Source organism: Pedobacter sp. PF22-3 (assembly GCF_026239555.1).
GTDB lineage: Bacteria > Bacteroidota > Bacteroidia > Sphingobacteriales > Sphingobacteriaceae > Pedobacter.
Window position 1 is genome coordinate 115,344 of sequence record NZ_JAPIVP010000007.1, and the last position, 115,343, is coordinate 230,686.

General features: G+C 38.1%; 85 protein-coding genes (2 of these 85 cut by a window edge). 23 read left to right on the plus strand and 62 right to left on the minus strand.

What is annotated here, in order from left to right; all coding sequences use genetic code 11:
* The 11 genes from OQX63_RS11110 to htpG all read left to right on the plus strand — a co-directional run.
* Positions 1-662, plus strand: partial view of an efflux RND transporter periplasmic adaptor subunit gene (locus tag OQX63_RS11110; protein WP_265850941.1) — the 3' portion only. Its footprint begins 436 nt before the window's first position; only the last 662 of its 1,098 coding nucleotides appear in the window; its start codon lies off the left edge, out of view; it ends in the stop codon at positions 660-662.
* Positions 663-664: 2 nt separating this feature from the next.
* Positions 665-3,775, plus strand: a complete 3,111-nt coding sequence (locus tag OQX63_RS11115; protein WP_265850943.1) for an efflux RND transporter permease subunit — start codon at positions 665-667, stop codon at positions 3,773-3,775.
* A gap of 1 nt (position 3,776) precedes the next feature.
* Positions 3,777-5,087 carry a TolC family protein gene (locus tag OQX63_RS11120; protein ID WP_265850944.1) on the plus strand — a complete coding sequence of 437 codons (1,311 nt, stop codon included), beginning with the start codon at positions 3,777-3,779 and terminating at the stop codon, positions 5,085-5,087.
* Positions 5,088-5,250: 163 nt separating this feature from the next.
* On the plus strand, positions 5,251-5,379 hold the full coding sequence (locus tag OQX63_RS11125; RefSeq protein WP_265850945.1) for a hypothetical protein: 129 nt from the start codon (positions 5,251-5,253) through the stop codon (positions 5,377-5,379).
* 69 nt (positions 5,380-5,448) lie between these two features.
* Positions 5,449-6,063 (plus strand): hypothetical protein, encoded by a 615-nt coding sequence (locus OQX63_RS11130; protein ID WP_265850946.1) that lies wholly within the window; start codon positions 5,449-5,451, stop codon positions 6,061-6,063.
* Positions 6,029-6,445: a hypothetical protein gene (locus tag OQX63_RS11135; protein ID WP_265850947.1), complete on the plus strand. Its 417-nt coding sequence runs from the start codon at positions 6,029-6,031 to the stop codon at positions 6,443-6,445. Before OQX63_RS11130 ends, OQX63_RS11135 begins: the two co-directional genes overlap by 35 nt.
* Positions 6,446-6,450: 5 nt before the next feature.
* On the plus strand, positions 6,451-6,858 hold the full coding sequence (locus tag OQX63_RS11140) for a hypothetical protein (RefSeq protein WP_265850948.1): 408 nt from the start codon (positions 6,451-6,453) through the stop codon (positions 6,856-6,858).
* Positions 6,859-6,939: 81 nt separating this feature from the next.
* Positions 6,940-7,803, plus strand: coding sequence for an N-acetylglucosamine kinase (locus tag OQX63_RS11145; protein WP_265850949.1), 864 nt, complete (start codon positions 6,940-6,942; stop codon positions 7,801-7,803).
* A gap of 107 nt (positions 7,804-7,910) precedes the next feature.
* Positions 7,911-8,303 (plus strand): response regulator, encoded by a 393-nt coding sequence (locus OQX63_RS11150; RefSeq protein ID WP_090498477.1) that lies wholly within the window; start codon positions 7,911-7,913, stop codon positions 8,301-8,303.
* A gap of 107 nt (positions 8,304-8,410) precedes the next feature.
* Positions 8,411-9,148: a DUF4241 domain-containing protein gene (locus OQX63_RS11155; RefSeq protein WP_265850950.1), complete on the plus strand. Its 738-nt coding sequence runs from the start codon at positions 8,411-8,413 to the stop codon at positions 9,146-9,148.
* A gap of 432 nt (positions 9,149-9,580) precedes the next feature.
* The gene (gene htpG, locus OQX63_RS11160) at positions 9,581-11,467 is read left to right on the plus strand and encodes a molecular chaperone HtpG (protein WP_265850951.1); all 1,887 of its coding nucleotides are present in this window, start codon (positions 9,581-9,583) and stop codon (positions 11,465-11,467) included.
* Between the two features lie 141 nt (positions 11,468-11,608).
* On the opposite strand, the gene OQX63_RS11165 is transcribed toward htpG, so the two are convergent.
* Both OQX63_RS11165 and OQX63_RS11170 read right to left on the minus strand, forming a co-directional pair.
* A complete protein-coding gene (locus OQX63_RS11165; protein ID WP_090498473.1) occupies positions 11,609-12,100 on the minus strand; it encodes a type I restriction enzyme HsdR N-terminal domain-containing protein in 492 nt (163 codons plus the stop codon).
* Positions 12,101-12,120: 20 nt separating this feature from the next.
* A complete protein-coding gene (locus OQX63_RS11170) occupies positions 12,121-12,495 on the minus strand; it encodes a hypothetical protein (RefSeq protein ID WP_265850952.1) in 375 nt (124 codons plus the stop codon).
* Between the two features lie 374 nt (positions 12,496-12,869).
* Between OQX63_RS11170 and OQX63_RS11175 the strand changes: the two genes are divergently transcribed.
* Complete coding sequence (locus OQX63_RS11175) at positions 12,870-13,616, plus strand: LytR/AlgR family response regulator transcription factor (protein ID WP_090498469.1); 747 nt, start codon at positions 12,870-12,872, stop codon at positions 13,614-13,616.
* A 50-nt stretch (positions 13,617-13,666) separates the two neighbouring features.
* Here OQX63_RS11175 and OQX63_RS11180 read toward each other — a convergent pair whose 3' ends face one another.
* Entirely contained in the window at positions 13,667-13,816 is a 150-nt protein-coding gene (locus OQX63_RS11180) for a hypothetical protein (RefSeq protein WP_265850953.1), read from the minus strand.
* Positions 13,817-13,867: 51 nt separating this feature from the next.
* Positions 13,868-14,017 carry a hypothetical protein gene (locus tag OQX63_RS11185; protein WP_265850954.1) on the minus strand — a complete coding sequence of 50 codons (150 nt, stop codon included), beginning with the start codon at positions 14,015-14,017 and terminating at the stop codon, positions 13,868-13,870.
* A 144-nt stretch (positions 14,018-14,161) separates the two neighbouring features.
* Between OQX63_RS11185 and OQX63_RS11190 the strand changes: the two genes are divergently transcribed.
* Complete coding sequence (locus OQX63_RS11190; protein WP_265850955.1) at positions 14,162-15,277, plus strand: sensor histidine kinase; 1,116 nt, start codon at positions 14,162-14,164, stop codon at positions 15,275-15,277.
* On the opposite strand, the gene OQX63_RS11195 is transcribed toward OQX63_RS11190, so the two are convergent.
* The 4 genes from OQX63_RS11195 to OQX63_RS11210 all read right to left on the minus strand — a co-directional run bounded on the left by OQX63_RS11195 (position 15,274) and on the right by OQX63_RS11210 (position 35,078).
* Positions 15,274-18,072, minus strand: a complete 2,799-nt coding sequence (locus tag OQX63_RS11195) for a lantibiotic dehydratase (protein ID WP_265850956.1) — start codon at positions 18,070-18,072, stop codon at positions 15,274-15,276. The genes OQX63_RS11190 and OQX63_RS11195 overlap by 4 nt on opposite strands.
* A 434-nt stretch (positions 18,073-18,506) precedes the next feature.
* Positions 18,507-20,507, minus strand: coding sequence for an OmpA family protein (locus OQX63_RS11200; RefSeq protein WP_265850957.1), 2,001 nt, complete (start codon positions 20,505-20,507; stop codon positions 18,507-18,509).
* 71 nt (positions 20,508-20,578) lie between these two features.
* Positions 20,579-21,580, minus strand: coding sequence for a PorP/SprF family type IX secretion system membrane protein (locus OQX63_RS11205; protein ID WP_265850958.1), 1,002 nt, complete (start codon positions 21,578-21,580; stop codon positions 20,579-20,581).
* Positions 21,581-21,617: 37 nt separating this feature from the next.
* Positions 21,618-35,078, minus strand: coding sequence for a putative Ig domain-containing protein (locus OQX63_RS11210; protein WP_265850959.1), 13,461 nt, complete (start codon positions 35,076-35,078; stop codon positions 21,618-21,620).
* A 240-nt stretch (positions 35,079-35,318) separates the two neighbouring features.
* Between OQX63_RS11210 and OQX63_RS11215 the strand changes: the two genes are divergently transcribed.
* Positions 35,319-37,910, plus strand: a complete 2,592-nt coding sequence (locus tag OQX63_RS11215) for a hypothetical protein (RefSeq protein WP_265850960.1) — start codon at positions 35,319-35,321, stop codon at positions 37,908-37,910.
* 413 nt (positions 37,911-38,323) lie between these two features.
* Here the strand turns inward: OQX63_RS11215 and OQX63_RS11220 are convergent, their stop codons facing one another.
* The 28 genes from OQX63_RS11220 to OQX63_RS11355 all read right to left on the minus strand — a co-directional run bounded on the left by OQX63_RS11220 (position 38,324) and on the right by OQX63_RS11355 (position 71,144).
* Positions 38,324-39,163, minus strand: a complete 840-nt coding sequence (locus OQX63_RS11220) for an OmpA/MotB family protein (RefSeq protein ID WP_265850961.1) — start codon at positions 39,161-39,163, stop codon at positions 38,324-38,326.
* Positions 39,164-39,228: 65 nt separating this feature from the next.
* A complete protein-coding gene (locus OQX63_RS11225; protein WP_265850962.1) occupies positions 39,229-39,891 on the minus strand; it encodes a DUF2461 domain-containing protein in 663 nt (220 codons plus the stop codon).
* 110 nt (positions 39,892-40,001) lie between these two features.
* A complete protein-coding gene (locus OQX63_RS11230; protein WP_265850963.1) occupies positions 40,002-40,400 on the minus strand; it encodes a DUF983 domain-containing protein in 399 nt (132 codons plus the stop codon).
* 4 nt (positions 40,401-40,404) lie between these two features.
* Complete coding sequence (locus OQX63_RS11235; protein WP_265850964.1) at positions 40,405-40,677, minus strand: hypothetical protein; 273 nt, start codon at positions 40,675-40,677, stop codon at positions 40,405-40,407.
* Positions 40,678-40,784: 107 nt separating this feature from the next.
* Positions 40,785-41,297 carry a hypothetical protein gene (locus tag OQX63_RS11240; protein ID WP_265850965.1) on the minus strand — a complete coding sequence of 171 codons (513 nt, stop codon included), beginning with the start codon at positions 41,295-41,297 and terminating at the stop codon, positions 40,785-40,787.
* Positions 41,298-41,431: 134 nt separating this feature from the next.
* Positions 41,432-43,051 (minus strand): hypothetical protein, encoded by a 1,620-nt coding sequence (locus OQX63_RS11245; protein WP_265850966.1) that lies wholly within the window; start codon positions 43,049-43,051, stop codon positions 41,432-41,434.
* A gap of 144 nt (positions 43,052-43,195) precedes the next feature.
* Complete coding sequence (locus tag OQX63_RS11250; RefSeq protein WP_265850967.1) at positions 43,196-44,461, minus strand: DUF4302 domain-containing protein; 1,266 nt, start codon at positions 44,459-44,461, stop codon at positions 43,196-43,198.
* Between the two features lie 18 nt (positions 44,462-44,479).
* Entirely contained in the window at positions 44,480-45,925 is a 1,446-nt protein-coding gene (locus tag OQX63_RS11255; protein ID WP_265850968.1) for a zinc-binding metallopeptidase, read from the minus strand.
* An 18-nt stretch (positions 45,926-45,943) separates the two neighbouring features.
* The gene (locus OQX63_RS11260; RefSeq protein WP_265850969.1) at positions 45,944-47,413 is read right to left on the minus strand and encodes a RagB/SusD family nutrient uptake outer membrane protein; all 1,470 of its coding nucleotides are present in this window, start codon (positions 47,411-47,413) and stop codon (positions 45,944-45,946) included.
* Between the two features lie 18 nt (positions 47,414-47,431).
* Positions 47,432-51,046 carry a SusC/RagA family TonB-linked outer membrane protein gene (locus tag OQX63_RS11265; RefSeq protein WP_265850970.1) on the minus strand — a complete coding sequence of 1,205 codons (3,615 nt, stop codon included), beginning with the start codon at positions 51,044-51,046 and terminating at the stop codon, positions 47,432-47,434.
* 344 nt (positions 51,047-51,390) lie between these two features.
* The gene (locus tag OQX63_RS11270) at positions 51,391-52,551 is read right to left on the minus strand and encodes a FecR family protein (RefSeq protein WP_265850971.1); all 1,161 of its coding nucleotides are present in this window, start codon (positions 52,549-52,551) and stop codon (positions 51,391-51,393) included.
* A 61-nt stretch (positions 52,552-52,612) separates the two neighbouring features.
* On the minus strand, positions 52,613-53,212 hold the full coding sequence (locus OQX63_RS11275; RefSeq protein ID WP_265850972.1) for an RNA polymerase sigma-70 factor: 600 nt from the start codon (positions 53,210-53,212) through the stop codon (positions 52,613-52,615).
* Positions 53,213-53,395: 183 nt separating this feature from the next.
* On the minus strand, positions 53,396-53,938 hold the full coding sequence (locus tag OQX63_RS11280) for a DUF420 domain-containing protein (protein WP_265850973.1): 543 nt from the start codon (positions 53,936-53,938) through the stop codon (positions 53,396-53,398).
* A gap of 71 nt (positions 53,939-54,009) precedes the next feature.
* Positions 54,010-54,705 (minus strand): SCO family protein, encoded by a 696-nt coding sequence (locus OQX63_RS11285; protein ID WP_265850974.1) that lies wholly within the window; start codon positions 54,703-54,705, stop codon positions 54,010-54,012.
* Positions 54,705-55,058 (minus strand): cytochrome C oxidase subunit IV family protein, encoded by a 354-nt coding sequence (locus OQX63_RS11290; protein WP_090498434.1) that lies wholly within the window; start codon positions 55,056-55,058, stop codon positions 54,705-54,707. The genes OQX63_RS11285 and OQX63_RS11290 overlap by 1 nt, the downstream gene beginning before the upstream one ends.
* A gap of 25 nt (positions 55,059-55,083) precedes the next feature.
* Positions 55,084-55,791, minus strand: a complete 708-nt coding sequence (locus tag OQX63_RS11295; RefSeq protein WP_090498432.1) for a cytochrome c oxidase subunit 3 — start codon at positions 55,789-55,791, stop codon at positions 55,084-55,086.
* Positions 55,792-55,822: 31 nt separating this feature from the next.
* On the minus strand, positions 55,823-56,389 hold the full coding sequence (locus tag OQX63_RS11300) for a cytochrome c oxidase subunit 3 (RefSeq protein ID WP_265850975.1): 567 nt from the start codon (positions 56,387-56,389) through the stop codon (positions 55,823-55,825).
* Positions 56,390-56,404: 15 nt separating this feature from the next.
* The gene (gene cyoE / locus OQX63_RS11305; RefSeq protein ID WP_265850976.1) at positions 56,405-57,313 is read right to left on the minus strand and encodes a heme o synthase; all 909 of its coding nucleotides are present in this window, start codon (positions 57,311-57,313) and stop codon (positions 56,405-56,407) included.
* Between the two features lie 12 nt (positions 57,314-57,325).
* Entirely contained in the window at positions 57,326-58,384 is a 1,059-nt protein-coding gene (locus OQX63_RS11310; protein WP_265850977.1) for a COX15/CtaA family protein, read from the minus strand.
* Between the two features lie 82 nt (positions 58,385-58,466).
* Complete coding sequence (locus tag OQX63_RS11315) at positions 58,467-60,347, minus strand: cytochrome c oxidase subunit I (RefSeq protein ID WP_265850979.1); 1,881 nt, start codon at positions 60,345-60,347, stop codon at positions 58,467-58,469.
* 23 nt (positions 60,348-60,370) lie between these two features.
* Positions 60,371-61,603 carry a cytochrome c oxidase subunit II gene (locus OQX63_RS11320; protein WP_265850980.1) on the minus strand — a complete coding sequence of 411 codons (1,233 nt, stop codon included), beginning with the start codon at positions 61,601-61,603 and terminating at the stop codon, positions 60,371-60,373.
* A 69-nt stretch (positions 61,604-61,672) separates the two neighbouring features.
* Positions 61,673-62,896 (minus strand): quinol:cytochrome C oxidoreductase, encoded by a 1,224-nt coding sequence (locus OQX63_RS11325; RefSeq protein ID WP_265850981.1) that lies wholly within the window; start codon positions 62,894-62,896, stop codon positions 61,673-61,675.
* 14 nt (positions 62,897-62,910) lie between these two features.
* Positions 62,911-63,516, minus strand: a complete 606-nt coding sequence (locus OQX63_RS11330) for a c-type cytochrome (protein ID WP_090498417.1) — start codon at positions 63,514-63,516, stop codon at positions 62,911-62,913.
* Positions 63,488-64,024 carry a DUF3341 domain-containing protein gene (locus OQX63_RS11335; RefSeq protein WP_090498415.1) on the minus strand — a complete coding sequence of 179 codons (537 nt, stop codon included), beginning with the start codon at positions 64,022-64,024 and terminating at the stop codon, positions 63,488-63,490. The genes OQX63_RS11330 and OQX63_RS11335 overlap by 29 nt, the downstream gene beginning before the upstream one ends.
* A gap of 2 nt (positions 64,025-64,026) precedes the next feature.
* Positions 64,027-65,499: an NrfD/PsrC family molybdoenzyme membrane anchor subunit gene (gene nrfD, locus OQX63_RS11340; protein ID WP_138818622.1), complete on the minus strand. Its 1,473-nt coding sequence runs from the start codon at positions 65,497-65,499 to the stop codon at positions 64,027-64,029.
* A gap of 26 nt (positions 65,500-65,525) precedes the next feature.
* Entirely contained in the window at positions 65,526-68,564 is a 3,039-nt protein-coding gene (locus tag OQX63_RS11345) for a TAT-variant-translocated molybdopterin oxidoreductase (RefSeq protein ID WP_265850982.1), read from the minus strand.
* Between the two features lie 48 nt (positions 68,565-68,612).
* Positions 68,613-69,908: a c-type cytochrome gene (locus OQX63_RS11350; protein ID WP_265850983.1), complete on the minus strand. Its 1,296-nt coding sequence runs from the start codon at positions 69,906-69,908 to the stop codon at positions 68,613-68,615.
* Between the two features lie 255 nt (positions 69,909-70,163).
* Positions 70,164-71,144: a deoxyhypusine synthase family protein gene (locus OQX63_RS11355; RefSeq protein ID WP_265850984.1), complete on the minus strand. Its 981-nt coding sequence runs from the start codon at positions 71,142-71,144 to the stop codon at positions 70,164-70,166.
* Positions 71,145-71,674: 530 nt separating this feature from the next.
* On the opposite strand from OQX63_RS11355, the gene OQX63_RS11360 reads away from it, so the two are divergent.
* On the plus strand, positions 71,675-72,805 hold the full coding sequence (locus OQX63_RS11360) for a polymerase (protein WP_265850985.1): 1,131 nt from the start codon (positions 71,675-71,677) through the stop codon (positions 72,803-72,805).
* 501 nt (positions 72,806-73,306) lie between these two features.
* Here OQX63_RS11360 and OQX63_RS11365 read toward each other — a convergent pair.
* The 12 genes from OQX63_RS11365 to OQX63_RS11420 all read right to left on the minus strand — a co-directional run bounded on the left by OQX63_RS11365 (position 73,307) and on the right by OQX63_RS11420 (position 92,511).
* On the minus strand, positions 73,307-73,642 hold the full coding sequence (locus OQX63_RS11365; RefSeq protein ID WP_132399221.1) for a hypothetical protein: 336 nt from the start codon (positions 73,640-73,642) through the stop codon (positions 73,307-73,309).
* An 11-nt stretch (positions 73,643-73,653) separates the two neighbouring features.
* Entirely contained in the window at positions 73,654-77,124 is a 3,471-nt protein-coding gene (locus tag OQX63_RS11370) for an RHS repeat domain-containing protein (protein WP_265850987.1), read from the minus strand.
* A gap of 38 nt (positions 77,125-77,162) precedes the next feature.
* A complete protein-coding gene (locus OQX63_RS11375; protein WP_265850988.1) occupies positions 77,163-81,398 on the minus strand; it encodes an RHS repeat domain-containing protein in 4,236 nt (1,411 codons plus the stop codon).
* Between the two features lie 130 nt (positions 81,399-81,528).
* Complete coding sequence (locus OQX63_RS11380; protein ID WP_265850989.1) at positions 81,529-82,137, minus strand: hypothetical protein; 609 nt, start codon at positions 82,135-82,137, stop codon at positions 81,529-81,531.
* Positions 82,138-82,150: 13 nt separating this feature from the next.
* The gene (locus tag OQX63_RS11385; protein WP_265850990.1) at positions 82,151-83,119 is read right to left on the minus strand and encodes a pyocin knob domain-containing protein; all 969 of its coding nucleotides are present in this window, start codon (positions 83,117-83,119) and stop codon (positions 82,151-82,153) included.
* 604 nt (positions 83,120-83,723) lie between these two features.
* Positions 83,724-84,215 (minus strand): outer membrane beta-barrel protein, encoded by a 492-nt coding sequence (locus OQX63_RS11390; protein WP_322974378.1) that lies wholly within the window; start codon positions 84,213-84,215, stop codon positions 83,724-83,726.
* A complete protein-coding gene (locus OQX63_RS11395) occupies positions 84,212-86,134 on the minus strand; it encodes an outer membrane beta-barrel protein (protein ID WP_265850991.1) in 1,923 nt (640 codons plus the stop codon). Before OQX63_RS11395 ends, OQX63_RS11390 begins: the two co-directional genes overlap by 4 nt.
* A complete protein-coding gene (locus OQX63_RS11400; protein ID WP_265850992.1) occupies positions 86,100-88,298 on the minus strand; it encodes a M56 family metallopeptidase in 2,199 nt (732 codons plus the stop codon). Before OQX63_RS11400 ends, OQX63_RS11395 begins: the two co-directional genes overlap by 35 nt.
* A 13-nt stretch (positions 88,299-88,311) precedes the next feature.
* A complete protein-coding gene (locus OQX63_RS11405; protein WP_265850993.1) occupies positions 88,312-89,871 on the minus strand; it encodes an N-acetylmuramoyl-L-alanine amidase in 1,560 nt (519 codons plus the stop codon).
* Complete coding sequence (locus OQX63_RS11410; RefSeq protein WP_265850994.1) at positions 89,868-90,236, minus strand: BlaI/MecI/CopY family transcriptional regulator; 369 nt, start codon at positions 90,234-90,236, stop codon at positions 89,868-89,870. The genes OQX63_RS11405 and OQX63_RS11410 overlap by 4 nt, the downstream gene beginning before the upstream one ends.
* An 819-nt stretch (positions 90,237-91,055) precedes the next feature.
* Positions 91,056-91,724 carry a DUF1345 domain-containing protein gene (locus tag OQX63_RS11415; protein WP_265850995.1) on the minus strand — a complete coding sequence of 223 codons (669 nt, stop codon included), beginning with the start codon at positions 91,722-91,724 and terminating at the stop codon, positions 91,056-91,058.
* A 4-nt stretch (positions 91,725-91,728) separates the two neighbouring features.
* Positions 91,729-92,511 carry an O-methyltransferase gene (locus tag OQX63_RS11420; protein WP_265850996.1) on the minus strand — a complete coding sequence of 261 codons (783 nt, stop codon included), beginning with the start codon at positions 92,509-92,511 and terminating at the stop codon, positions 91,729-91,731.
* A 44-nt stretch (positions 92,512-92,555) separates the two neighbouring features.
* Between OQX63_RS11420 and OQX63_RS11425 the strand changes: the two genes are divergently transcribed.
* Together OQX63_RS11425 and OQX63_RS11430 are read left to right on the plus strand one after the other, a co-directional pair.
* Positions 92,556-93,425 carry a transglutaminase-like domain-containing protein gene (locus OQX63_RS11425; RefSeq protein WP_265850997.1) on the plus strand — a complete coding sequence of 290 codons (870 nt, stop codon included), beginning with the start codon at positions 92,556-92,558 and terminating at the stop codon, positions 93,423-93,425.
* Between the two features lie 61 nt (positions 93,426-93,486).
* The gene (locus tag OQX63_RS11430) at positions 93,487-94,572 is read left to right on the plus strand and encodes a glycoside hydrolase family 18 protein (RefSeq protein ID WP_265850998.1); all 1,086 of its coding nucleotides are present in this window, start codon (positions 93,487-93,489) and stop codon (positions 94,570-94,572) included.
* Here OQX63_RS11430 and OQX63_RS11435 read toward each other — a convergent pair.
* The 6 genes from OQX63_RS11435 to OQX63_RS11460 form a co-directional block, all read right to left on the minus strand.
* Entirely contained in the window at positions 94,539-95,021 is a 483-nt protein-coding gene (locus OQX63_RS11435) for a CAP domain-containing protein (protein WP_265850999.1), read from the minus strand. The genes OQX63_RS11430 and OQX63_RS11435 overlap by 34 nt on opposite strands.
* A 63-nt stretch (positions 95,022-95,084) precedes the next feature.
* Positions 95,085-95,912: a glycoside hydrolase gene (locus tag OQX63_RS11440; protein ID WP_265851000.1), complete on the minus strand. Its 828-nt coding sequence runs from the start codon at positions 95,910-95,912 to the stop codon at positions 95,085-95,087.
* 339 nt (positions 95,913-96,251) lie between these two features.
* Entirely contained in the window at positions 96,252-97,052 is an 801-nt protein-coding gene (locus tag OQX63_RS11445) for a hypothetical protein (protein WP_265851001.1), read from the minus strand.
* Between the two features lie 41 nt (positions 97,053-97,093).
* Positions 97,094-98,008 (minus strand): alpha/beta hydrolase, encoded by a 915-nt coding sequence (locus tag OQX63_RS11450; RefSeq protein WP_265851002.1) that lies wholly within the window; start codon positions 98,006-98,008, stop codon positions 97,094-97,096.
* A gap of 10 nt (positions 98,009-98,018) precedes the next feature.
* Positions 98,019-99,093, minus strand: a protein-coding gene (prfB, locus tag OQX63_RS11455; RefSeq protein ID WP_265851003.1) for a peptide chain release factor 2 whose coding sequence is annotated in 2 segments (ribosomal slippage) — positions 98,019-99,032 and positions 99,034-99,093 — 1,074 coding nt in all. Because the reading frame shifts where the segments join, the coding sequence is not laid out codon by codon here.
* A 128-nt stretch (positions 99,094-99,221) separates the two neighbouring features.
* The gene (locus tag OQX63_RS11460) at positions 99,222-100,526 is read right to left on the minus strand and encodes an amidohydrolase (RefSeq protein ID WP_265851004.1); all 1,305 of its coding nucleotides are present in this window, start codon (positions 100,524-100,526) and stop codon (positions 99,222-99,224) included.
* 843 nt (positions 100,527-101,369) lie between these two features.
* Between OQX63_RS11460 and pgi the strand changes: the two genes are divergently transcribed.
* The 4 genes from pgi to OQX63_RS11480 all read left to right on the plus strand — a co-directional run bounded on the left by pgi (position 101,370) and on the right by OQX63_RS11480 (position 105,578).
* A complete protein-coding gene (gene pgi / locus OQX63_RS11465; protein ID WP_265851005.1) occupies positions 101,370-103,016 on the plus strand; it encodes a glucose-6-phosphate isomerase in 1,647 nt (548 codons plus the stop codon).
* Between the two features lie 655 nt (positions 103,017-103,671).
* Positions 103,672-104,034, plus strand: a complete 363-nt coding sequence (locus tag OQX63_RS11470; RefSeq protein WP_265851006.1) for a hypothetical protein — start codon at positions 103,672-103,674, stop codon at positions 104,032-104,034.
* 48 nt (positions 104,035-104,082) lie between these two features.
* Positions 104,083-104,625 (plus strand): YceI family protein, encoded by a 543-nt coding sequence (locus OQX63_RS11475; protein WP_265851007.1) that lies wholly within the window; start codon positions 104,083-104,085, stop codon positions 104,623-104,625.
* 5 nt (positions 104,626-104,630) lie between these two features.
* The gene (locus OQX63_RS11480; RefSeq protein ID WP_265851008.1) at positions 104,631-105,578 is read left to right on the plus strand and encodes a DUF5777 family beta-barrel protein; all 948 of its coding nucleotides are present in this window, start codon (positions 104,631-104,633) and stop codon (positions 105,576-105,578) included.
* A gap of 168 nt (positions 105,579-105,746) precedes the next feature.
* Here OQX63_RS11480 and OQX63_RS11485 read toward each other — a convergent pair whose 3' ends face one another.
* Genes OQX63_RS11485 through OQX63_RS11495 form a run of 3 tightly spaced genes read right to left on the minus strand, consistent with a single transcriptional unit; the run spans position 105,747 to position 108,980 of the window.
* Positions 105,747-106,889, minus strand: a complete 1,143-nt coding sequence (locus OQX63_RS11485) for an ABC transporter permease (RefSeq protein ID WP_265851009.1) — start codon at positions 106,887-106,889, stop codon at positions 105,747-105,749.
* Complete coding sequence (locus OQX63_RS11490) at positions 106,889-108,025, minus strand: glycosyltransferase family 2 protein (protein ID WP_265851010.1); 1,137 nt, start codon at positions 108,023-108,025, stop codon at positions 106,889-106,891. Before OQX63_RS11490 ends, OQX63_RS11485 begins: the two co-directional genes overlap by 1 nt.
* Positions 108,003-108,980, minus strand: coding sequence for a lysylphosphatidylglycerol synthase domain-containing protein (locus OQX63_RS11495; RefSeq protein ID WP_265851011.1), 978 nt, complete (start codon positions 108,978-108,980; stop codon positions 108,003-108,005). Before OQX63_RS11495 ends, OQX63_RS11490 begins: the two co-directional genes overlap by 23 nt.
* A 41-nt stretch (positions 108,981-109,021) precedes the next feature.
* On the opposite strand from OQX63_RS11495, the gene ruvC reads away from it, so the two are divergent.
* Entirely contained in the window at positions 109,022-109,609 is a 588-nt protein-coding gene (gene ruvC, locus OQX63_RS11500; protein WP_265851012.1) for a crossover junction endodeoxyribonuclease RuvC, read from the plus strand.
* A 129-nt stretch (positions 109,610-109,738) separates the two neighbouring features.
* Here ruvC and OQX63_RS11505 read toward each other — a convergent pair whose 3' ends face one another.
* The 3 genes from OQX63_RS11505 to OQX63_RS11515 form a co-directional block, all read right to left on the minus strand.
* A complete protein-coding gene (locus tag OQX63_RS11505; RefSeq protein ID WP_265851013.1) occupies positions 109,739-110,632 on the minus strand; it encodes a DUF4349 domain-containing protein in 894 nt (297 codons plus the stop codon).
* 1,318 nt (positions 110,633-111,950) lie between these two features.
* Positions 111,951-112,169 (minus strand): hypothetical protein, encoded by a 219-nt coding sequence (locus OQX63_RS11510; RefSeq protein ID WP_029278686.1) that lies wholly within the window; start codon positions 112,167-112,169, stop codon positions 111,951-111,953.
* Between the two features lie 57 nt (positions 112,170-112,226).
* The gene (locus OQX63_RS11515; RefSeq protein WP_265851014.1) at positions 112,227-112,991 is read right to left on the minus strand and encodes a 5'-nucleotidase, lipoprotein e(P4) family; all 765 of its coding nucleotides are present in this window, start codon (positions 112,989-112,991) and stop codon (positions 112,227-112,229) included.
* A gap of 200 nt (positions 112,992-113,191) precedes the next feature.
* Between OQX63_RS11515 and OQX63_RS11520 the strand changes: the two genes are divergently transcribed.
* On the plus strand, positions 113,192-113,899 hold the full coding sequence (locus tag OQX63_RS11520) for a hypothetical protein (RefSeq protein WP_265851015.1): 708 nt from the start codon (positions 113,192-113,194) through the stop codon (positions 113,897-113,899).
* Between the two features lie 60 nt (positions 113,900-113,959).
* On the opposite strand, the gene OQX63_RS11525 is transcribed toward OQX63_RS11520, so the two are convergent.
* Both OQX63_RS11525 and atpG read right to left on the minus strand, forming a co-directional pair.
* Positions 113,960-115,087, minus strand: a complete 1,128-nt coding sequence (locus OQX63_RS11525) for an ATP-binding protein (protein WP_265851016.1) — start codon at positions 115,085-115,087, stop codon at positions 113,960-113,962.
* A 206-nt stretch (positions 115,088-115,293) separates the two neighbouring features.
* Positions 115,294-115,343, minus strand: partial view of an ATP synthase F1 subunit gamma gene (gene atpG / locus OQX63_RS11530; protein WP_265851017.1) — the 3' end only. The gene runs 847 nt beyond the window's last position; only the last 50 of its 897 coding nucleotides appear in the window; its start codon lies off the right edge, out of view; the stop codon is at positions 115,294-115,296.

Sequence of the window (115,343 nt, forward strand, 5' to 3'; positions counted from 1 at the left end):
CAATCAGTCAGGAAGAATATGATACCGCCCTTGCAGATCTAAAATCGTTGCAGGCACAGGCGCAATTGGTTAGGGCGCAGTTGGCGAAAACCACTATCCGCGCACCTTTTACTGGCCGTGTAGGTTTACGCAGCATTTCTACCGGGACTTATTTAACGCCTTCCATGGTAATTGCCAACCTGGTGAACACCAATCCGGTTAAAGTTACATTCTCCGTTCCGGAGAAATATGCAGGACAGATTAAAGTGAATTCAGAAATCATGTTTACTACCGATGGCTCTTCAAAACAGAATAAAGGGAAAGTTTATGCGATAGAGCCCGGGATTAATGCCGCCACCAGAACCTTACAAATTAGGGCTTTGGCACCAAATGCAGACAATGCTTTATTGCCAGGCTCTTTCGCCAAAATTAAACTGGCATTAAATACCCTTCAAAATGCTATCCTAATTCCTAATGAGGCCGTTATCCCTGTTTTAAAAGGTAAAATTGTTTACATTCAAAAAGATGGCAAAGCAAAGGAAGTTAAAGTGGAAGCGGGTACACGTACCGATGAAAACATTGTGATTACATCAGGATTAAAAGCTGGCGACACGGTACTAACTACCGGATCCATGGCTTTAAAGAAAGATGCACCGGTTAAAGTTCATTTGGTTAAAGAATAATTATGAGTATCTCAACCACGAGTATAAAAAGGCCTGTTCTGGCCATTGTGATGAACTTATTGATTGTCCTTTTTGGGATAATCGGCTACACTTTTTTAGGTGTTCGCGAGTACCCATCAATTGATCCAACGGTAGTTTCAGTAAGAACCTCTTACCCTGGGGCCAACGCAGATATTATTGAATCACAAATTACCGAACCTTTAGAAAAATCAATCAATTCTATTGATGGGATCAGAAATATTTCTTCATCGAGTAACCAGGGCGCAAGTAATATTACCATTGAGTTTAACCTTGATAAAAATATAGAAGAGGCTGCAAATGATGTACGTGATAAAGTATCGCAGGCAGCCAGAACTTTGCCTAAAGATATTGACGGTTTACCGGTAGTAAGTAAAGCCGACGCCAACTCCGATCCGATTTTATCAATGACGATACAGAGTGATAAACGCAATACCCTTGAATTAAGTGATTTTGCTGAAAACGTGATTGCCGACCGCATCCAAACCATTCCGGGGGTAAGTAGTGTGCAAATACAGGGGCAAAGAAAATATGCCATGCGCATCTGGATGGATCCGAATAAGTTAAGTGCTTATGGCTTAACCTCGCAGGATATTGTAACAGCCTTGGATAATGAAAACGTAGAACTCCCATCTGGAAAAATTACCGGAGCCACCACCGAACTAACAGTTAAAACCCTAGGAAAACTCACCAATGAAAGTGAGTTTAACAACTTGATCTTAAAAGCGGATAGCAACCAGGTAGTAAAACTCAAAGATGTAGGTTTTGCCGTTTTAGGGCCAGAAAACGAAGAAACTATTCTGCGCGAATCGGGCAAACCGATGGTGGCTATTGCCATTATCCCCCAGCCGGGAGCCAATTACCTCGATATCAGTAAAGAATTTTACAAAAGGTTTGATAAGTTAAAAGCCGATATCCCGCAAGACATTAAACTGAAAGTGGCATTGGATAATACCCTTTTCATTAAACGTTCGGTAACCGAAGTGGCCGAAACTATTGGCCTATCGCTGGTACTGGTAATTTTAATCATATACCTCTTTTTTAGAGATTGGGCCATCGCCTTCAGGCCATTGATCGATATCCCTGTATCTTTGATTTTCACATTTTTTATCATGTATGCCTTTGGCTTCTCCATAAATGTATTGAGTTTATTGGCCATTGTACTGGCTACGGGTTTGGTGGTAGATGATGGTATTGTGGTTACCGAGAATATCTTTAAAAAGGTTGAGGAAGGCATGTCGCCATTTGAGGCCGCCATTAAAGGATCCAATGAAATCTTTTTCGCTGTTATTTCGATTTCCATTACCCTTGCGGCCGTATTCTTACCCGTAATTTTCTTACAGGGTTTTGTTGGACGCTTGTTTAGAGAGTTCGGTGTAGTAATTGGTGCTGCAGTATTGGTATCAGCCTTTGTATCACTTACCCTAACACCCATGTTAAATGCCTACCTGATGAAAAAGGGTGGACACAAGCCATCCAGATTTTACAACTGGACAGAACCTTATTTTGTGAAATTAAATGATTCCTACGGATCAAACCTGAATAAATTTTTAGCCAAAAGATGGCTTTCGGTACCGATTATATTGGTTTGTATGGGGCTTATTTTCCTCTTCTGGAAAATATTACCGAAAGAGACTGCCCCGTATGATGATAGAAGTGCCATCAACATCAATGTATCTACACCAGAAGGGGCCTCATATGCCTATACGGATAAGTTTATCATGAAGCTAAATCAGTTGGTAATTGATTCTGTTCCAGAAAAAAATGTAAACATTACCATCACTTCTCCAAGTTTTGGTGGCTCTGGTGCGGTAAACTCTGGTTTTGTACGGATGGGTTTGACCGATCCGGAAACGCGTGAGCGTTCGCAAAAGGATATTGCAGATATGCTTACCCGGATAACTAAAAAATATACCGAAGGTAAAACCATTGTGAACCAGCAACCTACCATTTCTGTTGGGCGCCGTGGTGGCTTACCTATCAGTTATATCATTCAGGCACAGAATTTTGAAAAGTTACGCGAGAAAATCCCATTGTTCATGGATGCAGTGGCCAAAGACCCTACATTTACGGTTTCGGATGTGAACCTGAAATTTAACAAACCTGAAATTAACCTAACCATCGACCGGGATAAAGCCAAAAATCTGGGCGTTTCTATTTCAGCTATTGCCCAAACCCTGAATTTGGGATTGAGCGGACAAAGGTTCTCGTACTTTTTTATGAACGGGAAACAGTATCAGGTAATTGGGCAGTTTGATCGGGGCGATAGGAAAGATCCATTAGATTTGAGCTCGGTCTACGTACGTAATGATAAAGGCGAACTGGTACAGCTCGACAACGTAGTTACTGCTAAAGAAGAAAGTAGTCCACCACAACTGTATAGAAACAACCGTTTCATTGCCGCTACCGTTTCGGCAGGTTTAGCACCAGGGAAAAGTATTGGCGAAGGTATAGATGCAATGGATGCCATTTCAAAAAAAGTATTGGACGAGACTTTCTCTACCGATTTAAGTGGAGAATCGCGGGATTTTAAGGAAAGTTCTTCCAACACCTTTTTTGCGTTCGGTTTGGCCCTCCTCCTCGTTTATTTAATTCTATCAGCACAGTTTGAAAGTTTTAAAGATCCGATTATCATTATTTTGACAGTACCAATGGCTGTTGCCGGTGCATTTTTATCACTTTGGTTATGTGGCCAAAGCTGGAATATCTTTAGCCAGATTGGTACCATTATGTTGATTGGATTGGTAACTAAAAATGGAATCTTAATTGTAGAATTTGCCAACCAGCTTAAAGAAAAAGGCATTCCTATTCCCGAAGCCATTAGGGAAGCTGCGGTTTCGCGTTTGCGCCCAATTTTAATGACCAGTTTGGCCATCGCCATTGGTGCCTTGCCTATTGCGCTCGCATTGGGTGCTGCTGCAAAAAGTAGAATGAGTATGGGAACCGTAATTGTAGGTGGAACATTGTTCTCACTGGTATTAACCTTATTTGTAATTCCAGCCATTTACTCTTATTGGGCAAAACCATATAAACCAAACAAAGAATTAAAAGAAGCCCATCGTTTTGAACAGGAAGCTTTACATACAGAAGAATAAGATGAGCAAGAAATTAAGAATATTCATCCTGCTGATAAGCTTATCACTTTCGAGCTTTGCACAAGAAAAGTTAAGCCTGCAAGAAGCCATTACCATTGCCTTACAGCAGAATTACGACATCAAAATAAGCAAAAACCAGATCGATATTGCAAAAAACAATGCCAATATTGGTAATGCGGGGATGTTGCCCAGTTTAACGGGAAGTTATACCAATGGCGGAAGTATCCAAAATACCCGTCAAACGCCTGCAACTGGCCCAGATCGGGTAATTACGGGGGCAAAAAGTACCAATAACAGCTATGGTGCCGATTTAAACTGGACCATTTTTGATGGTTTTACCATGTTTGCCAATTACGACCGTTTGAAAGAACTGCAAAAGCAGGGTGAATTAAACTCCCGCTTAAGCATTTTAACCACCGTTGCAGATGTAATTACCGCTTATTATGATGTAGTGAGGCAACAACAACTGGTTATTGCTGCCGATAGCGCCATGGATGTTTCGGTTTTACGTACCAATATTGCCAAAACAAAATTACAGCTTGGCCGTGGCTCTAAACTGGATGTATTAACCGCACAGGTTGATTACAATACCGATACTTCAAATTATCTGCAGACTAAAAATGCCTTGCAAGTAGCTAAAATTCGTTTAAACCAATTAATGGTTCGCGATATTGGCACAACGTTTTCTGTAGATAGTCATATTGATGTAGATAAAGGCATCTTATATAGTAAAATGGCCGAAATGGCCGAGCAGCAGAATCCCAATGTACAAAATGCGTTTATTAATCAACGTATTGCTTCCTTAAACTTAAAATCTATCCGTGGGGCTCGCTATCCATCAGTTAGCCTAAACTCAGGTTACAGCAGGGCAAACAGTACCAGTCCAACAGGCTTTAACCAAAAATTTGCCGCCAATGGATTTACCTATGGCGTTACGGCAAGTATCAATTTATTTAATGGTTTTTTACAAAGACAGAATGAGCGAAATGCCAGGATAGATATTGAAAACTCGAACTTAACCTTAAGCAAAACCAAACTTGATGTAAACTCCCAATTGCTTACGGCATATCAAAATTACAGCACTTACCTCGATCTGGTTAAATTAGAACAGCGAAATGTAGATATCGCGAAGGAGAATTTAGATATTACTTTAGCAAAATACCGCTTGGGCAGTATAGCGCCGTTAGAGTTGAGAGAAGCACAGCGTAATGCCATTGATGCGCAAAACCGTTTCATCGAAATGCAGTATCAGGCCAAAATAGCCGAAACGAACTTAAAGGCAATTAGTGGGAATATAGATTTATCTAAGTAGTTTATTTGTTCATAAGTTATTGGTTATTCCTGGCTCCGTCCTTGCGAAAGCCTCGTAGTGGGCGAACTTAACAGCGCATCTTAATCACATCCATAAATTGCTATCATAATTTTTGCAATTAACTAAAAAATTCGTTAAATTTATTACTGTTATCTATCGCCTAATGGAAAACAGTCTGATCAATACACTCAAATCGCGTTTTGCAATATTGCAAAGTCAGCCCTTATCTGGCGGCATAGTAGCCAAAAATTTACGCATCAGCGATAATGGCAGTGGCGAACTGAGCCTTTAAGGAGATTTTACCATTACCCTCAAGGTGCTGGATTTAACCACCAATGGTGCACCCAATTTAAATAGTTTAATGACTTTTACACAGCAGGTAATTTCGAATAAGTTACGGGGTGGTGGGTATAAAAGCGGGGTTATATTTTTTGAGTATAATCACGCAAAAAAATCTTTCAATTTACGAAAGAATCACACTTATTCTATCCGTTATAACTTTAATTTTATGGTTAATGTACAACAGATTAATATGTTAAACCAGTTAAAGGGGAATGATTTTGTATTAGCTGTTGTTGATAGTATTGGTCATCAATTTACTGATCAATATGGTAGACGACACAGTTCCGCAGGGCTTACTAACGGTACTGGTGGGCCAGCTGTGGTAAGCTATGATCACTGGAAAAAAGATAGATACTTAAGTGTTCATGAGTTTTTTCACACTTTGGGTTTGCGTGACATTGAAAATAGTGACAAAAATAATAGACTAATGTACCACTTGGGTGATAATATTGGGCAGGTAATATCTGAGTTAGAAAAAGGGGATATGATGCAATTTATCATGAAAAACATTATTGATATGACAAAAAATTCATATTCCTATTCTAATGCAAACCGTAATACAGTAAATTTATTAAGGACCTTTTTAAATGATAAAACAAATGGCTTCAAGTACAACAAAGCTAAGTTTAGGTAGTTTGTTATTATTTTTAATATTGGCTTGTGTAAACGAATCAAAAAATACCGAAAGCACTGTAGTCAAAAAAAAATCAATTGATGAAACCTGCAAATATTATGCATATGATGCCCAACAAATTGTATCTAATCTTAGTTGCTATAATTGCCATGTTAGAACAGACGAAAGACTTGATAATAATATCCCGACATTCAGTGAATTGTCTGCTATGGATAGCTTAAAACTGATTAATTATGCCTTTAAAAAAAGGCACAAAGGAGACTATAGTAAAAAGGGCGCATTTAAAACATCAAGAATGGATACTCTAAGTGATTGTGAAATAAAAAGTGCCATCAGGTATATCAAGGATTATAATAGAAACATTCCTATGCCTGGCCAATAAACAATATGATTTCAAATACAATAAGGCTAAGTTTAGGTAGCTTATTTGTCTTATTATTTTTCAATTGCAAAAACACAGAGAAGAGGGATAAAAATGTGATCAAAATATCTACGGATACTTGTAGATATTACAGATATGATGCACACCAAATTGTTTCGAATCTTGGCTGTCAAAATTGTCATTTACCTTACGTTGCCGGACAAAAAGATGACCGAGGATGGGCTACATTTAATGATTTAGTCGCAATGGATAGCTTAAAACTGATAAATTATGTATTTACTAAAAAACATAAAGGTTGGTATAGTAAAAATGGAACTTTTAAAGCTGCTAGAATGGATACTTTGACTGATTGTGAAATAAAAAATGTTATTCGCTGTATAAAAGATTCCGGAAGAGATATTGCCATACCCTAGCCAATAAGAATTATCGCTTCTAACAAGTAACTAAATTATTTCAAGTATAAAATGCTATAATTAATTTTTATATTTAGGGCCATGATACTTGTTGCAGATAGTGGCTCATCTAAAACCGATTGGATGGGTTATCATAATGGCGAAACCATTAAATTTAATACCCCCGGAATAAACCCTTATTTCTTAAGTGAACAAGAAATTACCAAGCTGATTTCTAAAAATGAATCCTTATTAGAATATGCCGATGAAGTTAAAGAAATCTACTTTTTTGGAGCAGGTTGTTCTTCTCCAGATAAACATGAAGTAGTTTCAAACGGTTTATCAGCTGTTTTTGGCAATGCTTTTATTTCGGTAGATCACGATCTTTTGGGCTCAGTATATGCTACTTGTGGAAACGCCGAGGGTTTAAACTGTATTTTAGGTACCGGATCTAATATCTGTTATTTTGACGGGAAAAAAATCCATGATGGGCACCATGGCCTGGGTTACGTTCTCGGTGATGAGGGCTCGGGAACTTTCTTCGGAAAAAAAGTGCTGCTAAGCTATCTGTACAATAAAATGCCGGCAACCTTAGCGGCAGAATTTAAAAAATCTTTCCCGGCAGAAAAAGAACAGATTATCACCAACATTTATCAGAAACCTTTCCCCAACATCTATCTGGCAGGCTTTAGCCGTTTTATGGCCAGCCATAAAGACCACCCTTTTATTCAGGAAATATTAAGAACAGGCTTTCAGGAATTTGTGGATACGAATGTTAAAGACTATCCCAAACATAAAAATGTACCTTGCCATTTTGTAGGCTCAATTGCCTATTATTATCAGGATGCACTTATTTCGGTATTGCGTGAAAATGGTATCGAGCCTGGCAAAATTTTACAGAAGCCCATAGATGAATTGTTTAATTTCATTTTACATAAAGAAGGCATTATACAGCAGGCCAGCTAAGTCAAAATATACATTCACATAATAATTTGTTAAAATATCCTTAAGATTGTAAACATATCCGCGCAAACTTTTGTTATACATTTAACAGCATATAATTGCACACACATATGAAGAGAATATTGGTAGTAGATGATGATATTGAGGTTTTAGAAACCATACAATTAATCCTGGAAATTGGTGGGTTTAAAGTTTCGGCACTAAATGATGGTGAGGAAATTTTTAACAGAATCGAAAAATTCAGTCCTGATTTGATCTTACTTGACATTTCTCTCGGACATATAGATGGCCGTGTATTATGCGAACAGCTAAAATCAATTGAAAGCACCTCTAAAATCCCTATTCTGCTTATTTCTGGCTTGTACGATCAAAAAGATTTTACAACCTTAAATTATGGTCAGGATGATTTCTTATCAAAACCATTCCAAATGGATGTGTTGCTTAAAAAGATTACCAAAATCCTATCGCTTGAAGAAGATAAACCAAGTTTTCTTTTAAATTAAATTTAATCCGATATTAATATACTTAGCCAAGAAAACCTCAAATTTTCTTGGCTTCTTTATTTTCATGAAAATAACATTTATCCCTAAAGCAAATAAATCTAATCATAATGATACCAAGTAATGAATGGTTAAAAACCTGGAATGAGAAACGTGCATTATTAACTTGCCCTAACAACCTGAACGATTATTTTGAAGAAACAGCTGTGGCTGGCAAAAAGATAGATCGACTAGAACTGGGAAGTGTTTCTATCCCTACAGGAGAAATTCTGGTTAGAGATCCGTTGGTATATATCCAAAAAGATGCTGAGCCTTATTTAATTAAGGTGCCGACTGGCGAATTCCCGGTAACTGCAGCTGTTGTGGTTCCCGATGGTGAAGATTGCGCGCGATATGCTGCCGTTAAAGTGCAGTTTACAGCTTATGATGCCATTCGTTTTGAAGAAGCATTAATCGGAACCGAAGACCTTGTTGATTTTAATGAAGGTGAATTTTTCGGATTTAATGTGGATGCGGGTTTAGGTTGTGTTCTCGATAAAGAAACACTAAAACATTTCTGTGCCTTCCAGGATAAATTTCACAACGAAAATCCAGGCAAAAACCTATACGATGATCATTTCGCGGTGCTTTTTGCCGCTAACTATACCGAAAATCCAATTTATCAACGTGAAGCAGGTGACTGGATTAACTGGAAAATCCCCGGTACAGATTATCATATTCCATTTTTCCAGAGTGGTTTTGGTGATGGCACCTACCCTGTTTATTATGGTTTTGATGCTGAAGGCAATGTGTGCTCACTAATTATCCAATTTATTGATATTGAATTGGCTTATGGTGAGGAGGAATAACTTTTCAATTCACAATATTGGTCTGTAGAGGCGCAGGCCAAGTAACACAGACACGGAATAGGCGCTATGAAGGGGGGCCTTCCCACTGGCTCAGCACTACTTAATCTAAACCTAAAGGATGGGACGAATGCCCAATCCTTCAATCGGCCGTAGGTACAGCGTGACTAACACCCAATAGAAATACTGGCTTTGCTTTCCAAATTATTATTTAAACTGTGTAATAATAAAAACAAACTAGTGGTCTGTGAGACACAAACCATGGAATCAAGAGCAGGTAACTTCCAATAACAAGAAAATCATTTACAAGTTAGATTGCGAAGCCAATGAAGAATTGGCTTCGCAATGACGATGCATGCGGCTGTCATTTTGGCAAACAAATCCTTTTGGAACAACCCTTGTTATGCTAGATATAGATTAAACAATTATTTACATATGAGCATACAGGAAAAAGGAAATATTTCTATACACACCGAAAATATTTTCCCGATAATTAAGAAATTTTTATACTCTGATAACGAAATTTTTCTTCGTGAGTTGGTGTCTAACGCAGTAGATGCAGTCCAAAAAATTAAAAGACTGGGTTCATTAGGTCAATTTAATGGCGAAGTTGGTGCACCATTGGTACAAGTAGCGGTTGATAAGGATGCCAAAACCATTACCATTAGCGATAATGGCTTGGGAATGACGGCCGAAGAGATTAAAAAGTACATTAATCAGGTTGCATTTTCTGGCGCAAGTGAATTTGTTGAGAAATTTAAAGATGCAAAAGATGCAAACGAAATCATCGGTAAATTTGGTTTAGGTTTCTATTCGGCATTTATGGTTGCTGATTTGGTTGAAATTCAAACTTTATCGTACCAGGACGGTGCCGAACCTGCACGCTGGGTTTGCGATGGAAGTACAGAATTTGAAATTACAGAAGGCACTAAAACTACCCGAGGTACTGATATTATCCTCCATGTAAACAAAGATTCGGAAGAGTTTTTAGAAGAAAGTAAACTGCAGGAAATCTTAAATAAATATGCTAAATTTTTACCGGTTCCAATTAAATTTGGTACTAAAACCGAATCGGTTGAAGATGGTGTAGATGAAGAAGGTAAAGCTAAGTATACCGATGTTGAAGTTGATAACATTATCAACACCACTAACCCGATCTGGACAAAAGCCCCTGCAGATTTGTCAGATGAGGATTACTTAAACTTTTACCGTGAGTTATATCCATTTAGTGAAGAACCATTATTCTGGATCCACTTAAATGTTGATTATCCTTTTAATTTAACAGGTGTATTGTATTTCCCTAAGTTGAAAAACGATTTCGAAATGCAACGCAACAAAATTAAATTATACTCCCGCCAGGTATTTATTACCGACGAGGTTAAAGATATTGTTCCTGAATTTTTGATGTTATTGCATGGTGTAATTGACTCTCCTGATATTCCTTTAAATGTATCCCGTAGTTTCTTGCAGGCTGATAGCAATGTTAAAAAAATCAACAACTACATTACTAAAAAAGTTGCTGATAAATTAAGCGAGCTATTTGCTAAAGACCGTAAAGCCTATGAGGATAAATGGAAAGACATTGGTCTTTTTGTTAAATACGGTATGATCAGCGAAGAGAAATTTTACGATAAAGCGAAAGATTTTGCTTTGGTAGGCAACACTAAAAATGAGCTTTATACACTTCCTGAATACAAAGAAAAGGTAACAGCCTTACAAACAGATAAAAATGGAAATGTAGTGTATTTATATACTAATGATGCTGCAAAACAAGATGCCTTTATCCAATCTGCCAATAAAAAGGATTACGATGTTTTAGTGCTTGATTCTCCTATTGACAATCACTTTATTAATCAATTGGAGCAAAAATTAGAGAAAACATCAATTAAACGTGTTGACTCTAGTGTTGCAGATAAATTAATTGAGAAAGATGAGCAGAACGAGCATGTTTTAAACGAAGATCAGGTAAAAGAAGTGACTGCAATTTTTGAAAAGGCTATTACCAAACCAGGCATGCATGTAGAAATTGTAGCTTTACACCCAGAGGAATTACCGGTTACGATTACGATGGATGAATTTATGCGCCGGATGAAAGATATGGCTGCAATGGGTGGTGGAATGAATTTTTATGGCCAAATGCCAGACAATTATAAAGTTGCCATTAACGGAAACCATAAATTGGTAAGCAAAATTCTAAATGCTGAAGGAGAAGAGCAGCAAAATCTTGCTAAACAAGCAGTGGATTTAGCACTTTTAGCACAAGGTATGTTAACCGGAGCAGAGTTAACGGCTTTTGTAAGCAGAAGCGTAGCATTAATTTAGTCAAAAAAACCTATTACTTAAAGGGAGAAACCGGATCGGTTTCTCCCTTTTCCTTTACTAGATGGGCACAAAAAAAGTCTTGATAAGATCAAGACTTTTGGATGAGAATTTTTGGGAACTTTTAGATTAAAATTAATATGTTTAGCTGGCTACATTAGTCTTTTGATCTACATTGAAGTAATCTTTATGATCTTCGATCATTTTTGCAATGATAGCTGCTTTGGTATCAGTTATTTTAAACTCGAACAATGGTTCTTGATTTTTCTTTGATCTCACCATTTTCTCTGTATAAAAACGGTATACTAAACCATTGGTTAATAAACCATATTTAGCCTTTGTTTTACGGAAATATTTAGATAGGCGTGAATCGTGAATATCTAAATTATCGTTGTGGTGTTTACATTCAACAAGAATTGTTGGTTCACCATCTTTCATAATGGTGTAGTCAACTTTTTTACTTTTTTTAACTCCGAAGTCTAGAACAGCTTCAGATTGAACCTCGGAGGGGTCAAAGCCTAAGATTTGGATAAAAGGCATAACTAAAGCATTCCTTGTTAAATCCTCAGATTGAACTTGTGGAAGCATTTTCTTAATCCTTACGGCAAATTGCCCGATTTCGTCTTTCAATTCCATATTGTTATCTATTTAGGTAGTTAATTTTTTAAATGATATTGGTTAAATACAGAATTTGCAGTAGCTATAATCTGATCTAAACTTTGTTTATCAAAGAAGTTTCTGTTCAACATATCAACCATATAAGTTAATTTGTTGATATCATCTGCCTGCATCGTAAACTGAAAATTTTTCATTCCATCTTTTATAGCCTGTTGAACGTAATTACGCACCACTAAAAATGATTTCCTAAATGCATATTCGCCATCTAACTGGCCTTTAACAGGCTGCTGTACATTAAGATTGCTATATTCATTCTGCATTCTCTGATACATATCTGAGTTGATTCCTTGATTTTGCAGAACCCCCTTGTAGTAGATTTTATTAAGTAAATATTCGTATTCGTTGTTTTTCATGTGGAGGATTGGTAGATGTAGGGAATATTCTTTGCTTTTCGGTATTTCTTGTTTTATTTTAAAAAATCTAACCCAGTATTGTATGGCCTGTTTTTAATATTAATATTATCTACAGGCTATACAAAATTAGGCAGGCAGATGTTTTTTTAATTAGTAATTTCTAACTACTAATTATTTGTTTTTGGCAAACAGTATAAAGATTATAAAAAGGAAGGGTGCGAATAATTTTTTTACATCAACCACCCAGAATATTACACGAAACCTAGGTTTTTTATAGACAAAACCGGGAGATAAGTTTTTTTGAGGCGCAATTGTTAATTCAATTCATTTTTATTTAACTTGCATTCAAATCAAATAAACCAACAAATTTACTCATGAATCTAAAATGCGTTGTTATCGACGACGAACAACATGCCATTGAAGTATTAACTGACCACATAGCAGAAATGCCCGGCTTGACAGTTTTTAAAACTTTTACCAGTCCTGTCCAGGCACTTACCGAAATAAGTATCGAAGACGAAATTGATTTATTATTTATGGATATTGATATGCCAGGAATAAATGGATTAGAGCTGGCTAAAAATATCAGGGAAAAAGCAAAGTATTTGATTTTCACAACCGCGCATCCCGATTATGCCCTTCAAGCATTTGATGTACAATCAGATCAGTATTTATTAAAACCCATTTCCTTTGCAAAATTCGCTTTGGGTATTGATAGGATTTTAAAAAAGGAATCAAACAATAATAGCAAGGTTACTGCGAAAGAGGCTGATCAGGTTGCTGCACTTTACATTAAAGGCGATCATAAATATGCTTTTTCCAATATCGCTATTGATGAAATACTTTACATCAAAGCCCTACAGAATTATATACAGATTATTACCAAGTCTGAAATCCACACCACCTATCTTACACTTAAGGAAATTGAAAAAGCTTTAGAAAGCCACCCATTTATCCGTGTTAATAAATCTAACATTGTGGCTAAATCAGCAATTAAAAAGGTAGATGGAAATATAATCCGCCTGGTAAATAACGAGATGATACAGATTGGCGAAGGTTATAAGGAAGCTTTCTTCGCCTATGTACAGAGCAGTTTATTAAAATCGAACCGGAATCATTAATTATAGCATCAACCAAACTTTTGTTATCTGGAGTAGTTATGAGTTCAAAACTACAATCCAAAGATAAAACTTGTCATTACGGTGTGACTTTGATCTCCTGTTGGAACAGTTGTGAAGTTGTTTTTAGCTTTAATGTTTTTATAAACAAAAACAGTTTTTTTAGCAAGTTTTGCAGAAGAATTTGTGTATTGAGCTTTCATGGCAATAGTGTTTAAATATGATATAGAATTACTAAATTATGCTCTTAGGAATTAAAATTCTAGAATAAAACTCGTCATTACAGTATGGCTTTGATCTCCTGTTGGAACAGTTGTGAAGTTGTTTTTAGCTTTAACATTTTTATAAATAAAAACAGTTTTTTTAGCAAGTTTTGCAGTAGTATTTGTGTGTTGGGCTTTCATAATTTATAGTATTATATTTTTTGTTATTATCGTTGTGATTAATTTCTGTAAAGATGCACCTCAAAATTATACACGACCACTTTTTTACACAAACACCTGCTTTTGGGAGATAAAAACCCCATTTTAATAGATTAAAAGAAAAAAATGAACCTTTTATATTTAAGAAAATTCTACGAAAAGTATAAGTTTCACTTATTGGTATGGAGCCTTTACATCATTTATGAAGTATTTATTCTTGGTTTAGCTACCCATAGATTTAGAGAACCCGGAGCTTATCTGCTGGTTTATTTTGTTAATATCCTTACTTTCTACACCTATGGTTTTTTCCTAAAAAAAATAATCATAACCGGATCTATTCCCATAAAAATTATAAAGATTGCCGCCCTTATTATCATCATAATTTTTGCATATGTAGTTTCTACATTTCTTTTGATTATTCTATTCGAGCAAATAGAATTAATTGCAGCAAACCCATCCAGGTCTTTAAACAGGGAATTCATATTACCATGTATTTATCGTTCAATATTGTATATTGGTTATTCCACAGGCTATATATACGTAGTTAAATCATTTCAGGATCAGAAAAAAGTAGAAGCATTAGAGCGGCAGAATCTGGTTACCCAAATTGAGAAACAGGCTTTAGAAAACGATCTGGTTCAATCGCAAAACAATTATCTTCGGAGCCAGATCAATCCACACTTTCTATTTAATACCTTAAACTTTATTTATAACGATGCCCGCAAAAAGGCGCCCATGGCGGCTGATGCTATTATGAACCTGGCAGAAATGATGCGCTATGCACTAAAACGCCCTGCCGCCTCAGAGATGGTTCCACTAAATGAAGAAATCGAACAGATTGAACACCTCATCAATCTCCATAAACTCCGAACGGCCAATACCATCAATCTGGAACTTAAAGTAACTGGCGATATGTTCGGGTTAAGATTTCCACCACTTATTTTACTAACGCTGGTTGAAAATATATTTAAGCACGGCAATGTTTCGCATTCAACACAGCCGGCAATTATTAAAATTGCTTACGAAAATGATAAGCTGAATATCAGCACCATCAACATGATTAACGATAATAAAGGCAAACAGACAGAAAGCCATCATGTAGGGATTGACAATGTTGGCAAACGACTGAGTAGTTTTTATGGCAATGATTATATATTCAAATATTATCAAGATCAACTTAACCGCTATATTACTGAAATAGAGGTTACGGTAGTTAATCCATTGGCCAGGCTAAACCGTTAACTTTTCGTCGCATTTTGACGTTGGATATCTTTTAGCAGAAAATAGTACATCACCATTTCATGCGTTCGCTGATCTTTACTAAAAAGGCGGTTTACGTGCATATGCATCAAATCAGTCAATAGCTTGAGTGCATTTTCCGCAGCACATTGTTGAAGAATTTTGATAAATGAACCTGAAAACGCGCTAAACCGCTGCTCTTGTTCTGCTGTTAATGCTGTCCATTCTGTTTTTCTAAAGTCCTGATAATGAATATTCAATTGCTTAAAATCGGTTGCATCTAACCTATGCTCTTCATTAAAGTTATCAGACATTAGTCTTATAATCTTACTGATGACCAACTTATCTAAAATGTTAGATTCAACAATCTTGGAAACCAAAAGACTACACCGTCTATATTTATTAAAATCATCGGTCTGCGTTTCTAAAAGCGATAACACAAATTCACTATCGATAGCAAAGTGTTGTTCAACATCTTCGATCATATTGCTGCCATAACGCTCCAACTCACGCTTGTAGGTTTTAACCTGCACATCAGATACCAATCCTGAGTTTAAAAAGAGTTCCAGATCATCCATTAAATTTGATATCATCAGTTGTCCATCATTTGGATTGTTGAGTTGTACCCTAAACCTGATGTGGTTTCCATTTTCATTGTAGCGGATAAAAAACCATGATTTTACCAAACCTGTGTAAGTGCTCAGGAAAGGGGCAATCACTTCAGTCAAAATCTGATCGCTACGCTGCTGGTGGCAATAAATTTCGAAATACAGCCATTCTTTACCTGGTAGAAAAAAGCGTGTCACTTCAGTATTTACAGATGTTTGAGCCAAACCACGATAAATTTGTTCGCTGTGGCCTATGCTTAAAACAAACTGCCCTAAATAGGGTTTCGCAGTTTCATCAACCACGATACTATTTTGAGGCATTACCATTTCTTCAACGTAAATATTACCATGTTTTAGCACGTATTGCTGAAAAGCATTTATATCGTCGTCGTTCTTTAGGCTGAAGCATAAGGTTTGATCAGACATACCGGCTTTAAAATATTCGCTAACGCCTAAATGATTCAGGTATGATCTACATTCGGTGATGGGTAGCATTTTTTGATCAGCCCCTAACAGCGCTTCTTTTTTAATTTTCCATTTGTTACTGCTTAAAACAATATTCTGATATTGTAACCTTGGATAATAATCCAGATCAGGAATAATAGCATCGAGTGGAAAGGAAAGACTTGTTTGCAAGCCCTGATGCTGCAGATCGCACAATAGCCTAAAAATAGAAAGATCTGAACGAATGTAATTGTAGGCAGAGGCCATTCTTGGCACCAACCTTTTATTTAACTGCTTAGAACGAAGAATAATCTCTGAGCCCCGCACCGAAATTTGTATATCATTTAAAGCAAGTGGAGATGCTGAGGTATCGAAATTTAAAATTGACAATTGATGCCCATAGATTAATTTCCGCCGGTTTACATTATCTACATTGGCTTCTACCATATAAGCCACATCAAAAAACAGAACATCAGGATTTGCCTGTTGTTCTGCAGCTGCGATATTTTTTGCATCATGTGCTACATCTTCATCTGCCATGGTAAATCTTCCGCTTAATGCATTGGAAGTTACTCCACCAATCTGTTCTACAAAAATCAGATCATCATGAACTGACATTACCATACTGAATGAATTTGGTAAAGATGCCAGTTTCTGATTCGGTTCCAAGTCCAGTTTGTTCAGATAAATAGACTTATCTTTTTCGAATTTCTGTTCTGTAAGATAGTTTTTTAGTGCTGCTTTAATATTTTCTTTTTCTGCTTTTTTGGCCGGTTTATTTGTGAAGCGAGTAATAAAATCGCTGTTTTGACCAGACTGCTCCAACTCATCGTAGCCTACGCCCATTTCAGGATCTAGTGCCAATAATAATGGCACTTCCTGATCTTCGAATTTTTTCTTAAACTTAACCTGAAACTGACCAAGGGCCTCATGATCTTTTGCAGGCATTATATTATGGAGCATATTGATCAGACCTGGAATGGCCTGAAGCGAACGTTCATTAATACATCCAGATAAAACTTTACGTTGTGCAATAAGATATTTTGGCAAGTCAGCCGAAGCGGTTAGGCCTAAACGTTCAAAATAATCTTCTCCGATGATATTGGGATCGTAGTTGGTATAAACAAGCTGTAAATCGTGCATGTCCTGCAGCAAGCTAAATAGATTATGAATTTCCGCATCATCCAAGTTTAATTGTTTTACCAGCTCGTTAAGCCGGATCGGCTTTAAGCAAGCAGCTAAGATCTGTTGTACAAAGTCGTTTTGATCTAACTCGGCCAGTTCGAAAACACCATCGGTGCAGGCGATATAACGGATACTATTGGGCGTTAAGTAATAGCTGGTGTTACTGAATAAGAGGCAGTTTTTTTGCAACAGATCTGCCAATGGAAATTGAATATCATTTTTATAAGGCCAATCAATCAGTTCGCGTACTCTTTGAGCCTCTTCAATTACTATCCTGCTTTCAAAAGGCTTAATGGCATCTTTTAACAAGCTAAAACCAGCGAAAGTGCCGTAAGGAGTTGACCGGAATTTTGCACGGTTAAAATATTTCCAAATGGTAAAATAAACCTTGGGTGGAAGATCCTGGAGTTCGCTTGCTTTTACTTCTTTTATGGTTTCGTAAAAAACTGCTGAAGATATTGAAATGGCCGACTTTAACTCCTCCCAGCAATCTACCAGTTCGGATTGATATGAAAATTTAGGTGTTCTAAAAATTACGGTGGGTTGGATAGTCAGCTTCATTGCGTTAAAAGATAAGCCGAAAATTACAAAGATTAATTTAATTATTAGTTTTCAGTTTGGAATTGGATACCATCTGTTCTTGATTAATTTTAAAATACAAAAAAATGGAGGAATAAATGAGTTCAGTTTTTCGGTCCGTGAAGACACGAGACCGAGGCAACAGTTCATGTTTAATCTCAAAAATTAGAATCTGAAGAAATAAATGAGCGCAAATGGCTACCTATGTAGTTTTCAGGTCCGTGAAGGCACGAGACCGATGCAACACGGTGGCAAAAACGGTTAATAGGAGATTGTAATCCCATCTGAACTAAGAATTTTCAATCCTTTACTGGTGCATTAAAAATCATAGCACAAAGGTTGGTATTACAAATACTAACTAACAAAAAAAGCCATCTCCTTTTCAGAAAGATGGCTCAACGGGATGATAATATATCTTATTTTTTGGTTACTTTAAATTCTGTTCTTCTGTTTTTTGCCCTTCCTTCAGGATTATCTTTTTTCTTACGCTTTACCATAATTTCGTTTGGCGCAATCGGCATCGATTCTCCATATCCTTTAGAAGTCATTCTAGCGGCGGCAATTCCTTTACTTTCCAGATAATCTGTACAAGATTTTGCCCTTCTGTTTGATAGATCCAGGTTGTACTCATCTGTTCCGATATTATCGGTATGAGCGCCAAGCTCAATTTCCATTTCTGGATTATCTTCCATAATCGGGATCAGGAAGTCCAATACTTTTTTAGAAGGTTCGGTAAGGTCGGCACTGTTAAATTCATAATAAATATTTTCCAATGTCATTGGTATGCCCAATTTAAAAGGACTTAAGCAATAATCTTTATCAATCAAGGTATCTGCTTTAGCTAACTCCTCGTAAAGATAGTTTTTAGTAATTGCGAAATAATCATCTTTTGCGAAAAGCAATTTAATCGGTCTTTTCGAATCTACTTTAAACCTATAAATACCATCGGTACCGGTAGTTATTTTCTGCGATCCTTCTGCATTGTTTAAGGTTACATTTGCACCTGCTAAAGGCAATTTTGTTTTGCAATCGGTTAAAAGACCTGCTATAGAAAGGTATTCCTTTTTCACTTCAAATACTTCCAAGCAGCAAGATGATTCTCGATCAGAACTTATATATCCTTTTGTTCCTTTATCATCAGTTGCTGTAAAGTAAAGATCATCTTTTGATGAGTTGAATGGATAACCTAGGTTTATAGGGTTAGACCAATTTACCAGATCGCCCTCTGACTCAAAGAAATCAAGGCCGCCAAAGCCCACACGACCATCGCTGCTAAACAATAACTTTTTGGTTAAGGAATTGTAGTATGGTGCACGTTCGTCATCTTCGGTATTAATGGTCGGACCAAAATTTACTGCCTGACCTAATGAACCATCATTACGCAAGGTACAATACCAAAGATCGAATTTACCATAACCGCCGCTTCTATCTGATGAGAAAAGCAGGAATTTACCATCGCTGGTAACAAAAGGTTGTGAAGAGTTAAAATCTTTGCTGTTCACCTGTAAACCAACAGGTTGAGGATTTGCCCATTTATCGCCTGTTTTTTTTGAGGAATATATCGCATATTTTTCTTTATCACTCCATGCAGTAAAGTACATCGTATTGCCGTCAGGCGTAAAACTAGCTGCAGCAATTTCTATATCTTTAGGAAAATTAATATCGACTTTCTTTACCGTAATATCCGTTGAGTTTAATTCGCTTTTAGCTGTATAAATATTATTAATGAACGGATTGGCTTTAGTTGATACCTGAACTTCCCCGGTAGCTGTTTTAACCATATCCCTTTTACTCCCCACAGAAACCGGACGGGATGAGGTAAAATACAACTCGTTATTGATTTTAACAGGTGCGTAATTAGATCCTAAACCATTTATATTAGCTGGTACTTTTTTAACCTGCACCATACGTGGAAAACGCATTTCTTCGATCGCAAACTTACACGACTCGATTTCCTTTTGGGCTTCTTTAGCTAAAGCATCGCCTGGGTTTTTCTGGATAAACTGCTGAAATGCATCAATAGCCTGGTTAAATTTTTTATTTGCCCTTAAGCTTTCAGCGTAATAATATAATGCCTTTCTGAAACGGGTATTGGTAAAGGTTATCGCTATGGCATAATATTTTTCAGCCTCGTTAAATTCCCGGTATAGCCTACTGGATTCTGCAAGGTTATAAATAGATCCTTCATAATCTTCTATCACTTTATCTTCGCTTGCTGATTTTCTTTCTTTACCATATGGTAAAATAGCCTGGGTACTATCGCCGGTAATTTTTAATGCCTTTTTATAAAAAGTTGATGCTGCGTAATAATCCTTATTTTCAAAATAAGTATCTGCAACCTTTTTATAGTTTACTACATATTGTGCGTTCGCAAAACCGCCAAATGCCACTAACAAAAAGAGTAATATTTTTTTCATCTTTTAAACTTGTTTTCAAATGGTGATGAAGCCATCATGATCTGGAAATCATAACGGTTTCATTTGATTAATTATAAACGTGGACAAAAGAAGTTTGGACCAATTATACCGTTACGGCCGATAAGTGATATGGAAAGCTCTAAACCACCGTTACTGTTTGAGGCACGATTGAACGAAGAAGTATTTACATCATAACTTAAGCCGAAAACCATATTCTTCAACTGTAAACCCACAAAAGCAATTGCAGCATCTTTATTACGATAATTACCACCAAATAGAATGTTAGCAGATGGATTAACGTTAAGTTGCGCATAAGCACCCAGTGAAACTTCATTTGTATTACCCTGATACATGAACAATGCATTGGGTACAATATCCAATAACGCTGAGGCCTTGATCCTTGCACCGCCATGTCCAGTAAAACGCACCGGAATCCGTGAATTTGTACCAGAGAAACGATCCATAGGCCGGGTTAAATGCGCTGCACTGGCACCTAAAAATACGTTTACACCCTTGTCTGGATCGCCATCAAAGAACATAATACCTGCATTTACATCAGGAACCAAAGATGACTGAGATGAAAGCGTTTCGCCACTCATCATCCCACCATCATAACCCGTAATCGGATTAAACTGGTTACCAAACCTGGCCTGAGAGAAATCGAAACTACGGTTAATGATACCGGCCTGTAAGCCAAAACTCACCATCTGCAGGCCCTCGTTACCAAACCTTAAACGGTACGAACCTGATACCAGAGCAGATAAGTAATTAAAATCCAAGTCTCCAGCCCTTTGGTTTAAAATGGTTGCACCAAATGCGAAGTTCTTTTTGGGAGCCATATCGAACGATGCACCACCGGTTAAAAAAGAGCTGTTTAATGCACTCCATTGTTGTTTAAAATTGACCGTTGCACGGTAATCACCATCTATTACCCCGGTTAAGGCAGGGTTGAGGTATAATGGATTTGCATAATATTGTGAAAAATGTGGATCAGTTTGTGCGAAGGATTTAGCTGTAATCAGCAGCAATCCTAACACTGCAACATATATTTTTAAAGCCGATAGTATTTTCATGGTCTTTTATTTTATCTGTTTATTATTAATCCTCTTCTTATCTAATCAGCGTTACTGTACCTTTTCTCATTGATGTTGTTCCATTGCTGAAGGTGATGTCAACCATGTATACATAAACCCCAATCGGTTGATTTACCCCTTTGAAAGTTCCATCCCATCCGTTTGCAACATTGTCTGATTGGAATATCAACTGCCCCCATTGTGTGTAAACACTCATTTTCGCGCTTGATATGGTATTACCGTAGATTAAGAATATGTCATTTTTACCGTCGTTATTTGGTGTAAATGCATTTGGTATGTAAACCTGATCTCCAAAAGGATTGGCCGCTTTGCCGGTTGCCGAACCATTTTGACTGGTCTGGCACGCAGTCTGACCTTTAGCTCTCACCAGGATACTTACACTCTGATCTGGTTTCAGTCCAGATACTAAATAAGTTGTTCCGGTTGATCCGCTTGTTGGGTTGACCCAGGTTAAACCATTGTCTAACGAAACTTCGTATGCCGTAGCACCTGCAACCGCAGCCCATGCAAACGTTACGCTATTTGCTGTTGTGGCTTGTACAACTACCGTTGGTTTATCTAATACCGGCAGTAAAGTTACCGTAACACCTGTTCTTGTTGCACTTGCGCAACCGCCTACTGCAATCGCTTCTACATAGTAAATTGTTGTCGCATTTAAGTTAGGGGTAGTAAAGGTTATACCTTCTGCCAATACCGCTCCGCCTGAGCTTGCAGCATACCATCTGTATACTAAGCCGGCAACAGGATTATTTACCGTTAATATCGTTGAGCTACCCGCGCAAAGTGTTCCGTTTGCTGGCGTTACCGATGCTGGTGCAACTGGCACTGGTAATGCAATTACATTAACAGCCGTTCTCGACGATGATATACAATTTCCGTTTGCACCTTCAACATAGTAGGTGGTATTTGCATTAACCGCCGGCGTTGTAAAGTTTACACCTGTTCCGGCTATCGTTCCGCCCACCGATGCGGTATACCAATTATAGGTAACACCTGTTTGAGGATTCGTAACGGTTAAAATTGCTGAACTTCCCGTACAAATGCTAACCGATGCAGCCGCTACTGTTGGTACGGATGGTTTTGTGTTAACCGTAACCGTTACTTTTACACGGCCACCATTGTTATTACATCCACCTGTTCCAATTGCTAAAACATAGTAATCTGTTGTCGTAGATAAGGCTGTTACATTGAATGTTGAGCCAGTGAATAATAAATTACCACCAACTGCTGCATTGTACCATTCGTAAGTAACGCCTGCCTGAGCGTTGGTTACTGTTAATGTGGCTCCATCACCAGCACATATACCTCCATTTGGAGCTGACACTATAGGGTTGTTAGGTGATGCATTTACAGTAATGGCTACTGCCCTTGCAGTTGCAGCGGTATTTTCACATTTGTTATCACCTTTAACCGTTACATAATACGTTGCATTGGCAGTTAATACCGGTGTAGTAAATACTGCCCCTGTAAATACCACTGTATTTAAAGTAGCATCACTATACCAGGTAAATATTGGATTGGTTACCGTTGTGCTTGTTGCGGCTAATGTTGCTGCTGTATTGGCACAAACTGAGGTTGATCCGTTTACGGTAATATCTGTTGCTACTGCGATAGGATTAACAGTAACAGTTACTGTCTTCGAATTTGCTGCAGTATTTTCACATTTATTAGTTCCTTTAACCGTTACATAATAAGTTGTGGTAGCTGTTAATACCGGCGTGGTAAATATTGGTCCGGTAAAGGCTACACTGGTTAATGAAGCATCATTGTACCAGGTAAATACCGGATTGGTTACCGTTGTTGAACTCGCATTGATTACCGCAGTGCCAGAACCACACACTTTAGCTGGTGTAGATAATGTAATATCAGCAGCTGTTCCAACATCATTAACATTCACGGTAACAACTTTAGCATTTGCAGCAGAACTTTCACACCTGTTATCACCTTTTACAGTTAGGTAATATTTAGTGGTTGACGTCAATGCTGGTGTATTGAAAGTTGCTCCTGTGAATACTGGTATTGTTAAAGCAGCATCGCTATACCAGGTAAATACTGGATTGGTTACGGTTGTTGTACTGGCTACCAAACCCGCTGATGAGCCTGCGCAGATGGTTGCATCGGCCGCGGTGACGTCTGTCGCTGAAGCTACCGGGTTAACCACAACATTTACAGATTTAGCCGTTGCTGCACTGTTTTCACACTTATTGTCGCCTTTAACCGTTACATAATAATTGGCATTAGCAGTTAGTGTTGGTGTAGTAAATACGGCACCTACAAAAGCTACATCAGTTAAAGCTGCGTTGGTATACCAGGTAAATACCGGATTGGTTACGGTTGTGCTGCTAGCGGTTAATACTGCTGCAGATCCCCCGCAGATATTGGTTGAGCCATTTACCACAATATCTGTTGCAACTGCTATTGGATTAACTATAATGGTAACAGCCGCTGCATTTGCTGCACTGTTTTCGCATTTATTGCTTCCTTTAACTGTTACATAATAAGTTGTGGTAGCTGTTAATACCGGTGTGGTAAATATTGGTCCGGTAAAGGCTACACTCGTTAACGAAGCATCATTGTACCAGGTAAATACCGGGTTGGTTACCGTTGTTGAACTCGCATTGATTATTGCAGTACCCGATCCACATACCAATGTAGGTGTTGATAGCGTAATATCAGCAGCTGTAGCACCTGGGTTAACATTAACCGTTACCACTTTAGCGGTGATCGCTGAATTCTCACATTTATTATCACCTTTAACTGTTACATAGTATTTAGTTGTTGCCGTTAATACCGGGGTAACGAATGATGTACCTACATAAGCTACAGAAGTTAAGGCCGCATCATTGTACCAGGTAAAGATTGGGTTGGTTACGGTTGTGGTACCTGCTACCAGCGTAGTGCCTGATCCCGAGCATATGGTTGCATCAGCAGCTGTAATATCAGCAGCGGTAGCTACCGGGCTCACTGTAATGGTTATTACCCTGGCAGTACCAGGCGCATTCTCACATTTATTATCACCTTTAACCGTTACATAATAAGTAGTGGTAGCATTTAATGGCGGTGTAGTAAATGTTGCACCAATGAAACTTACATTAGTCAAAGCAGCATCGCTGTACCAGGTAAATACCGAATTGATTACTGTTGGAGATGTTGCGCTTAATGCTGCCGATGAACCCGCGCAAGCAACTGTGCTTCCATTGAGAATAATATCTGTAGTGGTGGCCAATGGATTAACCGTTACGGTTACCGCCTTGGCATCTGCAGCACTGTTCTCACATTTATTGGCACCCTTAACACTTACATAATAAGTAGTAGTGGCAGTTAAACCAGTTACCGTAAAAGTTGGCCCGGTAAATACTGCATTTGTTAAGGAAGCATCACTATACCATGTAAATACAGGTTGGGTAACTGTAGTACTCGAAGCCATTAATATTACGGTAGAGCCTGAACAGGTTTGTGCATTACTTACAGCAATATCAGCAGATGTAGCAAACTCTTTAACGGTTACCGTAATAACCTCCGCGCTTGCAGCTAAATTCTCACATTTATTATCCCCTTTTACAGTTACATAATAAGTAGTGGTTGCATTAAGTGCAGGTGTTGTAAAGCTCGCGCCTACATAAGCTACTGTAGTTAAATTTGCATTGCTGTACCAGGTAAATACAGGATTAATTACTGTTGTTGTTGAAGCAGATAATGCTGCTGTAGACCCCTTACAAATGGATGTAATTCCGCTGACGGCAATATCTGAGTTTGTGGCTGCAGGATTAACGGTAATGGTAATCGATTTTGCATTAGCCGCAGTATTTTCACATTTATTATCACCTTTAACCGTCACATAATAAGTAGTGGTTGCACTGAGTACCGGAGTAACAAAGTTAGCACCGGTAAATGCTACTGTAGTTAAAGCAGCATCACTGTACCAGGTAAATATCGGATTGGTTACCGTTGTGCTTGTTGCATTTAAAGTAACTGAAGCACCACCGCAAACGGTACTTGTTCCAGCTAGGTTAATATCAGCCTGGGTAGCCGTAGGGTTTACCATTATGGTAACCTCTTTTGCATTACCTGCCGTATTTGCACATTTATTTGTTCCGCTAACGGTAACATAGTATTTAGTGGTTGTGGTAATGGCTGGCGTATTAAATACTGCCCCAACATAAGCAACCTGTGTTAAAGCTGCATCAGTATACCAGGTAAATACCGGACTGGTTACGGTGGTACTGGTTGCTGTAAGCACTGCTGTACCAGAAGCACAAAGTGATGTAGTTCCGGTAACGGTTAAATCAGTAGATAATGCTGATGGATTGACAGTGATAGAAACTTTTGTACGCGTTGCGTTTGAACAACCTGTTCCGCTTACCGCTTCAACATAATAATCATATGTTCCAGCTGCAAGTGATGCAGATGTGGTAAAGCTACTGTTGTTGGTTACCAACATATTTCCGGCTACAGCCGCATCGTACCAGTTATAAGTTACTCCTGCAACGGCCTGTACGCTTAAAGTAGCAGGTGAGCCGATACAAGTTGTAGTAGGGTTGTTAGTTGATGGTACTGGTGCTACTGGTGGAGTTAAAATGGTTACCGTTACTTTGGTTCCCGGAGTCTCACAACCATTAGCCGTTGCCGTTACCGAATAAGTATAAGTTCCAGCAGCTAAAGCAGGGTCTGTTGTAAAAGTTGGTCCATCTTTTCCTGCTTGATAAGTTGTGCCCAAGTACCATTTGTAAACTACACCTGCTTGTGGATTCTGCACACTTAATGTTGCAGATGAGCCTTGACAAGCACTTGCAGTAGTTGCTGTAACAGTTGGCGTAGTAATTACCCTTTGAGCATAATCTAAATTAACAGATGTTAATGCCCCAAGTAGACCTGAACTTAACCTCAATTCTGCCCCATCAAATTTACTTGCTGGCACAAAAGTTAATATAGCTGATGTTCCGCCTGTTAATAATTTTAAGCTGATTAATGGATTAGATATAGAAACCGCATCGTTATTGCTGGTTGTGCCTTGGTAAGTAGTTACGGTTAAGTTAGACAATACACCTGCCGAAAGCAATGTACCAGGAGTGGTAATTTTCACCCTCAACGTATCACCAACATTAGATAATCCTGTAAAACCAACTTGATGATAAACAGATGCGCCAAGTAATCCCACCGGAATAACCAAACTAGATCCGGTATTGATGTCGTTGTCTACTGCAAAAGCCGGGTTGAAAACTCCTGCCAATAAGGCCACTCCTGTTACACCGCTTGCTACTGTTGTTGTAGCTGCTCCACAAGGAGTAGTTACAGGGTTACCATTAGGAATTACGGTAACCGTTACGGTTGCCCTGCTGGTTGCAGTACAGCCGCCCGGAATAGTTGCTTCTACATAGTAAGTAGTGGTTGCACTTAATTGCGGTGTTACATAAGTTTCGCCAGTAAATACCGGAACCACGCCATTTGCAGTAGTGTACCAGTTAATTGTTGCGCCTGCTGTACTGGAAGTTGCCTTTAATACAGCAACAGAACCTTCGCTAATCGTGATCGATGATGGTGTAATTACCGGAACATCGATAGTTCCCAATATGATTCGGGCCTCGGTTCTTGTTGATGAGCTACCGCAGCTGTTTATTGCTGCTACAAAGTAACTTCTATCAGCCGTAATTAATGGGGTGATGAAGTTATCACCAGTAAATAAGGCAGTTGTTGATGTTGCAGTATCATACCAGTTATAGGTTGTACCTGCAATTGGGTTTTTAACCTGGAGCGTAACCGATGTATTCGGACAAGTATTAACAGATACCGAAAGTAGATCTGGTGCTACAGGTGCCGGATTTGTAGTCACATTAACTACTGTTTTATAGCTCACACAACCAGTTGCAGAAACTGCAGCCACATAGAATCTGGTATCGCCGGTTAAAACCGGCGTTGTAAATATGATACCATCTTTACCGGTTAAATAGGTACCTGTAGCATCGTACCATCTGTAAGTTAAACTTGCTGATGGGTTGCTTACTTCAAGCTGTGCAGTTTGACCAACACAAGCCGTAACATTAGCTGATGCTACAGTTGGCGCAACCAAAATCCGCTGCGCATAATTTAAATTGATTGATGTTAAAGCGCCCAATACACCTGAGTTTAACCTAACTTCTACTCCATCGAAAACATTGGTTGGAACAAAAGTGATTAAGGCCTGGGTATTACCACTCAGCAATTGAATATTGAGCAAGTTATCATTTAACAATCTCGAATCACCATTGCTATTGGCTCCTACATAGGATGTAATTGAAGCATTGCCTAACAGTGAAAGTGATAATAATTTTCCTGGTGATGATACTAAAACACGTACGGTATCTCCAACTTTAGATAATGATCCAAAACCCACTCTTTGATAAACTGATGCACCAAGTGCTCCAACTGGCATAACCAATGAAGATGCGGTTTGTGTATCATTATCAATAGCTAATGTTGGGTTAAACACACCTGATAATAAAGCTACACCTGTAACGCCACCAACTTGTGTTGTTGCGGCCTCACAAGGCACAGGGTTTGGAGATCCGTTTCCATCAACCGTGATGGTAATCTGCACCCGGCTTGCTGAAGTACAACCGTTAGTAGAAACAGCTTCTACATAGTAAGTTGTAGTAGCCAACAATGGTGGAGTAACATAAGTTGCACCTACATAAACTGGTGTAGTTGAGATATTTGAAGTATACCAGTTGAAAGTATAGGTAGGATCTGCAGAACTAGCTGTTAAAATTGCCGTTTGTCCTGGACTCACTGTTGATGAACTAGCTGTTACACCAGGTAAAGCCGGACGAGGATTTACAGATACAGCTGCGGCTGCACGTGCAGCGCTTGTACAGTTTCCTTGGGCAGCCTCTACATAATAAGTAGTAGGCGCTATTAAAGCTGGTGTTGAGAATACTGCACCTGTAAAAACCAGGGTTCCACCTACCGCAGCGTCATACCATTTATAGATTACCGCCGCATCTGGATTAGCAACAGATAAAGTTGCTGATGATCCTTCACAAACATTCGCAATGGTTGCCAATACTGGTGTTGGTAAAGCTGGTGTAACAGTAACAGTTACCGGAATTCTCGTTGCATTCGGACAACCAGCTTTGCTTACCTGAATATAATAAGTTGTAGTAGCCGTTAATGCCGGTGTGGTAAATGTTTGACCAGTGGCCAGTTGTGTACCACCTGTTGCAGCATCGTACCAGGCCAATGTTGTACCGCCGTTTGCGGTTGCAGTTAATGTTGCCGTGCTTCCCGCACAAATAGTTTGCGCACCGGCAGTTATGGTTGGGCTAGGATAAATTACGGTTGCACCATAAACATCCAAGCTGGTTAAAACAGTAGCTAATGCCCCAAAACTAACCTGTACCCTATCATATGCACCACCAGCCAATACAGTTGCCAGAAAACGGTTACCTGATAAAAGGCTGAGACTTAACAATCCACCATTTAATTGTACTGTTTTTAAAACCGAGGCACCATTTAATATGGTAACGGTCACGTTATTTAATAAACCTGCATCTGCCAAACCAGTAGGTAAGGCTAAATCTAAACGAATACTATCTGTAGCTGTTCCAACCGCAGGAAAAATTAACTGCTGGTAACCTGATCCACCTACACCTACTGCAAGCGATATCCTGGTAAAGTTAGTAGGATCTGCATCAGTAGAGTTTCCTGCACCAGTTATACCACATAACAAACAGATTCCGTTAATACCAGAGTTTTGCGCATTGGCCGCATTACATGCAGTACCGCCACCATTATTTAGTACAGTAACCGTTACCGGTACGCGGCTTGCGCTTTTACAACCGGTGGCGTTTGTTGTTTCTACATAATAAGTAGTAGTGGCAGAAAGTGTTGGCGTAGTAAATGAAGTACCTGCACCTACCTGTGTTCCTGCTGTAGCAGCATCGTACCATTGAATGGTGTTTCCGGCATCGGCCGTCGCCAATAAAGTAGCAGACTGTCCGGCATTAATAACCTGACTGTTGGTGGTTACCGTGGCCGCAGTTGCTGGTGGGTTAACTGAAACATTAACGGCAGTTCTTGAACTTACTGCAGTTCCGGATACGGCCTCAACATAAAATACCGTTGGAGCGTTTACAGCAGGAGTTACAAAAACACCAGTATTATTGGTAACCAATGGTGTACTTCCTGTAGAAGCGTACCAGTTATAAGTTACACCAGCCTGCAAATTGCTAACGCTTAACGTAGCTGAACTTCCGGCACAAACTGTAGCTGCAGCAACCACAGGTGCATCAACCGTAACGGTTAAGCTGTAAGCAGTTGTTGCTTTGTTTCCGTTAGCATCTGTTGCAGTTAAAGAGATGGTAAAAGTTCCACCTAAAGTTGGTGTTCCTGTAATTTCTCTTGTTGCAGTATTAAAACTTAATCCCGGAGGAAGGTTCGTGGCTAAATAAGTATATGGCGCTGTTCCACCTGTTACTGCTGGCAAAGTTTGCGTTGGGTAAGGTGTGCCTACAATACCGTTTGGTAACGTTGCACCAGGTAATGATAATACACCGATAACTTTAAGCGAATAATTATTACTTGCTGTTCTACCTTCACTATCTGTTGCGGTTACACCGATCGAATAATTTCCGGCCTGTGTAGGTGTTCCAGAAACTTCTCTTGTTGTTGGATTAAAGGTTAATCCTGCTGGCAAATTGTTTGCTACATAGGTGTACGGACCAACGCCACCAGTTGCCGATGGCAAAGTTTGCGTAGCATAAACTGTTCCCTCTGTTCCATCAGGCAAAGTTGCTGCCGGTAACTGTAAAGGATTAACAATATTGATAGTGTAGTTGCTGGTTGTTGTTTTTCCATCAGCATCCGTAACGGTTACCGGTACAGTAAAGGTTCCTGATTGTGTAGGTGTTCCTGTAATTGTTCTTGTAGCCGGATCGAAGGTTAATCCCGGAGGAAGACCAGTAGCCGAGTAAGTATAAGGAGTTGATCCGCCTGTTGCAGACGGAATGGTTTGAGGAGTATAAACTGTTCCTGTGGTGCCATCAGCCAAAGTAGCTGGTGGTAAAATCAATGGATCGGTTACTTTAAGGGTATAGTTAGCCGTAATGGTATTGCCGTTGGCATCTGTTACGGTAACTGGTATAGTAAAGGTTCCGGTTTGAGTCGGTGTGCCTGTAATTTCTCTTGTTGCAGAATTGAAGGTTAATCCTGGAGGAACACCTGTAGCTGAATAAGTATAAGGACCTGTTCCACCGGTTGCAGCAGGAATTCCATTGGTTGTATATGCTGTACCTGTTACGCCATTAGGCAATGCACCCGGCGCCAAGGCCAATGCTGGCGTTACTGTTAAAGTAAATGTTGCTGTTGTATTACAACCTTTTGTATCGGTTACTACAACATCGAATGTTGGGTTACCCGTTGCAGTTGGTGTTCCGCTTACCAGACCACTTGTTGATAAAGTTAAACCAGCTGGCAAAGAACTACCTGAAGCCAAGGCATAAGTATAACCTGGGGTTCCTCCAGTAGCTAGCGGAAGCTGCTTACTGTATGGTGAGGCAATTGTTGCGTTGGTTAAAGTAATACCTGCAAATACAATTGCAGGGTTAACGGTAATAACCACCGGAACCCTTGTGGTATTTGAACAAGTTCCTTTGCTAACCTGAACATAATAGGTTGTTGTAGCGGTTAATGCAGGAGTAGTGAAGTTTGCACCTGTACCTACTTGGTTTCCACCGGTTGGTGCATCAAACCAAGCCAATGTAGTGCCACCATTTGCCGTTGCACTTAGTGTTGCCGTGCTACCTGCACAAATAGATTGCGCACCGTTTATAAATGTTGGGTTAGGATAAACTATTGTTGCACCATAAATATCCAGGCTGGTTAAAGCCGATGCGAGTGCACCAAAGCTCACCTGAACCCTATCATATGCACCACCTGCCAAAACAGTTGCGGCAAAACGATTGCCTGATAAAAGTTGAAGACTTAACAGTGCACCATTTAATTGAACTGTTCTTACAACCGTGGCACCATTTAATACGGTAACGGTTACATTATTTAAAAGGCCAACATCAGCTAAACCAGTTGGTAAAGCTAGGTCTAAACGGATACTATCTGTAGCAATACCTGTAGATGGAAAAATTAATTGTTGGTAACCTGTTGCCGTAACGCCCACAGCAAGAGAAATCCTGGTGAAGTTATTTGCATCAGCATCAGTAGAGTTACCTGCACCATTTATAGCGCATAATAAACAGATACCATTAATACCTGTATTCTGACTGTTTGCTGCATTACAAGCTGTTGCACCTCCACCATTAATTACAGTTACAGTAACCGGAACACGGCTTGCACTTTTACAACCATTACTGCTTGTGGTTTCTATATAATAAGTTTTGGTTGCCGTTAAAGCTGGCGTAGTGAATGAAGTTCCTGTTCCAACCTGTGTGCCTGCTGATGGAGCATCAAACCAGGCTATGGTATTTCCGGCATCAGCAGTAGCAGTTAAAGTGGTAGTTTGTCCGGAGTTGATTACCTGGTTATTTGTAGTTACAGTAGCTAGAGTTGCTGGTGGATTAACTGAAACCGTAACCGATGTTCTCGAACTGACTGCTGTTCCAGAAACGGCTTCTACATAAAATACCGTAGCTGAGTTTACCGCAGGCGTTACATAAGTACCGTTATTCCCGGTTACTAATGGAGTGCTCCCTGTTGATGCATACCAGTTATAAGTTACACCCGCTTGCAGGTTACTTACTGTTAAGGTAGCCGTGCTTCCGGTACATACCGTAGCTGAAGCCACAACCGGCGCATTTACCGTTACAGTTAGGGTATAATTAGTTGTTGCCTTATTATTGTTAGCATCTGTAGCATTTAAAGAAATATTATAAGTACCTCCTTGTGTTGGCGTTCCGCTAATTTCTCTCGTAGTTGGGTTAAAAGACAATCCCGGAGGAAGATTTGTTGCGGCATAGGTGTATGGAGATGTTCCACCTGTTACAGCTGGTAAAGTTTGCGGTAAGTAAGAAGTACCAACAATCCCGTTAGGTAAAGTTTTTGTTGGTAAAGTTAAGGTACCATTTACTTTAATAGCATAAGTATTACTTGCTGTTTTACCTTGACTATCAGTAACTGTTACACCAATTACATTATTACCTGCTTGCGTTGGTGTACCGGTAATCTCCCTTGTAACTGGATTAAACGATAATCCAGCAGGAAGATTATTAGCAACATAGGTATAAGGGCCAACACCACCGTTAGCAGCTGGTAAAGTTTGCGTAGCATAAACTGTTCCTTCTGTTCCGTCGGGCAAAGTTGCAGCCGGTAACAATAACGGGTTGTTAATGTTAATAGTATAATTGGTGGTCACCGTTTTTCCATCAGCGTCGGTTACCATAACCGGTACAGTATAAGTACCTATGGTTGTTGGCGTACCGGTGATGGCTCTGGTTGATGGATTAAAGGCTAAACCCGGAGGAAGACCTGTTGCCGAATAAGTATAAGGTGTAGTTCCACCGGTTGCGCTTGGAATAATCTGCGTTGTATAAACTGTTCCGGTGGTACCATCAGCTAAAGTTGCTGCAGGTAACAATAAAGGATCAGTAATTTTTAGGGTATAATTAGAAATTAGGGTATTACCATTTGCATCAACAACCGTAACTGGTATAGTATACGTTCCAGGTTGGGTTGGTGTTCCGGTAATTTCTCTTGTTGTCGGATTAAAGGTTAATCCTGGGGGAACACCGGTTGCAGTATAAGTATATGGCCCTGTACCACCGGTTGCAACCGGAATGGTTTGCGTTGGATAAACTGTTCCTGTTAAACCACCTGGCAATGCGCCTGGGGTAAGAACCAATGCAGCCGTAACTGTTAAATTATAAGTTGCAGTTGCTTTACAGCCTTTGGCATCAGTAGCAACTACAGAAAAAGTATAGGTATTGGCTACCGTTGGCGTTCCGGTAATTGCTCCGGCTGACGATAAATTTAAACCTGCTGGCAAAGTACTTCCTGCAGCTAAAGCATAAGTATAACCTGCTGTTCCACCTGTAGCTACATCCAATTGTTTAGAATAGGCAAAACCTGGTGTGGCGTTTGTTAATGTAGCCCCATTAAAAATAATCTGTGGGTTTACCGTAATGACAACAGGTATCCTTGCCGATTCGGCTGTACAGCCTAGCCTTCTGGCAGCAACATAGTAAGTTTTGGTAGCGGTTAGTGCTGGTGTATTATAAGTACCATTAAAAGCAACCGTTTGTAATGCGCTTCCACCTTCTACGGCTTCGTACCACCTCAATTCGTTGGTGTTCAGCGTAGTAGCACTTAAAGCAACTGTACTATTGTAACATGCAGCAATTGCTGTGTTTGCTGGCGTTGGCCGGCCTGCAGAGCGGATTACACCATAAACATTGATGGTTTGAGTAAGGTTTAAGGCAACTACAGAGCCAAGTGTAACCTTCACCCTATCGTATACTACATTGGCACCAGGAGAAAAAGGTATAGATACTGACTGCCCGCTATTGAGTAAACCCAATAAGTCTAGATCTAATAAGCTTGCTGCTGAACGCGTATATACCTGATTACCGCCATTATATGCCGTTATAGAAATGTTTTGTAAAAGCCCTGCCGTTAGTAAGGCAGGCGAAGCACTAAGTCTGAGGTTAATATCATCGCCAGGATTTGATGGGGTTGCAAAATAGAAATTCTGGCTAATGGATGATCCTACGCCAAGTATCCCTAAACTCAATTGAGAAAAATTATTTGGATCAGAATCTATTGCCCTTTCACTATTAGTTACCCCAGAACTGCCCAGCTGTAAGGCATCAAGAGTAATACCTGTTCCTTCGAAGCCTGTAGCAAATGCCTGCGCACATGGATCAGTACCTGAAGTATAAAAAGCATAATAAACCTTTGTATTATTGGCAACCGAAACCAGAAGTGCATTGGTTACATCCTTAATAAAAACCCTGTCATAAGCCTGTGTTGGAGTTATTGCCAGGTAAAAGAAACCATTTGCATCTTTTACCAACCGCAGGTTATCTGAAGAAAATCCGTTAATACTGTTACCTCCGGTAGGTGGAACTGCTGAGGCACCGTTTCTGGCCCCTACCTGGAATGAATGGTTTCCAAGAACTACCGTTCCACCTACATTCGCGAGCAAAGTACCTAAGCTACCACCTAATAAGCTGTTTAGCACATCTCCATCAAAATCTATTCTGATATAGGATGTTATTCCTGCAGCGATAGCAGCCGGGTATTTTAACTCCAGTTCACCGCTGTAAGAACCTACTCCAACAGCAATGCCGCCATATGAATTAACTGTAGCGAAATTGTTATTATCCAGGGTTGCATTGCTTGCGTTGTCTACCCTACTCTGGGCAGATACCGTATTTGCAAAAATTTTTGCTTGTGCATACGATTTGGCCGAGAAGAGCGTTAATAAAATGATGACTACAATAAAAGCATTGCGGATTATCCCTGTGCGGGATGAGAAAGTATAGGTTTTCATCATATCAGGCGTATTTAGGAGACTTACTATGTGCTAATGCTACTGTATGGCATGATGCTTTCAGGCGCATTATATTCTAGTGACAAATCTATATTTAGAATAGCTTTCTGTCTTATCCATTACTATTCATTTTTATCCCAACCATTTCATTCATTTTATTCATACCGAGCTTTCTTGGTGAATAGATTTCTTCAATTGTTAAATTATGATGACATTAGCGTTAGTCATCCCATCTGTTAATTAATGAATGCTAACGATCTCCTTATCGAACTCCGGAAATTTGTCCTCATAAAGTCTGGTCTGAGAAATATCGACCCGGCTCATTGTAAGATTATTTCTGAATATGTATATCAGGAAACCAAAAACTATGTAAGTGAAACAACGATCAAAAGATTTTTTGGCTTTGCAAACACTTTACATAAATTCTCTTTATTTACTTTAAACAGCCTGTCGCAATATATAGGTTATAACGATTGGGATTCATTTTGCAAAGACAAGGAAAGTCAGACAACTTCTGCCCATAGTATATGGCAGGATTTAAAGTTAAAAACACATGCCATTACAGAAGTATCGTTAATTGCAAAAAAAAATAATTCAGGTGTTCCATTTAATACTACCGCTAATAGAAGTTTTTTTTATCCAGACTTTGATTATTTCTTAAAAAACAATTACCAGTTTACAACGGTAAGTGCCCAGCCTGGCCAAGGTAAATCGATACTGCTTGCACACATGGTAGAGTATTTTTTCGTTTCAGAAAATGCCCTTTACAAAAACGATATCGTTTTATTAATTAATTCTACCAGTATTAATACCATTATCCAAAGTGGTGTTACTTTAAAAGAGTGGTTTTTAAAAGAATTTAAATTCGGAAGCTTTGGCGAATTAATCAGTTTTTTTAAAAAAAATCCCGAAAAGAGAGAGGGCCGTTTTGTTATTATTGTAGATGGTATTGATGCACATTTAGCTAAAAGCAATTATTTTAAAATATTTATTGACCTTTTATATAGCATAGAAGAAAACAATTTTGTTAAGTTCATATTTGGCTTGCGAACAGATACATGGATCAATCTTCAGCCTGCCATTAATGGCTCTGCATCTTTAACTAAAGCCTGGTATACGGGATTATTTTATGATGAGGAAACCTTAAGTAATGTACCATCGTTAAATGTTGATGAGATACTCTATACCTTAAGCCATATAGAAAATAAAATTATCAATCGGGCAGATGTAAGTTTGCAACTTTTAACCCAGTTTAAAACACCTTTCTGGTTACAGATTTATTTCAAGCTTAAAGATGAAAATCAACAACTTGAGCTGAATAACCCATTATTATGTTATGAATTAATTAGCTATTTTTTGGAAAAACGCGTATTCCTGGCAAAAAAAAGCACCGAAAAAATATTTCTCCTCAAAAAAATAAGCAATTGCATTTCAGAAGGGCATAAAAAGTTAAGGGTTGCCAAAGAAAAAATCCTGAGCTACATCAATTGTTATCCTGATGCCTATGAAGAGCTTTTGAATGCCGGCATTATCATTGAAGAAAAAAGGTTAAGTACAACCATTCCTACAGAAATCGTCCGCTTTTTAAATGATGATATCTATACTTATTTTCTATTTATACAGATTACCGATAAATTTGATTATAAACCTGATAAACTATTTTTCGAGTACATTTTAGATAGTTTTCCTGGTCAGAATTCCAAAAGAGATCATATCCTTAACTGGTCTATCAGATTTTGTATTAACCGAAATGAAATTGCTGCTTTAAAAAGCATCTTCAGGTTACCATTTTCCAACCGTGAAAAAAACAATGCTTTCGATTTTATCTGTTACGTATCGAAATACGAGCTAAGCAAAACCAATGCAAATTTCAATAAGCTGAGCATAGGTATAGATTTTATTGATATTATGGCTACAGGGCGAACCATGAGCAACCTGTACAAAGAAACCATCAGAACCATATCGGATAATGTACTGAATGAAGACATTCAGATTATGCTACATGTAATAGAATGCACTGTAAATCTTATTGATGTAGATAAAATGGCATTAACCAATACCATGCAGTTGCTCAAGAGAAATTATAAAAGATTAAATGAACTGTTTCCGATTAACCCCTACGATTTAATTCTATATTTTCATAACAATCTAAACAACAAACCTAATGAGAGCAAAAGCCTTGAAGATAAAATAATAAAACTTTGCAAAGAGATCGATCAGAGCAAACCAAGGAAAAACGAAGAAATCACTTCTGCCGAAATGCTCACTTACCGATTGGTGGTGATTGCCCTGTTCTCTCAAAAAAATTATGCAGAATGCCACCGTTTTATTATGGCTATACTGCGTAAATATCCGAATATTTTTTACGTCAGGCATTCTGTATTTGCCCCGTTTTTATTGCTTCAGTTAGGGCAAACCTATATTAAACTCAACTATTTTAAAAAAGCGCAGCGCATTATACAGTTTGTAGATAAGATCATCAGCAGTGATTACACCTATTACACCAATTTTATATTGGCCAGCTTTAATGTTTTTAAAGCTAACTTTTACAATGCCACACATCATTACGAACAAGCACTTATAGAAACTAATATTGGTTTGGACATTACTAAAAAGAATAATTTTAAGATGTTCGAAATAGCCTTATTATTAAGTAAAATTGATACCCTGAAACATACAGAAGAATCGGAAGAAGTATCAAACGTTATTAAAGAGCTGCTCAACTTTTTAACGGTCCATAAGCTTTCTATGCCCGACTATTCTAACCTCAGCAGCCACGAGTTTGAGCATACCTTTAAAATTTTAAAATCTTACCGCCGGCACCAAAACTTATAATAAAGGCTGTATTTTTCAATTCGGTCCGTGTTTTTTTTTGAAGCGCAAGGCTTGGCCAAAACACCAAATTCACCCCCGTTTTCCGCTTTTACGCTTCGCTGCCTCGTTCCTCGTTGCTGCAGGGTAACCGCTTCAACCAGGGCTAGGTGGCTGCTACAGTATTCCATTTGTGGGGTTGCCAGGCGCAGAACCCTCTGTTCCTAAACCCGACAGCAGCGAAAATACTTTTTGTTGCAACAACATTGAATCAGCATGACAACAGCACAAAAAGATTGAAGCGTCCGCCTGCAGTACGGGCAGGAATGGCGGGACTAAAGCGGCCAAGAACCACCAGCCAATCATTTCCCAATACTGAAATTATTATTACATCTATATATTATACAGGGATAAGCACTTCTGCACACCAAGAACTACTATTTAATCAGGTTATAAAGTTCGTCCAGTTTAGGCGAAAGTACAATCTCTATCCTTCTGTTTTTACTTCTTCCATCTGCATTTGCATTAGAACCAAGGGGTTGAAATTCACCTTTACCAGTTGCGGTCATTCTTACACTTTCTACCTTCTCGTTCTCTGTTAAATAACGTACAACAGAAGTAGCTCTCAATACACTTAAATCCCAGTTATCTTTAATCTGCCCCAGGTTATTTATTTTCTGGTTATCGGTATGGCCCTCAACTGCAATGTTAATTTCTGGCTGCTGTTTTAATACATTGGCCAATTGTGTTAAAGCCTGCTTACCTTTTTCATCAATAATGATACTTCCAGATGGAAATAAGAGTTTATCAGTTAGGGAAACATATACTTTACCATTTTTAATCTCTACCGTTAAACCATTTTTGGTAAAGCCCAATAGGGCCTGCTGAAGTTTTTCTTTGAGCGAGTTGGTGGCTTCATCGCGTTTGCGCAACACTTCTTCCACTTCTTTTAAGCGCTTTTCGCGGGCAGCTAAATCGCCAGATAATTTGGTAATTTCGCTTGAAGAATTATTTTTAAGCTTTTTGTAGTTGGCATCAACAGTATTGTAACTATTTTGCAGATCGCGTAGTTCTTCAGCCATTAATGTGGTATCCTTTTTCAACTTTGATACTTCTTTTTCAAGATTTTCAATTTTAATCAAACCTTCGTTAAATGCCGTATAAAGTGAATCTTTGGTTCCTAATAAAGCTTTATATTTTTTAGGAGATAATACAACACAAGAAGTTAGCGAAGAAAAAAAGAGGAAAACGGCAAAGGCAAAAAAGGTATTTTTCATGTTTAAGGTTTCAAGATAAATTATTTATGATAACTGGTTATTGAAAACTGACAACTGTTAATTGGTTACTGATCAATGGCGTTCCGTAAAAATGCAACTAATGGTTGTACTGTTTTAAAAGAACTTATCAACTTATTAACGAGGTTTGGTTTTAAAAATTCTTCATCATCGATTTTTGTGGTGGCTTCGAAGCTTTTCAGCTTTAAAAATTCGATGTTTGGATCTGCAGGATCATAGCCCTTCGGAGCATTTTTAAGGGCATTATCAACACCTAACTTAAAATTTTTCTTAAAATCCTTTTCATTAATAATTTCTTTAAAATCGCCTATATTATAATCAATTTCTTGTCTGATTAATTTTAAATGCGCTGCTTCGGGCATCCAGTAGCCACCCGCAATAAAGCTTTTGCCAGGCTGAATATGAAGGTAATAACCCGGCTCGTTGCCTCCTCTGCTTTTTGCCGAAAACCAAATACCAAAGTTATTTTTATAAGGATCTTTATTTTTACTGAAGCGAACATCACGGTAAATGCGCAACAGGCTTTTTTTAGGATCAGCCTCTGCTGAAAGTAATGCATCTACCTTGGCCAGTTCGGGAATGAGCGTGCTTACCAAAGCCAAAACATCCGCTTTGGCCGCTTCGTAAACCTCTTTATTGGTAGCAAACCATTCGCGGTTATTATTTTCGGCAACGTCTTTTATAAATTTTAGGGTTTCTTTTTTTAACATATATTATGGTTCATTCGTTCACTGGTCATTTGTTTATTGGGCTCGTAACGGATGGCCGAAATCGGTTAATCGCCGCTAAACGCTTCTCGATAATCCCTTAACCAAACGGCCTACTTATCATAATAGGGCTTATACTTAATATTTGGCGATAAAACATGAAGCAATATTATTCTCGAATAACGGTAGTTAAAGGGATAGAGGATAAAACAACCTGTGAAAATAACAATCAGATAAGGCCAGAAAGTATCATCGGTAAGTGGTCCAAAAATGAGATAAGTTAGAAAACTGGCAAAAAGCATTTCAATTACATTCATGGCATAACTTACATACATGGCTGCATAAAAGTAACCTGGTTCAATTTCTATCCGTTGGGCGCAATGTCCACAGATTTCTTTGGTGTGCTGAATGTTCCAGCCGTACATACTGCCTGTAAAAATATCTCCCCTACGGCAATGTGGGCATTTACAATGCACAATGGCGTAGAGTTTCGAGGTAGTTTGACCAGACATACTTTTAATTTAAATTAAAAGGTTCTTTTTTCATGTTGAGCTGAATATTCTTTTTCCGGTATTTCTTATACCATACCACACCAACAATAACAGCCATTAAATAAGGAAGAGATAAAAGATATAATACACCTGTATTTAAACCTGCCGTTTGTGTGTTGCCATTTTTAACACCTTGTTCGGCATTAATGGTACACATCGAACATTGTGCATTAACATTGGGCCTTACAGCAAAGGTAAATACCAGCGCAAACAGGACAAAAATTGCTTTTTTCTTCATGGTTCACAAATATAAGCATAAACGGATGCAGGGGTTTAAAAATTATGTCATAAAAAAAACACCGTAAAAACATTAAGGTTTCACGGTGTCCTTGAATTTAGTTAATTTTAGAAAGTATAGCCTAATCCTAATCCAACTGTTAGTAAAGACTCTTCACCAGTAAACAACAGTAAACCTGCTCTATACATAAAGCCCCCCGTTGGCTTCTGATGTCTAAAACCAACCCTTGCTATAAACGGTATGTTAGAAGATTTATGCTCAAAATTATAATTATACCCGTTAATAGTAATAAATTTTTCAGAAAACTTATCTGTAGGCTTAAATATTGTTAGTCCTACTCCTGCTTCAAAAAAATTTTTTGAAGTATAACTTCTGCTCAAGAGGATATTAGCTTCGAGAGGAATGACAACGACGTCTTTGATTGTAGCGAAGCCAATTCTTGGCGTAAATTTAATACATCTATTCAATTGAAAAACCCTATCATAATTAATTGAATATATTCCCCCATTTCCCAAAAGCTCAGCATAAATACTATTTTTTTTTATGCCGACTTGCTGGGCGAATGTTGCTAAACTAAGCAGTAAATTTGCTAAAATTAATATTATGAACTGCTTTTTCATTTGTGTTACTATCTGATTTAATGCAAAATATATATTTAATTTTTACTAATTGTCTTCAGATTATTTGAAATCGCTAAATTGTTTGTCGAATTTATTCATCCATCAACCTGAGCGAGTTTTTACGCTAGAAGTTGTTATTTTTTCACAACACTCATACCAACCCATTCACTATTTAATTTGCCAAGCGCTATAACTTCACCACTTATCACCTCAATAGTTTTTGCCAATTTAATAGTTGGCTTTACATTACCACTTTCATCCCCTTTAAGGCCAATTATCATGGTTTGAAAATCAAATGTTTTGCTTTGTACAGCATCGCCGTTATTATTATATCTATATTCCCATTCTGTTGGAATCAAAATATGGTCAATACCTGTTCCACGAGGTCTTGTAGAAAATGCTACTCCTTTTGTTTTATCTACTGCTTTGGCTTGTATAATTTTTACAAGTCGCTCTATAATTTGCTTATCAAATTGAGATTCGATAAGTGCTCCAGCATTAAGCGGTATATTTTGTGTTTTTTGGATCAATGTATTTAAATGATTTCTTATATCCTGTGGTAAAAAATTACCAATATTATTAATCGCAATAATATCGCTTATTCTATAAACTAAGTAATCCTTACCCTGATCATTGAATCTAAAATTTACATTACTCGTAATAGCATTTGAAACAGTATTCCAAAAATCCACTGGTGACTTCGCGGTAGGATCCTCAATTTGAGGTACATCAAGTTTAATTATCATGTTGCTCCAACCTAACCTCATTTCATCAAAATTTTCAAATGGTCTATATAAACCAGTCCAGCCTCTCGTTTGAATTACTGATCTTACGCCCACGGATGCAAAAGCACCCCAATTAGTTGAATAGAAATTAATTTTTAACCGTGCTTTATCTGTATTGTTATAGCTTTTAAAATGATCACGACCAAATAAAGCTTGCAAACCTTTGCCTGCCCAAGTTTTAGCATCATTAAATTCATAAACATCTACATTGGTAAACACATTTTCTCCCAGCGGAAAATCAATAATTGTATTGGTTGGCGGGGTAGTTGATGTTGTATTGCCAAAATCATGCATTTTATGATAAGTATCAATAAAGAATATTTTTTTATGATTTCTTAAACTAAAGAAATCTTCTCCCTCACTTACCAAATCCCCGGATAAGTCCAATCCATTATCAAGATTAGTAACCAATCCTTCAAGCTCGGCTTTATCTTCATTTGCGATCAGGAAAGTACCATATTCAGTCACTTTGTACAAGGTATTATCAACTTCAACCTCTCCCTCTGGATTTAGAACACTTGCAAAATAAGGATCTGGAACCAACTCAGCAAGTTCAAGAATAGGCTCTAAAGGTGGGTCGGCTGGCGTACCAGGATCTCCTCCCGGAGGAAGTTGTGGCTGCGGACCAACTAAGGTCATTCTTAATGCATTTTTTAGGCTAATGCCACTTAGCTTGCCCGTGTTATGAATATTTATTGCCTCTTGTTTTAAGGAAATAAAATCTTGATGCCCATCTAAATTGCTGATTAATTTAGTGATAACATCAGTAGATTTTTTTTGGTGAGATTCATGCATCAGATTGGTAAAGGCATTTTTAGAAAAAGTTAAATGGCCGTTTTTAATACTTACTTCTTCTGTTGCCAGTTGATTCCTGATTCCGTTTTCTTTTTTGCAGCTACTTTCAAAAAGTACCAACAAAATTAGAATTAGAGAGAGAAATTTCGTTTTAGATTGTTTGTTTTTTTTCACGATTGTAAATTTGAGTTTGTTATAGATAAAAAATTAGTGAGTTATACAGAAATAACACCGCTTTTTGGTGCGTAATTATAGCGTTAGTAAGCTTAATAAACCCCCACTTTTGAGGGTGAGGGTTCGGAGAGAGGTGTTATAATATTATTCAAATGTGATCCAGCTTCTTGCGTCTGCTACAGCTACCATGTCGTAAACTTTGGTATCTGTTTGTATAACATAAAAGCCGCCTTGTTTAAGAAAATTATTGGTTGTATTGGTGATAATAGGCCGTATAGCAACTGGTGCAGTACCATAACTACCATCTTGTACATAAGAAATCTTACCATCAACGCTTACTGTTGGTGTTATAGCAGGACCATAGGCTCCATAAGCTGTACCTAACCAAAATCTAACTGCCCCATAGTTTTGTCCTGTAATTTTTGGATAATAATCAATAGAAAAGAAATTAGGAATTCTTCTTACTCCATAAGCATCAATTACACCATCTACAGTAAATCCGGTATAACATTCACTATATGTCCCATAAACCGGATTTGCCAAGAATCTGGCAGCAACGCTAGCATCATATTTTAAAGGTGCAATCGCTTCCTTTATTTGCAATGTTGCACCGTTGCTTGTACTTGCATTAATAAATCCTGTTGCGGCATCAAATGAAACCCCATTTAAACCAGTTATAGTTGATGTTCCGATAACTAGTGGTTCAAATAAGATTAATGAACTACCAGAAACAAAGTAATTACTCGTAACTGTTTTTAGTGTTCCTGCTTCAAGGTAACTAAATCCAAGAACCCTTCTATTCGGATCTAATTTTACCTCACAATCTAAACCACCTACCGTAGCGCGTTTAAAATAGGTTCTCAATTTGGATAATGTAGCAGTCATTTCATCAGGCGCAGTAAATGCTGAAGCATTATCGGCAGCAGATTTTGACCTCACTAATACCAGTTTACTCTTATTAAAGGTCCCTTCCAGTTTTATGGTATCAGCACTAGCTGAAAGAAATGCAAATTCGAAATCTGAATAATAGCCGCCGCCTACAGCACCGCCAAATTTGCTTGGCGTTGGGTCTGCTATTAGATGTAAGGTCGAATAGGTATCGAACAATAAGGTTGGTCTTTGCAGGGCTTTTAACCTGTACGAACTTTCGTTTGGTGTTGGTTCATAATCTGCCGACATTGTGGTCCTGTTCTTATCAGTAAAAGAGAATAAGAATGTAGCAAGAACTTTAGTATCTGTTAATAAATAACCTTTCCAACCAAATTGCGCTCCAGCCAACTGAGTCTGATATGCCTTTAGCGTTTCAGATAAGCGATCATCTGCGTTGCCAAGTATAGGTTCCGTTTTGTCTTTTTTACAAGAGCCTAAGGCTAATGCAAATAAGAATAAATATAATAAATGCTTTTTCATCATTTTTATTTTAAATTATTACAATGTGCCAAATAGATAAGATGTTGGATCTGCTGTTTTTACAAGTCCACCGAATATACCCTTCGATTGTGGAACAATATCATTGATCCAACGTATCGAAAATTGTTGCCCCTTAAAGTAGTTTAGTAAAGTTGGAATAGCAGCCTCTATTGCCCTTGCGTTTGCATAAGTTGTGGTTGTTGGCTGCGGATTTGAATAGGCTAATGTAATGTTTCCATTAACATTGGCTACATCAAAATTAAAATCAGCATTAAAACCTACACCTAAAGCAGCAGTTGGATCCATAAAATTCACCCTTAAAATCACTTTATTAGCTGTTGTAAAAATTAAAGAAATATTATCGATATAATAACCAACTCCAGTTTGTAAGCCAGTATTTGCAGTGTTATAAGCCGCTAAAAACTTTGTTGATAAACCTGTTAATTTTTGAGGATTTACTGTAATTGTACCATAAGTTTTGGCTGGCCCCAATAAGCTATTAAAATCAGCGGTTGGAGATTGTAATTCTATTGCAGCCTGGATTCTAGTCTGTAGGTCAGCAATGTCAATACCCCAGCTATCTTTCATATAAGATACGACAATAGCTTTCTTTCTTAATAATTTCGACCTTCCATCTACGTTTTGTTCATAAACCCCGTTGCCGTTTCTTTTAATGTAAACACCATCATAAACAAATAGATTATTTACAATATTGTCGAAATTAGCTTGTCCACCTTCCAGCAGCGTTGATAGCGTTTCTACAAAATCATCATCTTTATTAGATCTTGAATATGGTGTAATAAAACCTTTGCCCCAAAAATCTGCCTCGTACATGATTTTATCTAAAGCAGCATTTGTTGAATATGCACCTCTAAAAATATTAAACCATGTTGCAGTATAATCGCCCGGAGTTATTCTTTGGTAATCAGGAGTTACCGCAATGTTCTGGTTGAGGATATGACCGAATTCGTGATGCATAGTATGCAAAATTTGCCTTACTGCTACCTTATTGTTCTGATCAAAAGTATTTAAATCGAGTAATACAATTTTCCGACCCGCCTCAGCGGTACCTAAAGTAATGGAACCATTGCTGTTATAAGACGGACTACCTGCCAGGTAAAATTGCTTCTGGCAATACTTTTTCATAAAATCTTCGCCTTTTACAGCAACATAGGGGTCGATCCAGGTTTTTTTTATGATACTCATCACCGGTATTACAAGATCTTCCTGAATAGGTACAACATTCTTATAAATTTCACCGAGTTCCGACCTGTCCCATTTATATTTAACTTCAATATTATAAGGAGTTGTATAATTGGTACTGATCCATTCATCTATTGGTCCTTTCGTCCAGGTATCACCACCTAAACCAACAATATTGGCACTCAAATCGTCTTTTTTGCTACATCCCGCTAAAAAGACTGTTGCTAATGCAAGCATTGATATTAATAATTTCTTTTTCATAATATTCTTATATTATAATTAACGGGGATTGGCAGCTAATCCAGCTGCAACAGCATCTTGCGGAATTTGAATTAATCGCTTTGGATCATTTGCCCCCAAAGAGATCTTGGTTTTTCCATCTAAACTATTATGTTCAATCGGGATTTTTAATCTTAAAATGTCTAACCACCTCAAACCTTCGTGCATAAATTCTTGACGTTTAAAGTTCAATATGGTATTCACTAATGCATCTTTAACAGATAATGCCGGGAAAAATGCTGTTGCCTTAGCTTCAGTAAATTTATCCGCAGTTGCAGAATAGCCTACAATTCTTTTTGATAAATAAGCATCGATATCTGCAATTGTTAATGCATTATTATTGCCTAACATCGCGTTAGCCTCGGCCCGGTTAAATAAAACCTCTTCACTGGTAAATAAGGGCACCATATTATAAGCATCCCCAAAGTTGGCACTGATGGTCTCTTTTACAAAGTGTTCCCTAAATTTAGGAATGTTATAAACGACATCAGTGCCGCCAAAAATTTTATTTGAATACGCAAAGGCTTTTTTACTGGGATTATTTGCCGCCGCAAAAATTGGCAGAATAGAAGAACTTAAACCATAATTGTAGCTTGCATAATTACGCCCCCAATATGAATTTGCCTCCTGCAACAATAAATTAGCAGGTTCAGTTGAATTGGTATATAACGCTTGCAATTCATAGTAACCCAACGCATTGTAGGTTGTATTCCAAGCCCTTAAATTATCAGATATTGTAGCAGCCGGAAAAATCGCATTCGCATGGTCTATTACTTTTTGGTAATCCTTTTTAAATAAATAAAAACGCGTTGCAAAAGCATGGGCGGCTTGAGTTGTGAAATGATATTTAGGAACCCTGTAGCTCTGGTTTTTAATTAATGGTAAACCTTCTATTAAATCCTTTTCAATGTTTTCATAAACACTGGCAACAGTGCCCCTTGTATAGCTACCCTCAACTACTTTCTGTGGTTGGGTTACATAAGGGATACCTGGATCGGAAGCGGCGGTTGCCGGATCGTAAGCTTTAGCAAAGAAAGTTACCAGCATAAAATGTACATAAGCCCTTGCTACAAGTGCCTCTCCTTTACTAGCCGAATACTCTGCAGTATTACCTCCTTTATCAATAGCCTCCAAAGCATAGTTAGCAGCTGCAATGGCTTTATAACAGGCATTCCAGTAAAATGGTGGAGTATCTTGGGATGTTGCATCAATCTGATCGATATAATTCCAGGGAGATGCATTCGGCAAATCCCTTCCTGTTGTTCCTTTATCGCCGGCATTATCGCTCATTGCTTCAGCAAAAGCGAGATAATTACCATGTGGATAAGCATTGGCCAATAGTTCAGCCACTTTAACAGGACTGTTAAGTTCGGTACGATCATCAGGTTGATGCTCTAAAAATTTCTTACAGCTGGTGGATAGCAGTAAGCTTGAGCATGCGATATATATGAATATTTTATTCTTTTTCATTTTTCTGTTCAATTTAAATTAGAATCCAACTTTTAGGGAAAGTGTGTACTGCTTCGGGATCGGCAAGGCCACACCACCAGATGCAAAAAACTCCGGATCTTGTCCTTTTAATTTTTTGTCTGAATAAATTAACCAAAAGTTATTGGCCACGGCACTGATTGATGCATTGTTTGCTCCAATAGATTTTAAGATTTTGGCAGGTAAAGCGTATGAAAGAGATAATTGTTTTAATCTGATAAAACTTCCGTCAGCAACCCTTACAGTAGAATAGTTGTAAGTATTGTATGGATATTTTCCGTCAATATTAGCTGCTGCTTCAACATCAAGAATAGAAGGGATATTGGTTCTCAATTCATCTCCTGGTAGTGTCCACCTATCTTTAAACTCGTTAGGCAATGCATCTAAATCTGAATAAGACGTAGCGAATACCGGATTTAACCTAATTTTGTTTCCTGCTGAGAATGTAAATAACGAACCAAAGGTAAATCCTTTGTAGCTAACGCTGTTGTAAAAACCACCTGTTAATTTAGGATCGGTAGGACCTTCATATTTTAGGTATTTGGTTTCTAAACTCTGCATGTAAACATCAATGCTCTTTTCTCCTTTTTCGTTGATAAACTCAGGGATACCGGTATTATGATTTAAACCTGTAAAATCAACAGAATATAAACCGCGGTACGGGAAACCTTCCTGCGGTCCACCATCGGCCGTTACTAAACTGAATATGCTTTGCGGGCTCGAAAGTTTAGTTACCTTATTCTTATTATAACCAAAGTTTAAATTACTTCTCCAGTTCCATTCGCCTGTTTTAATAATCGGACCACTTAAAGTCACCTCAATACCTTTGGTATTCATATCGGCGTAGTTGGCAGTGGTTAAGTACTGCCCACCGATACCTGAAGTTCTTAATGGGCTGATCAGATCGAATCCATTCCTATTGTATAAATCAACAGTAATATTCAGTTTATCCTTAAAAAAACCAAGGTCAACACCAAGATTGGTTTCATATTGTTTTTCCCAGGTAAGATCTTTATTTTCGATGTATTCGATATTCATTACCGACTCTGTTTCATTCGTGTATGGTCTTAAAGCACTAGCATTTCTTAAAACCAATGCAGAATTGGTGGCACTGCCTAAACTTGCGGTTAAACCATAGGTTGCCCTTATTGTAGCGCGGTTTAGGATTTTGGTTAAGCTTTCGCTATCAAAGAATTTTTCTTTATCGATGTTCCACGCACCCGAAATGTTCCAGGTTGGTAACCATCTGGCTGTTGCAGAGCTTCCCAACTGGTTCGAACCGTCGTACCTACCCGTAGCGTTAAATGAATATTTACCATCGTAAGAGTAAGCTGCCCTTGCCATAAATGCAGCGAAACGATCATATCTATGGTTCATAGAATAGTAGTTCAGGTTATTTAATGTAGCCTGTTTAATAATATTCGGATCAATAAAAGGTACACCTCCCTTATCGTATTGATAGCCATAACCGATCATACTTCTGGTTTGGCGGTCGGCCATCCGCATCTCTTGAACAGCATAAATATTAATCAAATGCTTTTCATTGAATGTGTTGTCATATTCAAACGAGTTTCTAACCATGTACGATTTAAGAAAATCGTCTGTGGTATTATAAAAACCGCCATATGGAAGCACTACTACAGGCTGCAGTTCTGGATGTGCCGGATCGCGGAACAAGAAGCGGTTATTGTCCTGTATATAAGAATCGTCTGGATTGTAACCTGCACGATACGCATTGGCCATGTTAGAGTTTTCTCTTACTTTGTGCTCGTTACCACTTTTTACGTATCGCATTGATGCTAAGAAATCGTACTTAAAGTGTTTGGTAAACTTGTAGTTTAATCCACCTTGAAGTTTGAAATCAAGCATACTCAAATCTAAAGAGTTATTGCCTAACTCATCAAGAATATTAAAATTGGCAAAATTTCTGGTGAAATTTTCTCTACTTCCATTCTGGTCGAATGCGGTTAATGTTCTGCTCGTATTTAAAGCATAACTGAAGGGATTAATATCAAAATCCCTTGAATATTTACCTTCCACCGGATTACTCACTCTTCCAATTGTACCCGGAGCTTTCTGGTTACGGATTGATCCCGTGGTGATGAAATTAAGGCTAAGTTTATCAGATAGGTTAAATACTGCATTTACATTGCCTGTATAACGTTCAACATTATTCCCTACGGCCCAACCGTTGTCATTTAAATAACTGGTAGAGAAATATAACTGCGATTTATCGGTTCCAGACGAAACACTTATGCCGTGTTCCTGCATCAGCGAATTTTTGAAAAGCACATCAAACCAATCGGTGTTCGCAGTAGCATAACGCGATAAAAATGTATTTCTGGCTTCAGGAGTATTGGCCAAACCAAATGCACCTGATGTCGCATCATAGGTATTGATCAATTGATACATTTTGGTAAAAACACCACCATCAGCAGCTCTCGATGCACTTGAGTGATTTAGCCAACCTTTACGGGCCAACTCCGAATACACCGACATTTGGTCTGATGAATTCATGATGTTATAACTATCATATGTAGGTTTTAAGTAGGTAGAAAAGTTACCAGTATAAGAGATTAATGGTTTACCGATACGTCCTTTCTTTGTTGTTATAACCACTACACCGTTCATTGCGCGTGCACCATATTGTGCCGTCGCAGCTGCATCTTTTAAGATATTAAATGATTCAATATCGTCAGCATTTATACCAGCAACAGAAGATCCAATCAACGTACTTACATCTCCTGATGATAACTGTTCATTGGAGATATTAACAACGTCTTCTAAAATCACGCCATCCACTACCCATAATGGTTTGTTTTCACCCGTAATTGAGGTTGCTCCACGTACGCGGATTTTAGGGGCTGCTCCAAATGTACCAGAAACGTTTTGTACTGATACCCCGGCAACACGACCTTCAAGCATCCGACTTACGTCAGTAATACCATCTTGTTTAACATCAGATCCTTTTAGCGCTGTTGCAGCTCCTGTAAATAATTTCTTGTTTAAATTCTGATAACCTGTGGAAATAATATTTACATCTTTTAGTTCATTTGCATCTTCTTCTAATACTACATTTATAGAAGTTTTAGATCCAACTTCAACCTCTATTGTTTTATACCCAATAAAGCTAAAAACCAAAGTAGCACCTTCTTTAACCGAAATAGCAAAATCTCCGTTATTGCTGGTAGATACCGCATTGGCTGCCCCTTTCTCCCTTACACTCACTCCTGGTAGGGCTGCACCGTTTTTATCTCTCACTTTTCCGGTTACCTTTACAGCAGCGAAATAGCTCAGCACTTTATCAAATACAGATTTCTCTTTTAATGTGATCAGTACCGTTCTATCTTCAATAGTGTAGTTCAGATCTCCACCTGAAACAATTTTGTTCATTACCTCTTCAATTGTTGAATTATTAAAATCTACATTTAAAGTGGTTGAAGTTTTGATTTTATTGGTAGATAAAAGCACATCATAGCCCGATTGTCTCCTTATCTCTTTAAAAACTTTTTCTAATGTTACATGTTTTTCTTTCAATGTAACCAATTGTCCGAATGAAGCTGCACTTACCTGCATTAATGAGGCCAGCAGAACAACCGTAATTAACTTCATCATGAGTAGCAATTTAGGTATGTAGCGTCGGTGCGTACATAAAATTCTAATATAAATTTTGTACATTTAATAGTCTGTTTTTTGTGCGAAGCGCAAGAAAGTTTAGACGCAAAATTGCGTTTCGCGTGTTATCCAAGAAATAATTGATTTTTAATCGATTCCGGTTTTCGGAATAGCTAAACAGATTAAAAAAGGGGGTGTTGCAGCACTCCTTTTTTTATGCGTTCAACTTTGGATCGTCAGGAGCTTTGTCGAAGTTTATTCATTGGTTGTTAGGTTTATGGTTGATTAATTAGTTGTTTCTTTTTTATAGATAAAGGTTAGTTACTTCTTCATCTTCTTTCTCGTTATTCCTTATAGACAATCACTTTATTGCCCTTAATATCAAAACGTACTTCGCCAGTCTGTTCAAATTTTCTAAGCACTTTTGATATTTTTTCGAAACGGCTTACCGTTCCGTAGTACATTACATCTTTGGCTTCAGGATCTGCATATTCTATTTCCACATTGTACCAACGGGCAATTTTACGTAGAATGCTTTCCTGCCTTTCGTTATTAAGCATGAAATAACCCTTTTTCCAGGCAACTGCTTCATCAACATCTACTTCTTTTACGTCCATGCCCGAAATGGTTACCAGCGATTGTTCTCCGGGTTTAAGCACCTCACTCTCATTGGTATTTTTATGAGAAACCCTCACACTACCCTCCAATAAAGTTGTCCTGGTTACCTTTTCATCTTTATAGCTATTAATGTTAAAGTGCGTACCCAATACTTCAACAGCCTGTTTATCGGTTTCTACAATAAAGGGATGTGTTGCATTTTTCGCTACTTCAAAATAAGCTTCACCGTCTAATTTAACTGCACGCTGTTTTGCGGTGCCAATGTTTAATCCGTATTGAAGTGAAGAGGCGGCATTTAGCCAAACTGTAGAACCATCAGGTAACTTGATTTGCCACTCTCCACCATTTGGAGTCGAAATGGTGTTTAGTCTATCATCGCTTACATTTTCTGATCCAGCAATATTATACACCAACTGCCCTTCGTCTGTTTTGGTGATGGAGAAACCAGCATCTTTGGCTATATCACCTTTCATTGCATCCGAAAGCGAGATTTTCCTTCCATCGGCCAGGGTGAGAATAGCTTTATTTTTTCCAGGCGCAACGTCCGTAATAAAAACATGTTCTTTCTTTTTTTGTAGAGAAAGATAAGCCGTTAAAGAAAACACAACAAACACAACAGCAGCAGCAGCCCATTTTAAACCATTCATTAAAATTCGCTTAGGCGACCGCGATGGTTTGTCTACTGTCAGAATTTTATCGAGAACCGGATTCCATCTTTCTTCAACAATATCAAATACATGCGCTTCCTCTGCGATAATCATTTTCACGATTTCATCAGAAAGCAATGACGCATTGTTTTCTGCTAAAACTAAAAGTTCTTCCTTCTCGGCCTGACTTAAGGTCTTAGCTGTAAACTGTTGTAATAGATATTTTATACGGTCTTCCATAAAGATTCTGATACTAAGAAGCAGTAAAAGAAAATAAGGACTATCGTAATATTGATTTTTTTTATTTTATTTTCAAAAAGAAAAAAACAATTGGGAAAAAGAACACAATTCCATGTTGATCGAGGTGTATACGAATTGATTTTAATGCAATTACAAGGGCATTTTTAACCGTATTAGGAGAAATATTGAGTATTTCGGCAATTTCTGGAATAGTTTTGCCATCTCGCCTGCTTAATTGATATATATTTTTCCTTTGGTCAGGTAATTTATCTACCGCAGTAGCTATAATTTTCGTTACTTCATTTAAATTAATAGTTTCGATGGTACTATTGTGACTATTTTGTTGTTTAGCGGTAAATGCATCCACTACCCGTTCTTCTTTTAATTTTTTACGTAAGAAGCTTAAACATTCGTTGGAAACATATTTATACAGGTAGGCTTTCACATTCTCCACTTCAGCCAACTTATCGCGATTTAACCATACTCTTAAAAATGCATCCTGAATAATTTCTTCAGCGGCATCATCAGATTTTGTAAATTTTGAAGCAAAAATGTGCAGCACAGGAAGGTACTTGAAGAACAAAACAGAAAATGCTTGTTCGTCTCCTTCCATGATTTTTTCGATAAGCCTCCTTTCATCTTCTATCCTTCCTGGCGCCATAAATTAGTCGATTTGTATACTCACATACAAATTTCATGAATAGTTCTGTGTGATATAATATACATAAAAGTGGAAAAAAAAATGGGTTAAAGCAAATTTCTCCTGCACGTAAAATCCCATTAACTAAAAAAGCATTACTTTTTAAGGTAACGCTTTTCAATTTTTTTTAGGATTAATATATCTTTAGTATTGATAATATGGCGAAATCATTAAATAAACCACTACACCAGTTATAGCAACATAAAGCCATAGTGGAAATGTAATTCGTGCAATTTTTCTGTGACGATCGAAACGTTTGGCTAAAGCCCTTACATAAGTAACCAAAACCAAAGGAATAATGGCAATTGACAATAAGATATGTGTTAATAAAATAAAAAAGTAAACATACTTTATCGCTCCATCTCCTCCAAACTTAGTTGAAGGTGTGGTCATATGGTATGCGATGTACATTACCAAAAATAATAAAGAGCAGCCTATGGCTGTTTTCATTAAATTTTGGTGCAATTGTATTTTTCCATTCTTTATTGCCCAAACTGCAACAACCAACAATACTGCTGTAATTCCGTTGATTGTAGCATATATAGGAGGTAAAAAAGGTAAGGCTGGCGCATCAATACCTAAATCTTTTAGCTTTACCACAAATAAAAAGGCTACCGCTACCGGTATAAAAATGGAGAGTATAATGATCCACTTACTATATTTTTTCTCGATCGGACTATTTTCCATGAGTATTAAATCTTTTATAATTATTATATTGTTTTAAACCCGACTAGAGACTTCGGACTCCAGACTAAAGACTATCTACCATCTTTAACATTCCTTAAGTATTCGGCAATAAGTACTTTTATTTCATCCTCCAACTTAGCGTTTGCTCCTGCATCGTCGGCATCATAAATACCGCGTATACGGTGTAAATTATCAATAAGCACTATTTTATTGCTAAAAATGAAATTACTTTTCCCGCTGGTATTATTTGCGACTACATCAAGCAGTAAACCTTGCCTGATTAATGGATAAGTTTGTGCAGTATCACCCGCTAAAAAATCCCATTTACCTTCTTTTGCGTTGAAATTGGCAGCAAAATCCTGGAGTTTATCTACATCAGCCGGATCTACAGACAGGCTTAAAAATTTAACCAAGGGCTTTTGTTCATAGCCATCAGATAATTGCTTGATATATTTAATTGCTTGCTGGCTCCTCGCTCCTGATTGGAATAAGTTTAATACTACAATTTTGTTTTCAAATGATTTCCAGCTAATGGTATCGCTATGCTGATTGATGAGTTTAAAATCAGGAACCAGGTGATAAATAGTATCTGGAATCTTCTTTCCCTTTACACTATGAAAGGTATTGGCCACAATCTTCTTGCCGAAGATGGGCAAACTCTTATACCTGTTTTTGGCAAAGTGTGGCAATAAGTAAAAAAACAAAAATCCCGGTATAGCTAATATGCTTACCAGGATTAATACCTTTTTTATCGGATTTCTTTTCATTAATGGTTCATCATGTGGATGTTTAAGAACCCACCTTCAATCAGCATTAAAACAATAAAGTAAATAATGAAAATAAACGATACTGTAAGGGCTAACTGTAAGCCTAATTTTTCAAACTTTAAGTGCATGAAATAGGCCACAATATAAAATGCTTTTACCAAAGTTAACGCGATATAGATATAGTTACCTACATGCTGTGGAATATGTCCACCCGGGATAGCCCATAATGCTATGATAAATTCAATTGCGGTGATTAAAGTTAAAATACCTGCTACTTTCCAGATTTTTGCTTTATCCATTCCAGCATGTTCTCCATGCTCGTGTCCTTCTTCTAAATGCGAATGTTGTGACATGTTAAATATTTTTATAAATTGAAAATTAAACCAAATAGAAGAACGTAAATACAAACACCCATACTAAATCTACAAAGTGCCAGTATAAACCCACTTTCTCAACCATTAAATAATGGCCTCTTTTTTCGAAGGTTCCATTAATTGTCATGATCAAGATAATCACGTTAATCATCACCCCACTAAATACGTGGAAACCGTGGAAACCGGTAATAGTAAAGAATAAGTTTGCAAACTGTTGTGCAGCAACTAAAGAAACTGGCCCATCAAATAAATGTTTCAACTCTTCAGCCGATGGAATAGCTCCCCACCAGAAGCCTTCGTGGTGCAAGTGACTCCATTCTAAAGCCTGGCAGCCCAAAAACATAAAACCAAAGATAATGGTAGCTACAAGCCATCCTATTACTTCTTTTTTAGCACGACGGTGTCCGGCCTCAACTGCCATAACCATGGTTACAGAACTTAAGATCAGGATAAAAGTCATGATACCCACAAATACTAATGGTGCACCTGTATCTTTAATACCTGGGATAGATTGGAAAACCAAGTCAGGATCTGGCCATGTCAATTTCGAAAAACGCTGAGCGCCGTAGTAGATCAATAATGATGAAAAAGTAAAAGCATCTGATAATAGGAAAAACCACATCATGATTTTACCATATTCTACCGACCACGGAGAACGACCACCATTCCATGGCCCGGTTTTAACTTGATCTAATTGTGATACTGCATTCATTTGGAAATAGTATAATAGTTTGTTAACAAATTTAACGGTTCAAAAGTAAAAAAACATACAGATATATCCATAATATATCTATAAAATGCCAAAAAATAGAAGCAATTTCCATTCTGTACTGAACTTTGGCAATAGGCAGGCTTTTATAGCTACCGGCTAAAGCACTAATAATTAGGCCAACACCAGCAATAATGTGCAAAAGGTGCATGCCAGATACCACATAGATAAATGATATTGCAGCATTGTTCCCTACCAAAGTAGCTCCGGTTCTCACCATACTTCCCCAGGCATTAAACTGCATTACACCAAAAGCAATAGCCAATATTACGGTAATCCAAAGCATGTTGCGCTGTAAGCTAAAATTAAGTTTCTTTAATGCCTTAGAAGCTAACACCAAAGTGATGCTGCTGGCCAAAATAACCAAACTAGAGTAAATAAAGGCATCGGGTAACACCAAACCGTGTCCCTTTCCTTTTGAGGCGGCAAATACCAGATAATAACTGGTAAAACCTCCAAACATGATTGTTGATGATACGACAAATAACCAAACGATAAATTTTCGTGGTTTTGGGTCAAACGTATCCTGCATCTTTTCCATTGTTAGCACCATAAATTATTTTGCTATAAAATTTAATAATAAGCCCAACTGTACAGCCGGGATGTAAAAAAACGAACAGAACATTACCTTCTTGGCATCTGCCAGTTCTCTGCTCATTAAAAGTTTAAAAGCCAACCAGCTAAAAATAATCCCAGCGATTAAAGATAAACCTGCAATGTAATAACCGCCAAAACCATAAATGGTTGGCAATAAACTTACCGGAATTAAAATCAGCGTGCTTAAAAAAGTTAACAACGCCGATGTTTTATCTCTTTTCTTGGTAGGCAACAACCTGAAACCTGCTTTCTTATAATCATCATCCAAAACCCATGCAATTGCCCAGAAATGAGGAAACTGCCATACAAACTGGATTAAAAACAAGATTACAGCAATGTAATAATCAATTTCATGGAACATTTCGGCTTTTAAACTACCAAAAGCAGCCAAATAACCAATAAGTGGTGGTAAAGCCCCTGGAATTGCACCAACAAAAACAGCAATAGGCGATTTTCTCTTTAATGGCGTATAGGCAAAAGCGTATAGCAAAATTGAAAATACCGATAGCAACCCTGTTTCCAGATTTAAGTGCCCTAATAACCACGTACCTAAAAATGCCATAAAAACACCCAAAATCAACCCCTGCCCGGTAGTCATTCTTCCTGCTGGCATCGGGCGGTCTTTGGTCCTTGACATTAATTTATCCAGGTCTTTCTCTATAATTTCGTTAAAGCAGTTTGCAGCAGCAGTAACCAAAAATCCGCCGGCTATTAAAATTAACCAGTTACCCCAATCTATGCTAGGGATATGGCCTCTGCCTACCTGCATCTTCTGCCCGATCAAAAAAGAGATCGATGCTGAAAACACTACCGTAAACGATAGCCTAAATTTGATAAGTTTAGAAAAATCTGAAAGATATTGCTTCAATTTTCTTAAATATTATTGTTTATATGTACTTGTTCTGTAAACCAACAAGTACAGGTAAAACTGTAAACTAAACAACAGCGTTGAGAACAAAATATGCAATGCCTGTGCTGCTGGTGGAAAAGCAATATATGCTAAAGCTAAACCACTTAATAACTGGATAAAAAGCGTAACTAAAATAAACTTGGCTGTTAGCAATGGAGCGGCCTTACCACTAAAACGGTCAATAACCATTTTATAAACTATACCATTCGTAATAATGACCAAAATGGCTAAATCACGGTGATAAGAAAAAATACTGCCTACTTTCGAAATCCATGTTGCTTTTCCGCTATAAGCCAAAGATTTTGCAATTATATCAATGGCTTCCCTGACTTCGGTGCCCAAAATAATCTGCGCAATACTTACTATTAGTGTAAAGAACAAAAATCCTTTTAGCCACAATATTTTATACATAATTACCGAAGGTGCCTTATTAAGCTGTTTTGCGTAATTGTATGTATAGATAGATATAACCAAAATAACCAATGCTAAAAGCATATGTACTGTTACCACCCATTGCGCCAGATTGGTTGATACCACTATTGATCCCAGCCAGGCTTGATAGCCTACCACGAAAATATTAAGTATGCTTAATACGATGATCCGTTTAGCCGTTTTCCGATAGGTAAAAGAATAAATGGCAGTAAGCAATAAAAAGATTCCTGCTGCTACTCCAGCCAAACGGTTTAGGTATTCAGTCCAGGTTTTGGTTGGATTAAATTCTTCCGGTATAGTAATGCTTTTATCGTGCCTGATACTATCAGCAAGGGCAACTTTACCCATGCTCTCCAGATATTTGGCAAATTTTTCATTCTTCTTTAACCTACCTGCCACATACTTCTCCTTATAGTTGGCTGGAAGTTGCGATACATCGGTTGGCGGAATATAACGATCGAAACATTTTGGCCAATCCGGACAGCCCATGCCAGATCCTGTACTGCGAACAATACCCCCGGCAAGTATAACCAATAGCGTAACTATTATGGTTATAAGATTAATTCTAATGAAACGCTGTTCTGATCTGCTGACCATATATCTATCAAGATGAAAAGGGTATCCGGATAAGCAGAAACTTAATCAGATACCCCTTTAAAATTTTATTTTAAGCTTTAAACTAGCCTTTGTTTTCTGTAACAGGATTGGCTAATTCCCAATCTTGCTGAATTTTTTCTGCTTCCGCATTTCCTTCAAAATCGTGAGGTAAATTAGAGCTCATGGTTTGAGAGAAAGGAACAGTTTGAGGAATAAAGTCTGCATCATGTCCAGGCTTGCTGTAATCGTACGGCCATCTGTATACTGTAGGGATTTCTCCAGGCCAGTTACCGTGTAGGTGTTCAACAGGTGCAGTCCACTCTAAAGTATTAGATTCCCATGGATTTTGAGGAGATACTTTTCCTTTGAAGATTGAATAAAAGAAGTTAAATAAGAAAGCTACCTGAGCTAATGCTGCCATAATAGCTGCCCACGTTACAAATACGTTAACGGTTAACCATTTCTTCATAAATTCAAACTCGGTAAATGCGTAGTAACGACGAGGTACACCATCCAAACCTAAGAAGTGAAGCGGGAAGAATACCAGGTAAGCTGCTATGAAAGTTAACCAGAAGTGTAAGTATCCTAATTTAGGATTCATCATTCTACCGAACATTTTAGGGAACCAGTGATACACACCTGCAAGCATACCAAAGATTGCTGCAGATCCCATTACCAAGTGGAAGTGGGCAACAACAAAGTAAGTATCGTGTAAGTTGATATCCAAAGAAGCATTTCCTAAGAAAATACCGGTTAAACCACCAGAGATAAAGAATGAAACTAAACCAATAGCAAATAACATGGCTGGAGTGAAACGGATATTACCTCTCCATAATGTAGCCAAATAGTTAAATGTTTTTACTGCAGATGGTACGGCAATAATCAAGGTAGTAATCATAAATACACCGCCCAACAGTGGGTTCATACCTGTTACAAACATATGGTGACCCCAAACGATGAATGATAATACGGTAATACCAATTAGAGAGTAAACCATTGCATGGTAACCAAAGATCGGTTTACGTGCGTTCACAGAAATAACCTCAGATGAGATACCCAATGCTGGCATGATTACGATATAAACCTCAGGGTGACCTAAGAACCAGAATAAATGTTGCCATAAAATTGGTGAACCACCTTCATTTGGTAAAATATCAGTACCCATTACGATATCTGATAAGTAAAAACTTGTTCCAAAACTGCGGTCAAATACCATTAATACTACACCAGCTACAAGAACAGGGAAAGATAAGATACCTAAAATTGCGGTTAAGAAGAAAGCCCAGATGGTTAATGGCATTTTCCAAAGGTCCATACCTTTGGTACGCATATTTAAAATTGTACTTACATAGTTGATACCACCCATTAAAGATGACGCTACGAAAAGTACCATACTAACTAACCACAAAGTCATACCTAAACCTGAACCTGGCATAGCCTTAGCTACCACAGATAGTGGCGGATAAACCGTCCAACCGCCTGATGCTGGTCCTGTTTGGATAAAGAATGATGACATCATGATCACACAAGCCATAAAGAAGAACCAGTATGAAAGCATGTTTAAGAATGGCGAAGCCATATCTCTTGCTCCTATCTGAAGCGGAATCAATAAGTTACTAAATGTACCACTTAAACCAGCAGTTAGTACAAAGAATACCATGATGGTACCATGAATGGTTACCAAAGCCAAATAAAAGTCGGGCTTAATACGACCGCCTTCAGCCCATTTACCTAAGAATGTTTCTAAGAAAGGGAAGTTCTGATCTGGCCAGGCCAATTGAATACGGAATAATATTGATAAACCCATTGCAATTACCGCCATAATAATACCGGTAATTAAAAATTGCTTGGCAATCATTTTATGATCCATACTAAAGATATACTTTGAAATCAAAGTCTCTTTATGATGCCCATGATCAGCGTGATCGTGACTGTGTTCGTCGTGTAATGCTATTGTTGACATAATTCGTTCGCTCCTGCTTAATATTATTTATTTAAAGCCACTTGGTTAGTTTTTACAGCTGCGGTATCTTTAGCTGCTGAATCTGCTACTGATTTTACAGGTGCAGGTGCCACTGGCAAATTAAATTGTTTTCTTAAATCGTCATTTAAGTATGTTTTCTGTTCTGCAATCCAGGTTTTGTATTCAGCTTCTGATACTACACGAACAACTTTTTGCATGTTGTAATGACCTGATCCACAAATTTTAGCGCAATAAAAAAGATACTTAAAGTTAGGATCATTTGTTTCTTGCTGCATTTCTGCAGTAGTTTTTGTAGGTGTAAACTCAAAAATTGTTCTCATACCTGGTACGGTATTTAACTGTACCCTGAAATGTGGCATATAAAAACTGTGAATTACATCTTTACTGGTCAAAATAAGTTTAACTGGTTTGCCTACAGGAAGCACCATCTCATCTGCCATTTCATCATCACGAGAGTTAACATCTTTAAAATCAATACCTAATGTATTAGAAGCTGTAGTTAACTTGTAATTTTTGTTACCAACTATTCCATCAGCTCCAGGATAACGGATAGACCATTTAAACTGCTCAGAAGTAACTTCAATCTGTAATGGCTTGTTATTTGGATCTTCAACTTTGAAGAAAATAGATCTCCAGGTTAAGAAACCCATCAAAACCAAAACGGTTAATACTAAAGCCGGAACAATTGTCCAGATTTTTTCGATGGTATTATTGTGTGGGTAATAGTAAGCTTTTCTTTTTGCAGAATATTTATAGACATAAGAAAATCCGAATAACAGGATATGCGTAGCTACAAATACAATGGTGGTAATGATTAATGTTAAATTAAACATTCTGTCAATTTTCTTTCCGTGCTCAGATGCTGCATCAGGAAGTAACATTGATCCATGTACTGTATATTCCCAATATACCCCATATAAACCGATCACTAAAAACAGCGCAAATAAACTTGCGTGTACCCTATTCCAGTTGATACCAACAGGCTTACCTTGTGCTTCGCGGCTTAACTCATATACTTTTAATGCCTTACCAATAATGGCAATAAATAAGCATACTGCAAGGAAAACCAGAATATAAAATATTACCGATTTATAAACCTCGCCCATATCAACTTTCGGTGCCGCGGCAGCACCTGCTGCTGCATCTTGCGCAAATACGCTAGTGTTTGCAAAAGCAGTAATCAATACTGCTAAAGCTGCGGTCGTTTTATTCGTTATAAACTTTCTTAAACTCATTTTCTTAAAAGTAGTACGCTGTACTGCTAATTATAATAATAATTAAATATTTGCTCTATCTTATCACCACTAAAGCTGATGATGCAAACTTTCTTGTAATAATGGGTGATTCTTTGCAATTAAAGGTTTTTTGCTCAATGATGTTAAAACCGTAAAGGTAAACAATCCTACGAAACCTAACGCAATACCGATCTCTACAATTCCAAAACCATTATGACCATCTTCTACTGCACCCGGCATAATCATTTGGTAATAATCTACCCAATGACCTAATAATACCACGATAGAAACGAATAATAATTTGGCATCGGTTCTTTTGTTATCTCTATCCATTAATAACAATACTGGTGCTAAGAAATTCATGGCAAGGTTTAAGAAAAACCAGAATTTATAATATTCAAAGCGTTTGTAGAAATATACAGTCTCTTCAGGCATATTTGCATAGTAGATCAATAAGAACTGAGCAAACCATACATAAGTCCAGAAGATAGAGAAACCAAAAATAAACTGACCTAAGTTGTGCAAGTGGCTATTGTTAACCCATTGCATGTAACCTGCTCTTCTTAATAAGATAATGATAATAGCGATAGTAGCTAAACTGCTTACCCACATTGCTGCGAAGTTATACCAACCGAACATGGTTGAGAACCAGTGTGCTTCTAGCGACATAATCGTATCGAAAGCAAAAATAGGTGTAGTAAAACCATAAATTACCAAGAAGATACAAGCATTTTTAAAGCTTTTTCTGTAAGAATTTAAACCACCGGCTAAATCTTCGTTATAAGAAAACTTAACAAACATAATCGAAAATATACTGTAGATACCTAAGAACACCACCTGGCGACCTAAGAAAAAAGGTACATTTAAGAAAACTGATTTACCTGCGATTAAAGAATCATAATTAGGGCTGTTTGGATCTGTTAATCCATCAGCATGCCAGTGATGATATAAATTATGTGTGTATAAACCTGCTGAAATAATCACTACAAGTATTACAGCTGCTATAGGCAAAGTTTTTGCCATAGCCTGTGGCACTCGTAAAATTGATGCAGACCAGCCTGCCTGAGCTACGTATTGAACAGCCAGGAAAAATGTACCAGACATACAAACGCATGCAAAGTAATATGCCATAAGCAACAGGTTAGCAAAAGTACGCTCGTGCATTACTTTATCGCCGGCCAAGAAACCGAACAACACAGCCGCAATACCGATAACGATACCAACAATGCTTAATGTTTTTACTTTACCTGTAAACTCAAACTGTTCACTAAAATTAATATTGTGAGTTCCCATTTATATTTGCTTTACTATTGTCCTTTTTGTAATTGTTGAACATACATCACCACTTTCCAACGATCTGTTGGTGAGATTTGCGAAGCATGCGAGCCCATGTTATTTACACCGTATGTAATGGTGTGGTAGATTTTACCTGCAGTAAGATCAACCATGTTACCACCTCTAGATGATGAACCTGTTTGATAAGCAGGTACCCCACTAAATTTCTCAATTTTAACTAAGTGTCCTTGCCCATCGCCTTTTTCTCCGTGGCAAGGGCTACAGAAAACGGTAAATAAGTGTTTACCCTGAGCCAGATTAACAGTATCTACCGGTAAAGGGTTTACCATACTTACTCCAGCTGCCTCATATCCTTCTTTTGTATTAGGATACTCGTCATATTCGGTAAAACCGACTGGTTTAGTATGTGCAGGAGGTAACTGTGCTGTTTTACCATCCTTAAAATTTTTATTTGGCTGATCCGGATTGTAAGCAATCGGATCATACATGTTTCTGGCATATTCTAAGCCAGTACTGCGTTTATCTTTACAAGCAGAAAAGGTAGCTGCAAAAGCGATAGCTAAAAACGCTGTGTAAACAAATTTATTCTTATTCATAGCTAATGTACTTCCTTTCATTATACTTTATTTCTAAAGCACCTGCATCTTTTAATAATCCATCAATTACAGTATGTTCTACATTGTCTTTTGCATCAACTGCAATTACAAAACGATCATCAGTAGCACGTAGGTCCATCACTCTTGGTGCTCTTCCCGGAAATAAGTGAGTAGATGCATAATAAGTTAATACCATACCAAAAGCACAGAATAATACTGTAAGCTCAAACATTATCGGAATAAAATCCGGCAATGCGAATGATGGTTTACCACCTATGTTTACTCTCCAATCAATTACTGCGCAGAAATAAATCAAAGCGAATGCACAGCAAGTACCCGTAATACCGAAGCAAAATGCTGCGATATCGATTCTAGATCTTTTAATTCCTAATTTGGCTTCTATTCCGTGTATAGGCATGGGGGTATATACATCATAAATGCTGATGTTATTTTCCTGAAGCTTTTCGATGCCATGCATCATTTCGTCAGGATCGCCAAAGCTGCCTAAAATATATTTGATATCACTCATTGTTATATTTTTGCGTAATCTTCTTGTTTAACACTATCAAATTTCTCTAAAGACTCTATGTACTCAGCTACATATTCTTTATTCTCATGCCCTTCTTTAATCTGTTTCATTTTAGCTTGCTCACTTGCAGTTTTTAATAATAATTTAACCTCTGCGATAGCGATTGATGGCAACACCCTTAAAAACAATAAGAATAAGGTAAAGAACAGGCCAATTGAACCTACGAATACACTGATATCAACCCAGGTTGGATAGAACATGGCCCAACTTGATGGAATATAATCGCGGTGTAATGAAGTAACGATAATTACGAAACGCTCAAACCACATACCCACGTTTACCACGATTGATAAAATCCAGGTAGCTTTAATGCTTAAACGGATCTTTTTGAACCATAAGAGCTGTGGAGAGATTACGTTACAAGTCATCATCATCCAGTAAGACCACCAGTAAGGACCAGTAGACCTATTGATAAATGCGTACTGCTCGTACTCTGAACCCGAATACCAGGCAATAAAGAACTCAGTTAAATAAGCTACACCTACGATTGATCCTGTTAAGATGATGATTTTATTCATCGACTCGATGTGGAACATGGTGATGTAGTTTTCCAATCCCAATACTTTACGTGCAACCAATAATAAGGTTAATACCATCGCAAATCCTGAGAAAATCGCACCTGCCACGAAGTATGGAGGGAAGATGGTGGTATGCCATCCTGGAATTACCGATGTTGCAAAGTCCATTGATACAATGGTGTGCACTGAAAGTACAAGTGGTGTAGAAATACCGGCTAAGATTAATGAAACAGCTTCGAAACGTTGCCAGGTTTTAACACTTCCACTCCATCCAAAAGAAAAAATAGAATAAATTTTTCTACGTGTACCTACTGCACGATCGCGGATGGTAGCAATATCTGGTAATAAACCTGTGTACCAGAATAATAATGATACAGAGAAATAAGTAGAGATTGCAAACATATCCCATACCAATGGTGAGTTAAAGTTTACCCAAAGTGATCCAAACTGGTTTGGTAAAGGTAAAACCCAATAAGCTAACCAAGGACGGCCCATGTGAGATACAACATAAGTTGCGGCACAGATAACGGCGAAAATGGTCATCGCCTCTGCCGAACGGTTGATGGAGTTACGCCAGTTCTGACGGAAGAGTAATAGTACTGCTGAAATTAGTGTTCCAGCGTGACCGATACCTACCCACCATACGAAACCGGTGATATCCCAAGCCCAACCAACTGTTTTATTTAAACCCCAAGCACCGATACCGTTCCAGAAAGTGTAGCTTACTGCTACTACCCAAAGTAAAGCACCTAATGAGGCAACGATGAAACCAATCCACCAAGCCTTGTTCGGCTTGTTTTCTACCGGGCTTAAAATATCATCCGTAATTTTTGCATACGTGATGTTATCGCCGGTAATTAATGGTTCTCTAAGTATTGATTCGTTATGTCCTGACATAATTTGTATTTTCTTTATACTAAAGCTTACGCTTGTACTGTTGTATCTGTATTTCTAATTTTTGTCATGTAGCCGATACCCGGTTTCACATTGATCTCTTCTAATACGTAGTAAATACGCTCAGAACGTAATGCTTTTGAAACCTCTGAATTTGGATCGTTTGAATCACCAAATACAATCGCATTTGCTGAACAAGCTTCCTGACAAGCCATTTTGATATCGCCATCTTTCAATGGACGTTTTTCTAATTTAGCTTTCAGTTTTCCACCTTGAATACGTTGGATACACATTGAGCATTTTTCCATTACCCCACGTGAACGTGTAGTAACATCAGGATTTAATACCAATTGAGTAAACTCATTATTTAAGTAGTTATCGAAACGTGAATCATTCCAGTAGTTAAACCAGTTGAAACGACGTACTTTGTACGGACAGTTATTTGCACAGTAACGTGTACCTACGCAACGGTTGTAAGCCATGTGGTTTAAACCATCACTTGAGTGTACGGTTGCCAATACCGGACAAACGGTTTCGCATGGTGCGTGATCACAGTGTTGGCATAACATTGGCTGGTGAACCACAGAAACATGATCTAAGTCTTCCAACTTAGCAATTTCTTTCTCCTTGGTTACATCACCATTTTTAGTTTCATAGCTATAATAACGGTCGATACGGATCCAGTGCATTTCACGACGACGGCGAACCTCATCACGGCCTACAACAGGAATATTATTTTCTACGTTACAAGCAACAATACAAGAACCACAACCTGTACAAGCATTCAAATCGATTGCCATTACCCAGTTGTTACCTGGTTTTTCATATTGATCCCACAAATCGTAATTTTTGTGCTCGCCTTTTTCATTACCTGCACCAGCATTTTTTAAATATGCTGCAAAAGTAGCTTCCTTAATTACGGCACGGCCTTCGAAAGAGTGGTGAGTTTGTGTTTGTGCAAGCTCATAGTAACCGCCTGTTGGGGTAATGGTTACGTTTGTAGCATATTGCATGGTTCCATTTGCAAAAGAAACAAATGGGAAAGCATTTTTACCAACATCATTACCAGCTTTACCAACTTTGGTACGGCCATAACCTAAAGCAATAGATGCAGTTCCTTGTGCTTGTCCTGGCTGGATTAACACCGGAAGATCTACTGAATATCCGTTGCTTCCTTTAACAGAAACCACATCAAACTCTTTAACTTTTAATTTCTCTGCAGTTTTAGGCGCAAGGGCAACAAAGTTATCCCAGGTTACTTTTGATACCGGATCTGGCAACTCCTGTAAAAATGCATTATTGGCATTCTTACCATCGCGCATAGGTACATTTTCGTAAACCTGTAACTCAATCTGGTCGCCACCTTTAAAGGCTTTGCTGCTATTTGCAATTGAAGTAGCAACTTGGGCTAAAGATTGTGTGAATGAATAAGCACTAGCAGGTTTAGCGGCTGAAGTAACCACACCTTTTTCTAAAACCTCTTCCCATTTCAAACCAACAGCTGGTAACATTTTAGCTTCCCAGTTGCTGCGTACAAACTGATAGTAGTCTTTAACAGGTGCATCAGCCCAAGTTAATAAACTCTCTTCAGCCTGGCGGCTGTTGAAAACAGGGTTGATAGTTGGCTGAACGATAGAATAATATCCTTCGTAAGCATTTGCATCACCCCATGACTCTAAATAGTTATGGTTAATCGCAATAGCATCACAAGCTGTAGCCGTTTCATCTGCACGATCTGAGAATGAAATTTTAGCAGGAACCTTTGCCAGAGCATCAGTAAATGCTTTCGCATTTGCAACATCATAAACAGGATTACTGTTTAAGAATAAAACAGCACCAACTTCACCACGATTCATTTCAGCAACTAAACCGTTAAATTCGGCATCATTACCCGCATATAAATAACAAGGGTTATCTAAATCGATAGTAGTACCATAACTACCAATGGCAGCATTAATGGCGTTTACTAAAATTTGTGTAGAAACATCGTTAGAACCACAAACTACAAGGCCTTTACCTTTCGCTTGTACCAATTCTTTTGCTACCAATTTAATTACTTTATCAGCAGTAGCATTGTTCCCCAATGTTCCGCCAGGTAAAGCATTACCTGTAATTGCATTATATAAAGCAATTAAAGCAGGTCCTTCTTCCGACAATTTAACCGGAACACGGGTATCTGCATTGGTACCTGTTAAGCTCATTCCACTTTCAAACTGAATGTGGCGGCTCATTTTTTTATTTTCTAACGATTTATAGTTACGATTAGCAGTATATTGAGCAGTAAATTCTTCTCCGCTAATCCATGTACCTAAGAAATCGGCACTGAAACTTACAATTAAATCAGCCTTATCAAAGTTGTATTTAGGTAAAACTGCTTTACCGAAACTATTTTGGTTGGCCTGAATAATACCAGTATAAGAAACTGCATCGTACTGAACCAATTTAGCTGCAGGGTATTTTGCAATAAATTGTGCAATAACAGCACTGGTTGACGGGCTGTTTACCGTTGATGATACAATGCGGATTTTTTTGCCACCTGCCTGTGCTTTTGCCAGCTCGCCTTTAACAAAGCTGTCGATTTTTGCCCAGGTAGTTTCTTCAACCTTTCCATCTTTTACTAAAGCTGGTGCTTTTAGTTTAGATACATCATATAAATCTAAAACCGAAGCTTGCGCTCTCGCATCTGTACCACAGTTAAATTGACCCGCATTTGGATTTGGTTCAATTTTAATTGGGCGCCCCTCTCTCGTTTTAACTAAAATACTCTGGCCATTAAAGCTCGAAGTATAATAGTTAGGAATACCTGGAGTAACCTCTTCAGGCTTTACCAGGTAAGGAATAGATTTATGAACAGGAGCAGTTTGACAGGCTGCTAAAGTTACTGCACCTAAACCAAAACCTAACGCCTTTAAAAAGTCGCGGCGTGGGGTAACGGTACTTAACCCTGCTTCATTTAAAACATCTTCTATTGGAAGTGGCTCGGCGAATTCGTTTTTGTTATTTTTAACAAAATCGGGTGTATTGTTATACTCCTCTAAGCCTTTCCAGTATTTTTTGTTGCTTTCCATTTAAGCTATATTACTGTTTATTCGAACGTTCTTACTAAACTCTATCTATTAATAGTGGCATTTACCACACTCTAAACCACCCAATAACGCTGGTGTAATTTTCTCGCCTTTTTTAATTTTTTCGTGCGCTTCGATAACCTTAGCGTAGAAAGCATTATTTTTCTGACCAGAAATATCTGTTTCTTTATGGCAGTTAATACACCATTTCATGGTTAATGGAGAATATTGATAAATTTCTTCCATGGTATTAACCGGACCGTGACAAGCGAAACATACCGGTTCTGTTGGCTGTAATCCTTTTGCTTTACGAATGGCGTCTTCTGCAACAACTACGTGTTGAGAGTGATTGAAGTAAGCAAAATCAGGAAGATTGTGTACACGTACCCACTCCATTGGTTTAGCTTTACTTTCATCGTATTTCTGAGTCTCCGGATCGTAACCTAAAGCATTATAGATTTTTTTGATCTCAGGAGAAATCTCACCGTCATATTTATCTCTTGCCTGTACTGCTTTATGGCAGTTCATACAAACATTTAATGACGGAATAGTTGCATTTTTAGATTTAAATGCGCCGTTGTGGCAATACTGACAATCGATCTGATTGATACCTGCATGCAACTCGTGTGAGAATTTGATTGGCTGAACTGGTTGATAACCAGTATGTACACCAGTATTCCACATACCCATCCAACCGAATGAGCCTAAACAGATGATCAAACACAAGATAAAGAACATCACAAATTTCTTGTTTTTGAACATCTTGCGCACACCAACCTTTAATGGCACATCTTCTTCAATCTCGATACCTTGTTTCTGCAGAATCAAACGCTCCAATAATTTAGAAGCGCGACCTAAGATTACTAAAATAACAATCGCTAATACAACGATAGCTACAATACCCGCGATTGATAAACCTGAAGTAGATTCGTCTTTTGCCGCAACAGCACCACCCGCAGGAGTAGCCGCTTTTGGCTCACCTTCTTTAATGTAAGCTAAGATATCTTTTACTTTAGTTTCGTCTAACTCAGGAAAAGATGTCATGGCAATTTTTCCATTTTCGTTAAAAAGTTTAACAGCCTCAGGGTTACCAGAAGCTACCAAGCCTTGCGAATTTGGAATCCATTTTAAAAGGAACTCTTCAGAGTGACGATCACTTACACCTGTTAAGGCCGGACCAACCAATTTAGCATCTAACGCGTGGCACGAAGAACATTTTGCTTTGAAAAGCGTTCTTCCCTCTTTAGCATCCTGCGCATTTACGGTAGAAACCGCTATTACGGAAATTGCTGAAAATACGAATAACGACTTCCAAACGCTTTTTAAAATCATCGAGATATCTCTCATAATGAACACTTTATACTTATTTAATTTACTTTTTGTTGTGAAATTGATGCTGAACTAGGGGTAGCCCCACCAAAACTTGAACAAAAGTATAACTTATTAATAAATCCCATGACATAATAGTGACTTGAAATACAATTTATAATCATTCTAAACAAATGTCGTTTCAAGCCATTCAGGCAATAAAAATGCCCATTTTTGATAGGTTATCTCCAATGGGCATACTATAAACCAATTTGGTTTATTTATTTTTTCTGATTATTGTTTTAATATCCACGCAAACATTAGCGGCGCTACAATTGTGGCATCACTTTCTACGATAAATTTTGGCGTGTGGATATCCAGTTTACCCCAGGTAATCTTTTCGTTTGGTACAGCGCCAGAATATGAACCATAAGAAGTTGTCGAATCTGAAATCTGACAGAAATAACTCCAGAAAGGAATATTTTCCATTTCCATATCTTGGTAAAGCATCGGTACCACACAGATCGGGAAATCGCCGGCAATACCCCCACCAATCTGGAAGAAACCAATTCCTTTGCCCCCACTGTTTGCAATATACCAGTCTGCCAGCCAGCCCATGTATTCAATCCCGCTTTTCATCGTAGTGGCTTTCAATTCACTTTTCATCACATATGAGGCAAAAATATTACCCATGGTAGAATCTTCCCATCCTGGTACTACAATTGGTAAATTCTTTTCTGCCGCAGCGAGCATCCATGAGTTTTTAGGATCGATTTCATAATATTGCTCCAAATCGCCACTTAAAAGCATTTTATACATAAACTCATGTGGGAAATATCTTTCGCCCGCATTATCTGCATCTTTCCAGATTTTGTGAATGTGTTTCTGTAAACGGCGGAAAGCTTCTTCCTCCGGAATACAGGTATCGGTAACACGGTTATAATGGTTCTCTAAAAGATCCCATTCATCCTGCGGACTTAAATCGCGATAGTTTGGTACACGTTTATAATGAGAATGTGCGACCAGGTTCATAATATCTTCTTCAAGATTTGCACCTGTACAAGAAATAATAGCCACTTTATCCTGGCGGATCATCTCTGCAAGTGAAATTCCCAATTCTGCAGTACTCATTGCACCAGCAAGTGTGATCATCATTTTACCACCTTCATCTAAATGCGTTTCGTAACCTTTAGCCGCATCCATCATAGCAGCAGCATTAAAATGGAGATAATTACGCTCCATAAACTGAGATATCGGTCCTCTTGTATTGCTCATTTCGTTTTGTATTGTTTGTCGCAAAAGTAGGTATTTAGGCCGAAAGGTGAAAACGTAAAAGCGTTTAGCGTTTGGAGCATGGCGTTTGGCGTATAGCGTTGGTTAGTCCAGAGTCCTCAGTCTGTAATCTAAAGCCGGTTAAATCATAAAAAGTGAGCTTTACCAGCGATCGTCATCCTGAGCGTAGTCGAAGGATCTTTTTTGGAAAGCAATAGTTGTAGCACCTATTAAAGGTAGTCCGGCTTTTAGGGGGCAGTCCAACCTCACCTGTGGGCTTTCCCCTACAATCCGGTTTAGGTGGCGGCAGGCATTGCATGAAATTCCAGCGATCGTCCTCCTGAACTTGTTTCAGGATCTGTGAAAAAGAAATTTAATAATAGGGATGATTTAATTTCAAGTTTAAACCAGTTAACCAACTTCTTACTAAATTTCCTTTTCTTTGCGGTAATGAAACCATCCTGAGCAAAGCAATCACAATACGAGGAGATGCTCATGATAGCTTCATCGCTTATAAAATCAAATAAATCTTGATGAAAAAATATTATCTGGTTATTTTACTTGCGTTCGTTTCAGGAAGTTCTTTTGCACAAATGAAACTGATCAGGAAAATGCTCTCGAACGAAAAAGATACTACCCGTAAAGCCAGCTTTTTGCCCTTGCCAGCCTTTGGCTATAGTCAGGAAACTGGATTTGAATTTGGCGTTGGTGCGATTTATTCCTTTTATGTAGACCGTAAAGATACACTGAACCGCAGCTCCAATTTCGCGTTGAACACCACCTACTCCACAAAAAAGACAGCTAATTTTATGCTGAAAGGCGATATGTGGACTAAAGGAAACAAATACCACTTTATTGGCGATATCCGTTTCAAAAACCAGCCCTTTAATTTTTATGGTATCGGCAACTACACTACAAAATCAGATGAAGATAAGCTAGATCAAAGGGTTTTTAAAACACTTTTCGATGCCGAAATAAATACTTTACCTAAGGCTTATACGGGTGTTTCATTGGGTTTTGAGAATTATCGTTTTATAGACAAGCAACCGGGAGGCGTTTATTCCACTAACCCACAAATTTTAGATAGAGACGGTGGTTCTGTGGCATGGATCGGTGCATCACAAAGTTACGATACCCGCAATAGCAACAACTACCCCACTAAAGGTTTTTTCGGGAGGGCAACCTATCAATATGCGCCAGATTTTTTTGGTGGAGAAAGCTTCAGCGGCTCACAGGTTAAGCTCGATCTCCGTGGTTTCTTCAGTTTGGCACCGAAAGTGGTTTTGGGCGTACAGGGCATTTATTATACTATCCAAAGTAAAAGCACGCCATTTTATTTATTACAACAACTGGGCAACGACCAGATGATGCGGGGCTATTACAGTGGCCGCTACCGCGATGAAAATTTAATGGCGGCACAAGCCGAAATCCGCTACCGTTTTATGAACCGTTTTGGTATCGTGGCTTTCGCTGGTACAGGTAAAGTATTTGCTAACGGCCAATTTAATAGTGATGGATTAAAACCAAATTTCGGTGTTGGCGGCCGTTACTTTTTCGATCCGGCTAAAGGTCTGAGCGTTCGCTTAGATTATGGTATAGGAGAAAAATTGCCAAATGAAAAACGCCAGGCCGGGTTTTACATCAGTTTGGCGGAAGCGTTTTAAGGGGATGGAAATTGATATTTGAAAGCCCAATCAGGAGCGACCTTAAAATGAAGATAATTTCTCAAACAGCACTTTAACAAGGTTACTGAGGTTACAGCGCTTGCCAAACTACACTCCAGAACCATAGGGTCCTCAAAGCCTGACTCCTTAAACTTATGCCTCTTGAAATAAAAAAGCCCACTAATTTTTAAAACGATAAGCTTTGTGATATAAGTTACGTTTGGTCTTAGCGAGACGCTAAGACTAGTTGGCTAATTAAACCCAGCTCCTACAGAAATAACAAAGCCCAACAGTTTTTAAACTGCCGGGCTTTGATGTAATCCGTTTCTCACACTCGGCACGCGTGCGCCAGCGAAGGCCATCAAAGCCAGGCTTATTAAACTCTAACTACTTCAGAAACAATAAAGCCCGGCAATATTGAACTGCTGGGCTTTGTTATGCAAGTTACATTTTGGTCTTAGCCAGACGCTAAAACCAGTTAGGAATTTGACGATTGTGTTATTATTTCATTTCTCTATAAATATTTTCCCATTTTTTAGTGTCAGAATAATAAAATTTAGACTCTTCTGATGATATTCCCAACCAGATAAAATAATGGGTACTGTCTTTTTTTTCGTAACTAAATTGTGACTCTGTTATTTCATTTTCTTTGATTCCTAAATCAAATAAAGAGTCTGGTAGTTTGTGATTTATAGTTTTATATTTTTCAACTTTTTCTATTAACTCATTCCCTTTAATCATTAATTCTTCTTTTCTTTTATCTTTTAAACAAAAGAACCAAAAACCAAACAATAAACTCGTAATAATCACTATTGTTAATAAAATATTTTTTTTCATTTGTAAGAGTTTTATTGAGTGTACATAGGTTTAGCTGTATGATTAGTTTCAGTAGGACTATCTAATTTTGAATCGTCTTTAGGTAAATTTTTATAATTAGGTGCCTTTTTAGGATCTGTCGCCCCTAAAGAATTAACATAATTTAACAATTGTTCTCCTAAAGATAATTTGCTATTTGAATTATAATAGTTTGCTCCAAATTCAGCTCCTAATTTATCACTAGGCAAATCCTCATAACTATAGGCCGAGTGTCCGGCGACAAGCCTATCTGACATCTCTTGGCGATACCCGTCTTGCATAGCCTCTGCTACAGGATTTATATCGGCTGTTTTTGTCAAGTCTGCACTCATCCCCATCCCCGCATATCCTCCTGCTTTTGAAATTTCAGAAATGGCTTTTTGTGCAGTTTCTTTTTGCTGTTTATAATCATAAGCTTTCCCTGCATAGAACATAAAATGAGCCATATCTAACCAGCCTCCTTTTGTAGTATAGATATATTTGTCTCGACTTGTATTAAAAGGATTTGTTGTCATAGGTTCAGGTCTAAGATGCGCCCAGTTCATTTCGGTTTTACCTAAACGCATCATAGCATCGTGACCTTGAGAACCAGTTAAAGTTCCCATCTTGGACCGAGTATTATTTAGAAACCTTATAAACCCTAATATCACCCCGGCTTGACTCGGTATAGGTTCTCTTCCATCTGCATCCAAAAATCTAATCGGATTATTAAATCCATAATTATATGGCGAATGCCTCCTCATCTTCTCCGCCAACGGATCCACAGTATTCCACCTTCCAATCACCGGGTCATAGAACCTTGCTCCGTAATCCAGCTGACCCAACTCCTCCTGCAACTCCTTGCCATTATAAAGATACTTGTTAAGCCCAGCTTTTGCAACTGGTTCCTTTCTTAAACCAAAGGCATAATAATCATCACGTTGTAGTACCTCCAGTTGGTTAGTATTCGGGTTTTTGTAAAAAGTTACCCGCACATTGCCCAAATGGTCGCTCAGGTTATACTCATAACTGTAATTGTTTCCACTTCTGCGGGCAATCCCTTCTTCGGTCTGGATAAAGTCTATACTGCCATTGCTGTACTGGATGCCGTCTACATAATCAATTACGGTGCCCCCATTCTGTTTTTTCAGCTTTGTACCCGCAGCGCTATAAGTATAGCTCAGGTTCTGGCTACCACTTACTGTTTGTGGCAGGTTGAGGAAATTGTAACCTAAGGTAATATTTTTTTGACTGTCACTTTTCAGGTTGCCATTGGCATCATAATCATAATTGCTATTGGTAAAGCCGCTGATCGTTTTAAGCCTGTTGCCTTCGTAAACCGTATAATTATTCGTGCCAAAATTATCACGGGTTAAACTGGTAATATTACCCATTACATCATAAGCAATGGCTTCTCCGAGGTTATTTCCTGCTGTAGAATTTGTCAGTCTGTTCAGCTTGTCGTAGGTATAGCTGAAAGCATTTGATGCACCGTTGGTATAACTCTGACCGGAAATATTACCATTGAACTGCGGCAAAGTGCTATCGTTATATTCCAGCTCCATACTGAACTGTGGGGCTTTTGCACTTTTCATCCATCCCCGCTCATTATAAGTATAATTAGTGGTTTGCAGAAAAGCTTCTGCACTAATACTGGCTTTAAATACGGAACCCTCTTTTGCCGCAAAACCATCGCTAAGGGTAATACTATTACTCGCTGTAACCGTACGCTGCTGACCAGCGTTAACTATATCTGCACTGTTCAAAGTAATGTCACTTTGAATGGTTCCTTCCGCAACTCCAGTAACTGAATGTAACCTCTTTGTAATTAATTGCCCCAAGTCATTATATACCAATTCAGAAAGCACAACGGGTGTGGCACCATTAATACTCTGAACGGTACTCAGCTTCCTACCCATGTGGTCATATATATAATTTTCCATAATCGTTGTCGTAACACCGTTAGCAACATGCGTTCTATTGCTTGTGGTGATATTATTAGAAAAATTATAAGTGAGTTCATTTACATCTGTCCCTCCTAAATGGTTTTGTGCTTTCTGCTGTATCAATCTGCCTTTATCATCATAATAACTTACGTTGAGCAACATCGTAGTACTGCCCAACACGTTAACCAGACCGCCTGTTTGAAAGCCAAATGCATCTGCACGCTGACCACTGCCAGGCAGTCCGAAGGTATTTCCTGTGAAGTCGTATCGGTCATAATAATTAACCGCATATACTTTGCTGAAATTTTGCGGATAACTAGCATTATCATAACCATAAGTTCCTATGCCTGTATACTTCTCCCAGGCCGTACCCGTGTAGCTATTTACTTCCGCCTGTATCGCTGTCCGATCTAACGTAGAACTCAATTCCCCTGTAATTACTTTTCTTCCCTTTTCGTCATATTTATCGAATATCCATTTGTTTTGAATCCGTTGCACGGCATCCTGAACCATGAGCACTTCATCACGCTTTCCATAAATAATCCATTCCCAATCTTTACCAGGCAGGCGCTTTTCTATCAGCCGGTTTCTACCATCGTACCGATACTGATAGCCGTAATTTTCCAACGCATTTGCATTTACCGATCCCCCATCTGGCAATGTCCCAGGCGGTAATACGAAACTAAGATGCCCTTGTAAGTCATAAACATAATAAGTAGACAAACATGAAGCTTCTGTCTCCCAAACACGAATTAAAACAATCCTGCCTTGCTTATCTTTATATTCCCATTTCGTACCTGCTTTACCATTAATCCAATTCTCATCTTTAATAATCCCAACATACAACTCACCATCCGCGAAATTTCCTCCGTTAGAAAGTGTTCTGTGATGGGTTTGTCCAGTAGTACTTACCGGATTCGCCCTATATAAAACAACTGCTGGTCCATCGGTAGATCTGTTTACTGTATATTCTAATTTAGCAGTATGGCCAGATCCACTTATTCCACTATTACTTAATTGCCAGGCAGATCCTGGAAAACCACGTTCCAGTGGCCTGGATATAGCCGAAGCTTCGATACGGTCCTGCGAATACGGATATCGGTTTATACTTATTCCTGAAGGGGGAATGTTATAAAAAGTATTCTGATCTGCTATTGCATTAACATTATACTCGGTATTGGATGAAGCACTTGCATAGGGAAGATATCGCATAGTTTCCCTTCCATTGATATCATAAACAACTGGCGATACAATATCATGGTTTGCACCTGCACTGCCCTTCCATGATATGCTTTGTAGTGGCCTTCCCAAGCCATCAGTATATTGTATGTTGCGATTTATATCACCAACTGGCAGAGACTCCAGGTTGACAGGATGAGACTTACCTGGCACTTTGACAATTGTTTCTAAAGTATAATTGCGGTTTTGACTCGGCTGAGCAATACCAGCACCCCAGCAAAAACAAAGTAAAAGGCAAATTTTGAGTGCAAATGCCCGGGAGTTATCCTGAAGAATGAATAACCGGTGAAACTTTTTCATAGCGTTAACTTATTTTAATATCTATCGATTATTGTCTATCAATTTGTAGCTGTTGCCTGATTGTACTTGTATGACCTGGTGACCTCACCTTTTTTATTTGTCTCGTAACTTAATCGATCCCGGGTATCATAATAATAATTTACCGCCTCTCCTTTATCATCAATCACCTTAACCAATAAACCATTATCGTTATACGAGGACATCTTAAATTCACATCCCTCTGGAATAATAAAGAACTGCTGATTTGAAGTTTGCGAACTGAACGTAAAAACCAGTTCCGTTGCAGCAGCCGAGTTTGGCAGATCATTAAGATCCAGAAAGCCCCTCCTAATATCATTTTTTGTTTCTGTATTATGCGTACTTAAATTTTGCTCTGCACCTCCATTATATACAACTTTATAGTTGCAGGAAAAATCATTTAATGATGTGAATTGCAGGCGCTTATGATTCTGTTGATAAGCAGACAAACTCATTCTGATTTCAAATTGTCCATTTGGAGCCACGATGTAAGTTCTGTTTCCAAAAAACTGCCTATAGGACGCTTCGTTTATCGTATAACTTTGCAATGCCTGAGAGAAATTTTTAAGTTCCTGAAAGGTGAGGTATGGGGAAAAGTCCTGATCATAACCTGGGATATTTGCAGCAGGAACAGCATTGATTGCGGCAACAAAGCGAGATTTAATATCTAAAAATGTCTCGTAACTTAAAAATTTTTCTAACACGAGAGTAATATTGTTGGTCAACATATATACAGGATCATCATAAATGCCATATCCCTCGTCCCTGACTTGCATTAATCTTGCCCTCAAATCCTTTATGTATCCTATATTATCATACGCATTAGAACTAAAATTAATATTTGGATACACAGCAGGTTTTCGGATCGAAATCCCTCCATAATCGGGCAGCTTAAAAATTTCAGCTCCGCTGGCTCCCTTAACAACCAGATTACTATAATAATCGGATGCAAACGATTGCTTTACAAGGCCATTATGAGTGGTAACTCCTGACTTCTGCATACCCCAGCGATAAGCTTTCCAACTGGTCTGTGTAGAGAGCTTATATACGTTATGCCCTTCGTGAAATAAGGTTTGATAAGGTGGACTGGAGCTCATTTCTTCTGACCATCCAGGTGAACCCGGAAGAAGAGCTTGATCAAGTTCTGTTTCGTAAGTGTTTGCAGGCAAAATGCAATTTACATTGACCGCTCCATCGGTCATAGAGTTAACAGATACAAAATCCTGCAACTTCCCGCTCGCCAGCCGCCATAATGATTCTGCCGGACTGAATACCCACCGCTGTTGTTCAATTACGTCTTTTAAACGATTGGATGATTGCTGCGCATCTATAAATGATGCAACACCATGATTATAATCTGCTACATATTTAGTTTTAACCAAATTCCGTTCCCCACCGGCTCCAATAATTTCTACACGTGTTGCATAAGTATGTGATGGATTGTCATAATGTAAGATTTCTTTGTTCCACGAACCTGATCCATAATTATTTGTAAATAGCCAATTGACATCGTATGCGGCAAAGTTTGGTCCATTAGGAATAGCCTCCCCACCCTCAGTCAGACGCTGTTCTGAAGACCAGGTTTCTTTTTCCTTTAGCACAACTTGCCCCCCAGTCCTAAAAACGTATTCTGTAGGCAAATTGGTAATGGCAAGCCTTGGAGCCATATTGTAAAGATATAAGTCTTCAAAAGAAAAGGTGGTCGTGCCGAAAGTAATAGGAGGATACATATCCATACTATATGGCAGTGCTTTATAAGGAAAAGCACGGTATTGCGTTCTCAATCCATTAAACCTATACGGGCTGGCAAAGAAAAAGCGGCTATAATAGCCTTCGCTGACTAACCCGATAAAAGGTGTGACATCATTTTCATCTGCCTGGTATTTAAACCTTTCTACCCGTTTCAACTTTCCGTTTTCATCATAATCAGCTTTTGCTAACAACAATCTTTCCAGCCAGAAGGGATAGTCACGACCAGAAGGGCTAAATTTCAGATAGCGATACCCTGTTCTCCCCAGCCCTTCAGTTGATTCCTCAACATAGCTATAGAACACATCTTCATTACCGGCACTTTGAAGCTGACCGCTAAAATCATAAGGATCTGAAGAGATGACAATATCACTTGGGAACGAATTGGGATAATCAACCTTTAACGTCATCGATTGATAGCCCCGTTTTACATAGAATCCCATGCTTTCCATGTTTCCAGATGATGTACCACCACCAGGAGAAATAAATTCGTATTTATAACGCTTTACATACTGATGACCCAGTCCGTCATGAGCTGTTATTTTTTTTATCCTCAATCCTCCTGCGAGAACGCGACCGGACACCGTATTATTTTCATACTCAAATTCGTGCTCGCCGCCCTCGGGTAGCTTGACTGATTTTAAACTCCAATGCACTGTCTTTTCCGGAACAGGCGTTCTGGAATTGAAAGTAAGTTCTGAAGAGCGAACATAAGAGAAATTGGGAGATGAAGAGAGAAGTTCAGCAACAGGCGACAAGGGCCGTGAAGCATAACTTAATTCGGAAGGTATTAAGCCTGAATATTCTTCGAGTGTTGGTTCTCCATTATAAAATCCCCAGAAATCCTTTTGTTCTGGTCTAACAATTTGATCTTCATTGAAATATTCAAAAGTATAGCGTCCTTCCAGATCAGATGGATCTGAACCTTTTATTTGCACAGCTTTGAGAAAAGGGTTAGAAAATCCAAGAATTTCGGGCGAATATTCGAATTTAACTGTACTTGCTATTGTAGAGGTTCCATATCCAACCGTAATCTCCTTTAAAAAAGTCTTTAACTGTCTGTCAAACAATCCACGCATCGATGTTTCGTAGTTGAAGTTGATGGTAGAATTTCTCAACAGAATGCGTTTCAATAATTTTACCTGCGTAAAAATAAGTGTAGGCAAAGATGAAGCAGATGTTTCCCTAAATGAATAGGTCTGATATAATTGAACCAACAAATTTTGTATAATGGGATCAGAATAAACAGTATAGTTTCTCTCAGGAATGGATTTAATCAGCCTTTGTATTTCAGCATCATACCTTGCAATGGCATAGACATTCATTTGAGCAACGGAAGAATTGTTAAATTTTGATGCAAGCTCAACAACCTCAGCATCTGAAAGCGGCTCGATGGATGGACCATAGCCCATCATTTTTAAGCTTCGCTCTTCATTTTCAATACTAGCCTGAAGTGTAGCCATCTGTTGTTCCAGCGCATAACGTGCCTGGACATCTAAATTTAACTGTTTAATGCGATTATTTATTTTTTCTGTTATCAATGGCGCTTTGCCTAGCTCCTTCCATGTTTGCCCATATACAATTGCGGTTTGCCCGGTTAAAGACCGACTCTCTGAACTAACGTCTGGAAGGTATTCAAATCTTACAGCTTCGCCAATATGGCTTATAATTTCTGTCAGGTACCATGCGTTTGGAGCTTGTCTTGCCGTATAGCTAAGGCCACCGCCACCAGGTTGGACGTAAGCACCAAGCTCTTCTATTTCCATAAATTTAAATACATCCCCTTGTGTATTTGTTACGTGAAATCCACTAATTTCACCAGTTATATCGCTTTGTATGATATTTATTTTAACATCGGTTTTTTCCAATGGAACTGCCTTTATTTTGATCGGCATGCCTTGTTCCACAGGAATGGTTTCAAGAATAAACTGAACATTTAGCCCGCCTTCGGCATAATTTAGTGTAAAGATATCCGATTCTCCATCTCGCTCTCCGCTGTTGACTTTATTTTTAAAATCCGGCAATAATGACGGGTCAGTAGGTATAGGTTGATATACTGATCCCCCCCATGGGCTATCGTCTACCAAACCGCGAATACTACGATAGACTGCGCCAGTTCCGGTAAGAGCCCACCCAAGGCCTACTACGGAAGGATTTTGTTCAGTTTTAATACCCTTCGCAGAATAAGATATACCTAAGTTGATTTCTGGTCCATCGCCATCGCTTTTTTTCATCAGAGGGATTCGGTATGTCATCACCCCAGTGGCGTAATCTACAGAAGTCCCCTTTCCAACCTCACTACTTGCCATAGCATTTGTGCTCGGTGTGATATTTTGTGCCATCGAAGTATTGCAAATAATCATTGCAATAAGAACAAAGAATACTCTACTCATTAAATTATAAATCTTAGTTAAGCCTGAAATAAAAAGAGTTGGATACCCATCAAACAAAATATTGGAAAACCTGGTGCTTCCATATGGAAGGAATAAATTAAAATTGAATTTCATTGGGTTTGAGAAGTTAAAAGATTAAAATAAATGTATATATAACCAAAGATAAGGCATAGTTATCAGGGAAATCGCCAGGGCAGACGCATACATTGCACCTTTACTGCCAAAATAGTAAGTTGTACCATCATTATCCACAAGGGTAAAATTCTCCTTCAGAAAAAAGAATCCTGATATTATCGAACGGTACAGGAACAATACTATAAATATTACCAGAGCCATCCTTAAGGAAATAGAAAGACCCTGATTTATTCAGCAATTTATAGTTAAACTTATCCGGCATACCATCCAATTGACCTTCAGCAATTTTATGACAATCTAGATTGTTTCCCACGTTGATAGGATATCGGTATTGCTCCTCGCCCCATATATATACTCTTATCTTATTGTTTTTGACGTAACCAACACGTCCGATATCATCAACCCCATTAACAATTCTTGTAATTTGTATATCAGAACTGAGCGACCAGCCCATACCGGAGCGGGTTGTGCGTTCGTGGATTTTGAAACCACCGGCATGGTAGCTGAGCTTGATGGGCAAACTCAGATTCCCCGCCTGAACGGTATATAAGGGAACCGCAATATCCGGGATCCCCGTATTAAAATTGACGGGGTAGTTAACCATTTTAGTAAGAGCGGCAGCCTCTGGCGATACTGGTACTTTAGGTTGTGGCTGTGCTTTTGCAAAGTGCTGCATCAATAAAAGCAGAACTAAAAGAAATAGTTGTTTGATTTTCAAGAGCATTCAGATTTTAGTTTAATTTATTTTTCTTCTGTTTGATACTATTTTTTTTCAGCTGATCCATTTCTTCTCTTAAATCCTGGATTGTTCGATTTTGTATTTGGAGTTGGTCCTGTTGTTGCTTAATGGATTGATGCTGGTCTATCAGATATAAAGTCAGCTCCTCAATCTTTTTCAGTAACACCTTATTCATTTCACCCAATGAAACCCCTTCCTTTTCTACGGCTGCGGAGGCAGGCACACCAGGCAGGTGTTTATGGGTATTGATGTAATTTTCGGTTTCCCCCAGATCAGGAAGCTGATAACCTTTCTCAAAAACGTAATCCGGCCAGTTGCTGGTTTCCACCTTAACTTCCTTGGCGCGGATGTTGCCGTTTACAGATAACATCTCCTTTGGCGATGCCGTTCCAATCCCTACCTGATCCATGAGCAAGATCTTATGGCCACCATTGGACCGGATGATGAACCCACTCTCCTCCCCATTTCCTTCCAGATAGGCATTTTGACCATCAGCCCATAGTTTTACATTATCCGATGTGGCAGTAGTATTATCTTTATTGTAAGCCATCAAAATACCATTAAGTGTTATATCCTTACTGGTAAAACTATGTTGGATGGAGTTGAGGTTACCACTATGGTAAATTTCATTCCATGGGCTATTGGTGGTACTCTGCGTATTACGGAAAGCGAGGCGGTTACCGAAAAATTCACCGCTGATTTGCGTGATAAAGTTATTACCAGGGTTGTGATGCCGGAAAGAGAGCACATGCCACCAGTTACTGCTGCCAAAAGGCGCATTTGCCATACCAGCGCCGTTTCCAATCACAAGTTTACCAACAGGTGTAATCGCATCAAGATTTTGCCCTTCCAGTGAAACATTATCCAACTGGGCCCGGGAAACATAACTGCTAAACAGGAGTGAAGAGATCAGCAAAATGTGTTTCTGCTTATGCTTTAAAAAGTTGTAGAGAGGTTTCATTATTATTTTGTCTTAGTTTTTTTGATAAACTTTCAAGCATTTCTATGGCTTTCAGTTTATAACCATCTGCAAAAGGATTTTGCCATCTTCGGCCTGCAAACGACGAAGATTGCTCATACGCATCCATAGCCAATGCAGATACTATAAAGTGCTGATAATATTTAGTATTCAGAAAGATTACGACCCTAACATATTATATGTGCAAAAGAATGAATCTGAATCTTCTGATGCTATCTAATAAGTTCTGGTTATTACTTTGGAAAGGATAGGGTTAGTGCTCACCTCCAATTCATATGAATTGATTTGAATATTCATATTGGCAGAATTTCTGAAGAAACTCTTAGGCAAGAAAAATGTAGAAAAGCCAAATAGCGCTTTATGATTGTAATTTAGCATGAGATCGTTTATTAAGTTTCTGCTAAGTTATTATATCAAAGTGAAAAAGTAAAATCTTTTTGACGAACGATGCTTTTCGAGTGAAATTCCAGGGGTTCGAAGTGACAAACTGAAAAAAGACTATTAAAGAGAGTAGAAAAATATAATGAAGAGTCCTATTTCTGCCTGATCAATTCTTCTTCCATCATCCATATTACATCTTCCATAATTAATTATTCCTTCTCCGCTCCTCTTCATTACCCAACTTCCTATCCTGCTGTTTAATTTTTTCATTGCCGAAATTATAACGGAAAGTAAGCCGCAACTGGCGGCTATCATAGTAGTTATTGTATTCCTGCCTGATGTTGTTGATCAATCTGCTAAAGCGGTACCGATTAGTTTTTAAAACATCACTGGCTGTAATGGCCAGCTGCATCTTTTTATTGAGCAATAAAGTCTTCACCCCCAAATCAAGATTATATTGATTTTTATTTTGATTCAATCCATCAACAGTTGGGAACTGGTACCACAGGCTTACTTCGCCTAAAATGGTTTTTGATGTATTAAAAACAAACTGATTTAGTGTAGAAAAGTAAGCCCCAAATCCTTTTAGATTACCCAGGGTTTGTGCAATACTGGAATTAGCTGCATTATAGAAAACATCCAACTGGTTGATGCTTTCCCAGCCCTTCAGCGCATTAAATGTAATGGCATTACTCAGTTGATAGTGATAGCAGTTATAAAATTAACCGGTTTGGAAACCTGTATATTTGTTTCCTTATCAATAAAATTAACATCGTTAAAACCATTAGTAGTTTTGCTGAAAGATAACGAAGTGGTAAATATAGTATAGGTATGCGAAAATTCGATGTTATCATTATAAGAAGGCTGCAAAAAGGGGTTGCCTTCAGCATAAGCATATCGGTTGCTGTACCAACGGAAAGGATTTAATTTGCGGTATGGTGGCCTGTTAATCCGGCGGCCATAGTTGACCGAAAAAGTATTTTTATCGCTTGCCCTGTAAACTACGTAAAGCGTTGGAAAAAGGCGGAAATAATCAATCCGATTTTGTTCATTAACCGAAACGCCATTAATCTGTGTATATTCTCCCCGCAGTCCAGCCTGGAAATCCCATTTTTTAATTGCTTTATTAAAATTCGCGTACAATGCCTGGGTATTTTCGTTGTAATTGAACAAATTACTTTGTCGTGGATCTATCTTGTAACTCCCATTCTGAGACTGGTAAAAAGCAAGATCGCTTTGGTTTTTGATAAAACTCAGCTTTGTACCGAAAGACAATTTAAAGGCTCTGTAAGGAAGATCTACATCAGCTTTCAAGGTATATAAATCGATGTTTTGTTTACTGGCCGACAGGTATTCGGCAAAGGAATTCGGAATTATTATTCCGTTTTGAAAATAACTGGTATTGTTAAAAAACCTGTTTTTATCATCTCTATAGGTAAACCAATCGCCATTAACGGTGAGTTGCTTTCCTGCTGAATCTAAAGTTTGTTTTAAATAGATATCCGCCGAATGATAATGAGACTTGATTCTTGCATTGGCGTCAGAATTCAGTACCGAATCTAAATCTCCCGTTTTGTTGTAAACTGTGGTTTTAATATTTTCTTCCGAATGAAAATTGGTTAGCCCACCGTTGTAAGATAACCCCAACAGCGTTTTTGGGGAAGCCTGATATTCTATTCCGATCTGTCCGCTGGGCACCGTTCTAAAATTCCGGTCTTTATTTACAATGTTCCAGGTTTGCACGGGATAAAAAACATCGTTTTGCTCAAAGGGCATAAGCGATCCTTTCCGGATATTAAAGTTTGAAGAAAGTGTAATTTTATTTTTCCGGTAACTTAAATTTCCACCCGAAGCTGCAGTAAAATAACTTGCTTTGGCTGCAGCTAAATTTACCGAACCTTTGAAACCTTCTGATGTGGCTTTTTTGAGTATAATATTAATTAAACCATTGTTTCCCTGTGCATCATATTTGGCTGGCGGGTTGGTGATGACTTCAATCTTGGCAATATTAGCTGAGGAGATGGATGTTAAATAATTCGTCAGTTCATCTGCCGACAAAGGCACCAGTTTATCGTTAATCATCACATTAACCTCGTCTTTGCCCACCAGCGAAACCTTATTGTCCAAAACGCGTACACCAGGAACTTTTGAAAGCAGTTCCAAAACATCAGTTCCGATTACGGAAATACTATTCTCCACATTAAAAACAGTCCGGTCGATCTTTTTTTCGAACAATGCTTTTTTAGCATTAACCTGAATATCGGCAAGAGTAGCTGGATTTCTTTGAAGTTGAACATTGATTACAGTATCACCTGTTATTGTAACTAACCGGCTTACGTTTTGAAAATTGATTGCAGAAAAAACAGCCGAATATTTTCCTGCCTGTAATTTGAATTGGTAAGTGCCTAAACTATCGGTTTGGGTATAAAATAAGCTATTCTGAAGTCCAGAAATTTTAACCGTAACAAATGATAAAGCTTTAAACTCCTCATCGGTTACCTTGCCTGACAGACTAAACTGTGCTTTGCAATTGATGATAATAAAAAGAGCGCGAGAAAGCCTAATGCTTTTATCATTCAAACTATTTATTGCCCTGCCAAACCTCAACTTTTCCATTAATATCAAATTCACCATAAGAGCCGAGCATTGTTATTCCGGTTACTTTATTACGAAGGGTAAGATTTTTAGCTGTTATTTTTTCTGTATTTCTATTATAGCTAGCTTCATCTGCTGAGATGCTAAAATTCTTATAATCCAATTTTGCTTTGCCATAAAGCGTTACAATTGATTTATCCTTACTCATTTTAACAGAATCCTGGGCACTGTAACTTACAATCGTATTCACTTTATTATCTGCCTTTGTTAAAGAGTCTCTCATTCCCTGCAACATCTTTTGGTCAGGACCAAGCCCTTTAAAAACTTTGATAGCCCCATTGCCATTTTCGGCATTATAGTTTCCATTTCTCAAATTAAAAACAATAATTTTAGCAGTTGCAGATCCACCTTCTTTAGCTTTTAATACTGCATTTTTGGCGATCATTTTACCATTAAGTTGATCCAATTCTACATATTCGGCCTCTAGTCTACAGTTCACAATATCGATAACTGCATTTTCCATGTAAGAAACTTTATGCTGCACATCACCGGTTATTTTAGAAAACGAGATGATTTTAGGCGCAACTGGTTTGGCAACTTCAGTTGGTTGATTTTTTATTGCAGCAACTTTCTGTTTCCCGTCATTAAAATAAAACCGGTTGTAAAGTGCTTCATTTTTGATCAGGTATTTTTTAGGTTCAGAATAAAGTACGATCATTTTATCAGTAGCATAAATATTTTTTGTCACCAATTTTTCGCCGATAAATTTAATCAATACCTGGTCGCCTACTTTAAAGTTATCATCCTTTATATTTTGATGCTTAAGATTTAAGTTGATGGTAAAAAGACCATCATTCAGAACGATCTTTTCAATCTCACCATTAATATCTTTTTCTATCGTTTTAATTTTAGATGAGGCAGAACGCGCTTTATTGGCTTCATACAAAAAAGCATGTTTTTCTATCTTTTGCTCATAAATTAAGCTCCCGGTTAAAGTGGTAACTTTTGTTGCATTATAGATCGGCTCCTTGGTTTCTGCAATAACTTTTCCGTTTTTATCGGTTTTTTGCATATTAAAGCCTTTACCTGATATATATGCGATCAGTTCATCGCCAACTTTAATCTTTTCTTTAAAAGTGGTGGCTTCAATCGGATAAATCTTTCCATTCGATAATAAATCGAATGTATAAAGACCTATAGTTTCTTTTTTAATGTTAAGGACTTTCCCCTTCAAGGCTCCTTCGTAAAAATCTTTCGAAGGTTTGCCTTCATCTTTTATATTTTGTGCATACACTACCTGAACGGCAAATAGCCATACCAATCCCACAGCAACGGGGATGGCCAATAAGTAAGTTAATTTTTTCATGTTTTTAGATTTTGAGTGGAACAACATTTTAATGCGGTCTTTAATGGGGCTTTTCACAAAATTGTGGATCAAGGGGATATCACTTTTAGTTATAGCCAGTTTTAATAAAAGATTGGCATATGCCTGATTTCCATAACCTGTTGAAGTGATTTCATCTGCTTCATATTCATGCACCTGCTCTAAAGCTTTATCATATAGGTAAACTATGGGATTAAACCATAAAACAGATTTTAAAACCATTAAAATAATTTTATCTATCGAATGGTATTGCCTGGCGTGTACCTGCTCGTGTCTAAGCAGAACCAATAAATCCGTTGCACTTAAATCCGCATCATTTATAAAAACATAGTTAAAAAAGGAGCAGTTGGTAAAACCTTCTGTTTTGGTAATCAGCTTTAGGCCACTACTATTTTGGGTATAACTTCCTGTATGTTTAAGCAAAACGAATAAGCGCCATAGGCAAAGGAGCAATAAAAGCAAAGCGATGCCACTATAAGCATAAGCCATTATGCCCACCCAATCAATTTTAGGCGTCATCACCTCTGACTGGTATTCGGCCATAACTGGCTGAATAAGTTGCACAGGGGCAGGTTGAATTGGTTTTAAGTCAGGCATGCCCACAAGCTCAGTTTCTAACATGGGCATTTTACGTTTGACCTCAAACTGCAAAGCCGGAATAATAAAACTCAAGAATAAAGAAGCCAGCAAATAAAAACGATTGATTTTAAAAAAGGTGAGCTTTCTTAAAACCACCAGGTAAAAACCAAAAAATAATGCCGTACAGGCAGTAACTTTAAGCAGATAGGTTAACCATTCCATAGTCCTGTTTTATTTAACATCCACGTTTCGAAAAAGCTACAAATCCGTCCAAAATCAAATTACTGATTCTCCGGATATTTTTTTCCTGATTAATATATTGTAATGTTTTACCATCCGAAATATTCCCAAGTTCTATTAAAATAGCAGGTATTTTAGATTCGCGTAACAATAACAGATTCGCATTTTTTAGTGAATCTCTTACTTCCATCCCTTTAAGCTGTTTCAGCTTGCTTAAAATTCCAGCGCCCAGATCTTCAGCAGTTTTAATATTGCTGTTCAGTTTCGAAACATAAACTTCAACGCCACCGAAAGGCACAGCCGCATTTGCAAGTGTTGCATTATGATGGATGGAAATAAATGCCGTAGCCTCCTGTTTCGGTAAACGATCTCTTAGTGATAAAAACTGATCGGTACTCCTGGTTAATATTACTTTTATTCCTCTTTTTTCGGCTTCTTCCTGCAGTATTTTCACCGCCCTTAAGTTCAGGTCTTTTTCTTTTTGTCCATCAAGAGCAGAAACGGCTCCATCTTTTCCTCCATGACCAGCATCAACAACCAAAACAGGTTTCACTTCTTTAAATGCAGCTTTTGCATTTGGATTAACCTTAATATTGCTGTTTAAATAGTTCATAGCATAAACATTCGGCTTTGCCACCGCATCTGCAGAAGGCTGATTCCCTGCCGATTTTCTCTCAATAATAATTTCTTTTTGGTTTATAAATGCCATACAGCAAATCATTAATACCGGAATAATGGCTAAATAAACAAGTTTTTGCGGCTTTGCATTTGGTTCTTTGTACATCATCATAATCCTGTTTTTTAGTGGAAGTTTACTAAAACTATTCATAGCTAAATTTTGGGTTGGCATAGCCAGATTTAAAAGTAAAGAAGCATAAACCTTCTTATCTGCAACTTTAGCAGTTTCACGGTCGGCCAGAAATTCGTGGTTATGATCAATGGCATTCCGCCAGAAATAAATAATGGGATTAAACCAAAGGATTGCCGCAACCAAATTGACTAAAAGTTTGTCTACAGCATGTAATTGCTCCACATGGACAGATTCGTGTTTAATGACCAGATTCTTTTCTTCATACTGTAAAGAGGAGTCGATAATAATCTGGTTTAAAAAAGAAAAGTTTTTTATGGTAGATTTCTCATCAACCAGGATAACAGCTCCACTCCTATCAATAGCGTGTTTACGCAGTTGGATCTGAATACGTACCATCACAAACAGCATTCTAAAAACAAGAAAGGCTAAAATTGAGCAATAACCGTACATAAGCACTTGATCCCAGTTTAGGCTATTATTGGCGGCGCTACCTTCATCTACAAAATCATGCTCAACAACACCATCGTTGCTATAGGCAATTTTGGACGGAACTTCGTGACTAGCTACAGCTACTTCGTGATGGTTTTCGATGGTAACTGCCGGAATAACAAAACTCAACACCAACATCAATAATAAATAAATGCGGTTCAGGTTAAAAAATGTGAGTCTGGCCAGCAATAACTGGTAAGCGGCAAAGAACATTAGTGTACAGGCCGAAACCTTTAATAAGTAAATTAAAATCATGGCTTTGTATCCTGGTTAATGATTTTCTTAATTTCTTCTATATCTTTTTCACTTAGTTTTTCCTCTTTTACCATAAATGATAATAGGCTGGTTGGAGAATTATCAAAATACCCTGAAAACAATTTGGAGAAGGTAGTTTTGGCATATTCATCCTTTGTAATGGCCGGAAAGTATTCGTAGGTTTTCCCATAAGCCTTATAATCAACATAGCCTTTCTTTTCTAAAAGCCTGACAATTGATGAGATGGTATTGTAAGGGGGTTTAGGTTCCTCTTCCAGTTCGTCTATAATATCTTTCACAAATGCCTTTTGCAGTTTCCATAAAACCTGCATAATGCGCTCTTCGGCTTTGGTTAATTCTTCCATACCCAAATCTATAACTTACTTTTCAGTTTTACAACTATAAAACAAGTTATATTACTGAAAAATCAGTTTAAAATCATAATAAACTGATATAAAGTATTATAAAATCAAAATCTGCATCTATTTGAAAACGAAAAGCCTGTGGTTCTTGGCTCTTGTAGCCCTGCCATCCGCTTTATCCCGATGAAAAAATCGGGATGCCCGCTGTTGTCAGGTTTATGACCGAACGGCTTGCTCCCGGCATGTGCCCAAAAGCATTTAACCTTTGTGACTAAACCCGATCGAATTGGTTCCGGTTTTTCACCGGAAAGAACGGAGAGCGAGACTGAAGACCGCCAAAAGAATTGAACTGTTCATTTCCTAACTTTCAACATGTTTTTTATTTGAAAACGAACGGCTTGTGGTTCTTGGCCCTTTTAGCCCCGCCATCCGCTTTATCCCAATGAAACCTGTGAAACAAGCAAGCACACAATAAAAATAAAAGAATCGTGCTTAAATCGGGATGCCCGCTGCTGTCAGGTTTATGACCGAACGGCTTGCTCCTGGCATGTGCCCAAAAGCATTTAACCTTTGTGACTAAACCCGATCGAAGTGGTTCCGGTTTTTCACCGGAAAGAACGGAGAGCGGGACTGAAGACCGCCAAAAGAAATGGACTGTTTATTTCCAAAAAACTGCTATAATTGGCTGGAATAAATCTTTTCACGGCACCTCCTCCTGTTAAAAGGTGTGTTTTAAAGATCCTTTACTGCGTTCAGGATGACAAAAAATTTGGGATGATAGATCTCTCCACTTCTCCATGCTTCGGTCGAGATGACGATTCGTTATTTGCTTAGCCCTGCCAATGCATTGATGGTTAATGCCACAATTACGGTATTAAATATAAAAGCAATTAAACTGTGTAAAAGGGAAAGCCGTCTGATTTCCCTGTTCGAAATTTCAACATCTGATACCTGGAAAGTCATACCCAACACAAAAGAAAAGTAGGCAAAATCGACAAAATCAGGTTCATCATTACCTGGAAACTCCAATCCCGAACCACCCTTTTCCGATGCTTTTTTCTTCTTGTCACCATAATACAAATGAGCATACCGCATGGTAAAAGTAGTATGCACCAGAAACCATGATAAAAACATGCCCATTATGGCAATCACCAGATCAAGCGGCTCAATATCTTTATTAATGAGCAGTAAAACTACTGCAAGTAAACCAGCAAAAGTAGAAACCACTACAATGGCAAAAATTTCGCCACGGGTTTCATCCTGCATTTTGGCCTTTAAATGCGTTTCGGCAGCAGAGGTATGAAAAAACATGTACCAATGCAGGCTATTGAGTACCAGGCAAAAAATATCCCACCCAAACATAATATGCGTAAGGGTATCCATTTTACAAAGAAACGAAAGCAGGTAAGCTGCAATACCGGAGAAAAGACTGATCAGCAAAACAAAGAGTGCCGATCGTTTTTGAATACCTGCTAATTTCGGTTCCTGCATGGATTTAAAACTTAAGTTTAAAATGTTCTTTAGCCTGTCCTTTTTTAAAATAAACCAATCCAATCCAGAACAAATCGATGGTTACGGTAACATCTGGGTGGTTTTTAATTTCGGCCCAGGCTTCTTTCATCCCTTCGCTCCAATAAATATCATCAAAAATAAGTAAAGAGTTTTCGGTTACTTTCGGCAGGCACCATTTAAAATAATTCAAGGTAGCATCTTTACGGTGATTTCCATCAATATAAACAAAATCGAGGCTGGGTTGCTGAGCAATAATATCGGGCAAAATTAAATCAAAATTACCCACATGAAGTTCGATATTTTCTAAATTCAGGTCCTGGAAGTTTTTTCTGGCTACCGCTGCAGTTTGTGGACAGCCTTCTATCGTAACCACCTGGGTTTGGGCATCTGTTTTTGCTAAGTAGGCTGTTGTAATACCCAAACAAGTACCCAATTCGATCGCACTTTTTGCTTTGGTACTTTTAGCCAACCGATAAATAAGCTTGGCTAATCTTGGGCTCTTTAATGCATTTTTGGCAATCTGACTGACTTTCTTAGTTCGGTTTTTATTCAGGTGAGAACCCGCACCGAGGTCGGTAACTGTGATTACGGAATCGTCATTAAAAAGTTTTTTTCGCTGCTCCTCTATATTTTTATATTCAGATTTGTCGTTTAAATCGTAAATTACCTCATCGGCGAGCTTGTACACAAATGGCGAATGCGTTCCATGCCTGCTCTTAGCTGTTAAACGGTGTTTAAGGTAATCTGTAATAAATTGAAATAACATAATATTGCAAAAGTAATTAAACGCCGCAAACGTATGTATGTTTTATGGAAAATATCGCAGAGATAAGTGCTTTAGTTAAATTATTAGACGATCCGGACGAGGAAGTGTACCAACATGTGGAAAAAAAACTGCTTGAATATGGTGGCGAAGTGATCCATTATTTAGAAAATGCCTGGGAACAATCTTTCGATGGCCTAATGCAGGAGCGTATTGAAAACATTGTCCATCAAATCCAGTTCAAAACGGTTAAAGAAGATCTAAGCCTTTGGTATTTAAGTGGTGCTTTTGATTTATTGCAAGGCGCCCTGATTATAAATCGTTATCAATATCCTGATTTAGATGAGCAAAAGGTAATTAACCAAATTGAAGAAATAAAAAGAGATATCTGGCTGGGCCTGCAGTACGAAATGAGTTCAGTTGAGAAAGTAAAACTAATTAACCACATTTTATACCAGCAATATGGCTTTGGCGGTAACACCAAAAACCACCACGACCCGCAAAACTCTTACTTAAATCAGGTTTTAGAAAGCAAAAAAGGCAACCAGATTTCATTGGCCATTATTTATTCTACCTTGGCTCAAAAGTTAGATCTGCCTGTATACGGGATTAATTTGCCGCAGCATTTTATTTTAGGTTATATTGATGATAGTAAGCAGGAGGGTTCTGAGTACGGTGTGCTATTTTACATCAATGCTTTTAACCGGGGTAATATTTTTGGCAAACATGATGTAGATCAGTTTCTGCGCCAGCTTAACCTGGAAGCTTTGCCTGAATATTATAAACCCTGCAGCAATACCGATATTATCCGCCGCGTGATTAGAAACCTGATTTCAGCTTACGAAAATGCCGGAGCAACAGAAAAAGTAGCTGAATTAAACGAACTCCAAAATATTTTAGCAGAAAAACAGTCTTAAATTGCCTATCCACGTGTATAAAAAGATCATTAACCTACCCAGCATTTGCCTAATAACCTTAATGCTATCCGCTGGCAGCCTAAAAGCGCAAAAAACCGTTAAACCAAATGTTATTGCTTACTATACTGGTCAGGGATCGGTTATTGATAGTTTTCCAATTGAAAAAATAAGTCACCTGATTTTCAGTTTCGGACATTTAAAGGGCGACAGTTTAAACATTACGTCAGCCAAAGATTCGGCTTTGATTTCGAAAATGGTTGAGATGAAAAAACGTAACCCTGATTTAAAGGTAATGATTGCTATGGGTGGCTGGGGTGCCTGTTCTTCTTGTTCGGAAGTATTTAGCAGAAATGAAGGGCGAAAAACATTTGCCAAAACAACCAAAGCACTTTTAGATTTCTTTAAGGCTGATGGGATAGATATTGATTGGGAATACCCGGCAGTATTGGGTTATCCCGGGCATCGGTATATGCCAGATGACAAACACAACTTCACTTTATTGATTAAAGAACTGAGAAATAAACTCGGTAAAAAAGCAGAGATTAGTTTTGCAGCAGGCGGAACAAAAAACTGCATTGACTCTTGCTTTGAATGGGATCAGGTAATGCCATTGGTAAACCGGGTAAATGTAATGAGTTACGATCTGGTAGGTGGATATGCAACACAAAGTGGCCACCATTCTCCATTGTATTCTACCCCGCAACAAACTTTATCTGCAGATTATGCAGTAAAAAATTTAATCGGTTTAGGTGTGCCCGCACAAAAAATTGCGCTAGGAGCAGCATTTTACGCCCGTATCTTTGAAAATACCAGCGATGCGAACCACGGTTTATACCAACCAACAAAATTTTTAAACAGCATTGGTTATAGAGATTTTAACAAACAGTTTTCAACCCAAAATGGCTATACTTATTATTGGGATGAGACAGCCAAAGCGCCCTATTATTATAACCCAAAAACGCGGTATTTCGTCACCTTTGATGATCCTAAATCAGTTTCATTGAAAACTCAATATGTAATTGATCAAAAATTAAATGGCATTATGTTCTGGGAATTAGCTAATGACCCCTATAGTAATGGCATCCTGGATGTAATTGATAAAACAATAAAAGATTATAAAGAAGTACCGAAGGTTACTACCCAATAATTTTGTGCGGAACCTGCGCCTGCTTCTTTACTTTTAGCATCCATCATGGCTTTACAATGGCTTACACTGTTTTTCCACGCATTAATGACCTGATCTACCTCACGATATCCTCTGGCTAAATTTTCAGCCCTAAATTCGCCCTTATAACCTGCATTTATTGCACGTTCGGCCGGAGTACCTCCATCTGGAGATAAATGATCAAAATAATTTTGCTCAGCCATATCTTTTGCATGCATTATTGCCGCAGTTTGCAGCTGATTATTTAGGGATAAATCAGGCACTGGGGCCATATATTCAGCACCACAATTACATCCGTGCTGTCTGATCAGGTTAATTTTGCTAACCAATAAGGCAATATTATTTTCGGGCGCTGCTATTTCATCTTTTTTGCACTGCACCAATAAAACACAGAGTAACGTAACACCAAGTACGATCAGGTATTTATTCATATATTATTACGCTACAATGGAGGCAACTTTACAGTTGCCTCCAAATTAATTGTTGTTTAATTACTAAAAAGCCCTTTCTCTGCCCAGGTAAATATTTTTACCGGTATAAAAAGTATCGCCAGATGGGCCAGGCGAGCCACTATCACCTTCCATTTGCATGTTGATAATCAGCCACATCGGTTTATTTACCGAATTACTCATGGTATGCTTGGCTACCCAAACATTATCAATGTAATAATGGCAATCTACATCAGTTGCACTTACTTTGTTGTACCAGCATTTATAATTGTGGTACGAACCTGCATTAGAAACTGTCGTAAGTTTATTCTCCCATCCACCATCATAAGTGTTTTGCCAATTGGTATTATTGCCTTTAAACTCCATGATATCACTTTCTGGTGGCCACGAATTAACGCCTGTAATCCAGAATGCAGGCCAGGTACCCTTACCTGTTGGCACAGCGAAATCTCCTGAAATGGTATAACTCGGGAACTGATCATTAATAAGCACCTGTTGCTTGGCATGGCATGCGCCAGAATTATACCAAATGGCCACATTGGTAAAGCCATTAGCTGTACTGTTTCCAGGCGATGAAGCCAAACGGCTAGCTTTAATAGTTAATACACCTCCGCTTAACGAGATTTGATTATGATTAGAAGAGCTGCCCACCATACGTGCCGATCCATTATGATCGGTACCCCATGGATAGTTATAATTCCATTGTGCTTCAAAATTAGCATAGCTGGCAAAAGAATTGCCATCAATTAAGGTCTCCCAGGCTTTAACCTGGCCATTTTCCGATTTAACTTCAGACTTATCTTTTTTGCAAGATAAAAATCCGGTAAATAGGCATACCAACAGTAGGCACCATTTCATTTTTTCTTTACTCATTTTTTTTTGACTTAGGTAAATATTTGGTTAATTATAAAGCAATTCGCTTGATCTTAATTCATAAAAACTGAAATACAATTATGTTTACGTTCAAAAACTATAGACCCTTTTGTATTTTAATCAGGAATTTCTAGACCATTTATGGCACATTAAGATTAAAAACTACTTTATTGTAATCAAATATGTACATATCGTAAATAAAAGATAAGGGGCTAAATCGTAAAAATAGAGTGGTAAATTGGGAGTTATAGTTTCTTTTAAAAGAAATGAGCAAAGATCATAATAAAAACAAAAGCCTGACCATAAAATTATGATCAGGCTTTTACCAATATTTAAATCCTATTTACAATTATAAACTAAGCTTACTTTGGTTAAAGATGTATCGGTAGCACTTCCACCGTTGTTAGTATAGCTTTTAATTACAATAGATGTTGCATTCCCTTTACTGTCAAAAACATAAGTGTATTCCGCTGTATCTACACCAGACAGCTTACTAGAAGTTGTAACAGTTTTCTTGAGTACGTTTTTAGATGCTTTTCCAAAATAGTTCCCAGGTACATAATCTACAATGGCAGAAAGTGGATCAGCCATCTGGTATGTATTTACCGCAACTTCACCTGAGTATTCATAAGTAATTGTTTCTACACTAGCATCTTCGGCATAGGTTACTTTCTCCTGTGTTAAATTACCGCCTGTATAGCTAAGTTCAGCAGTTGAATTCAGAATATTCCCCAGGTAGCTTTTAACAACAGTTAAATAACCATCTGCATTATAGGTGTAGGCCCTGGTTGCACTTACCCCTGGAAAAAAATCAGACATATAACTGGAAATTGCTCTACCGTTTGCCAAGGTAAGTTCTGTTTTTTCGCCATTTTCTAGCGTACCGGTAATTTTAGTGGTAGAATAAGTATAAGTCATGGTTTCCCCATCACTCGTTGCGCTGATTAATTTACCAGAAGCATCATATTTATAGCCGATTTCAACTTCGCCCAATGCATCAAAGTCGGTCTTTAAACTCGTTAGCTGGCAACCATTTCCATTAGGATTGGACCTGGCATTCCAATTAATTTCTTTTTTACAGCCTGCTATTGCAATGATTGCAACTAATGCTACCATTACATACTTGAGTGTTTTTTGCATTAATATATCCGGTTAAGAGGTTAAAATATCCGACAAAGATATTAAAATTTCTCTTTTTTCAACCAGTTAACCAACAAGTTAAACCAATCTACATCAGAAGTTTTGTTGATCAGGCCAAAGCCGTGCCCGCCTTTTTCGTATAGGTAAATATCGGTATCAATCTTATGTTTCTTCAGTGCCTCATTCATTAGTACACTATTTTCATAGGGAACAGTTTGATCATCTTTAGCATGTACAAAAAAAACAGGGGGCGTGTTTTGATTCACATTTTTATTTGCCGAGAAATAATGTTTTAAACGATCAGCAGGATTTGGTCCCAGTAAATTCTTCATGGTACCCGTATGCACCGATTCTTCGAAACTGATTACTGGATAAATTAAAATAGCAAAATTTGGCCTCAGATTTATCTTTTCAGGGTTAGAAATTTTAAGATCATTATAATGGGTTACCAAAGTTGAAGCAAAATGTCCACCAGCAGAAAAACCCATAATCCCAATCTTCTTGGTCTCAATTCCATATTTTTTGGCATTCTTTCTAACCAGGTAAATAGCTTGTTGTGCATCCTGCAATGGACCATAGGTTTTATCAACCATAATTTCATCACTAGGCAAACGATATTTCAATACAAATGCAGTAACGCCAATGGCATTAAAGCGTTTAGCTACATCAGTTCCTTCATGACTAAAGGCCAGAGCACCATAACCACCCCCTGGGCAAATAATTACGGCCGTTCCGGTGGCAATATTTTTAGGCGCTTCAAAAACCGTTACTGTAGGTATAGATACTTTTGTAACACTTAACGTACCATTTGAACGTACTTCTGTATTTTCTACATAGGTTGCTGGCGTAGGTTTTGCACCTGGAATGTCGCCAGTATATAATGGGATTACTTCCTGTGCATTCGAATAGTTAATTGCCATAAACAATAACATGATAAGGATTGATGATTTTGCCATTTGTTTTAGATTAAAACTCCATTAAATAAGCCTTCAAAAAATCGTTGATATCACCATTTAACACTGCATCAGGGTTAGAAGTCTGGTAATTGGTACGGTGGTCTTTCACGCGCCTATCGTCCAAAACATAACTCCTGATCTGCGAACCCCATTCTATCTTTTTCTTCGATCCCTCTACAGCAGCAATGGCTTCATTGCGCTTCCGTTCTTCGATTTCGAATAATTGCGACTTAAGCAAACGGATGGCATTTTCTTTATTCTGTAACTGCGAACGCGATTCCTGGTTTTTAATAATAATGCCTGATGGTTTGTGGTATAAACGTACTGCAGTTTCAACCTTATTTACATTTTGTCCACCCGCACCGCCAGCCCTGAACGTTTCAAATTCAATATCGGCTGGGTTAATATCAATCTGAATGGTATCATCAACCAAGGGATAAACATATACCGAAGCAAAAGAGGTATGTCGGCGGGCATTAGAATCGAAAGGCGATATCCGTACCAAACGGTGAACACCATTTTCACCTTTGAGATAGCCGTAAGAAAAATCGCCATCGAATTGAAGTGTTACCGATTTAATACCTGCAACCTCCCCTTCCTGACTGTCCTGTTCGGTAATTTTGTAGCCGTTTTTCTCACCCCACATCAGGTACATACGCATCAGCATGTAAGCCCAATCGCAACTCTCGGTACCACCGGCACCAGCAGTAATCTGCATTACCGCCGAAAGCTGATCTTCCTTACTTCGCAGCATATTTTTAAGCTCGAGATCTTCTACAGCTTGTTTACCGATTTCGAACTGCTCTTTCATTTCACCTTCCGAAGCATCTCCGGATTGAAAAAAATCGAACATCACAGCGGCATCCTCAACCGCATTATCGGTTTGGTTAAAACCATCAGTCCACTTTTTCTTTGAACTAATTTCTGCCAGAATTTTTTCTGCTTTTTTTGGATCGTCCCAGAAATCGGGCGCCATGGTTAATTTTTCTTCTTCGCGAATGGCGTAAAGTAGCTCATCAACGTCAAAGATACCTCCTTAGAGACGTTACCCTGTCTCTTAAATCCTGAACCTGTTCTTTTGTCATGGAAACAAATATAGGAAATCGCTTTGAGCATAGCGCAAAGCGATTTCAATTAAAACTATCCGCCTAATGCTTATTGACTAAATTTATTTTCTTTAATCAATCAGACATGGTAACGAATGATCGATTTTTTATTTCTTCATCACCATATAATCCAGGGTAAGGTTTGAAAGTAATTTAACCCCTAATACGAAACCACTTTCATCCAGGTAAAAATCTGGGGTATGGTGCGAAGCGGCTTTTAACGGATCTTTGCCTTTTGGCATGCCCCCTAAAAACACAAATAAGCCAGGTACTTTTTCCTGAAAGAAAGAGAAATCTTCTGCACCGGTAACAGGCGGTTTTAATTTTACACGATCAGCTCCAGCAGTTGCCTGCATACTGGGCAGCATTTTTTCGGTAAGTGCAATATTATTATAGGTAACGGGATAATGGTTACTGTAGGGGATTTTCACTTCGGCTGTTGCACCACCTGCCTCGGCTGTTTTGGTGGCAATGGTTTTTATCCGTTCGATAAACATGGCCTCATCTTCTTTACTGAAATTGCGGACTGTACCGAGCATTTCTACTTTTTCAGGTATAATGTTCGATCGTACACCACCGTTAATGGCACCAATGGTAACTACACCCGGATTTTCAGTAACATTTAAATTGCGGCTAACAATGGTTTGCAGATTATTGATAATCTGGGCCGAAACCACCACAGGATCGATGCTGCTCCATGGGTATGCCCCATGTGCCTGCCTTCCGGTAACCGTAATTTTCATATCGTTTACGGCGGCCATTGTCCCGCCCGGACGATAGGTGACATCGCCAACCTCAGTTTGTGAATTGATATGCAGACCAAAAATTACATCAACTTTAGGATTTTCGAGTACACCCTCTTTTATCATCAATGCTGCTCCACCTTCATCTCCCGCAGGCACACCTTCTTCAGCGGGTTGAAAAATGAACTTTACCGTTCCCTGGATATCTTTTTGCATAGCGGCTAACACTTCTGCCACACCCATTAAAATAGCTACATGACTATCATGCCCACAGGCATGCATTACGCCAACCTCCTGACCATTATATTGCGTTTTCACTTTCGATGCAAAAGGAACATCAACCCTTTCAGTAACCGGGAGTCCATCCATATCCGCCCGCAGTGCCACAACAGGTCCGGGCTTCCCTCCTTTTAATATCCCAACCACTCCGGTTTTTGCCACGCCCGTTTTCACTTGTATACCTAACGATTCTAAATGTTTTGCAATAATACCAGCTGTTCTTACCTCAGTATTTCCCAATTCAGGATGTTCATGAAAATCACGTCTCCAGGTAATTACTTTTTGTTCTATGGCATCTGCTTTTTTCGAAACCAATGGTTTTAAATCTGATTTTTGGGCAAAAGCATTTAACGCCAGGAGGGAAAAACCGATCAGGGATATTTTCTTCATAAATGAATGGTTTAGTTTAGGTTGCCCTAAGATAATCAATTTTAGGAAGAGATGGGGTTAATAAACAAAACAGGTATCTCAAAAATCTAAAAAGGTAATATCAAAATATTGGATTGTCATTCTGAGGGACAATTATTTCATAAATCAATATTAAAGACAGATTTTTTTTAGCAAATGGTAGGTTGCGCGAGATCGTCACTCCCAACTCGATTGGGAACCACGGAGTGCTCGTGAATGCCTTTGAAACAAGGGAAACTTATGAATAATCGTAATGCAAAGTGCTTTAAGATTAGCTTCGCTGAGCACTTCGTGGTTCCCGCCTGCGCCTATCGTGCGGACACATCTTTTTAAGTATTTTATGCGTTTTGCTAGCTAACTTTAATAAAGCACGGATTTTATCTAAGGACGCTGTCAATCCCAAGAGCCGGGAAAATTAAAAAAACAGTTGCAGAGCAGTAGAAACGGCACTAACAAACCTCAAACGCAGTGGTTTTGTGTTCATAACCGATGATTTAATTTTAAAAAATATTGAACACAAAACAAAGTGCCGCTGTTTTTTTAATGCGCGTGAGATTGCGCAAAAGGCTCATTGTTGGATTGACAAAGCGCTTTGGGTACTTTGGCGCTCCAAAGTACCATGCCCCGCGGCATAGAGCGATAAAAAAATATTATAATTAATTGTGTCCACACGATAGGCCTGCGCGGGAATGATGGCCGCGCTAGTGGATTCTGTCTAGGTAGCCTGTAGAAAGGACTTGCCAGAAATTAAAATTCTTAATCATTTTGAACATTAAAAGACCATTTTAAATTTTTGCTTTATTACTTTTACAAAAAACAAAGATTATGTTACCTAAAATAAATTTCACAGAAACTGAGGCATACAAGTACTTAGCCGATCATTTTATAGATATTAATCAAAAAAGCATTAAGGATCTTTTTGCTGAAGATGCAGATCGTTTTAATAAGTTTTCTGTTTTTTTTGAAGATATCTTACTGGATTATAGCAAGAACCGCATCAGCGATGAAACATTAGCATTATTGATTCAATTAGCGCGCGAGTGTAAATTGGATGAAGCCATAAAATCAATGTATAATGGCGACAAGATTAATGAAACCGAAGACCGTTCTGTACTTCACATTGCCTTACGTAATTTAAGCAATACCCCAATTTTAGTTGATGGTAAGGATGTGATGCCTGAAGTAAATGCTGTGCTGGCTAAAATGGAGAAATTTAGCAACAGCATCATCAGCGGCGAGTGGAAAGGTTATACTGGCAAAGCCATCACGGATATAGTGAATATTGGTATTGGCGGATCGGATTTGGGACCGGTAATGGTTACTGAAGCTTTAAAACACTATAAAAATCATTTAAATATTCACTTTGTTTCGAATATTGATGGTACACACATCGCCGAAACATTGGCAGGTTTAAATGCCGAAACAACATTATTCCTGGTCGCATCAAAAACGTTTACCACGCAGGAAACCATGACGAACGCACACTCTGCCCGCACCTGGTTTTTAGAAAAAGGTGGCAAAGAAAGTGATATTGCCAAACACTTTGCCGCATTATCTACCAATGCGAAAGACGTTTCTGCTTTTGGTATTGATACCGAAAACATGTTCGAATTTTGGGATTGGGTTGGCGGTCGTTACTCTTTATGGAGCGCTATCGGCTTGTCTATTTCGTTAAGTATAGGCTTCGACAATTTTAAACAACTACTGGCCGGTGCACATGCAACTGATAACCACTTCAAAACTGCAGAATTTGAAAGTAATCTCCCTGTAATACTAGGCTTGCTAGGCGTTTGGTACATTAATTTCTATAATGCAGAAACGCAGGTTATTTTACCATACGACCAATACATGCACCGTTTTGCTGCTTATTTCCAGCAAGGTGATATGGAAAGTAATGGTAAACATGTTGATAGAAACGGTAACGAGGTTGATTATGAAACCGGACCTATTATCTGGGGCGAACCAGGTACAAATGGTCAACATGCCTTTTATCAATTAATTCATCAGGGCACCAGGATTATTCCTGCTGATTTTATTGCACCGGCACAAAGTTTAAATCCACTGGGTGATCATCACCCTATCTTATTATCGAATTTCTTTGCACAAACTGAAGCTTTAATGAACGGAAAAACCGAAGAAGAAGTAACTGCCGAATTAAAGAAAGAAGGTAAATCTGATTCAGAAATTGAAAAAATTGCGCCATTTAAAGTTTTTGAAGGCAATCGCCCAACAAACTCCATATTATTGAAGAAAGTAACGCCATATACTTTGGGCAGCTTAGTAGCCATTTACGAACATAAAATATTTGTTCAGGGGATTATCTGGAATATCTTTAGTTTCGATCAATGGGGAGTAGAACTTGGTAAACAATTGGCCAAAAAAATTCTTCCGGAACTGAAGGGCAGCGAAAAAGTTTCGAGCCATGATAGCTCTACCAACGGCTTAATTAACCAATATAAGGCCTGGAGGTAAAATGAAAAGCGAGTGTAATGCTCGCTTTTTTATTTTAATCCCATAGTGACCATTGTCTCACACTCCTGAAAAATCAATTTATCTCTTCACCCGAACCTGGTAATTATTTAACTAAACTACCATCTTATAAACGCCCAATCTCTGACCAATTCGTCATGTTGAACTTGTTTCAGCATCTTTTAGCTGGAAAGACCCTGAAATGAATTCATGGTGACGGGCGATTAATAAAAAAAGATGGCATAAGCTAACGATAGGTAATATTAATAGAATTCAGGTTCTTAACAACTCAATCAGCGTTTAAACCCAAAAAGTGTTAAGTTCATTAAGCTTTTATTAAAAATACTAAGGTTAATCTGCCCTTAAAGGCAGAAGATTTCATTTTAGCTTAACATATAGTTTATCACTAAAGCCGTTCTGATGTAAAATCGGAACGGCTTTTTTTATTTTTTTTTGAGGCAACCATTCCTGATCAAGCCACGTAACGGTTAAGATTTCAATAGAAATTACATAACCATGATGAATACAAAAATGGTTATGCTTTTAAATAAACAGAACATAAATTAAAAACTGGCCTCGCCGCAAATATTTCAATTGCACTGCAATCGAACACGAGGATATAAGAAATGAATCCATCATTAATTTTAATTAAACATCTATGAAAAAACAAAATGTAATCTTTTCGTTAGCCGCAATTACGGCGCTACTTTTTGCCTGTTCTAAAAGACAAGCGGAAGAATTAAAACCAACAACACCTACGGGCCCAACCGCAGTAACCACTGCCAATGTAACCTATAGCAATTTTGCGGGCGCACTTTTCCAAACCAAATGTAACAGCTGCCATGGTCCAAGTGGAGCACTTAAATCAGTTTGGGCATTTAATGGCATAGCCTCAGTTAAAAATGATAGCCGTGTAGCCAATAGTGTATTGGTTACGAAAACGATGCCCAAAGGAGGCTCTTTAACAACAAGCGAAAGAGAACTGTTACAGGCATGGTTTGATAAAGGCATGCCAGAATAGTTCATCGAAATTAACGCCGGTTTTATTCAAAACTTAAATACATTACAGATGCAAAAATTATTGTTAACATTAACAGCCCTATTTTTATGCACAGGCATAAAAGCACAGATCTTGGTAAGTAAAAGCGTTAATTCTTCGTTTTTTTCTTCAACTCCTGTAGAAGATATCGATGCACAGAGCAAAACAGGTGCTTCGGCGCTTAATACCAAAACCAACGATATCATTTTCAAAATCAACAATACCTCTTTTCAGTTCAAGAAAAAACTGATGCAGGAGCATTTTAACGAAAATTATATAGAAAGTGATAAGTATCCTACTTCTGATTTTAAAGGAAAAATTGTAGAACAGATCGATTTTTCAAAACCCGGCACTTACCCGGTAACGGTTAAGGGTAACCTACAGATCCATGGCGTAACCAAAGCGTATACCGCAAAAGGATCACTGATAATTACTGCCGATGAGGTGAAAGCTACCTCTACGTTTAATGTAAAACTGGTCGATCATGATATCAAAGTCCCAACGATCGTTTTTAAGCAGATTGCAGAAACCATTCAAGTAAAAGTGACCGCTATTTATCCATCCAAAAAATAAAATTTATGAAATTACATCTAAAATCTTTCCTATATCTATCTCTTACCCTCCTGCCTACTTTGGCCTTTGCCCAAGATTCGCTCGAGAAGGCATTGCAGATGCCCACTGAAAAAAAGAATGTACAGGCTACTTTTAAAGCCACTAAACTCATCAATATCCAAACCAACGAAACCATTTATAAAAATGAATTGGATTTTAGGGTAGATCACCGTTTTGGTGATATTGCAGGCAGTGCAGGTGGTACCAAAAACTTTTTTGGACTGGATCAGTCGACAGATATCCGCATTGGTTTTGAATATGGAATCAGCGATAGGCTTTCCGTAGGTTTAGCAAGGGCCAAAGGAGCAGGTGTAGTAACACAGCTTTACGAAGGAAACTTAAAATACCGCTTGCTGGAGCAAACCGCTGATGACAAAATACCTGTAGCGGTAACTTTATTCGGGAGTACCACCATTTCGGCCGCTAAAGCTTCAACAGATCCTACCGCTGCAAATGCATTTGGTAAATTCCAGGATCGCTTAACCTATGTGGCCCAGGCGGTGATTGCGCGTAAGTTTAACTCAAACTTTTCAATGCTGATCATGCCGTCGTATGTACATCGCAATTTTACTGTTTTTGGGGATCAGAACGATATGCTTGCCTTATCCGTTGGTGGACGCATCAAAATTACTAAACGCATGGCTTTTGTAGCAGATTATACCATTCCATTCAGGGATAAAAACAAAGAGGCTTATCTCGAAAGCACATTGGGAACAAAATATTACAAAACGCTTGGTGCCGGACTTGAATTTGAAACGGGTGGGCATATTTTTCACCTTAATTTCACCAATGCAACCGCCATTCAGGAATCGCAGTTTATTACCGACACCAATACTTCCTGGCTTAAAGGGCAATACCGTTGGGGCTTTAGTATAGCGCGCAGGTTTTCTCTTGATAAGAAAAAAGCGAAGTAGACCGACTTTAACAAAGTTCTTGCAATTAAGAGGCTGTATCATCAATATAGTCATCCTGAACTTGTTAAAGGGCCTGTTTTGAATGCCTTAAAGGTCATTTCAACAGGCTCAATCTGACAAATTCAAAGTGATTACAAATATGGTACAGCCTATATTTTAAGATGATGATTAAACCGTTACATTTTGCCCTTTTACATCAAAGGCATCGCGTAAACCTATGGCAAGTACATTAAAGGCATATACCGTAAACATAATGGCTAAACCGGGCAAAAGGGCGAGGTAAGCTGCATCCATAATAATATAACCATAATGTTCCTTAATCATGCTCCCCCAACTTGGCATAGGTGGTTGCGCCCCAAAGCCCAAAAAGCTTAGCCCAGTTTCCAACAATATGGCTGAGGCAAAATTAGAAGAAGCTACAACCAATATAGGTCCGGCAATATTGGGCAATATATGTTTGATAATGGTTCTGGCTGTACCAAAGCCTAGTGCCCTTGCCGCCTCTACAAATTCTACTTCTTTTAAGCCCATCACCTGCCCGCGTACCAATCTGGCCACATCTACCCAGGTTGATAAACCTACAGCGATAAATATCTGCCAAAACCCTTTCCCTAAAGCAAATGATATAGCAATAACAAGCAGTAGTGATGGTAGCGACCACACCACATTCATAAACCAACTAATAGAGGCATCTATTCTGCCGCCAAAATACCCTGCAATGGCACCTAAACTCACCCCGATAAAAAGTGAAATAAGAACCGCCATTAAACCTACAGATAACGAAACACGGATACCTAAAATCAATCTGCTTAATAAATCACGTCCATAAATATCAGTTCCTAAAATATAGGTGCGTGTATAGATATTATTTTCTTCGAAGAGCGCTTGTGGCGTTCCTATTTTTGAAGGTAAAACACAACGGGGGCATAAATCTTTTAATTCGTATGCCGTTTCTTTGGCTTTTTCGTCATCGCCAATATATTCCTGAACAAAAACTGTATCGCCTTTCAGCTGGTAAGAAGTGATTGGAATGCTTTTAAAAGTGGGCGTTTGTCCATTGAGCATCCGCTCGAAAAAGTTAACATTTTCTACTTTGGGGTTTTGGCTGGTGATTAAAAAAGTAAAGGTACTGCCTGGTTTCTTTTTGTTTAACTGAAGCGTTTGTACATTCGCATTAGGAGAATCATCAGGCATAATTAAATAGCCCAAAATACCCATTAGCATTAATAGTAAGATAAAGATCAGCCCACTGAAGGCCAGCTTATTCCGCTTAAACTTTAACCATACTTTTTTTGATGGGCTATTATCCATTATCTAACCATTCTGCCTTTCCAATTGTATTTTCCACTGTTTCCGGCAATGCCGATGTACACCATATAAATTACATGAAGCACATTTAAAACAGGTATTAAAATGAGTAAACTGCGCCTCTTGGCAAAGCCTGTTACATCCCATAAAAATAGCGTTTCTAAAACCATTTTAACCAACAATTGATAAAATGCGATGGCTAAAAACCCCGGAATAAAAAGTCCGGTAATAAAATTTGCGAGAATAGACAGGTTAAAGATCCAAATCAGTACCCCTAACACGATAATGGCCTTATTTTTATAACGGGTACTCTTCGAAGCCCATCGTTTACGTTGCTGGATAAATGCGCCCAAGGTTTCTTTTGCATGGGTATACACAATGGCTTCCCTATTTTTGAGGAAACCGATCTGATCTGGATATTTAGCTGCAATTTTATGCAACAGTAGCTCATCGTCGCCAGATGCCAGATCATCTATACCTTGAAAGCCGCCAACTTCATAAAAGGTTGTTTTCTCGTAGGCTAAATTTGCACCGTTACAAGTTGATGGTTGTTTATTTCCAATGGTAGAAGCACCTAAACCAATAAGGTAAAGAAATTCTAATGATTGTAAACGCTCAAAGAAACTTTTCTCCTGAAAATAAGCAACGGGCGAAGAAATCATTTTATAGTTTTTCTCTTCATACAGATTTACAATCGTGGCCAACCAATTAGGCCCCATCCTGCAATCGGCATCAGTAGTAATAATCAGATCGCCAGAGCAGGTGCCAATAGCGGTTTGTATTGCTTTTTTCTTATAGGAGTTTAATGCCCGATCTTCATTTAACTTAATTAATTTTACATTACGGTTAGCATAGCTTAACACAATTTCTGCTGTTCTATCAGTAGAATGGTCATCAATAATGATAATCTCCGTTAAGGCTTTAGGATATTGCTGAGCAATCAGGTCATCAATTGTTTTATTGATATTAACTTCTTCATCCCTTGCAGCAACAATAATAGAAACTTTGGTTTGAGGATCAGATTTGTGTGGCGTAAAATAGATGAGGTTATGCCACCCTCTGATAAAATTAAGCACCAAAAAACCATAAATTAAGGTTAGCGCAGCAGAAAATAAACTAGTTAGATTTAAGACTTCCAAAAAAATTGAGTTTAAAAACGAAATAAGTGCCTAAGATAGCAGGAATTATAATATTAATGAGCCAAATACTGGCAGTACATGCAATAACTGCCACATGCTGATCGGTTACATGTTTAAAGAGTTCAACCGCAGTTACACTTCTAATGCCTACATCGAATAGATCTAATGAAGGTAACGCCGACTGTACCAAAAATAGCAAACAGGTCATCATCACAATATCTGCATAATCCAAGCCAGGTACCAGCCAAATAAAAAGGATAAAATATTGCGAACTGAATATCAGGTAACGGGCAAAACAATAAGTAATAATTTTGAATAGTTCCCTTTTTTTGTATCGGGCTAAAATGCTATAAAATTTCTTGTATTTCCTGGTGAATTTGAAGGACAATAAAATCCCGTTTAACCAACGGATGTTAAAGTAAAAAACCAGAAAAAAAAGGCAGAAAATTACCGCAAAAAAAACCAGTGCAATAAATAATACCTTATCGATCGGGATAAAGCGGTACACGAAAAAGCAGGCTGCAATAGCCCCAAAAACATTTGTTAATACCAATTGACCGATGCTGCCTACACTCATGGCTACTATCCCAACAATTCTCCTCCGTGGGGAAAGGAAAAACACACGCCCTCCATATTCTCCTAATCTGTTTGGTGTAAAAATAGCAAGCGTTAAACCACAAAAAACTGATTCGATAGCCCTGTAAAAACTGATCGGTTCGATATGGCTCATCAGGTATTTCCATTTGCCTGCCTCTAAAAACCAGTTTACAAACATCAGGAGTACAACTATCCCGATTACCGTGATTATTTCTATTTGAGGAATATCTTTTAATAAGGTACTGAAATCGTGCAGATTTTTATTCGCAACGAGTTTATGGTAAATAAACCAAAAAGCAAATATTACAATTGCAACTTTGATAAAAAGCGATAATATTTTTTTGTTCTTGCCTGTCAAGATTATCTTTTTAGTTTGCAAATATGCTTAATATTGCTGTAATGTTGAACGAAAAAAAGGAACGGGTAATTATGGGCATTGATCCGGGCACTGCGGTGATGGGTTATGGCGTAATTTTAGAGAAGGGAAATAAAACGGAACTGATTAGTTTGGGCGTAGTTAAAATGACCCATTTAGACGATCCTTTTCTTAAGCTTCAGCGGATATTTGAAAAAACGGTGGTGCTGATGGAGCAGTATAAGCCCGATGTATTAGCTATAGAAGCCCCTTTTTATGGTAAAAATATCCAGGTACTGCTAAAACTTGGCCGTGCACAAGGCATTGCCATTGCTGCCGCACTATCTAAAAATGTGCCCGTAACAGAATATTCTCCACGTAAGATCAAACAATCCATTACAGGCAGCGGAAACGCCACCAAAGAGCAGGTAGCTGCCATGTTGCAACGTTTACTCAATTTTAAAGAAACACCAGAGTTTTTAGATGCTACGGATGGTTTGGCTGTTGCAGTTTGCCATTCCTTTCAGAAAATTACCTCAGGTGGCAAATCTAAAACCTATTCGGGCTGGGAATCTTTTGTGAGCGATAATAAAACTAAGGTTAAAGGTATAGCGGTTAAGGCAAAGAAATAGTTCTCATTTCCAAGTTCCGTCACCCTGATCCGATAGCTACAGCATGACGATCGCGTTGGTCAGTTGCCCATAATTAAAAAATCTTTATAAAAAATGGTTCGTGCGGACACGAACCATGGGGATAGATTCTTATTGCCTGGCCTGATCGATCATGTTTTTAGTCGCTTGATCCATTGCCAGTTTATTCTTCCGGATAAAATACTTTATGATGAAGAAGATTGCAAAACCAACCAATATCAACATCCACAAATTGGAAATAGCAATAATGATTTCTTTAAAAATCGTCCAGCCATTTACAATGCCCAACCACAACCTGTTTATAAATGCCGGACGGTAATCGTACAGGTTATCGTTAGCAACAATCATGGTTTTTACGGTATTATCCTGATAAAAATTAAGCGTGATGGTACTAAATTTTACCCGACTATCGATCTGCATATTCTCGATTTTCTTATCTACATAATCGTCTTTGATATAAAGAGACGATTCCACATTGGTACTTTTTTTTGAGGCTACTTTATTAATCTTTTCAATTGCATCAACTCTATTCTGAGCTTTCAGTTTATTGGCCAAATAAGCAATGCTCTGATCGTCCAGCTTCATCGATTGGTGATCGACAAAGACCGCTATTTTTGCAATGGTATTGGTAAATTCATCTAGTTTTTCAGATGGAATCTTCGCCACCAGATAACCTTCAGTGCGATAGGCTGTAATTTCTTTTAAAGAATCTGTAGATTGTTTTACTTTATCCGTTTCCTGGATAGTGCTTTCGATAGAAAACTCCGCAACAGTCCCCCCTTCTCCTTTAATGGTTTTACTCAGCTGTTCTTTGGCCTGCTGCACGTCTTTAACCCTAAAACGCATATCGGCAGTTTTGATGATTTTCTCAGCGGCAGTACTATCTGCAGATTCTTTGCTCAGAGGCTCCAGCGCTACGGTATCAGCGCCTGCATATTTTTTATTTTCGTTTTGGCAGCCAAAAATTGTTAAAACTATGGCTATAGCAATAATATTCCTTTTCATGATTGTGTGGTTCTAAATAAATAATCATTTTAAATATTTGCTTCAAATGGCCATTAGAAGTTTTACGTTTTGGGTTGGTTTGCAACGCTCTTTCCAATTAATACTGCAAAGTGCTTTAGGTAACCCAAAAAACAAAATGTTTATATAGAGATGTTATATAACCTGTATTTCCATAAAGTAAAAACAAAATGCTAATTACAATGTAACCCGAAAGCTACAAGATTATTTATTTAGAATAGAAAGGCCTACCTAAGTAATTTAAACCTGACAGGAGCGGACACGAACGCAGTGAAGTAAAGCGGATGGCAGGGCTTTCGGAACCGATGCACACAGGAACCTGCTTTTCAAAAAAGAAGATTGCATTTTCAACAACATTGACTGTTGATACCCGAAACTGTGTTATTTTTTGGAAAGCAAATACAGAAGCCATTGGGTTACAGCAGTCCCGCCATTTGCTTTAGCCCTGATGCTAATTTAGTGCCGATTCATCGGTAAAGAATCAGGCGCTGCCGCTGCTGTCGGGTTTAAGATAGAAAGGCCTACCTAAGTAATTTAAACCTGACAGTAGCGGACACGAACGCAGTGAAGTAAAGCGGATGGCAGGACTTTCGGAACCGATGCACACAGGAACCTGCTTTTCAAAAAAAGAAGATTGCATTTTCAACAACATTGACTGTTGATACCCGAAACTGTGTTATTTTTTTTGGAAAGCAAATACAGAAGCCGTTGGATTACAGCATTCCCGCCATTTGCTTTAGCCCTGATGCTAATTTAGTGCCGATTCATCGGTAAAGAATCAGGGGCTGCCGCTGCTGTCGGGTTTAAGATAGAAAGGCCTACCTAAGTAATTTAAACCTGACAGTAGCGGACACGAACGCAGTAAAGTAAAGCGGATGGCAGGGCTTTCGGAACCGATGCACACAGGAACCTGCTTTTCAAAAAAAGAAGATTGCATTTTCAACAACATTGACTGTTGATACCCGAAACTGTGTTATTTTTTTTGGAAAGCAAATACAGAAGCCGTTGGATTACAGCATTCCCGCCATTTGCTTTAGCCCTGATCCTAATTTAGTGCCGATTCATCGGTAAAGAATCAGGCGCTGCCGCTGCTGTCGGGTTTAAGATAGAAAGGCCTGCCTAAGTAATTAAACCTGACAGTAGCGGACACGAACGCAGTGAAGTAAAGCGGATGGCAGGGCTTTCGGAACCGATGCCCACAGGAACCTGCTTTTTAGAAAAAGAGCAGTACTTTATTTAATAAACAAAAAAGCCGGTCATGAATAAACATAACCGGCTTTATATTTTGATAGCAGATCGCTTATGCGTCTAATATTTTGAATACACCTTTAATGGCAATAATTGCACCAATGAACAATACAATCCATGATGCCAATGATACCTGCCAAGAATCGTAAGCGAAACGTGCGTAAGTACCCACCATGCAAACCAATACACCAAAAATCATTAATTTATAAATTCCTGGCTGGTTAGCCGTTTTCATACTTTCAGTATTGTGCTTTAATTCGTTGTTCTCCATAATGTTTATTTTTATGATGCTGCAAAAGTAATACTTATTGCCGAATAATGCTAAAACTTAGTAACTTTTTAATCTTTCTAACCTTTGTTTAGCTTTATCCTTATCACTAAGTTTTTCTCCCTGATACAAAGGCTTTTCCCAATCACCGTACATTGGGTTGGGCAACACGATATACTTTGTTCCAAATAGGTTCTGATTTGCGTTTACCTGCTCGAAGGTATTTTTATTTTCGCGATAAAAAACATTGCTGAAATCGCTTAAATTATCGCCGCATAACAATAGAATATTGTACATTTCGCTAATTTTTTGGCGCCGTGGCTCTTTATTTGAGGTTCCTTTTGAAACGATTAAATGTGCATCATCTGCATAAGGGAAGCCAAAGTGCTGCAGATTTTTTAACGTAGCTGCATAATCTTTTTCACCGCGGTTGCTCACATAAAAGGTTTCGATGCTCTTTGATGCTGCAAACTTTAAAAAAGCCAATGCACCCGGAACAGTATCGGCCTGAGCCAGATTTGTCCATTCGGTCCAGTCTTCCGACACATAACTTAGTCCTTTTTTAATTTCATGCCCCTGGAAAGCTGAATTGTCTAGAACCGTTTCATCAATATCAACAATCACACAATTTGGTTTTCTACTTGTATCTGCCCACAAAGCTTCTTTTAACGATAAACGTGCAAAATTGTAGGCCTGGAAACACAGTGAACGGTATTCTCCCGAAGTTTGCTGCCAAAGCACTGCATTGGTATAATCACGGGCTGGATTTTGGGCTTTCACCAAAAATGGAACAAGCGATAAGATAATGAGGATGTATTTTTTCATAACCTGATATTAGGCTACAAAGATATTAAAAGGCGATAATTAACCGGACCAAAAAAAATCTATATAAAATTTAAAAAAATACATTTCCATCAAAGAATAGCTACTAACCTTAACCAATACTCAGAATAATTTTCCTATCAATTAAAATTTTAGTTATAAAAATAACTATTTTTGGGCACACACAAATAAAATCAATTACGATGAAAAACAAACACTTACTAGGGATAGCTATTGCCCTATTTTTCTTTGCAGCCTGCAAGAAGGACAATCCGATTATTGAACCGCCAGTAGTTATCGAAAAAGAAGACCCTTTAGAATATGCTCACGACAGCATTTCTTACAGTATCGATGGGATCACTTATAAGCTATCTGAATATTCCAGTTTATCCGGAGCCGGTAATCGTCAACCGTATTCAAAAGTAGATTCAATTGTCGGCAATGCTTATTATATATCTGGCATTAAAGATTCAGTTTTATACTCACGGGATTATGGAATATATACTGATGGAAAAAAAGTCGATGTAATATTTATTAAAACTTATAAAAAAACATCGATGTTGCAATCACTGATTTTGAGGCCAAAAGATGTTATGGATTTATTTACAGTCGGGACAAGAAATTATGCGCTGGACTATGATAGGGATAATATACAAAATGGTGTTGCAATAAGCCTATCTGATGGATATAAAACATATGGTTCAGACGATTTTCGAAGACCTCCACTATTAAGCTCTGATGCTCAAAAGAATTCAAAATTTGAAATCACAAGTTTAAAGACATTAAAGTCGGGCACATATATTTTAGAAGCTAAATTTAATGCAATGGTTTACAATGAAAAGAATGTGAGTAAAAAATTAGAAAACGGATATTTGAGATTAGTTATGGATAAATATGATTTAATATTATAAATAACTAAGATGCCCATTGCAATTTAAAAGAATGGGCATCTCAGTTTATCAATGAATGATTTAACCATTCAAAAAACTTCCTCTATCGGTTTTTGATACCAATAATGTTTCTGCACCAGGATAAGCATTGGTAAAAGTAAGCGGAATTTTATTTTTCCCTCTTTCGCTCCATTTAAACTCAACGGCCAAGAATTTCTCTTTTGTTTTTTCTATATAATCAATTTCCTGTTGTTGCGTGGTACGCCAGAAAAAGCATGATGACTCTATCTGGTTCTGGTGCAAAAACTTCATCCGCTCAGCAATCATATAATTTTCGAAAAGTGCGCCAACATCATTCCTATTAGCTAAAGGGTTGAAATTCCGGGTAATGGCATTCACAATACCCGTATCGTAAAAATAGATTTTCTTATTTTTTTTAATCTCATTACGCACATTACCAGCAAAAGCAGGTAAACTAAACACCACAAACGATTTTTCAAGCAAACTGATGTACTTGTCAACCGTTTTCTGATCAGCCTTTACCAATTGTGCCAGCTCAGAAAAGTTAACTTCACTCCCAATCTGCAATGCCAGTGCCTTTACAATTTTTTCGAAAAGTAGCGGCTTTTTAACATCTTCCAAAGTGAAGAGGTCTTTATAGAGATAACTATCTGCGAGTAATTTTAAATGCTCTTCTGCACTTTGCGGATCGTTGATGATTTCCGGATAGGATCCATAAATTAACCGCTGTTCCAATGACCTTTCTTCGGTAATAAAATCACTATCATTTACCAGCTCTGCGTATGAAAATGGTAAAAGCATCATTTCATATTTTCTACCGGTTAAGGGCTCGTTTATTTTGCCTGATAACTCAAACGCTGATGAACCCGTGGCAATAACCTGAACAGGTTTAAAGCGGTCTACAATGATTTTGATGAGCAAGCCTACATCATTGATCCGTTGGGCCTCATCTATAAAAAGTACTTCGTAACCCGCGAGCATTTGTGCTATTTGTGCCGCATTAGGTTTAGCCAAAGTTTCTCTTACATCCACATCATCCCCATTGAGGTATAGGGTCTTTTTATCAACCTTTGCCAATAACTGCTCAACAAAAGTAGTTTTACCGGTTTGGCGTGGTCCAAAGATAATAAAGGCTTTCCCTTTAAAAAGCCTAGCAAAAGCGTAATCCAACTGTTTACGAACAATCATAATAAAATATACTTATACAAAAGTATAATTATTTTAGATTACAATCCATAAAAAACATAATTATTTTGGATTACAATCCATAAAAAACATAATTATTCTGGATTAATATTAGATTAAATCAATAAAAAGCCCATCTCAATTAAGAAATGGGCTTTTTATTTTATGCAATTAGTACTGCAAACTCAAAACTGAGAACTTGAAACCTACTATCCGTTTAATGCTGCTGCACCACTTACAATCTCAGTTAATTCAGTTG

Coding starts and splice junctions, on each gene's coding strand:
- OQX63_RS11115 (WP_265850943.1), top strand. CDS start 665: ATGAGTATCTCAACCACGAGTATAAAAAGGCCTGTTCTGGCCATTGTG.
- OQX63_RS11120 (WP_265850944.1), top strand. CDS start 3,777: ATGAGCAAGAAATTAAGAATATTCATCCTGCTGATAAGCTTATCACTT.
- OQX63_RS11125 (WP_265850945.1), top strand. CDS start 5,251: ATGGAAAACAGTCTGATCAATACACTCAAATCGCGTTTTGCAATATTG.
- OQX63_RS11130 (WP_265850946.1), top strand. CDS start 5,449: ATGACTTTTACACAGCAGGTAATTTCGAATAAGTTACGGGGTGGTGGG.
- OQX63_RS11135 (WP_265850947.1), top strand. CDS start 6,029: ATGGCTTCAAGTACAACAAAGCTAAGTTTAGGTAGTTTGTTATTATTT.
- OQX63_RS11140 (WP_265850948.1), top strand. CDS start 6,451: ATGATTTCAAATACAATAAGGCTAAGTTTAGGTAGCTTATTTGTCTTA.
- OQX63_RS11145 (WP_265850949.1), top strand. CDS start 6,940: ATGATACTTGTTGCAGATAGTGGCTCATCTAAAACCGATTGGATGGGT.
- OQX63_RS11150 (WP_090498477.1), top strand. CDS start 7,911: ATGAAGAGAATATTGGTAGTAGATGATGATATTGAGGTTTTAGAAACC.
- OQX63_RS11155 (WP_265850950.1), top strand. CDS start 8,411: ATGATACCAAGTAATGAATGGTTAAAAACCTGGAATGAGAAACGTGCA.
- htpG (WP_265850951.1), top strand. CDS start 9,581: ATGAGCATACAGGAAAAAGGAAATATTTCTATACACACCGAAAATATT.
- OQX63_RS11165 (WP_090498473.1), bottom strand. CDS start 12,100: ATGGAATTGAAAGACGAAATCGGGCAATTTGCCGTAAGGATTAAGAAA.
- OQX63_RS11170 (WP_265850952.1), bottom strand. CDS start 12,495: ATGAAAAACAACGAATACGAATATTTACTTAATAAAATCTACTACAAG.
- OQX63_RS11175 (WP_090498469.1), top strand. CDS start 12,870: ATGAATCTAAAATGCGTTGTTATCGACGACGAACAACATGCCATTGAA.
- OQX63_RS11180 (WP_265850953.1), bottom strand. CDS start 13,816: ATGAAAGCTCAATACACAAATTCTTCTGCAAAACTTGCTAAAAAAACT.
- OQX63_RS11185 (WP_265850954.1), bottom strand. CDS start 14,017: ATGAAAGCCCAACACACAAATACTACTGCAAAACTTGCTAAAAAAACT.
- OQX63_RS11190 (WP_265850955.1), top strand. CDS start 14,162: ATGAACCTTTTATATTTAAGAAAATTCTACGAAAAGTATAAGTTTCAC.
- OQX63_RS11195 (WP_265850956.1), bottom strand. CDS start 18,072: ATGAAGCTGACTATCCAACCCACCGTAATTTTTAGAACACCTAAATTT.
- OQX63_RS11200 (WP_265850957.1), bottom strand. CDS start 20,507: ATGAAAAAAATATTACTCTTTTTGTTAGTGGCATTTGGCGGTTTTGCG.
- OQX63_RS11205 (WP_265850958.1), bottom strand. CDS start 21,580: ATGAAAATACTATCGGCTTTAAAAATATATGTTGCAGTGTTAGGATTG.
- OQX63_RS11210 (WP_265850959.1), bottom strand. CDS start 35,078: ATGATGAAAACCTATACTTTCTCATCCCGCACAGGGATAATCCGCAAT.
- OQX63_RS11215 (WP_265850960.1), top strand. CDS start 35,319: ATGAATGCTAACGATCTCCTTATCGAACTCCGGAAATTTGTCCTCATA.
- OQX63_RS11220 (WP_265850961.1), bottom strand. CDS start 39,163: ATGAAAAATACCTTTTTTGCCTTTGCCGTTTTCCTCTTTTTTTCTTCG.
- OQX63_RS11225 (WP_265850962.1), bottom strand. CDS start 39,891: ATGTTAAAAAAAGAAACCCTAAAATTTATAAAAGACGTTGCCGAAAAT.
- OQX63_RS11230 (WP_265850963.1), bottom strand. CDS start 40,400: ATGTCTGGTCAAACTACCTCGAAACTCTACGCCATTGTGCATTGTAAA.
- OQX63_RS11235 (WP_265850964.1), bottom strand. CDS start 40,677: ATGAAGAAAAAAGCAATTTTTGTCCTGTTTGCGCTGGTATTTACCTTT.
- OQX63_RS11240 (WP_265850965.1), bottom strand. CDS start 41,297: ATGAAAAAGCAGTTCATAATATTAATTTTAGCAAATTTACTGCTTAGT.
- OQX63_RS11250 (WP_265850967.1), bottom strand. CDS start 44,461: ATGAAAAAGCATTTATTATATTTATTCTTATTTGCATTAGCCTTAGGC.
- OQX63_RS11255 (WP_265850968.1), bottom strand. CDS start 45,925: ATGAAAAAGAAATTATTAATATCAATGCTTGCATTAGCAACAGTCTTT.
- OQX63_RS11260 (WP_265850969.1), bottom strand. CDS start 47,413: ATGAAAAAGAATAAAATATTCATATATATCGCATGCTCAAGCTTACTG.
- OQX63_RS11265 (WP_265850970.1), bottom strand. CDS start 51,046: ATGATGAAGTTAATTACGGTTGTTCTGCTGGCCTCATTAATGCAGGTA.
- OQX63_RS11270 (WP_265850971.1), bottom strand. CDS start 52,551: ATGGAAGACCGTATAAAATATCTATTACAACAGTTTACAGCTAAGACC.
- OQX63_RS11275 (WP_265850972.1), bottom strand. CDS start 53,212: ATGGCGCCAGGAAGGATAGAAGATGAAAGGAGGCTTATCGAAAAAATC.
- OQX63_RS11280 (WP_265850973.1), bottom strand. CDS start 53,938: ATGGAAAATAGTCCGATCGAGAAAAAATATAGTAAGTGGATCATTATA.
- OQX63_RS11285 (WP_265850974.1), bottom strand. CDS start 54,705: ATGAAAAGAAATCCGATAAAAAAGGTATTAATCCTGGTAAGCATATTA.
- OQX63_RS11290 (WP_090498434.1), bottom strand. CDS start 55,058: ATGTCACAACATTCGCATTTAGAAGAAGGACACGAGCATGGAGAACAT.
- OQX63_RS11295 (WP_090498432.1), bottom strand. CDS start 55,791: ATGAATGCAGTATCACAATTAGATCAAGTTAAAACCGGGCCATGGAAT.
- OQX63_RS11300 (WP_265850975.1), bottom strand. CDS start 56,389: ATGGAAAAGATGCAGGATACGTTTGACCCAAAACCACGAAAATTTATC.
- OQX63_RS11310 (WP_265850977.1), bottom strand. CDS start 58,384: ATGGTCAGCAGATCAGAACAGCGTTTCATTAGAATTAATCTTATAACC.
- OQX63_RS11315 (WP_265850979.1), bottom strand. CDS start 60,347: ATGTCAACAATAGCATTACACGACGAACACAGTCACGATCACGCTGAT.
- OQX63_RS11320 (WP_265850980.1), bottom strand. CDS start 61,603: ATGAGTTTAAGAAAGTTTATAACGAATAAAACGACCGCAGCTTTAGCA.
- OQX63_RS11325 (WP_265850981.1), bottom strand. CDS start 62,896: ATGGGAACTCACAATATTAATTTTAGTGAACAGTTTGAGTTTACAGGT.
- OQX63_RS11330 (WP_090498417.1), bottom strand. CDS start 63,516: ATGAAAGGAAGTACATTAGCTATGAATAAGAATAAATTTGTTTACACA.
- OQX63_RS11335 (WP_090498415.1), bottom strand. CDS start 64,024: ATGAGTGATATCAAATATATTTTAGGCAGCTTTGGCGATCCTGACGAA.
- nrfD (WP_138818622.1), bottom strand. CDS start 65,499: ATGTCAGGACATAACGAATCAATACTTAGAGAACCATTAATTACCGGC.
- OQX63_RS11345 (WP_265850982.1), bottom strand. CDS start 68,564: ATGGAAAGCAACAAAAAATACTGGAAAGGCTTAGAGGAGTATAACAAT.
- OQX63_RS11350 (WP_265850983.1), bottom strand. CDS start 69,908: ATGAGAGATATCTCGATGATTTTAAAAAGCGTTTGGAAGTCGTTATTC.
- OQX63_RS11355 (WP_265850984.1), bottom strand. CDS start 71,144: ATGAGCAATACAAGAGGACCGATATCTCAGTTTATGGAGCGTAATTAT.
- OQX63_RS11360 (WP_265850985.1), top strand. CDS start 71,675: ATGAAAAAATATTATCTGGTTATTTTACTTGCGTTCGTTTCAGGAAGT.
- OQX63_RS11365 (WP_132399221.1), bottom strand. CDS start 73,642: ATGAAAAAAAATATTTTATTAACAATAGTGATTATTACGAGTTTATTG.
- OQX63_RS11370 (WP_265850987.1), bottom strand. CDS start 77,124: ATGAAAAAGTTTCACCGGTTATTCATTCTTCAGGATAACTCCCGGGCA.
- OQX63_RS11375 (WP_265850988.1), bottom strand. CDS start 81,398: ATGAAATTCAATTTTAATTTATTCCTTCCATATGGAAGCACCAGGTTT.
- OQX63_RS11385 (WP_265850990.1), bottom strand. CDS start 83,119: ATGAAACCTCTCTACAACTTTTTAAAGCATAAGCAGAAACACATTTTG.
- OQX63_RS11395 (WP_265850991.1), bottom strand. CDS start 86,134: ATGGAAAAGTTGAGGTTTGGCAGGGCAATAAATAGTTTGAATGATAAA.
- OQX63_RS11400 (WP_265850992.1), bottom strand. CDS start 88,298: ATGGAATGGTTAACCTATCTGCTTAAAGTTACTGCCTGTACGGCATTA.
- OQX63_RS11405 (WP_265850993.1), bottom strand. CDS start 89,871: ATGATTTTAATTTACTTATTAAAGGTTTCGGCCTGTACACTAATGTTC.
- OQX63_RS11410 (WP_265850994.1), bottom strand. CDS start 90,236: ATGGAAGAATTAACCAAAGCCGAAGAGCGCATTATGCAGGTTTTATGG.
- OQX63_RS11415 (WP_265850995.1), bottom strand. CDS start 91,724: ATGCAGGAACCGAAATTAGCAGGTATTCAAAAACGATCGGCACTCTTT.
- OQX63_RS11420 (WP_265850996.1), bottom strand. CDS start 92,511: ATGTTATTTCAATTTATTACAGATTACCTTAAACACCGTTTAACAGCT.
- OQX63_RS11425 (WP_265850997.1), top strand. CDS start 92,556: ATGGAAAATATCGCAGAGATAAGTGCTTTAGTTAAATTATTAGACGAT.
- OQX63_RS11430 (WP_265850998.1), top strand. CDS start 93,487: ATGCTATCCGCTGGCAGCCTAAAAGCGCAAAAAACCGTTAAACCAAAT.
- OQX63_RS11435 (WP_265850999.1), bottom strand. CDS start 95,021: ATGAATAAATACCTGATCGTACTTGGTGTTACGTTACTCTGTGTTTTA.
- OQX63_RS11440 (WP_265851000.1), bottom strand. CDS start 95,912: ATGAGTAAAGAAAAAATGAAATGGTGCCTACTGTTGGTATGCCTATTT.
- OQX63_RS11445 (WP_265851001.1), bottom strand. CDS start 97,052: ATGCAAAAAACACTCAAGTATGTAATGGTAGCATTAGTTGCAATCATT.
- OQX63_RS11450 (WP_265851002.1), bottom strand. CDS start 98,008: ATGGCAAAATCATCAATCCTTATCATGTTATTGTTTATGGCAATTAAC.
- OQX63_RS11460 (WP_265851004.1), bottom strand. CDS start 100,526: ATGAAGAAAATATCCCTGATCGGTTTTTCCCTCCTGGCGTTAAATGCT.
- pgi (WP_265851005.1), top strand. CDS start 101,370: ATGTTACCTAAAATAAATTTCACAGAAACTGAGGCATACAAGTACTTA.
- OQX63_RS11470 (WP_265851006.1), top strand. CDS start 103,672: ATGAAAAAACAAAATGTAATCTTTTCGTTAGCCGCAATTACGGCGCTA.
- OQX63_RS11475 (WP_265851007.1), top strand. CDS start 104,083: ATGCAAAAATTATTGTTAACATTAACAGCCCTATTTTTATGCACAGGC.
- OQX63_RS11480 (WP_265851008.1), top strand. CDS start 104,631: ATGAAATTACATCTAAAATCTTTCCTATATCTATCTCTTACCCTCCTG.
- OQX63_RS11485 (WP_265851009.1), bottom strand. CDS start 106,889: ATGGATAATAGCCCATCAAAAAAAGTATGGTTAAAGTTTAAGCGGAAT.
- ruvC (WP_265851012.1), top strand. CDS start 109,022: ATGTTGAACGAAAAAAAGGAACGGGTAATTATGGGCATTGATCCGGGC.
- OQX63_RS11505 (WP_265851013.1), bottom strand. CDS start 110,632: ATGAAAAGGAATATTATTGCTATAGCCATAGTTTTAACAATTTTTGGC.
- OQX63_RS11510 (WP_029278686.1), bottom strand. CDS start 112,169: ATGGAGAACAACGAATTAAAGCACAATACTGAAAGTATGAAAACGGCT.
- OQX63_RS11515 (WP_265851014.1), bottom strand. CDS start 112,991: ATGAAAAAATACATCCTCATTATCTTATCGCTTGTTCCATTTTTGGTG.
- OQX63_RS11520 (WP_265851015.1), top strand. CDS start 113,192: ATGAAAAACAAACACTTACTAGGGATAGCTATTGCCCTATTTTTCTTT.
- OQX63_RS11525 (WP_265851016.1), bottom strand. CDS start 115,087: ATGATTGTTCGTAAACAGTTGGATTACGCTTTTGCTAGGCTTTTTAAA.